The organism is Aliifodinibius sp. S!AR15-10 (assembly GCF_031569985.1).
GTDB lineage: Bacteria > Bacteroidota > Rhodothermia > Balneolales > Balneolaceae > JAMQKA01.
On the sequence record NZ_JAMQKA010000006.1, the window covers coordinates 57,672 to 172,952 of the forward strand.

118 protein-coding genes (1 of these 118 cut by a window edge) are annotated in these 115,281 nt (G+C 47.2%); 64 read left to right on the forward strand and 54 right to left on the reverse strand.

The genetic code is table 11. The features are described from left to right. From NC796_RS06070 to fdxA, 17 genes are all read right to left on the reverse strand, one after another. Window positions 1-118, reverse strand: the 5' portion of a protein-coding gene (locus tag NC796_RS06070; RefSeq protein WP_310683025.1) for a hypothetical protein. It extends 62 nt beyond the left edge of the window; only the first 118 of its 180 coding nucleotides appear in the window; its start codon is at window positions 116-118; the stop codon falls past the left edge of the window. A 374-nt stretch (window positions 119-492) separates the two neighbouring features. Then, window positions 493-900 carry a cbb3-type cytochrome c oxidase subunit I gene (locus NC796_RS06075; RefSeq protein ID WP_310683027.1) on the reverse strand — a complete coding sequence of 136 codons (408 nt, stop codon included), beginning with the start codon at window positions 898-900 and terminating at the stop codon, window positions 493-495. Window positions 901-904: 4 nt separating this feature from the next. After that, window positions 905-1,348 carry a hypothetical protein gene (locus NC796_RS06080; protein ID WP_310683029.1) on the reverse strand — a complete coding sequence of 148 codons (444 nt, stop codon included), beginning with the start codon at window positions 1,346-1,348 and terminating at the stop codon, window positions 905-907. Beyond that, a complete protein-coding gene (locus tag NC796_RS06085; protein WP_310683031.1) occupies window positions 1,348-1,557 on the reverse strand; it encodes a DUF3565 domain-containing protein in 210 nt (69 codons plus the stop codon). Before NC796_RS06085 ends, NC796_RS06080 begins: the two co-directional genes overlap by 1 nt. Beyond that, complete coding sequence (locus NC796_RS06090) at window positions 1,558-1,758, reverse strand: acetyltransferase (RefSeq protein WP_310683033.1); 201 nt, start codon at window positions 1,756-1,758, stop codon at window positions 1,558-1,560. A gap of 4 nt (window positions 1,759-1,762) precedes the next feature. Continuing rightward, entirely contained in the window at window positions 1,763-2,146 is a 384-nt protein-coding gene (locus NC796_RS06095; protein WP_310683035.1) for a group III truncated hemoglobin, read from the reverse strand. 21 nt (window positions 2,147-2,167) lie between these two features. After that, a complete protein-coding gene (gene ric / locus NC796_RS06100) occupies window positions 2,168-2,896 on the reverse strand; it encodes an iron-sulfur cluster repair di-iron protein (protein WP_310683037.1) in 729 nt (242 codons plus the stop codon). Window positions 2,897-2,973: 77 nt separating this feature from the next. Next, a complete protein-coding gene (locus tag NC796_RS06105; RefSeq protein WP_310683038.1) occupies window positions 2,974-3,540 on the reverse strand; it encodes a plastocyanin/azurin family copper-binding protein in 567 nt (188 codons plus the stop codon). 71 nt (window positions 3,541-3,611) lie between these two features. Then, entirely contained in the window at window positions 3,612-4,037 is a 426-nt protein-coding gene (locus tag NC796_RS06110; RefSeq protein WP_310683039.1) for an OsmC family protein, read from the reverse strand. A gap of 48 nt (window positions 4,038-4,085) precedes the next feature. After that, on the reverse strand, window positions 4,086-4,922 hold the full coding sequence (locus NC796_RS06115) for a c-type cytochrome (protein WP_310683040.1): 837 nt from the start codon (window positions 4,920-4,922) through the stop codon (window positions 4,086-4,088). A 7-nt stretch (window positions 4,923-4,929) separates the two neighbouring features. Continuing rightward, window positions 4,930-5,157 (reverse strand): hypothetical protein, encoded by a 228-nt coding sequence (locus NC796_RS06120; protein WP_310683041.1) that lies wholly within the window; start codon window positions 5,155-5,157, stop codon window positions 4,930-4,932. Between the two features lie 3 nt (window positions 5,158-5,160). After that, window positions 5,161-6,174, reverse strand: a complete 1,014-nt coding sequence (locus NC796_RS06125; protein ID WP_310683042.1) for a cbb3-type cytochrome c oxidase subunit II — start codon at window positions 6,172-6,174, stop codon at window positions 5,161-5,163. A 6-nt stretch (window positions 6,175-6,180) separates the two neighbouring features. Then, the gene (locus NC796_RS06130) at window positions 6,181-7,620 is read right to left on the reverse strand and encodes a cbb3-type cytochrome c oxidase subunit I (protein ID WP_310683043.1); all 1,440 of its coding nucleotides are present in this window, start codon (window positions 7,618-7,620) and stop codon (window positions 6,181-6,183) included. Between the two features lie 33 nt (window positions 7,621-7,653). Next, entirely contained in the window at window positions 7,654-8,760 is a 1,107-nt protein-coding gene (locus NC796_RS06135) for a hypothetical protein (RefSeq protein WP_310683044.1), read from the reverse strand. Between the two features lie 65 nt (window positions 8,761-8,825). Beyond that, window positions 8,826-9,152, reverse strand: a complete 327-nt coding sequence (locus tag NC796_RS06140; protein ID WP_310683046.1) for an iron-sulfur cluster assembly protein — start codon at window positions 9,150-9,152, stop codon at window positions 8,826-8,828. A gap of 124 nt (window positions 9,153-9,276) precedes the next feature. Next, a complete protein-coding gene (locus tag NC796_RS06145; RefSeq protein ID WP_310683048.1) occupies window positions 9,277-9,519 on the reverse strand; it encodes a DUF2249 domain-containing protein in 243 nt (80 codons plus the stop codon). Window positions 9,520-9,583: 64 nt separating this feature from the next. Beyond that, complete coding sequence (fdxA, locus tag NC796_RS06150; protein WP_310683050.1) at window positions 9,584-9,943, reverse strand: ferredoxin FdxA; 360 nt, start codon at window positions 9,941-9,943, stop codon at window positions 9,584-9,586. Window positions 9,944-10,109: 166 nt separating this feature from the next. On the opposite strand from fdxA, the gene NC796_RS06155 reads away from it, so the two are divergent. The 22 genes from NC796_RS06155 (at window position 10,110) to NC796_RS06260 (ending at window position 26,207) form a co-directional block, all read left to right on the forward strand. Next, window positions 10,110-10,868, forward strand: coding sequence for a hypothetical protein (locus NC796_RS06155; protein ID WP_310683052.1), 759 nt, complete (start codon window positions 10,110-10,112; stop codon window positions 10,866-10,868). Window positions 10,869-10,907: 39 nt separating this feature from the next. Then, on the forward strand, window positions 10,908-11,543 hold the full coding sequence (locus NC796_RS06160) for a winged helix-turn-helix transcriptional regulator (protein WP_310683054.1): 636 nt from the start codon (window positions 10,908-10,910) through the stop codon (window positions 11,541-11,543). 176 nt (window positions 11,544-11,719) lie between these two features. Then, window positions 11,720-13,123, forward strand: a complete 1,404-nt coding sequence (gene gdhA / locus NC796_RS06165; RefSeq protein WP_310683055.1) for an NADP-specific glutamate dehydrogenase — start codon at window positions 11,720-11,722, stop codon at window positions 13,121-13,123. A gap of 329 nt (window positions 13,124-13,452) precedes the next feature. Beyond that, window positions 13,453-13,827 carry an STAS/SEC14 domain-containing protein gene (locus NC796_RS06170; RefSeq protein WP_310683057.1) on the forward strand — a complete coding sequence of 125 codons (375 nt, stop codon included), beginning with the start codon at window positions 13,453-13,455 and terminating at the stop codon, window positions 13,825-13,827. A 51-nt stretch (window positions 13,828-13,878) separates the two neighbouring features. Further along, window positions 13,879-15,276 (forward strand): MmgE/PrpD family protein, encoded by a 1,398-nt coding sequence (locus NC796_RS06175; protein ID WP_310683059.1) that lies wholly within the window; start codon window positions 13,879-13,881, stop codon window positions 15,274-15,276. A gap of 14 nt (window positions 15,277-15,290) precedes the next feature. Next, window positions 15,291-16,115, forward strand: a complete 825-nt coding sequence (locus NC796_RS06180; protein WP_310683060.1) for a phosphosulfolactate synthase — start codon at window positions 15,291-15,293, stop codon at window positions 16,113-16,115. A gap of 23 nt (window positions 16,116-16,138) precedes the next feature. Beyond that, window positions 16,139-16,876, forward strand: a complete 738-nt coding sequence (locus tag NC796_RS06185; protein WP_310683062.1) for an acyl-ACP thioesterase domain-containing protein — start codon at window positions 16,139-16,141, stop codon at window positions 16,874-16,876. Between the two features lie 21 nt (window positions 16,877-16,897). Then, window positions 16,898-17,254 carry a carboxymuconolactone decarboxylase family protein gene (locus NC796_RS06190; RefSeq protein WP_310683064.1) on the forward strand — a complete coding sequence of 119 codons (357 nt, stop codon included), beginning with the start codon at window positions 16,898-16,900 and terminating at the stop codon, window positions 17,252-17,254. Between the two features lie 10 nt (window positions 17,255-17,264). Next, window positions 17,265-17,756, forward strand: coding sequence for a hypothetical protein (locus NC796_RS06195; protein WP_310683066.1), 492 nt, complete (start codon window positions 17,265-17,267; stop codon window positions 17,754-17,756). 28 nt (window positions 17,757-17,784) lie between these two features. After that, complete coding sequence (locus NC796_RS06200; RefSeq protein WP_310683068.1) at window positions 17,785-18,246, forward strand: carboxymuconolactone decarboxylase family protein; 462 nt, start codon at window positions 17,785-17,787, stop codon at window positions 18,244-18,246. 10 nt (window positions 18,247-18,256) lie between these two features. Continuing rightward, entirely contained in the window at window positions 18,257-18,610 is a 354-nt protein-coding gene (locus tag NC796_RS06205; protein ID WP_310683070.1) for a DUF488 domain-containing protein, read from the forward strand. 86 nt (window positions 18,611-18,696) lie between these two features. Next, window positions 18,697-18,891 carry a hypothetical protein gene (locus tag NC796_RS06210; protein ID WP_310683072.1) on the forward strand — a complete coding sequence of 65 codons (195 nt, stop codon included), beginning with the start codon at window positions 18,697-18,699 and terminating at the stop codon, window positions 18,889-18,891. A gap of 20 nt (window positions 18,892-18,911) precedes the next feature. Beyond that, window positions 18,912-19,235, forward strand: a complete 324-nt coding sequence (locus tag NC796_RS06215) for a hexameric tyrosine-coordinated heme protein (protein WP_310683074.1) — start codon at window positions 18,912-18,914, stop codon at window positions 19,233-19,235. 16 nt (window positions 19,236-19,251) lie between these two features. Beyond that, entirely contained in the window at window positions 19,252-19,752 is a 501-nt protein-coding gene (locus NC796_RS06220) for a flavodoxin domain-containing protein (RefSeq protein WP_310683076.1), read from the forward strand. Between the two features lie 67 nt (window positions 19,753-19,819). Next, window positions 19,820-20,515, forward strand: coding sequence for a succinate dehydrogenase cytochrome b subunit (locus tag NC796_RS06225; RefSeq protein ID WP_310683078.1), 696 nt, complete (start codon window positions 19,820-19,822; stop codon window positions 20,513-20,515). A 59-nt stretch (window positions 20,516-20,574) separates the two neighbouring features. Then, window positions 20,575-21,516, forward strand: a complete 942-nt coding sequence (gene nadA, locus NC796_RS06230; RefSeq protein WP_310683079.1) for a quinolinate synthase NadA — start codon at window positions 20,575-20,577, stop codon at window positions 21,514-21,516. A 31-nt stretch (window positions 21,517-21,547) separates the two neighbouring features. Beyond that, on the forward strand, window positions 21,548-21,802 hold the full coding sequence (locus NC796_RS06235; RefSeq protein ID WP_310683081.1) for a hypothetical protein: 255 nt from the start codon (window positions 21,548-21,550) through the stop codon (window positions 21,800-21,802). Between the two features lie 174 nt (window positions 21,803-21,976). After that, entirely contained in the window at window positions 21,977-22,732 is a 756-nt protein-coding gene (locus NC796_RS06240) for a DUF2249 domain-containing protein (RefSeq protein WP_310683083.1), read from the forward strand. Between the two features lie 18 nt (window positions 22,733-22,750). Next, entirely contained in the window at window positions 22,751-23,152 is a 402-nt protein-coding gene (locus NC796_RS06245; protein WP_310683085.1) for a carboxymuconolactone decarboxylase family protein, read from the forward strand. Between the two features lie 302 nt (window positions 23,153-23,454). Next, window positions 23,455-24,168, forward strand: a complete 714-nt coding sequence (locus tag NC796_RS06250) for an SDR family oxidoreductase (RefSeq protein WP_310683087.1) — start codon at window positions 23,455-23,457, stop codon at window positions 24,166-24,168. A gap of 185 nt (window positions 24,169-24,353) precedes the next feature. Continuing rightward, complete coding sequence (argC, locus tag NC796_RS06255; RefSeq protein ID WP_310683089.1) at window positions 24,354-25,337, forward strand: N-acetyl-gamma-glutamyl-phosphate reductase; 984 nt, start codon at window positions 24,354-24,356, stop codon at window positions 25,335-25,337. A 159-nt stretch (window positions 25,338-25,496) separates the two neighbouring features. After that, window positions 25,497-26,207 carry a glutamine amidotransferase-related protein gene (locus NC796_RS06260; protein WP_310683091.1) on the forward strand — a complete coding sequence of 237 codons (711 nt, stop codon included), beginning with the start codon at window positions 25,497-25,499 and terminating at the stop codon, window positions 26,205-26,207. 341 nt (window positions 26,208-26,548) lie between these two features. Here the strand turns inward: NC796_RS06260 and NC796_RS06265 are convergent, their stop codons facing one another. From NC796_RS06265 to NC796_RS06285, 5 genes are read right to left on the reverse strand one after another with little or no spacing between them, the layout of a single operon-like run. Beyond that, window positions 26,549-26,788 carry a hypothetical protein gene (locus NC796_RS06265; RefSeq protein ID WP_310683093.1) on the reverse strand — a complete coding sequence of 80 codons (240 nt, stop codon included), beginning with the start codon at window positions 26,786-26,788 and terminating at the stop codon, window positions 26,549-26,551. A gap of 3 nt (window positions 26,789-26,791) precedes the next feature. Continuing rightward, window positions 26,792-27,319: a Rieske (2Fe-2S) protein gene (locus NC796_RS06270; protein WP_310683095.1), complete on the reverse strand. Its 528-nt coding sequence runs from the start codon at window positions 27,317-27,319 to the stop codon at window positions 26,792-26,794. A 10-nt stretch (window positions 27,320-27,329) separates the two neighbouring features. Further along, window positions 27,330-27,899, reverse strand: coding sequence for a 4Fe-4S dicluster domain-containing protein (locus NC796_RS06275; RefSeq protein ID WP_310683097.1), 570 nt, complete (start codon window positions 27,897-27,899; stop codon window positions 27,330-27,332). Between the two features lie 18 nt (window positions 27,900-27,917). Next, window positions 27,918-30,143, reverse strand: coding sequence for a molybdopterin oxidoreductase family protein (locus tag NC796_RS06280; RefSeq protein WP_310683099.1), 2,226 nt, complete (start codon window positions 30,141-30,143; stop codon window positions 27,918-27,920). A gap of 20 nt (window positions 30,144-30,163) precedes the next feature. Beyond that, window positions 30,164-31,219, reverse strand: coding sequence for a hypothetical protein (locus tag NC796_RS06285; RefSeq protein WP_310683101.1), 1,056 nt, complete (start codon window positions 31,217-31,219; stop codon window positions 30,164-30,166). Window positions 31,220-31,349: 130 nt separating this feature from the next. On the opposite strand from NC796_RS06285, the gene NC796_RS06290 reads away from it, so the two are divergent. Together NC796_RS06290 and moaA (NC796_RS06295) are read left to right on the forward strand one after the other, a co-directional pair. Next, the gene (locus tag NC796_RS06290) at window positions 31,350-31,934 is read left to right on the forward strand and encodes a molybdenum cofactor guanylyltransferase (protein WP_310683103.1); all 585 of its coding nucleotides are present in this window, start codon (window positions 31,350-31,352) and stop codon (window positions 31,932-31,934) included. Continuing rightward, the gene (gene moaA, locus NC796_RS06295; protein WP_310683105.1) at window positions 31,897-32,901 is read left to right on the forward strand and encodes a GTP 3',8-cyclase MoaA; all 1,005 of its coding nucleotides are present in this window, start codon (window positions 31,897-31,899) and stop codon (window positions 32,899-32,901) included. Before NC796_RS06290 ends, moaA (NC796_RS06295) begins: the two co-directional genes overlap by 38 nt. A 462-nt stretch (window positions 32,902-33,363) precedes the next feature. Here moaA (NC796_RS06295) and NC796_RS06300 read toward each other — a convergent pair whose 3' ends face one another. The 4 genes from NC796_RS06300 to NC796_RS06315 form a co-directional block, all read right to left on the reverse strand. Further along, complete coding sequence (locus NC796_RS06300; protein WP_310683107.1) at window positions 33,364-34,113, reverse strand: isochorismatase family protein; 750 nt, start codon at window positions 34,111-34,113, stop codon at window positions 33,364-33,366. A gap of 342 nt (window positions 34,114-34,455) precedes the next feature. Continuing rightward, on the reverse strand, window positions 34,456-34,875 hold the full coding sequence (locus NC796_RS06305) for a DUF4920 domain-containing protein (RefSeq protein ID WP_310683109.1): 420 nt from the start codon (window positions 34,873-34,875) through the stop codon (window positions 34,456-34,458). Window positions 34,876-34,937: 62 nt separating this feature from the next. Continuing rightward, window positions 34,938-35,711, reverse strand: coding sequence for a class I SAM-dependent methyltransferase (locus NC796_RS06310; protein WP_310683110.1), 774 nt, complete (start codon window positions 35,709-35,711; stop codon window positions 34,938-34,940). Between the two features lie 76 nt (window positions 35,712-35,787). Further along, window positions 35,788-38,232, reverse strand: a complete 2,445-nt coding sequence (locus NC796_RS06315) for a TonB-dependent receptor (RefSeq protein WP_310683111.1) — start codon at window positions 38,230-38,232, stop codon at window positions 35,788-35,790. A 242-nt stretch (window positions 38,233-38,474) separates the two neighbouring features. Here NC796_RS06315 and NC796_RS06320 point away from each other — a divergent pair, with 242 nt between their 5' ends. Further along, window positions 38,475-39,167 (forward strand): hypothetical protein, encoded by a 693-nt coding sequence (locus NC796_RS06320; protein ID WP_310683112.1) that lies wholly within the window; start codon window positions 38,475-38,477, stop codon window positions 39,165-39,167. 105 nt (window positions 39,168-39,272) lie between these two features. Here the strand turns inward: NC796_RS06320 and NC796_RS06325 are convergent, their stop codons facing one another. From NC796_RS06325 to NC796_RS06335, 3 genes are all read right to left on the reverse strand, one after another. Continuing rightward, window positions 39,273-40,649, reverse strand: a complete 1,377-nt coding sequence (locus NC796_RS06325) for a cbb3-type cytochrome c oxidase subunit I (RefSeq protein ID WP_310683114.1) — start codon at window positions 40,647-40,649, stop codon at window positions 39,273-39,275. Between the two features lie 193 nt (window positions 40,650-40,842). After that, window positions 40,843-41,991 carry a cytochrome P450 gene (locus tag NC796_RS06330; protein ID WP_310683116.1) on the reverse strand — a complete coding sequence of 383 codons (1,149 nt, stop codon included), beginning with the start codon at window positions 41,989-41,991 and terminating at the stop codon, window positions 40,843-40,845. A 181-nt stretch (window positions 41,992-42,172) separates the two neighbouring features. Then, window positions 42,173-42,559, reverse strand: a complete 387-nt coding sequence (locus NC796_RS06335; protein ID WP_310683118.1) for a hypothetical protein — start codon at window positions 42,557-42,559, stop codon at window positions 42,173-42,175. A gap of 535 nt (window positions 42,560-43,094) precedes the next feature. On the opposite strand from NC796_RS06335, the gene yiaK reads away from it, so the two are divergent. Continuing rightward, window positions 43,095-44,105 (forward strand): 3-dehydro-L-gulonate 2-dehydrogenase, encoded by a 1,011-nt coding sequence (yiaK, locus tag NC796_RS06340; RefSeq protein ID WP_310683120.1) that lies wholly within the window; start codon window positions 43,095-43,097, stop codon window positions 44,103-44,105. Window positions 44,106-44,116: 11 nt separating this feature from the next. On the opposite strand, the gene NC796_RS06345 is transcribed toward yiaK, so the two are convergent. Genes NC796_RS06345 through NC796_RS06355 form a run of 3 tightly spaced genes read right to left on the reverse strand, consistent with a single transcriptional unit; the run spans window position 44,117 to window position 48,819 of the window. Beyond that, complete coding sequence (locus NC796_RS06345; protein ID WP_310683122.1) at window positions 44,117-44,995, reverse strand: tetratricopeptide repeat protein; 879 nt, start codon at window positions 44,993-44,995, stop codon at window positions 44,117-44,119. 8 nt (window positions 44,996-45,003) lie between these two features. Then, window positions 45,004-46,812, reverse strand: a complete 1,809-nt coding sequence (locus NC796_RS06350) for a CRTAC1 family protein (protein WP_310683124.1) — start codon at window positions 46,810-46,812, stop codon at window positions 45,004-45,006. Window positions 46,813-46,824: 12 nt separating this feature from the next. Continuing rightward, on the reverse strand, window positions 46,825-48,819 hold the full coding sequence (locus tag NC796_RS06355) for a multiheme c-type cytochrome (RefSeq protein ID WP_310683125.1): 1,995 nt from the start codon (window positions 48,817-48,819) through the stop codon (window positions 46,825-46,827). Window positions 48,820-49,057: 238 nt separating this feature from the next. Between NC796_RS06355 and NC796_RS06360 the strand changes: the two genes are divergently transcribed. Together NC796_RS06360 and NC796_RS06365 are read left to right on the forward strand one after the other, a co-directional pair. Next, complete coding sequence (locus NC796_RS06360; RefSeq protein ID WP_310683126.1) at window positions 49,058-49,285, forward strand: MoaD/ThiS family protein; 228 nt, start codon at window positions 49,058-49,060, stop codon at window positions 49,283-49,285. 35 nt (window positions 49,286-49,320) lie between these two features. Continuing rightward, window positions 49,321-49,767, forward strand: a complete 447-nt coding sequence (locus NC796_RS06365) for a molybdenum cofactor biosynthesis protein MoaE (RefSeq protein WP_310683127.1) — start codon at window positions 49,321-49,323, stop codon at window positions 49,765-49,767. A gap of 27 nt (window positions 49,768-49,794) precedes the next feature. Here NC796_RS06365 and glp read toward each other — a convergent pair whose 3' ends face one another. From glp to NC796_RS06390, 5 genes are read right to left on the reverse strand one after another with little or no spacing between them, the layout of a single operon-like run. After that, window positions 49,795-51,000, reverse strand: a complete 1,206-nt coding sequence (gene glp / locus NC796_RS06370) for a gephyrin-like molybdotransferase Glp (protein WP_310683129.1) — start codon at window positions 50,998-51,000, stop codon at window positions 49,795-49,797. A gap of 12 nt (window positions 51,001-51,012) precedes the next feature. Continuing rightward, complete coding sequence (moaCB, locus tag NC796_RS06375; protein WP_310683131.1) at window positions 51,013-51,936, reverse strand: bifunctional molybdenum cofactor biosynthesis protein MoaC/MoaB; 924 nt, start codon at window positions 51,934-51,936, stop codon at window positions 51,013-51,015. Window positions 51,937-51,956: 20 nt separating this feature from the next. Continuing rightward, window positions 51,957-53,192: a putative sulfate/molybdate transporter gene (locus NC796_RS06380; RefSeq protein ID WP_310683133.1), complete on the reverse strand. Its 1,236-nt coding sequence runs from the start codon at window positions 53,190-53,192 to the stop codon at window positions 51,957-51,959. A 2-nt stretch (window positions 53,193-53,194) separates the two neighbouring features. Continuing rightward, complete coding sequence (gene moaA, locus NC796_RS06385) at window positions 53,195-54,199, reverse strand: GTP 3',8-cyclase MoaA (protein WP_310683135.1); 1,005 nt, start codon at window positions 54,197-54,199, stop codon at window positions 53,195-53,197. Further along, the gene (locus NC796_RS06390) at window positions 54,162-54,716 is read right to left on the reverse strand and encodes a molybdenum cofactor guanylyltransferase (protein WP_310683137.1); all 555 of its coding nucleotides are present in this window, start codon (window positions 54,714-54,716) and stop codon (window positions 54,162-54,164) included. The genes moaA (NC796_RS06385) and NC796_RS06390 overlap by 38 nt, the downstream gene beginning before the upstream one ends. 409 nt (window positions 54,717-55,125) lie before the next feature. On the opposite strand from NC796_RS06390, the gene NC796_RS06395 reads away from it, so the two are divergent. The 19 genes from NC796_RS06395 (at window position 55,126) to NC796_RS06485 (ending at window position 77,312) form a co-directional block, all read left to right on the forward strand. Further along, window positions 55,126-55,689, forward strand: coding sequence for a hypothetical protein (locus NC796_RS06395; protein WP_310683139.1), 564 nt, complete (start codon window positions 55,126-55,128; stop codon window positions 55,687-55,689). A gap of 12 nt (window positions 55,690-55,701) precedes the next feature. Next, window positions 55,702-59,319, forward strand: coding sequence for a nitrate reductase subunit alpha (locus NC796_RS06400; protein ID WP_310683141.1), 3,618 nt, complete (start codon window positions 55,702-55,704; stop codon window positions 59,317-59,319). Window positions 59,320-59,345: 26 nt separating this feature from the next. Then, window positions 59,346-60,890 (forward strand): nitrate reductase subunit beta, encoded by a 1,545-nt coding sequence (gene narH, locus NC796_RS06405; RefSeq protein ID WP_310683143.1) that lies wholly within the window; start codon window positions 59,346-59,348, stop codon window positions 60,888-60,890. Window positions 60,891-60,938: 48 nt separating this feature from the next. Continuing rightward, a complete protein-coding gene (locus tag NC796_RS06410) occupies window positions 60,939-61,610 on the forward strand; it encodes a hypothetical protein (protein WP_310683145.1) in 672 nt (223 codons plus the stop codon). Window positions 61,611-61,622: 12 nt separating this feature from the next. Next, a complete protein-coding gene (narI, locus tag NC796_RS06415; protein ID WP_310683146.1) occupies window positions 61,623-62,354 on the forward strand; it encodes a respiratory nitrate reductase subunit gamma in 732 nt (243 codons plus the stop codon). A 136-nt stretch (window positions 62,355-62,490) separates the two neighbouring features. Continuing rightward, entirely contained in the window at window positions 62,491-63,591 is a 1,101-nt protein-coding gene (locus NC796_RS06420) for a tellurite resistance/C4-dicarboxylate transporter family protein (RefSeq protein WP_310683148.1), read from the forward strand. A 21-nt stretch (window positions 63,592-63,612) separates the two neighbouring features. Continuing rightward, complete coding sequence (locus NC796_RS06425) at window positions 63,613-64,563, forward strand: iron-sulfur cluster assembly protein (RefSeq protein WP_310683150.1); 951 nt, start codon at window positions 63,613-63,615, stop codon at window positions 64,561-64,563. 121 nt (window positions 64,564-64,684) lie between these two features. After that, entirely contained in the window at window positions 64,685-65,083 is a 399-nt protein-coding gene (locus NC796_RS06430) for an Rrf2 family transcriptional regulator (RefSeq protein WP_310683152.1), read from the forward strand. A gap of 488 nt (window positions 65,084-65,571) precedes the next feature. Next, complete coding sequence (locus NC796_RS06435; protein WP_310683154.1) at window positions 65,572-67,380, forward strand: hypothetical protein; 1,809 nt, start codon at window positions 65,572-65,574, stop codon at window positions 67,378-67,380. 156 nt (window positions 67,381-67,536) lie between these two features. After that, the gene (gene hemN, locus NC796_RS06440; protein WP_310683156.1) at window positions 67,537-68,913 is read left to right on the forward strand and encodes an oxygen-independent coproporphyrinogen III oxidase; all 1,377 of its coding nucleotides are present in this window, start codon (window positions 67,537-67,539) and stop codon (window positions 68,911-68,913) included. 1 nt (window position 68,914) lies between these two features. Beyond that, window positions 68,915-70,006 (forward strand): COX15/CtaA family protein, encoded by a 1,092-nt coding sequence (locus tag NC796_RS06445; protein WP_310683158.1) that lies wholly within the window; start codon window positions 68,915-68,917, stop codon window positions 70,004-70,006. Window positions 70,007-70,075: 69 nt separating this feature from the next. Next, window positions 70,076-71,092: a permease gene (locus tag NC796_RS06450; protein ID WP_310683160.1), complete on the forward strand. Its 1,017-nt coding sequence runs from the start codon at window positions 70,076-70,078 to the stop codon at window positions 71,090-71,092. Further along, the gene (locus tag NC796_RS06455; RefSeq protein WP_310683162.1) at window positions 71,089-71,238 is read left to right on the forward strand and encodes a hypothetical protein; all 150 of its coding nucleotides are present in this window, start codon (window positions 71,089-71,091) and stop codon (window positions 71,236-71,238) included. Before NC796_RS06450 ends, NC796_RS06455 begins: the two co-directional genes overlap by 4 nt. Then, a complete protein-coding gene (locus NC796_RS06460; protein ID WP_310683164.1) occupies window positions 71,231-73,000 on the forward strand; it encodes a CRTAC1 family protein in 1,770 nt (589 codons plus the stop codon). The genes NC796_RS06455 and NC796_RS06460 overlap by 8 nt, the downstream gene beginning before the upstream one ends. A 521-nt stretch (window positions 73,001-73,521) precedes the next feature. Further along, the gene (locus NC796_RS06465) at window positions 73,522-73,887 is read left to right on the forward strand and encodes a hypothetical protein (RefSeq protein ID WP_310683166.1); all 366 of its coding nucleotides are present in this window, start codon (window positions 73,522-73,524) and stop codon (window positions 73,885-73,887) included. A gap of 123 nt (window positions 73,888-74,010) precedes the next feature. Next, window positions 74,011-75,231 (forward strand): multicopper oxidase domain-containing protein, encoded by a 1,221-nt coding sequence (locus tag NC796_RS06470; RefSeq protein WP_310683168.1) that lies wholly within the window; start codon window positions 74,011-74,013, stop codon window positions 75,229-75,231. A 42-nt stretch (window positions 75,232-75,273) separates the two neighbouring features. Continuing rightward, a complete protein-coding gene (locus NC796_RS06475) occupies window positions 75,274-76,083 on the forward strand; it encodes a formylglycine-generating enzyme family protein (RefSeq protein ID WP_310683170.1) in 810 nt (269 codons plus the stop codon). Continuing rightward, entirely contained in the window at window positions 76,080-76,691 is a 612-nt protein-coding gene (locus NC796_RS06480) for an SCO family protein (RefSeq protein ID WP_310683172.1), read from the forward strand. The genes NC796_RS06475 and NC796_RS06480 overlap by 4 nt, the downstream gene beginning before the upstream one ends. A gap of 153 nt (window positions 76,692-76,844) precedes the next feature. Continuing rightward, window positions 76,845-77,312 carry a plastocyanin/azurin family copper-binding protein gene (locus NC796_RS06485; protein WP_310683173.1) on the forward strand — a complete coding sequence of 156 codons (468 nt, stop codon included), beginning with the start codon at window positions 76,845-76,847 and terminating at the stop codon, window positions 77,310-77,312. Between the two features lie 59 nt (window positions 77,313-77,371). Here NC796_RS06485 and NC796_RS06490 read toward each other — a convergent pair whose 3' ends face one another. The 6 genes from NC796_RS06490 to NC796_RS06515 all read right to left on the reverse strand — a co-directional run bounded on the left by NC796_RS06490 (window position 77,372) and on the right by NC796_RS06515 (window position 83,882). Beyond that, the gene (locus tag NC796_RS06490) at window positions 77,372-77,863 is read right to left on the reverse strand and encodes a DUF4149 domain-containing protein (protein ID WP_310683175.1); all 492 of its coding nucleotides are present in this window, start codon (window positions 77,861-77,863) and stop codon (window positions 77,372-77,374) included. A gap of 26 nt (window positions 77,864-77,889) precedes the next feature. Further along, window positions 77,890-78,354: an Rrf2 family transcriptional regulator gene (locus NC796_RS06495; protein ID WP_310683176.1), complete on the reverse strand. Its 465-nt coding sequence runs from the start codon at window positions 78,352-78,354 to the stop codon at window positions 77,890-77,892. Between the two features lie 640 nt (window positions 78,355-78,994). Next, window positions 78,995-81,361 carry a DUF3987 domain-containing protein gene (locus NC796_RS06500; RefSeq protein ID WP_310683178.1) on the reverse strand — a complete coding sequence of 789 codons (2,367 nt, stop codon included), beginning with the start codon at window positions 81,359-81,361 and terminating at the stop codon, window positions 78,995-78,997. Window positions 81,362-81,525: 164 nt separating this feature from the next. Then, window positions 81,526-81,732 carry an AlpA family phage regulatory protein gene (locus NC796_RS06505; RefSeq protein WP_310683180.1) on the reverse strand — a complete coding sequence of 69 codons (207 nt, stop codon included), beginning with the start codon at window positions 81,730-81,732 and terminating at the stop codon, window positions 81,526-81,528. A gap of 101 nt (window positions 81,733-81,833) precedes the next feature. Continuing rightward, window positions 81,834-82,667: a hypothetical protein gene (locus tag NC796_RS06510; protein ID WP_310683182.1), complete on the reverse strand. Its 834-nt coding sequence runs from the start codon at window positions 82,665-82,667 to the stop codon at window positions 81,834-81,836. 6 nt (window positions 82,668-82,673) lie between these two features. Then, window positions 82,674-83,882 carry a tyrosine-type recombinase/integrase gene (locus NC796_RS06515; RefSeq protein WP_310683183.1) on the reverse strand — a complete coding sequence of 403 codons (1,209 nt, stop codon included), beginning with the start codon at window positions 83,880-83,882 and terminating at the stop codon, window positions 82,674-82,676. Window positions 83,883-84,344: 462 nt separating this feature from the next. Between NC796_RS06515 and NC796_RS06520 the strand changes: the two genes are divergently transcribed. Both NC796_RS06520 and NC796_RS06525 read left to right on the forward strand, forming a co-directional pair. Then, complete coding sequence (locus NC796_RS06520) at window positions 84,345-84,788, forward strand: hypothetical protein (RefSeq protein WP_310683185.1); 444 nt, start codon at window positions 84,345-84,347, stop codon at window positions 84,786-84,788. A 381-nt stretch (window positions 84,789-85,169) separates the two neighbouring features. Continuing rightward, the gene (locus tag NC796_RS06525) at window positions 85,170-85,970 is read left to right on the forward strand and encodes a DUF6694 family lipoprotein (protein WP_310683188.1); all 801 of its coding nucleotides are present in this window, start codon (window positions 85,170-85,172) and stop codon (window positions 85,968-85,970) included. A gap of 75 nt (window positions 85,971-86,045) precedes the next feature. Here NC796_RS06525 and NC796_RS06530 read toward each other — a convergent pair whose 3' ends face one another. The 5 genes from NC796_RS06530 to NC796_RS06550 form a co-directional block, all read right to left on the reverse strand. Beyond that, window positions 86,046-86,222: a hypothetical protein gene (locus NC796_RS06530; protein ID WP_310683190.1), complete on the reverse strand. Its 177-nt coding sequence runs from the start codon at window positions 86,220-86,222 to the stop codon at window positions 86,046-86,048. A 60-nt stretch (window positions 86,223-86,282) separates the two neighbouring features. Beyond that, entirely contained in the window at window positions 86,283-87,212 is a 930-nt protein-coding gene (locus tag NC796_RS06535) for a dihydrodipicolinate synthase family protein (protein WP_310683192.1), read from the reverse strand. Between the two features lie 71 nt (window positions 87,213-87,283). Further along, window positions 87,284-88,879, reverse strand: a complete 1,596-nt coding sequence (locus tag NC796_RS06540) for a sialidase family protein (protein WP_310683194.1) — start codon at window positions 88,877-88,879, stop codon at window positions 87,284-87,286. A 175-nt stretch (window positions 88,880-89,054) separates the two neighbouring features. After that, the gene (locus tag NC796_RS06545) at window positions 89,055-90,539 is read right to left on the reverse strand and encodes a RagB/SusD family nutrient uptake outer membrane protein (protein WP_310683197.1); all 1,485 of its coding nucleotides are present in this window, start codon (window positions 90,537-90,539) and stop codon (window positions 89,055-89,057) included. Window positions 90,540-90,593: 54 nt separating this feature from the next. After that, window positions 90,594-93,788 carry a TonB-dependent receptor gene (locus tag NC796_RS06550; protein WP_310683199.1) on the reverse strand — a complete coding sequence of 1,065 codons (3,195 nt, stop codon included), beginning with the start codon at window positions 93,786-93,788 and terminating at the stop codon, window positions 90,594-90,596. A 436-nt stretch (window positions 93,789-94,224) separates the two neighbouring features. Here NC796_RS06550 and NC796_RS06555 point away from each other — a divergent pair, with 436 nt between their 5' ends. After that, window positions 94,225-97,014 (forward strand): sodium:solute symporter family transporter, encoded by a 2,790-nt coding sequence (locus NC796_RS06555; protein WP_310683200.1) that lies wholly within the window; start codon window positions 94,225-94,227, stop codon window positions 97,012-97,014. Window positions 97,015-97,050: 36 nt separating this feature from the next. Next, the gene (locus tag NC796_RS06560) at window positions 97,051-98,232 is read left to right on the forward strand and encodes an AGE family epimerase/isomerase (RefSeq protein WP_310683201.1); all 1,182 of its coding nucleotides are present in this window, start codon (window positions 97,051-97,053) and stop codon (window positions 98,230-98,232) included. An 8-nt stretch (window positions 98,233-98,240) separates the two neighbouring features. Here NC796_RS06560 and NC796_RS06565 read toward each other — a convergent pair whose 3' ends face one another. Beyond that, window positions 98,241-98,927 carry a GDSL-type esterase/lipase family protein gene (locus tag NC796_RS06565; RefSeq protein ID WP_310683202.1) on the reverse strand — a complete coding sequence of 229 codons (687 nt, stop codon included), beginning with the start codon at window positions 98,925-98,927 and terminating at the stop codon, window positions 98,241-98,243. Between the two features lie 49 nt (window positions 98,928-98,976). Here NC796_RS06565 and NC796_RS06570 point away from each other — a divergent pair, with 49 nt between their 5' ends. Continuing rightward, complete coding sequence (locus NC796_RS06570) at window positions 98,977-99,816, forward strand: hypothetical protein (protein ID WP_310683204.1); 840 nt, start codon at window positions 98,977-98,979, stop codon at window positions 99,814-99,816. Window positions 99,817-99,879: 63 nt separating this feature from the next. On the opposite strand, the gene NC796_RS06575 is transcribed toward NC796_RS06570, so the two are convergent. The 3 genes from NC796_RS06575 to NC796_RS06585 form a co-directional block, all read right to left on the reverse strand. Next, window positions 99,880-101,445 (reverse strand): M81 family metallopeptidase, encoded by a 1,566-nt coding sequence (locus NC796_RS06575; RefSeq protein ID WP_310683206.1) that lies wholly within the window; start codon window positions 101,443-101,445, stop codon window positions 99,880-99,882. A gap of 287 nt (window positions 101,446-101,732) precedes the next feature. Then, a complete protein-coding gene (nagB, locus tag NC796_RS06580; protein WP_310683208.1) occupies window positions 101,733-103,691 on the reverse strand; it encodes a glucosamine-6-phosphate deaminase in 1,959 nt (652 codons plus the stop codon). Window positions 103,692-104,271: 580 nt separating this feature from the next. Continuing rightward, on the reverse strand, window positions 104,272-105,906 hold the full coding sequence (locus NC796_RS06585) for a sulfatase (RefSeq protein ID WP_310683210.1): 1,635 nt from the start codon (window positions 105,904-105,906) through the stop codon (window positions 104,272-104,274). 351 nt (window positions 105,907-106,257) lie between these two features. Between NC796_RS06585 and NC796_RS06590 the strand changes: the two genes are divergently transcribed. The 4 genes from NC796_RS06590 to NC796_RS06605 all read left to right on the forward strand — a co-directional run bounded on the left by NC796_RS06590 (window position 106,258) and on the right by NC796_RS06605 (window position 109,338). Beyond that, window positions 106,258-107,115 carry an AraC family transcriptional regulator gene (locus NC796_RS06590; protein ID WP_310683211.1) on the forward strand — a complete coding sequence of 286 codons (858 nt, stop codon included), beginning with the start codon at window positions 106,258-106,260 and terminating at the stop codon, window positions 107,113-107,115. A 92-nt stretch (window positions 107,116-107,207) separates the two neighbouring features. Then, on the forward strand, window positions 107,208-107,867 hold the full coding sequence (locus NC796_RS06595) for a trimeric intracellular cation channel family protein (RefSeq protein WP_310683213.1): 660 nt from the start codon (window positions 107,208-107,210) through the stop codon (window positions 107,865-107,867). A gap of 230 nt (window positions 107,868-108,097) precedes the next feature. Continuing rightward, on the forward strand, window positions 108,098-108,637 hold the full coding sequence (locus NC796_RS06600) for a YceI family protein (RefSeq protein WP_310683215.1): 540 nt from the start codon (window positions 108,098-108,100) through the stop codon (window positions 108,635-108,637). A gap of 125 nt (window positions 108,638-108,762) precedes the next feature. After that, on the forward strand, window positions 108,763-109,338 hold the full coding sequence (locus NC796_RS06605) for a Crp/Fnr family transcriptional regulator (RefSeq protein WP_310683217.1): 576 nt from the start codon (window positions 108,763-108,765) through the stop codon (window positions 109,336-109,338). 28 nt (window positions 109,339-109,366) lie between these two features. Here the strand turns inward: NC796_RS06605 and NC796_RS06610 are convergent, their stop codons facing one another. Next, window positions 109,367-109,648: a GNAT family N-acetyltransferase gene (locus NC796_RS06610; protein ID WP_310683219.1), complete on the reverse strand. Its 282-nt coding sequence runs from the start codon at window positions 109,646-109,648 to the stop codon at window positions 109,367-109,369. 191 nt (window positions 109,649-109,839) lie between these two features. Between NC796_RS06610 and NC796_RS06615 the strand changes: the two genes are divergently transcribed. The 8 genes from NC796_RS06615 (at window position 109,840) to NC796_RS06650 (ending at window position 114,665) form a co-directional block, all read left to right on the forward strand. After that, window positions 109,840-110,505 (forward strand): NAD(P)-binding domain-containing protein, encoded by a 666-nt coding sequence (locus tag NC796_RS06615; protein WP_310683221.1) that lies wholly within the window; start codon window positions 109,840-109,842, stop codon window positions 110,503-110,505. 35 nt (window positions 110,506-110,540) lie between these two features. Further along, window positions 110,541-111,119, forward strand: a complete 579-nt coding sequence (locus NC796_RS06620) for a YceI family protein (RefSeq protein ID WP_310683223.1) — start codon at window positions 110,541-110,543, stop codon at window positions 111,117-111,119. A 90-nt stretch (window positions 111,120-111,209) separates the two neighbouring features. Continuing rightward, on the forward strand, window positions 111,210-111,701 hold the full coding sequence (locus tag NC796_RS06625; protein ID WP_310683225.1) for a VOC family protein: 492 nt from the start codon (window positions 111,210-111,212) through the stop codon (window positions 111,699-111,701). 68 nt (window positions 111,702-111,769) lie between these two features. Further along, on the forward strand, window positions 111,770-112,174 hold the full coding sequence (locus NC796_RS06630) for a DoxX family protein (RefSeq protein ID WP_310683227.1): 405 nt from the start codon (window positions 111,770-111,772) through the stop codon (window positions 112,172-112,174). Window positions 112,175-112,185: 11 nt separating this feature from the next. Further along, window positions 112,186-112,926: a pirin family protein gene (locus tag NC796_RS06635; RefSeq protein WP_310683229.1), complete on the forward strand. Its 741-nt coding sequence runs from the start codon at window positions 112,186-112,188 to the stop codon at window positions 112,924-112,926. A 159-nt stretch (window positions 112,927-113,085) separates the two neighbouring features. Further along, complete coding sequence (locus tag NC796_RS06640) at window positions 113,086-113,436, forward strand: hypothetical protein (RefSeq protein ID WP_310683231.1); 351 nt, start codon at window positions 113,086-113,088, stop codon at window positions 113,434-113,436. A gap of 3 nt (window positions 113,437-113,439) precedes the next feature. Further along, window positions 113,440-113,586, forward strand: a complete 147-nt coding sequence (locus NC796_RS06645) for a hypothetical protein (RefSeq protein WP_310683232.1) — start codon at window positions 113,440-113,442, stop codon at window positions 113,584-113,586. Between the two features lie 20 nt (window positions 113,587-113,606). Next, window positions 113,607-114,665, forward strand: a complete 1,059-nt coding sequence (locus NC796_RS06650; protein WP_310683234.1) for a hypothetical protein — start codon at window positions 113,607-113,609, stop codon at window positions 114,663-114,665. Between the two features lie 183 nt (window positions 114,666-114,848). On the opposite strand, the gene NC796_RS06655 is transcribed toward NC796_RS06650, so the two are convergent. Further along, window positions 114,849-115,028 (reverse strand): hypothetical protein, encoded by a 180-nt coding sequence (locus NC796_RS06655; protein ID WP_310683236.1) that lies wholly within the window; start codon window positions 115,026-115,028, stop codon window positions 114,849-114,851. Window positions 115,029-115,281: the final 253 nt, after the last annotated feature.

Consider the following 115,281-nt stretch of genomic DNA (forward strand, 5'->3'; position numbering starts at 1 on the left):
TGATGAAGGTGTCGGCCAGCCATAACGCAGCCGTCATATCCGACTGGCTCGGCTTTATGCTCGTAGCCGTTTCAAGGGAAACCGGGTTCTGCCGGAAGGTGCGTAGAACTGTAAACATCTATGTCATTCGAAGTGGTAAAAAAGCAGCCCGGGTGTTTGAGGCATACAAATAAGAAGAAAGGTCCCAATCCTCAATCAATTGCATTTTATTTGAGAAGGTACTGATAATCATCTCCAACGGTTTGGGTTTGAGATCTACATACAAAGGCTTTGCCCTGGGTTTAAGACTCAAAGCCAGTATTTACTCAATTAATTCTAAATCAGGTAAATGACTGTATTTTTTGGAAGTATCAAATTCATGCGCTTCCAGATCTTCTCTATTGTTTACTCTTTTTAGCATAAAGACTATTCCAAAAGTTGATCCTAAATTAATTACCCCATTAGTTACATTAGCGGGCTAAGTGGTTACAATATTTTTAAAATAACGATTACTTATCGTTGATATGAAACAATCCTTCGCCAGTGTAGCATTATAAACAGAAGTACAGCTCCAGCTTCAAATGCTCTCCCCGCCAGTGCCAGCGGCCATTTCGGAAGCAGGAGTGTGTCCGTGATCATCAATAAAATACCCATATTGAGTAAAACCACGGTGAGGTTTACCAGTGCGGGATTTCCCCGTGAAGAATCTTCCAGGTATCGGGGTAGTATCCAGTAGGCGGTACCCATTGTGAATTGAATAATCCATCCAAAGATAAGCAGCTCAATATGAACGGGAAGCAGGGACCACATAGCCGGATGCAGGGGGTATGATTTATGTATCAACAAAAGAGCGCCAATAATCATCCCAACCAAGAGGCACCCAAATGAAGAGCGAATGAGCCATCGGCTTGGAGCGGGCATAAGGCTATCTGTTTCGTTTTTGTTTTCGTTTACGCATGCGCTGCTTCTTTGACTGGACGCGGGGCCACATTTCAATCACATAGGTCACCCCGCCGCTTACTTGCAAGACGGCAGAACCTACCACCAAAATATCCCAAATAGTGAGTGTGGAATAGAGGAGCATCGGTTCAGCAATAAAACGTAGCACCAGGCCTGTATTCAAAAAAATGTAGGTGAGCCATGCCCAGATTTGTGCCTTGAATCCCTCCTCCCGGGTACGGCCGGGAAACATCCAGAGCGAAACACCGAATATGATTTGAGTAATCCATCCTACCATCAGGGCGTGCCAGAATAGCGGCATCAAGCGTGGAAGGGGTAACGATTCTATTTCCAGGGCAACACCAAGGATCAGAGCCACCATGAAGAAGACAAACCCGGTTTTAATAAACGTTCGTGCTACGTGTGGCATTATCCTGTATGGTCTTTTGGTTCACCGCGGTCACATTTCTTACAATCCAATTCTACTCCAATATGAGATTCTCTACCCGACTTGGTAGTGACCCAGGGACGCAGCTGCCATGGAGGATCGTGCCGTACATGCTGGTTATGGCCACACCCCAATCGGGCCACCCAGTGGTCCTCCTCGTCGGTATGAAATCCAATAATTGGTTGCTTCATCTACTTTTTATCCTGCTTTTTCAGAATATCCTCAAGGTTGAGCGACTGGATGGACCCTACCGCTGATTCGATGGCCCCTTCCATACAAAGCCCGCTCATCGAGGCATCACGGAATCCTTCTTGTGCGGCTTTAATACATGCGTCGCGCACCTTTTCCGCTACCTCCATTTGGTCTGTAAAATCCCACTGATCGCTATCCATTCCTTTATTCCTTCTTTTGATTTATAAGCCCGTCTCTTTCCATGCGCAGCTCAAACGACGAGGCAATATTGCGAGCCAGCTTTTTGGCATACCGGGCTTTTTCGCCCTGGTAATGATTATCTACGGTTTCTTCAAACAATTGGTACCACCGGTCAAAATCTCCCTCCTCGATGGGCAAAGGGAGGTGCTGACGAAATGGACGTCCGGTGTACCGGCCTGTCTGAAACAGCAGGTTTGACCAAAAAGCAACCATCTTGGGCAGATGGCTGTCCCAGTCAACTTCGGCAAAATCGTTGAAGATATATCCCAGCCGTTCATCATTTCGCACCTTTTTATAAAAACTGTGGACGAGCTGTTCTACGTCCCGTTCATTTTGGATGTCATCCATAATATAGAGTCAACGTTAGTTTCAATTCTGATAAAGCGATTTCTCCAATTGAAGCGCCTTTGGAAACAGGATGTTATTCTCCAGGTGGACGTGTTTATGCAGGTCCTTTTCGAAGGCCTCCAGGTTTTCAAACAGCAGCTGGTAGGTGGTACAGGCATCTTCCGGCGGAGTAAAATCATCGCTCAGCTCGCGAATCTTCCTCATGGCAGCGCCGGCATCGTCGTGCTCCTGCTCCATCATGGCAATAGGATCCGCGGCCTCGCCAAAGTCTGGTCGGTCCGGCTTTCGCCCTTGTTGTTTTGCTTCAACAAGCTGCTTTACATATGGGAACAGGATCTCTTCCTCCTTGTCCAGGTGGTTGATCATTTCGCCGTGCAGCATGGTAAACTCGTGGTAGATCTGCTTCAGTTCGGGATGGTTCTCACCGTGTACACTGGCTACTTTCTTCGTGTATGCTCCAATCTCGGGTAGCTTATTTCGGGAAAACTTGTGATGATTATTGACAATGTAGTCGATCAGAAAATCAAGTGACCACTCGTTGTAATTGTCTTTTGCCCCGTTCTGTTTTTCATCTAGCTGACGCAGGGCTTGCTTTACTTCCTGGTAATCTACACCGCTGTCGTTACAGGCTTCTTTAACGGTTTTATTGCCGCCGCAACAAAAGTCGAGATTAAAAGAGCGAAACACTTGTGCGGTGCGATAGTCTTCCGCAACCAATTGTCCAATGGTCTGATTTTTTAGTTGGTTCATGGTTTGTCCTTTTCATTTATAAAGACCACAACCGGGTGATAAATAACCGATCACCCGGTCGTGGATATTTTCGATAGTCACTCAACATTTAGAGTACCTTCCATGCCGGCTGCATAATGGCCGGGGAAGGAACATATAAACGGATAATCACCCGTTTCCTCTGGAACCGTAAAGGTAACTTTAACGGTTTCGCCACCGGCAGCCAGATCAGTTTGAGCTATAATCTGATCGGTCAAATCGGAAGGAATATAGCTGTTGTCTTTAGCTTTAATTGCCGCACTATTAAAAGCATCAACATCTGCCGAGAGTGTCAGCAATATAAAATTGTGTGCCATAGAGGTAGCCGGCATCTGACTTTGGGTTGTCAGTTGAATACGAATCGTTTCGCCGGGTTCTGCCGATATCGTTTCCAGTTCAAGCATGCCGCCACTGCCCACCTCCGTACCGGTGGTGATCCCTTGCTGGTTTTCATCTTTGACGACATACTTCATTTGATTGACACCGATAATATTGATCGTACGAACATCGGATGATTGATTTGCAGCTGTTTGGGTATCAGTACGCTCTTGGTTCTGGTTCTCGGAGCCTCCACAAGCAGTAACAAACAACAAAACAAGTGGGATTAGATAAGTCAGATAACGCATAATGTGATGAGATAGATTTGAAATTAGAATTTCGCTTAGTATCAGGAGCTTATCTATAAGAAATTAAGCACCTATTTTAATGTTGCTTCTAGTGTAATATTCGTTCCGGCTAACGCTTTCGATACCGGACATCCTTCTTTGGCACCTTCAGCGAATTCCTGGAATGTGTTGTTATCGATACCAGGGATATTCGCCTCAGTAATCAATTTTATCCCGGTAATAGCGGGTCCATCATCCGTAACTTCAAATGTGACTTCTGCCCGCGTGTCAACAGATTGTGGATCGTGACCGGCTTCAGCCAGTTCGTTGGAGAGGGCCATTGAATAACACCCGGCGTGAGCTGCGCCGATCAACTCCTCGGGATTGGTCCCCTCCCCATTTTCAAACCGAGAGGCAAAGGTGTATTCTCCTTGATAGGAACCGCTGTCAAATTGCATAACACCGTTTCCATTTTTCAGATCTCCGTTCCATTGTGCTTCTGCTTTACTTGTAGGCATAGTACTATTTATTTAGAGTTAATTATTGAGGTTATAGGTCTGTAATAACTAGTTTGACGTTTCTTTTGCTCTTACATTCTGAACTTGTTCAGCTGTTACCGTTGGAGCGTCGTTGCCCCAGCTGGTTCGTTCGTGATTTACGATCGCCGCCACTTCCTGGTCTGAAAGCTGCTCGGAAAAGGGGGGCATCGCGGCCGAATATTCCACCCCTTCGATGGTTTTTCCCTGCATCCCGAACAGCACAATTTCGATATGCCGGGTAGGGTCTTCCGCCGTTACAACGGGGTCTCCTGCCAGAGGCGGGAAGGCGCCCGGCACTCCCTCGCCGTTACCTTGATGACAGCTGGCACAGCTCGTGCGATACAAGGTCGCCCCGATATTGGCTTTGGAGGAACTTGCCGGCTGCCCGGCCGTTTGCCGGGAAACTTGTCCCTGGCCAGAATACCTGCTATAGGTAGGTGTTGCAGCAAACTCTTCCGGCACATTCCACTGCTGGGCGATATAAAAAGTGCTCCATGCCACTACCACAAGCAACAGGACCCATGCCCAGGTGGGGACCGGCGCGGGTGTCTCTGCCCTCGCAGGCTCCCAAAATGGCTCTTTGGCCCCGCCATAAGCATTTAACAGGATAGGTACTTTCCCATCCAGGGTGTCATTGTCCTGTAGTCCCTCGACATCTATACCGGGACCGTTCCGCACTTCAAAGGGTATTTCCCGCACCCCTTTGTGCCCTGTGGCATCGGTGGCCACTACCTTTAGTTTATGTGGCCCATCTTCCAACTGCGTGGTGTCTAACTCAAACCGTACCGGGGGGCGATATGAGACAATGGGTTCTTCCTGGTCATCCAGGTACACATGAATCAAGTTACTATTGTCTTCAGCCATAGTGTATTCAGTTGAATTGGTCTTCTAAAATCTTGCGCTTTATATGATCTTCCGATTGTTCCCCCGGCCAGATAAACCATTTGATGGTGTAGTACACGACCCCGATCACTATGAGTGAAGAGGCAATAAGCACCAAGTAGTAGAGCGGTCCGTCCGGCGGGGCATATTCCCGGCCCTCAGGAGAGGTGGAAAACTGGTTGGCTTGCTGGATTAAAGACATCAACACTGAAAACATAGACTATTCCTCGGCGGTAATTTTATTGAGCTTATCACTGTTCCGAACTTTGGCCACATCTTCGGCGGTAACGGTCGGAGCGTCATTACCCCAGCTGGTCCGCTCATGGTTGATTACGGCCGCTACTTCTTCGTCGGACAGCATTTCACCAAACGGCTGCATGATGCCCTGGTACTCGGTCCCTTCGATAGGTATCCCCTGCATGCCGTAGAGTACCACGCGAATATGGTCGGTGGGATCCTCGTCCGTTACAACCGGGTCGCCGGCCAGCGGGGGAAAGGCCCCCTGCACGCCCTGCCCATTCTGCTGGTGACAGGATGCACAGTTATTGGCGTATATCGTCGCCCCGTCGATCTTTTTTCTTGCTGCCCGGGCTGTAACAGAGTCCGCTTTTGCTTGTTGTGCTGCAGTTGGCTCGGCATCCATCGGTACCTGATCCAGGGATTGCATATAGGCAACGAGCGCCTCCGCACGTTCGGTGGCAACAACCTGACCTTCTTCCGGGCCATATTCACCCGGCATGGAGATCACCGTCGCATCTTCGGAGGGATTCTCTTCGATACTAAACAGCCAGGGATAGGATGGCATGATCGACTCCTCGACGACCGACCGCGGATTGTACAGGTGCATATAGTGCCATACCGCGCTCGGCTGGCGCTGCCCCACATTGCTCAGGTCGGGACCGGTTCGCTCGCTCCCCAGCACGGCCGGCGTCTGCCGCCATACATCCTGCCGGCCAATGCGGGCATAGTCGCCGGGAGCCGAAGGGCGTCCCCAGTTTTCATCCATTTCAATAGGGCGCACCTGCTGGGTATGACAATAGACACACCCCTCACTGATAAATACGTTGAGGCCCTTCTGCTGGAGCTCGGTCATCGGTTCGCTGGCCGGCAGGGGCTCGTTTTGCTGCTGTACCCACAGGGCGGGAAATACGGCAATAAGCAGGCTGAGGAAAATAAATCCCCAGAATACAACACCAAATAATAGCTTGTGATTTTTATGGAAATTGAGCTTCATAATCAGTTAGGCAGTTTTCGATTCGGTAGTTTCAGCGATTTCGCCCTGGGCGGTGGGTCGCATTTTCCATACGTTGTAGGCGAATATCAGGTGAGAGAAAAACATCATCGTTCCACCCACCGCTCTCCAGACCCAGTACGGGGTCATCAGCGTGACCGACTCAATAAATGATTCGCCGGCGATCCAGCTGAGTCCCTGCAGCGTACCTCCAATCATGAGTGGTATGCTATAGACCAACACGCCGATAAGGGCCAGCCAGAAGTGCGCGCCTACGGCAAATTGTGGCGGTTCGTTGCCCGTCATCCGGGGGATAAGACCGTAGATACCGCCCCAGACAAGAAAGGAGACAAACCCGTACATGCTCATGTGGGAATGCGCGATGGTAAAGTTGGTAAAGTGCCATACTTTATTCAGGGATCGAAAGGCCTCCAGGGTGCCCTGGTAGGAGACAATTGCATAGAATATCACGCCGACCAGGATAAAGGGAAGCGAGTAGCTTCTTGCAATGGACCGCCACTTCCCGCGCATTGTTAGCAGGAAGTTCCCGGTTCCTGCGGTAACGGGGACGATCATCCCCACGCTGAATACTATGGCTACGGTCTGTATCCACCAGGGAATGGGGCTAAAGACAAAGTGATGGGATCCGATCATCGTGTAGAATACCATCTGCGTCCAGAATGCCAGCACACCCAGCGAGTAGGAATAGATCGGCCGGTTCAGCAGTTTGGGAAGAAAGTAGTAGGTCAGGCCCAGCACCATCGGGGTAAACCACTGTCCCACGCCCTGGTGCATATAATAGCCCTGGATCACCGTTTGGCTTATCCCGTCCTCTTGATAACCCGGAAGATAGGCAATGCTCACCAAGACGATAGTCCAGAGGCAGGCAGCCAGGATATACCAGTTCGAAATGTAAATTTCCTTCACATTCCGATCAGCGATTGTCTTATACAAATTATAAGCCACCAGGATAAGTCCGAATGCAAAGAACGCAAAAATAGGCCAGATGATCTCGCGGTACTCCTGCGCGCCGTTGTTAATACCGGCCATCAGGCTGATTACCCCTAAAAACACGGCTATATTCATAAGGCCAAGGCTCGTCCATCCCAGCCGGTAGCTGTAGAGCTCGCGCTGGCTGGTTCTGGGGACCACATACAGGGCCAGTGCAATCATGGCTTGAGAAAGGAATCCCCAGAATACCACGTTGGTGTGTACGGGACGAAGCCTGCCAAAGGAAAGCCAGGAGATCGAATCGAGCGCCGGCCAGACAAACTTAAATCCTACATATTCTCCAACGAGTGTTCCGAATACCAACCAGAAGGCGGAAAAAGCGACAAAGGAAAAAATGAGGCGGATTGATTGCAGCGAAGTGTCAATTCGCTCTCCGGCCCTGGCTTTCTCAACCGTTAACGGTCGCTGGACAGAACGTATAGCAGATGGTTTATTCATAATCTCAAACTGTTATCATCAATAGACTTTACATTACGATTGTGTAACGCGTTGCTTTTTCTTGATTGAGGCACTGACCAACTGGAAGAGTACGCCCCCCAGGAAAAGCAGGATCGCCAGCACGTTGCCGTGGCTTCCAATTTTTCGGACTACCGGCCACCAAAGCAGATCTCCGATAACCCGGGTCAATAGAAATCCGTGAAGAAGAATTAGCGGCAGGTAAAAATAGGAGTGCCAGGGTACCAGTTTCCCTGACAGGGAAGGGATGATGACCGATGCGTGGGCAAAGATCATGCTGAATACAAAGCCCACAAAAATCATGTGGAGGAGTCCGTCATACAGCGGCCCCGCGGTCGGGAACCCATGCCAGAGGCCAAACAGGCCGGACAGGATCAGCCACCCGTAGCCCGTCAGCAGGCAGATGGCACTATAGCGCGTCCACTCCACTGATTTGATGGTACGGCGGGCCACATCATATTTAATGAGCCACCCCGCCACCCCGATCAGAAGCACGGATGCAATGGTCCAACCAATGGTTCGGTCGATATGAGTGAGGGCGAGCGCTCCGATCCAACCCAGTATGAGCCCGGCAAACAGTCGCTGGGCCTGCTTCGGGGGACGCATAATACGGTTGAGCTCCAGCCGTTCCCCGAAAATGGTAAGCATGGGGAAGGCAGCCCACCAGGCTACCAGGGTATAGATTGGATAACCGATAATATAGAGCACGTTTCCAACCATCAGTGAAGCGGCTCCAAATGCCATAATCAGGTGGTAGATTTTGGGCTGCAGGTAGTACAGGTAACTCATAACGAGTGTCAACCCTATCGAACCCAGAAGCAAAAGCCACTGGCCCGCAACCACCGGACCCGCCAGCAGCAATACCGTAGAGGCCGCCATCAGCACCGGGGCCGCATAGGCCCATTTCTTTTCAAGGGCGGCCGCGCGTTCCAATCCAATGAGTGTTCCGAGGAATCCATTGATCATAAGCGGACCATGAGCCATGGGAGATACCGGCTGAGTGGGGGCGTCACTTAAAAACCCAAGTCGAACCAAGCCCGAAAACAGGCCGGTAATCAGGCCTACAGCCGCAAAAAAGAGAAGACTAACCAACACTTTGTTGGAAACTTTACCAGTGTTCATTTAATCTTTGAAATTTTAAATGGTTTCTGATCTAATGTGAGCCAGATTTTTTTTACCTGCCTTTTTCACACTTGGGCTCGTGGCGGAGGATGAGCAAAAAATTCAACGTCCGGTTTAATCATATCAACGTTCCACTCAGGCTCCCAGACCACCCGGGCTTCAAAAGCCTCGATCTGGTCCATCGAATCCAATGCCTCTTCCACTTTCTGTTGAAGAAACCGGCGCATGGGACAGCCGGGCGTGGTGACCGTGTATTCCACGACAACGACATCCCCTTCTGGGTATATACCGTACACCAGTCCGAGATCAACAATATTGACCCCCAGTTCGGGATCGATAACCCCTCGGAGCTTCCCAGCAATGGCCGTTCTATCTAAAGCTGATAAATCCATAATCTTTCTAACAGTATTGACTAGATGGGAGAAAATCCCCGAGCGAGCACCTTTGCAAAAGCTGACCTCTGTTTGGAAAAGTACCCGCCGGGTTTATTGATAACCTACGCTAATAACTTGTTTGCTAACTGGCTTTTTTCCCGATACGCACTTTCCACACGTCGGGCCCTTCCTGCAGGTATTCCCAGCTGAATTTTTCTTCTCCATGAACTACAGCCATCTGGTAACCCAGAGGTTTCGGATCATGATCGTTTATTATTACAAAAGCTTCCCCTTCCTCCAGTTCATCAAACGTTTCGAAAATGGTGGAATGTCGTTTAGGAGGTGGCATGGTGCGAACATCGAGTTGTTGTTCTGTATCGGGCATCGGTTTAAGTATTTGGGTTTAGATTGTACTGTGATAAATTTCAATTTACTCTATGGCCGTGGATTCACTCCACGGGCTTGGCCTCACCGTTCCAGCTTTCGACCAGGTATTCGCGCTTGTCCTCACGCTGACCCCATTCCTCGGCATCGGGCAAGGGATCTTTAACCTGGTTGATGATGTGGGCAGCCCACTCTTCAGACAGCCGATCGTTGAGTTCAATGTATTCCTCCCACTCCATCGGCACTTCGTCATCCGGGTAGATAGCATTCACAGGACATTCCGGCACGCAGGCATCACAATCGATGCATTCAAAAGGATCTATCACCAGGAAATTGGGCCCTTCCCGAAAAGCATCTACGGGACAGACGGCCGCACAGTTGGTGTGCTTGCACTGAATACAGGGTTCGGTAACGACGTATGCCATAGCAGTAAGTGTTAAACGATTCTCAATTGCTTCAGTGGAAAGGTAGGGGGATGGAAAATTAATATCAACTATAAAAACGGTTTTAACCTTTTTTATTGATTTAATGATTTGGCATCCCTATTTTGAAACAGCTTGAAAAAATGATCACGGAACGAAACCGACTATTATGAATACCCATTCAGCCCTTGCGAACCTGACTCCTGAAGCTACCATTGAGGAAATTATTGCAGCCGACCGAAAAGCCGGTGACTTGCTGGCTTCTATCGGTCTGGAGCCGGCAAGCCACAAAAGTGAAACCTTGCGTTCGGTATGCCAGCAGCTAAAGTGGAGTGAAGTGGAGGTGCTGACGTGGGTTAAGAAAAACCGGATCGTCAGGAATGGTAATAGTCAAGAACAAAAGCAGAAAAAGTCCGAGAAGCTGGATTACGGAGCTAATATAAACCAATGGTGCAAATATGTTGAAGACCAGTATCATCCCCAGCTGCTCTCCCTGCTTGGGGAGGTCACCCATGATTTCCCCAGGATTCATAAGATACACGGTAATCAATATACCTGGCTGAAACATTTGCAATGGCCGCTTGAGAAATTTGACGATAAGCTTCAGTACTACACCTATTTTGAAAGCAAAAAATTCTTCCCCGTTGTAAAAAGCTTGACTGACAGGAAGCAGGATACCCTGGATGGTACCATACAGAAAATACAGCGCGGCATGGAAATAATGATGGAAGATCAGAAAGCTCTATTGAAATTAATGAATACCATCGAACAGAAGGGAAACAAGCTTCAAAATCCCAAAGGAGCGTGCTCAACCCTGCGGATTCTCAATTACAATTTGAAAAAACTATTTTCAACGCTCAGAGAAGAATTTACCATTGAGCAACAGAATATCACGCCCCGTATTAAAGAGAGGCTGAACACCAGTTAGTTACTCCTAATCATATTAATAACTCAAAATAAGACTTCTATGTTTACCGGCTCAAAAAAAGAATTGTTGGATCTTATTAAACGAAACGGAGCCATCTCCATTGATGATGCGGTCGATGTGGTTGAGCTGGCTAAAACAACCGTGCGAGAACACTTCCTGCAGCTTGAACGGGATGGATATATCCAGCGGGATTATGTGCGTTCAGGCCCAGGTAGGCCAAGTCTTCAATACCAGATGACCCAAAAGGGCAACAGCCTGTTTCCCTCCTCTGAGTCCGCTATGGTACGTGAGCTTTTGAAATACCTGAAACAGAATGGAGAAGAAAAAACGATTGAGGATTTTTTTGAAACATTCTGGGATCAACGGATCGAAAAAGCCCGGCGCCGGATGGATGAACTCTCTCATGATGGAATACAAGCACAGGTAGAAGCCCTGATGAAAATGCTGGAGGAGGAGGGCTTTATGCCCGAATTCAATATTGATGAGGAGAGTGAAGCCCTAACGGTCAAGGAGTGCAATTGTCCATTTAGCGAGGTCGTCAAGGAAACCAAATTGCCCTGCAAGCTGGAGGCGATGTTTTACAAAAAGCTGTTTGAGCGCGATGTCGAACGCACCTCCTATATCGCAGAAGGCGATTATTCCTGTACCTATGATATTTCGTTGAAGGCAAGCTAGTGTAGTTATTGGTTGATTCGTGTATTAGTTATTTGTGGGGTCTAGCACATTATTTTCTGCTTTATGCCCAGTTAACCCAGGTGTACTATCTAAAAAATTTATTGCGTACTGTATTACAAATTTGATGGTAATAGCACTAGCTAATCACTGATAAATAAGTTTAACACCACTTACCCATGACGGAAGAACAATTAAAATCTAATACATTAGATAACCCGGAGCTCAAAACAAATGGAGCTGTAGGTTACAGTTCTATCGACACCTTTCTTAAAAGGGTTAAAGAAAAAAATCCCGGTGAAATTGAATTTTTTGAAGCGGTTAAGGAAGTCATAGATTCCGTATGGGAGCTGCTGGAAAAGCATCCCAAATATCTGCATTCAAATATATTAGAACGCCTTACCGAGCCCGAACGGGTTATCATGTTTCGCGTGCCGTGGACCGATGACAAAGGACATGTGCATATCAATCGTGGTTACCGGGTGGAGTTTAATTCGGCGATCGGGCCGTACAAAGGGGGACTGCGTTTCCATCCGTCGGTGAACCTGGATATACTCAAGTTCCTTGCCTTTGAACAGACCTTTAAAAATAGCCTGACGACGCTCCCGATCGGGGGTGCCAAGGGGGGAGCCGATTTTGATCCCAAGGGAAAATCCGATTCGGAAGTCATGCGATTTTGCCAGTCCTTTATGACGGAGTTGTACCGGTATATTGGTCCCGAAACGGATATTCCTGCCGGAGATATCGGCGTCGGCAGGCGCGAGATTGGGTACCTGTTTGGCCAGTACAAGAGGCTGAGTAATGAGTTTAACGGCGTGATGACCGGCAAGAGCGCAGAATCCGGCGGCAGCCTGCTGCGACCGGAAGCCACAGGGTATGGACTGGTCTATTTTGTCAGTGAGATGCTTCAGGCCCAGGGTAAGAATCTGAAGGGACAAACCATTACAATTTCCGGGTCTGGAAATGTGGCCCAGTTTGCAGCGGAAAAATCGCTTCACCTCGGTGGCAAAGTGGTCTCGCTTTCGGACTCTGATGGCACCATTTATGACCCAAAAGGGCTGGATGAAGAGAAGCTGGCGTTTGTCAAGCATCTTAAAAATGAGAAACGGGGTCGCATTCGCGAATATGCCAAAAAATATGATGTCACCTACCTGGAGAACCAAACCCCGTGGAATATTCCATGTGACATTGCCCTCCCCTGTGCAACGGAAAACGAAATTGACGAGCAGGATGCCATTGCGCTGGTCGAAAACGGTTGCTGGTGCGTGGCAGAGGGCGCCAACAAACCCTGCCAGCCGGGAGCCGTGCAGGTATTCCTGGAAAACGAGCTGTTGTTCGGACCGGGAAAAGCAGCCAATGCCGGTGGTGTGGCGGTCTCGCAGCTGGAGATGGCTCAAAATAGCATGCACACCCAATGGTCGCGGGCGGAAGTGGACAGCAAGCTCCAGGAAATTATGCGGAATATCCATTCGAAATGCATAACCCATGGTGAGACAGACGGTAACATCAACTATATCAAAGGGGCTAATATTGCGGGCTTCCTCAAGGTGGCGGATGCCATGCTTCAACAAGGTTTTGTTTGATTGGCTGCGCCTTTGAATTAGTGAATTGTTGCTTGAAGATGAGAAACAAATTCGGATTGCCCAAAATATTCATTTTGGCAGTGGGCTTTGAAGTACTGTTGTTTTGATCTCTCCAACACCCACTCATGATTACAACAGACTTGTGGTGAGATATTTCAAAGCCCGCTCGTTAAGAGAATCCGGGTTATTATAAAAAAACAGGAATGTCAGAATGAGTAAATAAGTTTAGGTGTGTAATTAAAAAGACAAAAGACTCTTAAATATGTGTATGCGCCCGTTGCTGGTTCCTGAAGCTTTTTGCAAAACAAGAACTATTAAGATGCAATACGATGATTACGATTGATGAAAAGCCACCGGAAATACTGGAAGTAAACATATCCGAAATTTTTAGTCGTGGAGATATTGATCAGCTGGCTCCAACGCTTAAAAAGTATGCACGCAATTCGGTCCGGCCCCGGCTCTTGTTGATTGCAAGTGATTTCCAGGGCTGGTACGGGGCGGGCCCTTGGTGGAGCGATCTGAAACTGGACGATGAATGTGATTGCAATGTGGATTTTCAGCGTATTGCCTTAATAGGAGACCCGATTTGGAAGGTTTGGCTGACCACCTTGATAAGCTCGTTTACACCCGGTGAAATTAAATTCTTTACATCCAACGAGATTTCGAAGGCGCGCAAATGGCTGAACAGCCAGGATACAACCTGATTGAGCAAGCACATTAGAATTAACCTGACAACTGGACAAGAGGTGATAACCATGATTGTACATGACTTAGCTAAGTTTGTAACCAAGGCAACATATCATAATTTATCAGATGAGGCAGTTAAGCAACTAAAAATAAGGCTTCTTGATTCGTTGGGAACAGCAATTGGAGCCATTGAGGGACCACCTGTGCAGGGGATCCGAAAGATGATTGATGATTATCTTGGCGGCTCCCATTTAAGCACTTTAATCGGCGGTGGAAAAACCACGCCGGAGCGTGCGGCTCTATATAACAGCGGCTTGGTCCGCTACTTAGATTTTAATGACAGCTACCTGGCCAAAGGCGAAACTTGTCACCCGAGCGATAACATCGGCTCCATTCTGGCGGCCGGTGAAACGACCAACCTCAGCGGCAAGGATTTTCTGACAGCACTGGCGGTCGCTTACCAGGTGCAGTGTCGCCTCAGCGATGAAGCGCCGGTACGTGATAAAGGATTCGACCACACCACCCAGGGCTCATATGCTGTTGCAGCCGGTGTTTCTAAAGCACTGGGATTGGACGAAGATAAAACAGCGAACGCTATCGCCATTGCCGGTACCGCCCTGAACGCCCTGCGTGTCACGCGAACGGGAGCACTCTCAAACTGGAAAGGGCTGGCTTATCCCCATACAGCATTCGGGGGTACCCATGCCGCCCTGCTGGCGAAGCATGGCATTACTGGTCCGCCCGCCGTATTTGAAGGCAATAAGGGCTTTATGGATTCGATCGCCGGGGAGTTCTCCATCGATTGGAGGAATGAAGATCTGGAGCGGGTGACCGATACCATCATTAAGAAATACAATGCCGAAATCCATTCGCAATCTTCCATCGAAGGAATGATTGAGCTCAAGGTTGAAAAGAGCTTTACGGCTGATGAGGTGGAGCAAATTGAGATCGAGATCTTTGATGTGGCGTATCACATTATCGGCGGCGGTGAAGAAGGCGACAAAACGATTGTCCGCAACAAGGAGGAAGCCGACCACAGCCTGCAATACATGGTATCGGCCGCCCTGTTGGATGGGCAGGTTATGCCTGAACAATATCGACAAAAACGCATTGAAGCCGATGACATCCAATCGTTGCTGCAAAAAGTGAAGGTTTCTCCCAAGCAGGAGTACAGCGATCGCTTTCCTGATGAGATGCCGGCCCAAATCACCGTGCATCTGATGAACGGCCAAACGTACGAGACTGAGAAAAACGACTACGAAGGATTTCACACGCGACCGATGAGCTGGGAGACGATCATCCAAAAATTTGAAGGGTTGGCCGAGCCCTATACCTCACCAAAATTACGAGAACAGATAATAAACCACGTCAAGAATTTTGAGAACCACAAAGTAACAGACTTAATGGGTCTGCTGAAAAATGTTGAACTCACGTCTATTACTACAATCCCTACAATGAATAACTAAAGGAAGTACCTATTATGGCCGACGAAAAAACATTCGACTTCTTAAATAAAAACGAACGAGAACCCAAACCACGCAAAACAGGCATTACCGAAATCCGTGGCCCCTATTATGCCGTAATGGGCAAGCGATACCTCCAGGATATCATGGAAACGATGGGCGAACACGTGGACTCGCTGAAGTTTTCCGGCGGATCTTTTTCCATCATGCCCAAAAAATCGGTACAAGAGCTTATCGATATCGCCCACGAGCACGACGCGCTGGTATCCACCGGCGGATTCATGGAATATATTCTTACCCAGGGTAAAGAGTCCGTGGACAAATACATTGACACCTGCAAGGAGTACGGTTTTGATATCATCGAACTTTCGGCCGGCTTCATAACGCTTCCTACTGATGACTGGCTGCGCCTGATCGAGAAGGTGCAGGAGGCGGGACTTAAAGCTAAGCCTGAAATTGGTATCCAGTTTGGAGCCGGAGGAGATACTGCTCAGGGCGAGCTGGAATCCGAAGGTACGCTCGATACTGGCTATGCCGTGAAGCAGGCGAAACGCTTTGTAGATGCCGGAGCCTATATGATCATGATCGAATCGGAAGGTATCACCGAAAATGCCGACCCGTGGAGAACTGATGTTCCGGCCGCCTTCATTAACGAAATCGGTCTGGAAAAGCTGATGTTTGAAGCGGCTGATCCGGAAGTATTCGCCTGGTACATCAAGAATTATGGTCCCGAAGTAAATATGTTCGTGGACCATAGTCAGATCGTACAGCTTGAAACGCTTCGCCGCGGCATCTGGGGCACCAAAAGCCTCTGGGGACGCGTGCTTACGTATAAGGACTAAACTTCAAGATCCTATTTAAAACGATGTTTCAAAAGCAGTTTAACTTACGATACTTCGAGATGGGTCAGCATGGGGTAGCAACTCCCGTTACCATCTTAACCCTGCTGGAAGAAGCGGCTGCAGATCACTGTTTGTCTATAGGGCATAGCCTGTACGACCTCCTTGAAAAAGGGATCGGATGGGTGTTACTCTCAGGACGCATGGTGATGGAGCGTTATCCACGATACAAGGAAAAGATCACGATTAAAACCTGGCTGTCTGAAGTCAGAACATTCAGAGGCACCAGAGAAAACCTGATTCTTGACGAAGAGGAAAACATCATTGGCAGAGCTAAAGGGCTCTGGCTGTTTTTTGATATCAAAAGAAGAAGACCCAAGAGAATTTTTGAGGATATTCTGAAAAAATGGACCATTAATACCGATAAAAGTATTAACGAGGAGACCCAAAAGATTGAGCCCCTGGAGTCGGCATTATACAGGAATGAATTTATCGTACACCGGTATGATATGGATTCAAACGAACATGTCAATAATCTGCGATATTTGCAGTGGGCTATGGAGTCTATACCAGATGAAATAAGAGATCACTGTTATCTACATACTATTGATGGACACTTTGTCGGAGAAGCTCATTACGGACATACCGTTGAGTCATTAACCGAACCGGATAACAAGGAAAAAACATTCATGCATACTATACGAGACGTAGATAGTAACCAAGTCTGCTCCACTGCCATAACTATATGGAAAGATCACAAATAAATCCTAAAACAGAACCAAATTATGAGTACTAACAACCAACACATTTTTCCACCGGCAACACCCGAAATGTCAAAAAAGCGCGCTGATTTAGCACCTGACCAAGTAAAGGCCTTTCGCAATTTTAACAAGGAGGTCTTCAAAAAGGGCGCTCTGGACAAAAAAACCAAACAGCTAATTGCAGTTGCCTCTGCGCATATTACCCAGTGTCCCTACTGTATAAAAGGTCATACCAAACAGGCCAAGCAAAAAGGTGCTACCAATGAAGAAATTATGGAGGCCATCTGGGTGGCGTCAGAAATGCGTGCCGGGGCAGCTTACGCGCATGCGGCACTGGCCCTGGATGAGATGGAAAAAGTGGATGAAAACAACAACGAATAAGTAAAACTATATGAACTTGTGGGCACCACATATCCATTATACGGCCACGGCCATCCATATTTTTGCCGGTGTATTTTGGCTGGGCTGGATGTTTTTCCTGTTTTTGGTATTGCGGCCGGTTGCCGCGCGGGTTACGGGCGGCAATCCCGGGAAAATCATGAAGCCCATTCGCAGGCGCGTTCGCAAGATTGTGTTTTGGATCATCACCATTCTTCTGTTGACCGGCTTGTACAATATGGGCTACCGCGGTTTGCTGGACTGGTCGGTACTGACCGGTACAGCGGTGGGTCACCGCATGCTGTGGAAGCTGGGAGCGGCGGCCATCCTGTTTGCCGTTTATTACCTGGCCCCTATTGTTATGGGAGGAACATCCGATGGCAAAGATGATAACTGCCACAGTGCGCCTCATCCTATGGCCAAAAAGGTAACCATGCTTATGCATGTCCTTGCTTTTTCTGCAGGTGTGACTGCGGCCTATTTGGGAATTACTATTGGTGGATAGTAGAAATGTGAATTGAAACCGGATTATTATGGAACCGCGAATTGATTACTGGAACAAGGCACCCGATGCCCTGAAAGGCATGGTGAATCTTGAAAAGACTGTAAAGGAATCAGATCTGGAAATATCACTGATTGAATTGGTGAAGCTGAGGGCCTCACAGATTAACGGCTGTGCCTACTGTATTGATATGCATACCAAGGATGCGCGCCAGGCAGGGGAAACCGAACAGCGTCTTTATGCATTAAATGCCTGGCAGGAAACTAATTTTTACAGCGACCGAGAGCGTGCAGCCTTAAAGTGGACTGAGGCACTAACAGAAATTTCGGATCGTCATATCACGGATGAGCTGTATGAATCCGTTCAAGAGCATTTCAGCGAGGACGAGATGATCATTTTAACCCTGTCCATCGTGGCAATTAACGGCTGGAACCGCTTGGCTATTGGATTTGGAACCGTTCCAGGTAGTTACAAACCTGAGCTTGCTAATTAAAACTGAGCCAATGGCTATCCAGTTAAAGCGGATTTACGACGATCCCTCGGAAGATGACGGTTACCGCGTCCTGGTGGACAGGCTGTGGCCTCGGGGCGTATCCAAGGAAGCAGCCCGGCTGAACGAGTGGTGTAAAGATATTGCTCCCTCTACCGAGCTGCGCAAGTGGTTTGATCACGATCCCGAAAAGTTTGAAGAGTTTGCGAAACGCTACAAGACCGAACTTACAGGTCGGGAAGAGGTGGTAGAGTCTCTGCTGGATATTGCACAGCAACAACGGCTTACGTTGTTGTTTGCTGCCAAAGATGAGGTACACAATCATGCCGTAGTTTTGAAGGAGTTTCTGGACACCTATGCGAGTTAATTACCAACAATGAAAGTGGCCTTGTGAGGTTGTAGCTGAGCTGAAAAATTTAAAGACACCTAATCGGAAATTAAATATTTAAAATTATGTGTAATCAATTAAAAACACTCTCCGACAATCAGCTGGAGCACCTTATCAAAAATGCCATTGATGAATACCACGGCGAAGATTACAGCTATACCATTAAAGATCTCAGTTCTCCAGACGTCAATTCCACCGAGCAGAAACTCACGTTTAAAGTGGAAATAAGATGCAGCGAAAAAAACAATTACGCTCACTAATAAAACAAATACACAGAATTATGAGAAAATATGTATTCACGATAGCACTCGGAATCGTCTTGCTGGTAGCCGGAACAGCATTTATTTCATTTCAAGATAGCGATACAATCGATATGGCCAAGCAGGATGAGCTGTCACTAATTACCAACACGCCCGAAGAAGGGTTCCAGGTAGCGGTACAGCTGGCCAGGAAAGGAGTAACGACTACGCAGCCGGACAAAGATGTGCTGTTTATGCTGCGGGATGTGTACTCCAAAGACCCCGATGCGCTTATTGCCAGCTCGCATGTCATCGCCGTGCATTATCAAACTGTGGCGGCTGCCAATAATTATTGGCGTGAATAGCTAAAAAGAAATCATTATGGATGATTCAGAAATGCCTGTTGAGCCTATTTGCGTTTTTTACGGAACTACGACCGGCAACAGCGAGATGTTAGCCGAAGAAACAACCGAGAAACTTCGCGAAATGGGTTTTCCGGCAACACTTTCCAGTACGGAGGGAGTTACCGCCGGCGTGCTTTATCAGATGGGTACACTCCTGCTGTTAATGAGTACCGATAACGAGGGGGATCCCCCAATGATGGCAGAAAAATTCTATGAATCCCTGGCCGACAAAAAAGTGGCCGATTTAGATCACCTGTCGTTCAGCGTCCTGGCACTGGGAGATTCCTACTATCCCGATTTTTGTCAGGCGGGAAAGGATTTTGATCGCATGCTGGAGATGATGGGGGCGCACCGACTCACCGAAAGAGTTGATTGTGATGTCCATTTCTGGACGCAATTTGAGAACTGGTTTATCAATGTGCGTTCGGCGCTTCTGAATAAGAGAAAAACGCTGGAGTGCTGTACCAGCATTGTGTAAGCCTATTATATGCGGAAAAAGATACGTCATTGACAAGCCGAATTGATCACTAAAATCCATCATCGATATGCCTTCATTTTGGAAAGCATTACAATCGCAAGTGGGCCGCAAGATCTTGTCGGGCATTACCGGAATCGGGCTGATCCTGTTTGTTATTGTCCACCTTGCCGGTAACCTGACGCTCTTTGGCTCTGCCGAAGCGTTTAACAAGTACACCTACAGTCTTGAGAGCCTGGGCTGGATACTGTACGTGCTGGAAGCGGGACTGGCCCTGGCGTTTATCCTGCATGCCGGCGTTGGTATTTTCATCTGGCTGAAGCGCCGCCGTGCCAAGCCGGTCAAGTATAACAACTTCCAAAGCAAGGGCGGTCCGAGTCATATCAACTGGTCGTCGCGTTCGGTTATCTTTACCGGAATCATACTGCTCGTATTTCTTGTGATTCATCTCGAAAATTTCAAATTCGGTGATGCCCAGACCATTGTGGTTGACGGGCAGCAGATGCGCGACCTGAAGACGCTGGTGATCGATACTTTTCAAAGTCCATGGTATGCCTTTGGCTATACTTTTGTGATGATGGCCCTGGGTTTTCATATGGCCGACGGATTTTGGAGCGCTGTTACCTCGCTGTCGATGAAGTGGTCACGGTTTTCGGACCTGTTTTACCTAGTCAGCATCATATTTGCCATACTGATGGCGATCGGTTTCCTGTTCATTCCCCTGTACATCTATATTACGGGTGGGCAGGGAGCACTAATTTCATAATGACGAAATCACTGTAATCGAATAACACAGTAAAAAAATAAAGGACCCGTGTTGCTATTATGACTAAGCAAGAAAAAATGGAAGCGATCCAACAACTCAAGAAAGAAAAGAAGGCACTCATACTGGCTCATAACTACCAGGTGCCGGATGTCCAGGACGTTGCTGATTTTATAGGCAGCTCGCTGGGACTGGCCCGCCGGGCCGAACGTACCGACGCAGAGATCATTGTATTTTGCGGGGTACACTTTATGGCGGAGAGTGCCTCCATTATTTCGCGGGACAAAAAGGTGTTGATTCCCGACCTGGAAGCGGGCTGTTCACTGGCAGAGACGATCACCGCTGAACAGCTCAGGGACTGGAAAGCGAAACATCCCGGTGCAGTGGTCGTCTCTTATGTAAATACCTCTGCCGAGGTAAAGGCGGAAAGCGACTACTGTTGCACCTCTTCAAACGCCGTTCAAGTGGTCGAATCGATACCGGAAGACCGCGAGATTCTGTTTTTGCCCGACAAATTTCTGGGTACCTACATCGAAATGCAGACCGGGCGCGACCTGAATATCTGGGACGGCGTGTGCCACGTGCATGAGAAAATCGGGGAGCTGAACCTAGCAGAGGTGCAAGAAGAGCACCCCGATGCGGAAGTGCTGATCCATCCAGAGTGCGGTTGCTCCACTTCATGCATGATGCGATCTTCGATGTATTTTGACTGCAGCGATGCGCACATCCACTCAACGGGCGGCATGATTGAACACGCTAAAGAATCAGAGGCCGATGAGTTTGTGGTGGCTACCGAAACCGGAATTTTATACCGCCTTGGCAAAGAGAATCCGGACAAGAAGTTTTATGCCGCCAATGAGGATTCGGTCTGCGAATTTATGAAGATGATCACGCTCGACAAGGTCTATGAGGCACTCAAGTACGAACAGTTTGAAGTTCGTGTGCCTGACCAGCTTGCCGAGCAGGCCCGGAAACCGATCGAGCGAATGCTGCAAATATCATAATTAACCTATTCCAATTAATAATTATTTAGCTATGAACCAATCAAACAAAACAGCCAGAGAAGTAGTAATAGATCATCTTAACGAATATTTGGGGGCGGCCGAAGAGATCGATATCCGTTCGGCCGTGCTGTGTGGAGAAATGGGCTGCGGTGATATGGCCGACTTTATTTTCAACCATGACGAACTCCGCCGCCCCTATAACGGCCGGGTTGACAATCCGGAAGAGGCCTGCCATAAGCTGCACGAGGCATATCAGCAGGTGATCCGGGATGGAAATGGCAATTAATATGATTTCTTTTTAAGACAAAATACTCTTAAAAATAATTTCTGATATATCCACAGAATTTCTGAAATATGCCTTCGCGGGTTGCTCTTTTTGTGAGGCCCGGGGAGGACAAACGAATAGTCTAGTCAATAATCTGTACATGTATAATAGATAACATAAACCAGGATTTTACTCATGGAACAAACAACACAGGAACTCGACGTACGAACACTGGTCCCAATCAAGCGGCACGAAAAACTGCTGAAGCTATTTAAGGAGCTGCCGGCGGGAGACAGTTTTGTATTTATCAACGATCACGATCCCAAACCGCTCTACTATGAATTCCGCTCGATCTACGGAGATGTGGTCGGCTGGGAATACCTGCAGCGCGGGGGACAGGAATGGAAAGTGCGCGTAACGCGTACCGAGCCCTCGCAGGGCAGGGAGTTTGAAGATATTTCCACGCTGATGGATCTCCGAAAAGCCGATAAAAAAGACTGGAAATATGCGGTATTTCATCGCTATGGAATGATGCTGAAAGGCGATACGATGGAGATCATATCGGAAGAAGACCCGGAAGAGATCCGCCGGATTTTCAAAAAGAAGTTCGATGGTGAATACACATGGACCTACAAGAAAGATCGCCCGGGAGAATATGTGATTCACGTGACCAAAAAGGAGGAGACCGATCCGGCGTTGGAGGATGTCTCTGTAGTTAATTCATTTGACGTTCGGCCGCATCCCCCTGCCAAACGCCACGATATGGTGTTCGATGCCTTCGACGAGCTGAAACCGGGCGAAGCGTTTGTGTTTATCAACGATCACGATCCCAAGCCGCTCTATTACCAGATGGAGGCCGAAAGTGACGAGCCGTTCAAATGGGAGTACCTGGAAACCATGCCGAAGGAGTGGAAGGTAAAAGTGATGAAGCTTAAAGAAGACAACAGTTAATGTAACAAAACGAGAACCATGAAAAGGAAAACGGCGGGCAGCTACTCTCGACCACATAAAAGTCGTAATACAACCACCAATTTTGAGCTGGACTCCACCCTGATGGAGCTTGTCAAGCTACGTATTTCACAGATCAACAAATGCGATGGTTGTGTGGAAAAATATCGGGAATCAGCTCGCCGTATCGGGGAAGAAAAGCAGCGAATCCACTGGCTGGATGCATGGACCGAAGCCCCGTTGTTTACCTCCAGGGAACAGGCCGCACTTGCCTGGACCGAAGTGCTGAGCCGAATATCCGAACAGGAAATAGCCGATGATCTTTATGATATTATTAAGGATTTTTTCTCGGATGAAGAGATAGAACAGCTGACCTCTGCAATTGAGAACATAAAAGAGCGAAAGCAACGCCGGAAAGTATAAACCCGGATTCCTCACATATATTTATGTTGTAACGCCAAAAGCCACTACACAACAAGGAGTCAGGACTATTGTTATCGCTTTTTGAAAACTACATGGCGCTTTTTCTGCGAAATTTACCCCTCAGCTGCGTTGAAGCTAACATGACGTGCTCAACGTACTCAGGTACGTTTCCACCGTCAATTTATCTTCGCCTTACTGAGGAAAAAATTTCTTGGTGAGGTAATCCGGGTAATTGGTGCCGGCAAACCGTTCAGGCCAACAAAAATGGACGAACTAAAAATCATATACAGAGGATATAGCAGATGAAATTATCTTCCCGAAAGGCGATTGTTACCGGGGCCGGAAGCGGGCTCGGTGCGGCCATTGCAACAGCCCTGACCCGGCAGGATGTACATGTATTTGGACTCGGCCGTACGAAAAAGAAACTGTCGGCTGTGCAGAACACAGCAGAGGGGCCATTTACCCCCGTTTCCATCGATATCACCGACCGGGCGGCGGTTAGCGGCTGGGTGTCCGAAACATTTTTCCGCGATTCGGCTCCCGATATTCTGGTCAACAACGCCGGAGCCGGGTATTTTGCCCAGGTGGATGAGCTGGCCCCGGAGCACTGGGAAGAGATGGTCCGCACCAACCTGAACGGGATGTTTTACCTGACCCGCGAGATCGTGCCCCTGATGAAGCAGCACTCCGGTAGCACTCACATTATTAATGTGGGATCTATCCTGTCCACAGTTGGTAATCCAAAGCAGTCCGGTTACTGTGCCACAAAATTTGGCATAGCCGGATTCAGTGAAGCGCTGTTTAAAGAATTGCGCTACGATGGTATTAAAGTAACCTGCCTGAATCCGGGTTCCATAGAGACCGATTTTTTTGAAGAGTCGGGCATTCGGCCTCACGACAGCATGCTGCAGCCCGCCGATATAGCAAACACGGTGATTCACCTGCTGCAAACGCCGGACAATTTTCTGGTCAGTGATTTGACGATACGCCCGCTGAATCCCAGACGCGGGGATTAGTGCCTGAGAACAGGAACTATCACAAATGATTATGACCGTTACCGCAGACGGTAGACCGCTATAATATTCACGCAAGGTTAGTCAACGGTCCACGAACAGTGGTCAAATACAACGTCACAGACTTATTTTTTAACTGATAACCAGATTTTGTAATTCAGATTAATCACATAAAAAAATTTGTTTTTATGAACATTAACGTTGGAATTATTGGTGGCGGCGGATATGCAGCAGGTGAACTGATTCGCTTGTTAGCCAGCCACCCGGAAGCAAATATTGATTTTGTTTATAGTCGCAGCCAGGGTGGAAGACCGATCCGTTCGGTCCATCAGGATCTGATTGGGAAAGTGGAAATGGACTTTGCCCAATCGGTGAATCCGGAGGTTGATGTCATCTTTCTATGCATGGGACATGGTAATTCACGCCGTTTTCTGGAAGAAAATAACGTGCCCGATGATATGAAGATAGTAGATATCAGTCGTGATTTTCGTCTATCTGAAGATGCCGGGTATAAAGGGGGTAAGCGTTTTGTGTACGGGTTACCTGAACTGAACCATGGGAAAATTAAAACGGCTGATTTAATTGCAAATCCCGGTTGTTATGCATCGGCCATAGAACTGGCATTGCTGCCGCTGGCCAGCAGGCAACATCTGCAGCAGGATATACATGTTCAGGCCATCACAGGCTCCACCGGGGCCGGCCGAAAACGATCCACAACATCGCATTTTAGCTGGCGCGACGGCAACATATCGATATACAAGGCGCTGAACCACCAGCATGAAGGGGAAATTAAGGAGTCCCTTCAATCCTTACAGGCCGGTTTTGATAAAGGCATCCATATTATTCCGGTGCGTGGTAATTATACCCGAGGCATTTTTGTGACGGCCTATACAAAAATCGATTTCAAGGAAAACCAGGCTGTTGAGCTGTACCATGATTTTTATCGGGATGCTCCATTTACCGCTGTCAGTTCGGAACCTGTTCACCTGAAGCAGGTGGTAAATACCAACAACTGCTTGCTGCATGTTCAGAAGGTGGGTCCCCATCTTCTGATCACAAGTATTATTGACAACCTGCTGAAAGGGGCATCCGGCCAGGCCGTACAAAATATGAATCTGATGTTTGGACTGGATGAAAATGTGGGGCTGGATTTGAAAGCCAATTATTTCTAGCCCGTATTTTTTATAAGAGTTTTGAATAAATTTCTTGGTGAGGTCCGGGCTAGTTCCCTGCTGAAGGATGACTGTACAAATGAATCTATAAACTTATAAAAAAATTGCTATCAGATGTTCCTTTTCCTAAAGCTTATCTAACCGTGAAAAGATAGGGCCATGTACAATGTAAAACTATACTGCCTCCAGCATGTACCTTATGAAGGACCGGAGATGATTGACCCCGTATTAGAGCAGATGGGATATACCTTGAAACGCATCAAACTCTACAACGGCGATCTGCTGCCTGATCTCAAATTTATTGACTATTTGATTGTGCTGGGCGGGCCGATGGATATGGAAAATGAAGACCGATATCCCTGGCTGGCCGATGAGAAAAAGCTGATCAAGGCGATGATCGATGCCGGAAAACCGATACTCGGTATTTGCCTGGGCGCCCAGCTGATTGCACACGTGCTGGGGCATTCCGTGTATCCGGCCGAAGACCACGAAATAGGCTGGTATCCTGTCCGGCTAACCAAAGCGGGCAGGCAGCATCCTGCAACCAAAAACTGGGGCGAAAACCCGACGGTATTCCACTGGCACAGCAATACGTTTGATCTGCCCAAAGGTGCCATCCATTTGGCCTCGACGGATCTCTGCCCGAACCAGGCGTTTATTTTAAACGAAAACATTATTGGCCTGCAGTTTCACCTGGAAATCGGGCATCCCCAGGTGCAGAAGATGATTGATAACTGGGGAAGATACAAAGAATCAGGTTTGAACGTGCAAAGTCCGGACGAGATGTTGCGAAAATCTAAAGCCGCTGTAAAAACCCAAAAAATGTTGTACCATCTGCTGTATTACTGGTTCACGGCAGTAAAAGATTAACCCGGATTATTCACGAAATAGTAAATATAAGAGGTTAAGCTCATGATAATACTGAGTATATAGAAATTCTCTTATAGCTCAATGTTGGGTGCCGTAGCAGTGTGCTGCGAAATTCGCCCGTGCACTTCGTTGAAGGAGAAAATGACGTGCTCAACGTACCAATGTACGGTTCCGCCGTCATTTTCCCTCCGCCTTGTGCACAACCAAATTTTTTGGTGAATAATCCGGGTTAATTTTGTGAGGGGTGGTCAAAAAAGTACCCGTTACGGTAAAGTTATAGTCGGTAAAATAGGGCCTGAACGAGTAAACAGGTGAAAGCTCTTCTAAATAGTGTTTTCAAATCACTCTTTCGGGTCGGGTAAATACTTCAGAATCCAGAATGAGCACAAGGCGAGTATAGCCGATCCGATAAAGGTAGTCAGTGCAAAGTTAAAGTTCTCCTGCAGGGCGTTGTTCAAAGCTCCAAACAGGAACCATATCTGCAGACTCACAAAAAGAATCAGAAGGATGATAATCGCAGTCATCAGCGTATTGGTCTTGTTGGGATGCGCTTTATTTTGTGATTCTCGAAAATCGGCCATGGCTTAGCTGATGTTTTCTTGTTCCTGTTCTTCCTTTCCCGTCACATACACTTTATCCTCTCTGATGATCACGGCTAATTGTGGAAGTGGACGCGGAGGCGGACCGGCAATCACTCTTCCTGATTCTGCATCAAAAAATCCCTGGTGGCACGGGCATTCTATCTGGTTCAGATCGGCCCGGTACCGAACCGCACAGGCCAAGTGCGTACATTTTTGCTCAAAGGCCCGCCAGCGGTCTTCCTCCAGCCGGATGAGGATATAGGGAACCACCTTGGTGCCCTCAATCTCAAACTGAAACATCTCTCCCACCGCCACATCCGAAACGTTGCATACAAAATGCTCTCCCTTCAATCCTTCCTTTGGAAACAGAAGCGACTTGATCACAATACCGCCATTACTGATGGCAAGGGCCCCGGAGAGCAGTCCCAGGAACTTGGCAAATTCCCTGCGGCTTACATGCGTGGCCTTGGTTTTTTCAATGGGGAAATCCCTTTTCCAATTTGGGTCATTATCGGAATGTTGGTCTTTCATAGCGTTGGAATTACAAAACGGTTAATTCATGTGAGCCCTTGGGCATCATTACGCTTACCTTGGTGTTTACAGTCTCATTACCAAATTTGAACTGGTTGACCGGAACGCTGTCGGGGCGTTTTTCTTCAATTTCTTCCCGGGTGCCGAAATAGAGTGCCTGGGTAGGACATACGGTGGCACACATCGGTTTTTTTCCTGCGCTCGTCCGATCGTAACACATGTTGCATTTCATCATCAGCTCGGCTTTTTCTTCCTTTTTCGGAACCCCAAACGGGCATGCATACACACAATTTGAGCATCCGATGCAGCGGGAAGTGTTGGCTGTATGAACAATACCGTAATCATCCTTGGTGATGGCGTCGGCGGGACACACCTTCGCACAGGCCGGGTCTTCGCAGTGCATGCACACCTGGACGGTGGTTTGGGTACTGACCGCCCGCTCCACATAGTGAATATGGATCATGCTCTCCTGCCCGTTGGTTTCGCACTCGGCACAGGCCATCTCGCAGGCATGGCAACCGATACATCGCTGCATATCTACAAAAAAGCCCATTTCCTGGTCAAATTCGGTATCTAACATAATCTGTCCTCATTTTAATTAAGATTGTGCATAGCTTTGAAATGCTGTTTCTGTTCGGTGATCCGATGCTTTTTCCCCGGTCGGTACCAACTGGCAGGCACAGACCTTGAATTCCGGTATTTTGGAAACCGGATCCAGCGTACCGATTGTGAGCTGGTTGGCCGAATGTTTGCCGCCCCAGTGGTAGGGGATAAAAACGGTGTCTTCCCGGATGGTCTCCACAACGTGAGCCGGAAATTCTGCTTCTCCACGCCTGGTTTTCACTTTGATAAGATCCCGTTCTTCGATACCGTACTGGTAAGCCAACCTGGGATGAATCTCCAGCAGCGGCTCGGGGTATTGATCCACCAGTTTCCCGATCCGGCGGGTTTGGGTGCCGCTGAGATACTGGGATACTACGCGACCGGTTGTCAGCACCACGGGAAACTCATCATCAGTAACTTCGGAAGGCTCGCGATAGGGAACCGGGTTAAAGTGGGCCTTGCCGTCGTCCGTGGCAAATTCGTAATCTTCCCAAAGCCGCGGAGTTCCCGGGTGATCCAGATCGGGGCATGGCCAGAACACGCCCATATTCTTTTCGATCTTTTCGTAGGTAATACCGTAGTAATCAGCCGTGCCGCCTTTGGAGGCTACCCGGAGTTCATTGAAGATGGCCTCGCTGTTTTCATAGTCAAATTTGTCGCCTGCGCCCAGCCGCGCTGCCAGCTCTTTCAGAATTTCTGTGTCCTTTCGCGCATTGCCAGGCGGAGTAACGGCCTGGTTGATTTTTACAACGCGTCCTTCAGCCGTGGTAACGGTTCCCTCCTCCTCTTCATGCAGCGAACCGGGCAGGATGATATCAGCATGGCGGGCGGTTTCATTCAGGAAAAAGTCGATGCAGGCATAAAACTCCAGTTTCTCCAGGGCTTCACGCACAAAATTGTTGTTGGGCAGAGAGACCAGCGGGTTGAAGCAGATGGAAAGCAGTCCCTTGATCTCTCCCCGGTGTATGGCCTCTATAATCTCATAAGCCGTAATCCCTTTTCCGGGCATTTCCTGTTCATCGATGCCCCACACATCGGCAATATATTTGCGGTGTTCCAGGTTGGTGATATCGCGGTTGCCGGGAAGCTGATCGCACTTGTGACCGTGCTCGCGTCCGCCCTGGCCGTTGCCCTGTCCCGTAATGGTACCGTACCCACAGTAGGGTTTGCCGATTCTTCCCGTAGCCAGCACCAGGTTGATGCAGCTCAGTACATTCTCAACGCCCTTGGAATGGTGCTCGATGCCTCGGGCATGCATCAGGAAACTGGTATCGGCTTTGCCCCACAGAGTGGCGGCCTCCAAGATTTTTTCTTTGTCAATACCGGTATGTTTTTCCGCCCAGTCCAGATCATAATCTTTAACGGCTTCAATGGTTTCTTCAAAGCCCGAGGTGTGCTTCTCGATGAAGTCGTGATCGATCCAGTCGTTATCCACCAGGATCTTGAGCATAGCTCCGAAAAGAGCAGAGTCACCACCCGGACGAATCGGCAGATGCAAGTCGGCGGTCCGTGCCAGTGGAATCACACGCGGATCTACCACGATTAGTTTGGCTCCGTTATCCCGTGCCTCCCAGATATAATGCGTGAGGGTGGGGAACGTCTCGCTGACATTGGCCCCGGCAATGATGATAACTTCGGCATGTTTCAGATCAGCCCAGCTGTTGGAAATTCGATCCAGTCCGAACGCTTTTTTGTTGCCTCCGCCGGCACTGACCATGCAAAGCCTTCCGTTGTAATCCAGGTTGGCGGTTTTAAGTGCTACCCGGGCAAATTTCCCGATCATGTAGCATTTTTCGTTGGTCAGGGATACGCCCGAAAGCATGGAGAAAGCATCATTGCCATATTCCTTTTGAATGCGCTTAATCTCACTGATGGTGCGGCCCATGGCCGACTCCCAATCCGTTTTTTCAAATCCTTTGCCTTCCATCCTTTTTAGCGGATCCAGGATACGATCAGGATGATTATTTTGAAGATAACGCATCACGCCCTTTGGGCAGAGACGGCCCTCGTTAAACGGAAATTCCATCCAGGGTTCGAATCCGACCACATTGTTATCCTTTACTTTGAGCTGGATTCCGCACTGCATCCCGCAAAAACAGCAATGTGTTTTCACCAATTTGTCCGGTTCGTGCGCGCCGGGGAAGCCCTCTTTGGGCGCGTAATTTTTATTCGGACCAAACCGCTCGATAATTTTGTCAAGGGATGTAGGTAATTTTGCCATGAATAAATATTCTTTGGGAATTATCCGAAAAACTTGCCGGATTTCTTGCGAGCTTCAAAATGAGCTTTGGCCAGGGCCGATCGCTTGCCTTCCGGGCTTAAATCCAGGTGACTGCTGCCATCTTCCTTATCAAAATCGAAGTCCAGTTCTTTGGTGACTTTTTTCAGATCGTCAATATGGGTTTGGGTGGCAAACTCTTCATCAGTACGTGGGCACTTGGCCATGCCACGCCGTTGGCCTTCATGCTTATAGAGGTTGGCCCCCAGTTGTGCCAGGCGCTGAAAAATATGAAAGAACTTACCGAATGGCAGCCAGATTAAAAACAGGATCACCATGATGGCATGCGTCACCGCCATAAACTGGTAGGTTTTACCTTCCAAAAAAGTATAATCATAGGAAATGCCGAGTCCCGTAACAGAAATGGCAATCAATAAAATGAGCGGAAGCCAGTCGCCCTCGAACGTTTGGGTGGCAATGAGACCTCCATCGGTAAGCCTGCGTTTTATCATGATTACGGCGCCGATCGTGACCAGAACCGAGCACCAAACCAGCCCGTGAAAAGCGATAAAAGCCAGGGGAGATCCAAGTTTAAAGGTGCCCGCCTCAAATCCGAACAGCATGGCGTAGTAGGTGGTATCATCTCCGGGTCTTAATTCGAAATGAATCCATCCGAAAGTTAGCGGTATTGTAATGGCAAAAGCGAGCAGGCAGCCGATAGCCAGACAAAAGTGGCCAATCCAGCGGGTACGGCTGCGGTGATAGATGAACCGCTGGAAGAGAATATTTTCAAAAAAAAGGCGATTAGAACGTATCAGGTAAGGAATGAAGTCTCTGCTGAACAAAAACTGCAGGCTTCGTTTCCAGTATAGCTTTGTAGGAGGGCGCTGCAGCCAAACCGAGTATCTGTAGGTAATTCCGAACACGGCAAAGATGGTTCCCACGAGGTAGGCAAACAGGGCGGGGTCAAAATTTTGCAGGTTTCTTGAGCCAACCAGTACCAGTACGATTACTCCCAGGGAAACCAACGTAGCATTGAGAAGTGCCTTTCGATTCAGAGTCTTGAATAGTCGGAGCATAAGGTAAAAAGTTTAGGCAACTTGACAGCTCTGTTGCAGTCCTCAAATCCTGAAATTATTCTGGCAAAATAAACCTTGTACAAAGGCTAACTTTATTTGCAATTAGATGCAATTTAAATAATATAGCTATATGCCGAATAGCATAAAAAATATTACAGGTTTCGTAATGGCGGGAGGGGGAAGCCGGCGTTTCGGCAGTAAAGTCGATAAGGCACTGGTCCCTTTCCGGGGCAAGCCGCTTATACTTCATCCGGCTGAAACGTTAGCTGATTTTTTTGCAGAGGTAACTATTATTGCCAAGAATCGCCCGGCTTACGAGAATTTGGGTTTCCCGGTGATTGAGGATGCCCATGAAGCTCAAAATCCACTGGTCGGAATTTATACCGGTTTGAAGTTCAGTTCTACCCCCTGGAATTTCTTTGCGGCATGTGATATGCCATTTCTGTCGGATAAGGTCATTGAAAAACTGATGAAAACTGTTGTTGAAAATGATGGCGGACAGGCAAAAATAATTGTGCCCAAAACGGGAGCCTGCCTTCAGCCGATGGCTGCTCTGTATCACCGGTCACTTATTGATATTATTGAAGAAAAACAGGATGAAATTGATTCGCTTAAAGCCTTAATTAACCATGTTCCCGCTTTGGAAATAAACTTCGAATCCGACAGGGCTTTTATCAATGTCAACACCCGAGAACAGCTCCGAAATCTTCATTGACAATTACGGCCGGCGTATGAATTATCTGCGCCTGGCGGTGACCGATCGCTGCAATCTGCGCTGCCGGTATTGCATGCCCGAGGAAGGGGTCCCGCACGTACCAAAAGAGAACCTGCTCTCCTGGGAGGAGAACCTGCGGCTGAGCGGGATCATGATAAATCACGGGGTTACAAAAATTCGCATTACGGGGGGAGAGCCGTTTGTTCGCAAGGGACTGACCGGTTTCCTGGAGCAGCTGAAAGCGCGGTACCCGGACTTGAATATCGGCATTACCACCAATGCGGTATTGCTTGAAAGGCATCTTGAACGCTTGAAAAGTGCGGGGATTACGTCCCTGAATATTAGCCTCGACAGCCTGAGCCCGGAAGGATTCTATACAATCACCCGGCGCGATAATTTTCATGATACCTGGGATGCCATCCAGCAGGCCATCAACATGGGATTTGATATAAAAATTAACATGGTTATCCAGGCGGGGCTGAATGATCATGAGATCCTCGATTTTGCCGACCTGACGGAAACCCTGCCCATAAATGTACGATATATCGAGCCGATGCCTTTTTCAGGTGATTTGTATGAGGATCACCAATCTTTTTCTTTTAAGGAAATTAAAAAAGAACTCGCGAAAAAGTACGTATTGATTCCGGATGGTACCGCGAAAAGCGGGGTGGCCAATCAGTTCAAAATAGAGGGACATCCCGGGAAAATCGGAATTATCAATGCGTATTCGCGCACGTTTTGCGCCACCTGCTCGCGCATGCGGGTCTCGGCACTGGGACAGATGCGCACTTGTCTTTATGGCGAAAATGTGCTGGATTTACGCGAGCTGTTTCGTTGCGGATCCCCGGACTCCGTCATTGCCGATGCAATCCAAAAAGTGTTAAACCAAAGATTTAAAGATGGGTTTGAGGCTGAGAATCATAGAAAAGAGAAGCAGTTTGAGAGTATGTCGGCAATAGGCGGTTAACAGCCTGTGTGAAAAAGTGTTCCGTTGCGGGATCGTGACCTTCTTTATGAGGTCGTTGCAACACCCTGTTTGGCTTAATTCCGGCATTTTTGCGGATTGGAAATCCTCATTCCGACAGATTCTCTGTCGGGACTGCTGGAGTTGGGATGTCGAATCCGTGATCAGACAGATTAAGACAAAACAATGGTTTGGTAAAATCTTCTTTGCCCGTTAGCCCGTATTTTTCAAAAATACTTATGTTGTATCGCCACAAGCCACTACACAACAAGGAATCAGGTCTATTGTTATCGCTTTTTGGAAACTACAGGGCGTTTTTTCTACGAAATGTACCCCTCAGCGGCGTTGAAGGTCGCTCTCCTACGCCAAGGCTTCGGAGGATAACCCACATTCGCCTGCCCTACATAGCTTTACGCCACGGAGGGCCTTACTGAGGGAAAAGTTTCTTGGTGAAGTAAAGTCAGGTTAAACCGGCTGTTCCAGAAGCTCAACAAATGTATCTGCGCTGATAACAGGTGCAAAAAGATTATTGATGCGTTCCATAGCAGCGGCTTCATCTTCTGGCTTTTCACAACCGGTGGCATCGCCTATAACAATGGGTAAATATCCGTAATCGCGGGCCAGGCGGGTATTTCCCTCAATGCACCAGTCCAGGTGAAGTCCCGTAAACACAATTACTTCTACACCCTTTCTGGCCAATTCTATCGGTAACGGAGTCCCAACAAAAGCCGTCTGCAATGCACATTCTCTGTAATGAGAGTCTTCGGGGGCAACCAGCTCCTGCAGTTCCTCGGGAAGTTCATTGTCCCACTTCTTCTTTTCCTCTGTTACCTCCAGGCCTTCCGTCCAGGTACTGTACTGGACCTCATCAAAAATCGTTTTGGGATAATCATCCCGGTATATGTCGTATCCAACCCAGTTGAATGAAACAAAGTTATCCGCTTTTCTTGCGGCCTTTATCACTTTTATCGTGGCAGGAAGACTTCCACGCTCCCGGTGATTCTCGTGTCCCAGGGCTCCCTCTTTTTCATATAGACATTTATTTTGGCTGACAGACGTAAAAGCGGCCTTTCGTTTAAGAATTTTTGGCAGATTCAGCTTTTTCCACTGCGGTGCAAGCTCGGGAATGGCATGAATACCCCCTTTTTTCTTATTACTAACACTATCTGTGCTTTCCTTTAATCCAATGTTCTCCATGGTATTTGTTTTTCTCAACGTTAAAAATATTGGTTGCGCGCTTGTTGAAACTCCACAAAACAAAAAAGCCCGCTCACCTGAATGGCGAGCGGGCTTTTAATCTGGTTTGTCTTGTTCGCTATGTTTCTTCGAAAAAAATCAAACAGTTGCCACTCATCCAACAGGTATGACGCATGATACCCATACAACAACACTCGCACATACACATATTGGATATATGGTTTTTCACAATACTCAACAATTTGCTTATCGTTTCAGGGAACGAATTTATGGTAATAATGTTAGAAACACAATCATTAGTTTTTTAACATCAAGTGCTCTAAGCGGCAGGCCTTTTGTTATTGATAATGTGCTGTTCACTTAATCCCCCAGTAACACCCCCACTGCTTCCAGTCGATATTCTACCTCGGAACCTTCCTCCGTTGCCTCCTTAAAAGCGGTGCCCTCGACAATCATCATACGCCCGGCCGATTCGGTGGGAATAAAGAAGCTGTAGTCCTTAAATTTAACCCTTATTTTTTGATCGTCCTCGGTCTCAAATTGCGCCCAGCAGCCCACCTTGTCGCAGACCGCCGTTACGGTTCCCTGCACCTTGATGCGGTTTCCTTCATCAGAAAAATGATCAATGGCTGCCGTTGCATCCATCGCATCCTCAGCGGTTATTGATTCACCATACTCTTCCCAGCCATCCTGTGCGTTAGCGGGTTGAAACATTATTCCGAACAAGAGCACGGAACATGCAAAAATATAGGTCAGAAAAGTCTTATTTGATGTTTTCATCTTAACAGTTGTTTTTGGTATAGGTATTATTTTTTTGTGATATAAGATATGCCAACGACAGACTACTTTTTCCGGGCAACGACCGCGATGGCATTCATGTGTTCTTGATATTTTGTGAACACCCCGCGCATAGCCAAAATGCGCCTGCGAACCTTGGGACGAGCGGTAATATTAAAACAGATTTTCAGCGCTCGCAGAAAGCCCTCGTCATCCACCATGCGGCTGAATTCGAGCAGCTTCATAGCGTTCGTTTTTATATTGATGACTTCAAATCCCTGCTGTTCTATCAGCGTAATCCATTCATCCCGGCTAAGCGGACGAGCATTAACACGGATCGTTTTCGCCAGCTCTTTTTGAATGGCAGCCTTGTGATCTTCGGATCGAATATCAACCAACCCCAGCTCGTGGATGCCATAGAGGCCGCCCGGCTTCAGGATACGGTGCGCTTCGCCGATAATCTCAGCCTTGCGGTGGTCGGCCTGCATGGTAAGCATGGCTTCTCCATACACCTTGTTGACTGCATTCGGCTCCAATGGCGTCTGGGAGGCATCTGCCTGTATAATTCGGCAGTGATCGCCCGAAATAATGTGACTTAAATCCTCGGCCGCATCTTCATCGAGCTCGATAGCGGTATATGATTTGGGATCTTGCTTGAGGGCCAGGGAGGCTGTAAACCCGAGGCCGGGAGCAAACTCTACAATATCGTCTTCGCTACCGATGTTCATGGCATCAATGAGGGAAGTCGTCAGCTCCTTGCCTCCGGGTCGTAACACTTTTTTGCCCATGGCTGCCAGCAGCCAGTGTCCCGGCAGCTTTTCTAATGGTCCGTCTTTCATATATCAATAGAAAAAATTAAGAGTACCTACCAGAACAGGCACAGCCGTTCGACAGGTACTCCATACGTTAAGGGATCTAATTTATAAAGTAGCAGAATCCGGCCATGAGGCTGCGACCCGAGCCCGGGATAAAGGTGGTGACCTCATCGGGCGTGAGCGGTTGCGGGGGCGGGTCGGTGACTTTATCCCGAATCAGATAGCTGCTGGCATAAGTAGTGTCAAAAAGGTTGTTGCCTTCTACAAAAAAGTTGATCGAATTGGAGGAGTGGATACCAATTCTGGCGCCCCAAAGAGCATAACTTTGTTGATATAAAGTATTTTGATGGTCGGTTGGGGTATCGGTCGGTACCATCTCCAAATTTAGATTCAAAAAGGCACCTGAGGGATGGCTGTATTCAATCGCTGAATTAATATAATGTTTGGGTATTCCAGCAATACGGTTGCCTTCATAGGCACCCTCGTCAAAATAAAAATCGCTAAATGTATAACTACCGTCAAAGGTAATCTTATCCCCCGATCGCGTGAATAAATTGCGCAGCAACGTGAACGAGAGTCCGGCTTCAAGCCCTTGGTGGATCGTTCGATCCGGATAGTTGCGGGTGGTGCCGGATATGCCGAACAGTTCGGTGGCGGTGAGCAGCTCGTTGGCAACACGCGAATGATAGAGACTGATGTTCCAGCTAAACCAGTTGTTGCTTCCGCGCGATCCGACTTCGAATGTGGTTGCTTCCTGGGCATCCAGCTCAACGGCTTTAAACTGTTCCGGACTTTTATTGGGATTGCCACCCGAGATGTTGATCAGCTCGTCAAAGGTAGGCGGCTCAAAGCTGCGGCTTACGTTACCGTACAGTTGAAAGCTCGACTCATTTTCATACAGGAATCCGATTTTGGGGTTGAATCCCCAGTAGGATTGATCCAGAGATTGGGCAGGGGCACTAAACGTACCGTACTGATCTTTTGGAGCTATATAAAAGGGACGGGCATCCGGATTAGATAAATTATCGGTATTGTTTCTAATGCTGTGGACAAGCTGCAAGGTAGCCACAGAATTGAAATTCTCCGTGAACGCATAGCGATGATTTAGGTACGAACCCACATTTGCAGCCCACAACGAATTGTCGGCGAACTGTCGCCCCCTTTGACCGCCTTCATTGACAAAATACCGGCGCTCGGTTTGTCCGAAACTGCTAAAGACACCGGCGTTTAACTCATGTTTGCCGAGCATGCCGCTGTACCGCACATCAAAGCCGCCACCGTTGCTGTCGCTGTGTTTTACGCCTACCGTAATGGGATAGGTAAAGGTATCATCAAGGTTTTGGTAGTGGGCGGAAAGCTGCAGGCTGTTATTGGAGTTAATCTGATACTCCGTTTTTTGAGCAATACGGAAAGCCCGTGATTCGCGACCGGGTTTATCCTTTACAACGTTGGGGCCAATGCTTTGTGGCGGATTTACGCCCGGATTTATATCCGTTGCATCGGATTTCATTTGTTGCCTGTTAAGCGGACCCGGAATATCGAACGCCATATCGGTAAAGGTAAAATAGAGTCGCGATTCCAGATCGGAAGAAAATTTGTGTCCGGCATTAAAAGTGGCGTTCAGACGATCGCTGGAATTCCACTCACGAAATCCATCAGATTGGTTGTATGACAGGGAAGCATACAGGTCATTATTTCCAAAAACGTGTCCCGTTGAAACGGCCCCGTTATAGGTGTTATAGCTTCCTCCTTCTAATTTAAGACGCAGCGGTTCTGCATTATGACCACTTTTGGAAATCATGTTGACGACACCGCCCAAGGTGGCCGAACCGTATTTCAGTGCATTGGATCCGCGCTTAACCTCAATATGATCAGCTGCCTGTGGTTCCAGAAGACCAATAATATAGGTACCGTCAGCTTGATTTATACGGACGCCATCCTGCAGGAGCAAAACGCCTCGTTGCTGTGGATTACTTTGAATTCCTGAGCCTCGAATGTTTAACCGGGGCTGATCGTTGCTTCCAAAAAATTCCTGGATGATAACCCCGGGTTCAGCTCCCAGCGCATCTTTAAGGGTAAGCGACCGTTGGGAGTTAAACTTGTCAAGATTGGTAATATTCACTCCCCCGGGTATCTTGTAATTTAGTTTCTTTGTGTTTGCAAAAGCCGACTGAGTAAGGCTGGGATTACCAGTAACGGTAATTTCTGACAGATTTTGGCTTTCCGAATTTAAAATAATACTCAGCTTTGTTACCTGTCCTTCATAAACGGTAACGGTACGCTTGACAGTTTCGAAACCCACATATGATAGTTCGATACTATGCGTACCGGCCGGCAGCTCCAGTTCAAAGAACCCGGAATCAGAGGTTGCAGTGCCGTAGGAATCTCCATTATCGGTAACGGTGATATTTACATCTGAAAGCAGTTCCCCGTTTTGATTATAGACAACGCCTTGAACACGGCCATTGCCGTCTTGGGCATACGTGGCGAATGGATTACATATGAGCAAAAGTGAGACCAGAAAATAGAACTTAAGGGATTGCATGTCGGAGATTAACGTTTTAGTGATTAGGGTTAGATAATTTTGATCAACCTTATACAGTTTATTTAGACTGAATATAAATAGATATAATAAAGATTAAAATATCTTTTATTCTTTTTATTGTAACCTTGCCATGGTGGAAGGCTGCAAATGTTACACGCAAGCGATAGAAATGGAATATTGAGAACCGTAATAGAACAGGATACGAAACAGGTATTCTATAATAATTTTACAGTTGGAAATCGATGACTAACGAAACTCAAGCATACTTCAGGGAAATTCGGCAGGAAGTGCAGGAAATACTCACCGAAACGCCAGATATTCCTCCCAGGCGAATTTTAGAACGAAGGGTATATAAGCTCGATCTACTTATCCAGGACATTCAGGTCAAATTCAGTCAAATGGAGCGGCAGTATATGAGATCCAACGACCCGGAGATTGAGAGAGAGGTGAAGCGGTACGAACGAAAAATGATTAACCTGGGGGATCTAAAGTGGCAGATTGCAGAACCGCTAAAACAAATGAGAAATTCCGATAGCGGGAATGAAGAATTACCCTCAAAAAACTTCATCCGTTGGATTGACCGGGATACGCTTATACCTTTTTTAAATGAGCTGAAAAAGGCCGGGGTAATTGAGGACAGAAGTGCCGTTATCATTTCCATGGAGCATTTTTCGAAAGAAGAAAAAGATAGTACCAAGCCGATTTCATGGCTCCATCCACAAAAAGATCTGTTAGCTTATATGATCCGGCAATTGGACGAAAACAGCCTGGTGGCTTGTCGTAACCTGTGGGAGGAGACCGAACCCCACTTTATGTTCAATGGAAAGATCGTCAAAAACCTGCAGCAGGAAGAGGAACAATATCTAAACAGTACGGAAGATGGGAAACCCAAAAATCACGAGCTTGTTGATGAGGTTATTGAACAATTTGCATAGCAAATACAAGATGAGGATATCCACTGGAATATTCCACTCCGGGGAGTGATTTACACACTATGCCAATCAAGAAAACCAGTTAGAATAACAAAACAATGCAGATGCCTACTTGCTCTTAAAAGATGCAATCAGATTCCACAAAAACATAACACCTCCTGCAATAGCCAGCAGCCCCCCGAAAAGGAGCAGCCCAAGTCCAATATAAATTTCCGGCGCGTGTATTATTTGTTCCTGACCGAACACCTTTCGTGCAAGTCCGTAAGATCCTGCTACGGCCAAACCCGCAACAAAGATCAACTGGCCTGTAGTATAGGTTAGCAATTGTTTAAAAAGAAGCCCCTTATTCCGGCGAGAGGAAAAACTGTACCCGTACTGTTCCATCAGCCAGTAGGTGGCCGACATAAAAACGATAGTGACGGCCCCCAGCGTTGCGTGGTAATGGGCCGGAACCATGGTATTTGATCCGCTAATCATAGCTCCAAGAATGAAGCCGATAATGGTGAGGAAAATGCTGGCGACAAGTCCTGTAGAATAGGGATTTTTTAAAAAATTGATGGTTGATTTTTGGTTGTTGAGCAGTGAAAAAGTCTTAACCAGCAGAACGACAATAAATACAGAAACGACCGGGAAGATACCCCAGCTCATGTATAACGTGAATCCTTTCAGGTACAGAGTTGAGTCGGTCCCTTCAAGTAACAGTAGAGGAGTTGCCAAAACAGGAATGGTGTAGATATAGCACAGGGCTGAAATTTTACCGGTGTTAAACAGTTCCTTTCCGGAAATTTCCTGATACAGTACTATCCATATACCAACGGCGGCAATCATATTTGCAAATTGCAGAACATGTCCACCGCCCCAGAAGATAAATTCGTAATACAGGTTGGTGCTTAGGTCTAACGGGGTTATCAGCCATGAAATGAGAAAAATAAAAACCGAGATTAAAATAAGTACTCCCGCAGACCGGATTGGAGCAGCAGCACCGGGTGGCAGGAGTCCAGCATTATTATCGGTTATCCTAAACGGGAGCAGTCGTTTCGAAAAGATTGTCAGACAAATGGAGAAACCGAAAAAAAGCAGGCTTGCCACAAATACGGGATGATCAACAACCGGAATATAATTAGCCAAAACAGCTTCACTGCCGGTAAAGAAAATGCTGCTTATCATTAGTGCTATGCTTAATAGAGAGACCATTATAGCAACCGGATATCGTCGACTCCAGGGAGGTTGTTCGGGCAGGAGGATCGTACATGAAGCAATAAAGGAGTAAAAGCTGACAAGCAGCGCCAGGTTCACATGTACAACCAGTATGCGCCTCATCCATTGCGTGTCAAACATCCATTTATTAATCAAGGGGATGCGCCCCATCATGATAAACAGTGATAAGAAGCCAGCCAGAATAAGTGCCGATATACTGATAAATATCCAGCTTTTGGAGGCGGATCCAGCATGGCCTTGCAACAGTGATTTCAGCCAATGGGGCATAACCTATCTAAAATTGGATGATTAGGGGGCTCTGCGAAACTCTGAATTCCTCGTTCTGAGGGAGTTGTACTCCCGTTTAAAAGGTCACCAAGGTCGGTAGTATAACTACCTCCCAACAAAATGGCAGGTTCTGCAAAGGCCCCTGATTAGGTTGTTCACACTTTATACTGTTCTCCTGTTGACAATGCATGAGTTACTGTAAACAGACCAGCAGCCGGGCGAAGCCGCTGGCTGGATATTTGGCATACTCAATATCCTGTTTGGAAGGCAGCTCAATGGCGGTTACCTGCTCCAGCAGTTCCTTGAAAAAAATCCGAAGCTCCATGCGGGCCAGCGGGGCACCGGGACACACGTGAATGCCCTTGCCATACAGGAGATTGTTTTCAGCGTTTCCATCGGGATCGAATGTATCCGGATCTCCAAACACTTCTTCGTCCCGATTGGCCGAGACCCAGTTGATATAGATTGTGTCGCCCGGCTCGATCGTAGTACCCCTGATCGTCGTCTCTCTTGTGGCCTTGCGGCGGTTCGCAACCAGCGGCCCGTGCATTCTGAGTATTTCATCCAGCACATCTTCCATTTCTGCTGAATCAGCCTGCCTGAGATGATCAACGATATGAGGACATTCTGCCAGGTAATACAAAATGATTCCAATCGAGGCCGCGAGAGAACCCACCTCACCCACCGTCCAGTTGCGGAAAATACTGGTGAGCTCCTCCAGGGAGAGCCGGTGCCCGTCTATCTTTTCCCGGATCAGAGACTGCGTAAGCGTCGGTGGTTTCTGCCCTGAATTCCGCTGCTGCTCTATAACAGACTGCACGAGCGATTCAAACTCTCCGGCCAGTTTGGCCAGGCGATCCCGGTCCTGGTCCCTGGCTGCCTGCTGGTTCTCCAGCGTCCACGTTACCAGTGTTTCCGCCAGGTCAGTCGGCCATCCCAAAAAAGCACATTGCGTGCGGGCTGCATAAGGGAGTCCCAAGTCGCCCATTGCCTCAGTGCAGTCGTTTGCTACAGCACTGTTCACCAGTTTCTCACTGATGGCCCGGAAATCATCCGGGAAGCTGCTGAGGACTTCTTCGGAAAAATAGTGATCGATAAGCTCTCGATAGGCCGTGTGTTCGGGCGGATCCATGGTATTGGGTACGGAGAGATGGGAAGATACATCGCTGCTGAACGTCTCGGGATCTTCCAGGATCTCTTCGATGTCAGAGTGTTTGAATACCCACCACTTGCTGGAGTCGCTTTTAGCTACCGGGCACTTATTGCGCATTTCGTCAAAATCATCGCGCTGCATCGGGCACTTGCTCTCACGGGGATTCCACTGCGGGTTGTTGTCGGACATAAAACTAATAAATTGTCTGTTTTGCTATTGCAGTTCATGAAGAAATAGTTCTATAAGTGTAGTCACGCATTATCCGACACATAGATGATGTGACCCTAGGGCGGGAACGAGTCCGGATAACATGTTCACTACAGTATGAATAACGGTGAGAGTTGAAAAGGAATACAAGATAATTGGAAGATTATTTTTTTAAATAGGTTCTTAGAGTGATGTATATCACGAGCCAGAATCCCGTGCGAAAGGTCATGGCTTTAAAGCTTTCCGTGGCTATTTCCGTGCTGAGCAGAGACAGTGTAAGCATCAGGAGCAGCATAAGCAGGTTGACCACCAAAATTAGCAGAGAAGTTTGAACTTGTTTTTTATGGTCGATCCAGATGAAAACGCCGGCTGCGGTATAAAAAAGACCCATTATGGCGTTGAACAGGAGCAGGGGATAAAAGATGGTATAACCGGGATCCGAGAAGCCCAGCAGGGTGCGGCTCCCCACGAAAACGGTCAGTACCCCGAAAGCTGTAGCCAGAACGGAAAGCGCCTTGCGGGTAACTATTTTCAGGGAAGAACGATTCATTTAAGACAATTAAATCGGATTTTGAAATGCCTTCCACTGCCCTAATTATGGTTATCGAGAAAAAAGTGAGTGACCAACCGGACAGCATCTCAACGTATTTCTAAATACGTAACGAACCAATAAAATACAAAATAGTCTTATAACTTATAATAGTTTTTCAATACATGCTGATTTGCAATATTAATATTTGAGTGAATGTGAAACCACAGCGTAAACCTCATAAATGAAGAAATCACACCTCCCCGAAATTTCCGATATTGGGCAAAAACCGTAGTATAAAGCCCTCCAATATATAGTCGTTCACTTCTTTTGCAGAAAACAGTTTTTACAGCAGGCCAATTTCTTTAATATTGGCACACTTTGGCGGTTCGCTGTATTTAACCTGAATTATACACAAATAATATAATTTGACGCTATAAGTTGCTGATAACAATTGAAATACGCTGTAATAAGGTATATGAGGATAGTCGTACTTTGTTAACTTAAACATTAGTTACAAGTCACAAAGTAAATATCCAGAGTACAAAAGCCTATTATGAGACTCAGCTTCAAAGAAATTTACAAGCAGCTTTACCAAATTTTGCGAAACTATGATTTCCCGGAAGAACGGGCCCGTCTTATCTCTCGAACACATACTCAGTCGAGTTGCGACGGGGTCTATTCGCACGGACTCAACCGCTTCCCGTCTTTTATCGATTATGTGGAACGCGGACTGATCGATGTTGCCGCCGAGCCGGAAAAAGTGGGGGCTTTCAGGGTCCTTGAGCGGTGGAATGGGAACCTTGCGCCCGGCGTCTCCAATGCCCACCACTGCATGGAGCGTGCGATGACGCTTGCCCGGGAACATACGATCGGGTGTGTGGCCCTGCGCAACACCAATCACTGGATGCGTGGCGGCACCTATGGATGGCAGGCGGCAGATGCCGGGAAAATAGCCCTGTGCTTCACGAATACGAAACGCAATATGCCGCCCTGGGGTGGCCGGGAAAACCGGATCGGAAATAATCCCTTCATCATTGCCATTCCAAGAGAAGAAGGTCATGTGGTACTGGATATGGCCACTTCTCAATTTTCGTTTGGCAAAATGAATACCTATAAGCTTAACAATGAGTTGCTCCCGGTTGCAGGTGGCTGGGACAGGGATGGAAATTTAACCAGAGATCCTGAAAAAATACTTGCCACGGGACATGCACTGCCGGTTGGTTACTGGAAAGGATCGGCGCTGACCATTGTTCTGGATATGTTGGCGGCCCTGCTTTCGGGTGGTAATCCAACGCACAGGATTGATGATGACGAGGAGATCGCCATTTGCCAGGTTTTTATTTGCATCGACCCTGAAAAGTTTGCTGATGGCGACTTGAAGAACCAATTATTGGACGAAATTATTAACCATGTACATAATGTGTCTCCAATGCAGGATGGTGAACGTACATATTATCCCGGGGAGCGGACCCTCGCAACGCGAAAGGATCATCTGGAACATGGAATCCCGGTCGATGAATCGGTGTGGGAAACTATTGTACAGCTCGCACCAGAGTCCAGATAAGCCTTTTTGGGTTATAGGTGGGATTTATGGTTGGAGGATATGATATTGTCAAAGGTCTCATAAATTTTATCTGGTTTATATGAGTTATCAATCAAATATCTGTTCAAAATCGTCTGAATTTCAGACGTAAGCAGAGCACAACGACTGGCATTGTCAAGCATCGGGTCTTCACCGGAGTCGGTCGTCCCTTCTCCAACGTTGGCAAATTTTTCGCTGCCTTCAGCTATCGACCGGCTTTTACCCAGGTGACGTTGTACTTCCGCGGTATTTCCCGCCTTCCAGGCCAGGTATCCCCGCAGAAAAAATCCCTCAAAGCTTCGGAAATTACTTTTGGTGACTTCTAGCAGTCGCTCTTCAGCATCATCAAAACGCCGGTTAAGGATGTCAATTTTAGCCAGCTGCAGCAGGGGACCGGTAATCTCGCGATTCAGGCTTGACGCTTTTTCAAAATGACGGGTCGCCTTGGGAAGGTCAAAGAGGGGATTATCCAGCCGGCGACAGCTGTAAACTGTTCCCAGCTGCACATGGCCGCGCGCGCTCGCATTATTTATCTCAATTAACGAGTTCCATCGCTTCTCCGCGCTTTCAAAATTTCCGAGGGTCAGCTCCATGTTCCCCAGGTAATAGATCGTGTCCAGGTGTTCCGGTTTTTTTTGCAGCGCCCTGCGGTAATATTCGGCCGCTTTTTGATAGTCCCTCGCAATGCGGAGATCCGAAGCCTCGTTGTACAACTCCCAGAATTCGACTGCCACTTCTTTTTTATTAAGGCTCTTCTGTTGGGCTGTCTCCTCCGTGCTCTTCGGTTCAGATTCCGGTCCATATTTTAAAAAGGTAATGATCAGAAAGGCGATGCCCAGTACGGAAAAGATGATGGACCAGATTTTTTTCATGGTGGAATTCATTTTATGGATACGGCAGAAATTTCCGGATGACCTTCAGTTATGTTGAGGAATTGGTTGGGTTCGAGGTTATGGAAAGTATCGGTTTTGCCGCTGGGCCACCGGATGGAGAGGGTATCCACCCGTTCACGGGTGCCAAGTCCGAAGTATTGTTTCAGGCTGTTAAAGGAAAGATAGGAGCTTTGTGATCCCACCTGCCGTACCTGCACCATCTCTCCACTGACCAGCCGCAGGTGTGCTCCGATGGCCGATCGATTGCTATACGTGCCTTCCAGTGTTACGGCCAGCCAGTTTCGCTCGCGCGCTGCACTGTTCTGCAACAGAATCCCCTGATCGTTGTGATTCAGGATAAAAAGGTCCGGGTCTCCATCGTGGTTGTAATCCGATACGGCGCCCCCGCGACCCACAAATCTCTTGGAGAAGTAGGGACCACTCTGCGACGACACATCATAAAAGCCCCGGTTTCGCCCTGCATTCCAGAAAAGCTGGTCCGGCATCGGCCGCAGGCGCTCTGGATTTTCGGGGTATTGGTTGGTGCTTCCATTCACTACGAAAAGATCGAGCCGGCCGTCCAGGTCAAAATCAATGAAGGAGGTAGCCCAGCCCACGTAATCCAGGGACGACTGACCCAACCCGTGGTTGGCCGAATCGTCCGTAAAACGAAGGGTACGGCCGGATCTGCTACCGGTTTGGAGGGTGTCCCTCCAGCGGTTGGTGTATAGCGCATTTTCCTGGGCCAGCCAGTGCGTGATAAACAGGTCGGCGTCCCCGTCGTTATCCCAGTCGCCGCTGGCCAGCCCCATGGCGCCCCGGTAATCTGCCACGTGCGCACGGAGACTTACATTCGTAAAGGTTCCGTCGGCATTGTTAAGATAGAGCACATTGTCCGAAACGTCGTTGGCTACATACAGGTCGGGCCATAGGTCCTGGTTCAGGTCCACCCACGATGCGGAGAGACTTTTGCCGTTCCTGTTGGCAACGCCCGCCTGGCCAGTTACCTCGGTAAAGGTGCCGTCTCCATTATTCCGGTACAGCCGATTCCCGATCGGATCAAACGTGGAGGGGTTGATACTGGGCGGTTCCTCTGCTGCCAGCTCATCGGTGGGTAGATTCAGGTCTTCATAATCCACATAGCCGGTGACGTACAGATCCACGTGGCCGTCGCGGTTATAATCGCCCCATGAAGTGCCGGCCCAGAACCGTTCGGCCTCGCCAAGGCCAGCCTGCCCGGTGATGTCGGTGAAGGTCCCGTCGCCATTGTTTTTCATCAAACGGTTGTGGCCGTAGGCCGTTATAAAGAGGTCGGTCCAGCCGTCGTTGTCAAAGTCGGCGGGGGCCGCGCCCATACCGCGTATCGCCAGGTCCAGCCCGGACTGCCGGCTGACGTCCGTAAACGTGCCGTCTCCATTATTTTTGTAGAGTCTGCAGCGGTTGTTGGGAGTTACATCCGAGACCGGTTCACCGGTAAAGGGGGCTGAATAGTTGACGAGAAACAGGTCATCCCACCCGTCGTTATTGTAATCAAACCAGGCCGCGCCGGAGCCCATATCCTCCGCCAGCTGCGAGGTGCGTTCATGGTTAAAATGATGAAAATTAATTCCCGACTCCTTGGTGGCATCCCGAAATGTAACCGGCTGGTAGTCGTCGGGCACGGTGCGATCGAGCCGTGTGGTAACTCCCTCTACCTGTTGGCCAGGTATGTAACGTTGCGAGCTGGCACTATCTTCCCAGATGAACCAAGCCGAGAGCAGCAGCACAGCCGTGATAAACAGGGAAGTGATTACAATATTTCTTTTGCGTCTGGGCATGGCTTGTAACAGTTAACGTGATGAGTGCAAATAACCTATTGGCACGGTTGTACTATCTGTTGACAGCGTAGTAATCGGGGCGGTGGGATGCTCTTGTTGATCTTCGAAAAACAGGTTCATCAAGTACTGGTTAATTTTGCGGTACTGCAGTCGCGCGGTGATATGCAGCGAGCTGGCTCCGGAAAAAAGATCTGAGTCTACATTCAGGGCAACAGATCGTTGCGCTCCAATAGAATCAGGTAATGTTACGGTGTATTGTGCATTGTCAGAGTGCCCGGGGTAGATCGCGCGGCTATAGCGGACGCCCACCATCTCCCACAGGTTGTGCCGGTCGATAACATTGCCGTACTGGTCCACCGGCTCCGCTTTAAAAATAAAGGCACCGGGTTCTATAAAGTGGTTTTCATCCAGCATGCCGGACGTGAAGAGGGTGTCTCCATCCTGATCCGTCACGCTGATCTGGAGCCAGGCCTGGATCATGTCCAACGGTCCAGTGGGGAAATTGTGGCCCGCCTTGTTGTTGGTAATCGTAACATTGAACTCCAGGTTGGATCCGGGAGATACGCTGGAGGGAGCATTCAGTTCAATGGGCACCGAGGCACCGGAAACCCATTTGTCAGCAATTTCCGGGATTTCGAATTCGCCGCGCAGCCACTGCTCAGTCAGCTTTTGGTGTTCTCTGGCCCCGGGCAGATCCAGCATACCGGGCACCATCTGGTTGGCTCCCAGGAAGCGGTGACTCCGGTGCTTGCCGTCATCTTTCGACCGATTGTAATCCAGCGGATCGCCGCTGGCCGGATCGTTGGAATCTACAAGTGGCATGTGGCACTCGCGGCATTCAATGGTTTTCATTGGCTGTTTGGGATGGTTCCATCTGCTTTTTCGCCAGTTGTCATACTGGTTTTGCAGCTGCACCCAGCCCACGTTGTTAATCTCTTCGTCAATATACTGCTTATGGCAGCTGCCACAGAATTCCGGTGTTTTGAGGAGGGGTCGCTGGTAGGACTCTACGTGTTTTTTTGGATAGGCCCGTATCAAAAAATCACTGATCGCCTTGGCCGCTTTTCCATCCTTCAGTTCGAACATATAGCGTTCGGGCAGGGCCATGACATAGTCGGCATTACCGGAAACATCTACCTTTTTTACGGCATGGCAGGATACACAGGAAATCCCCTCGTGGAGACCCATCTTATTGGTCAGACTGTCGCTGAACAGGTTTTTGGTGCCCGAAAACAGGGAGATTGGGTCATGGCATCCCCCGCAATAGCGTGTGGAAGTGGGCCCTTTCTGCTTACCCATCATATTCTGGATCGCCCGGAAGATGGGATCTTCCGCAGCGTATCGGTGAGCACTGGCTTCCCACTCTTTCCCGATATCGCTGTGGCAGCCGGAAGTGGTGCACGACTCGGAACCGCCCAGCAGACGTTCATCAATGCCTTCACCGGTCGTGGTGGTGGCCAGGCTGGGAGCAAACGGCCGATTGTTGCTGCCGTTCAGATGGTGATAATCTTCTGGAAGTTCGTTGTTTATCTGTACAGGCTCAAAGGCGTAAACAAACAAGAATATCAGGGCGAACTGTGCAAGAACAGCCAGCAGGTTGTTGATGCCGTAGGATTTTTCAGAGCGAAGCCTGGATTTCATGGCCGGATTTTTTCGGGCCTTGTAATCCCGGATTAGGATCAATCCCACATGCGGCAGTACCGAAGCCAGCAGCATAAACGTGGCCAACAGGTGGAGCTTGTCCCAGGTTGCACTTACAGCCGTTGTAAACAACGCCTGCCATGTGATCACCAGGCCCGAAATGATGGCTAAAAGAGCTGAAACCATCGATACGTAGCCGGTTAACTTGATTTCGTTAAGCGGACGGTCTCGGTAGGCCCACCAGTGCTGTGCCTGGTAGATCAGGTAGGGAATGCAGAAGGCAACCCCAAGTACTGTGTGAACGATAATAGAGACCTGAGTAGAGATGCTAAACGGCAGAAAATAGATGATAAGACCGGTTATCATTTCAAATAAAAGAAAACCGGACACCATGATGAGTAATGGACGGGTCCATTTACTGTCAGTATTATAAATATTTCTGGATACCACTGTCGTTGATCATATAAAGTATTAATACTATTTTGTCTTAATATATAACCAAATATAAATTTATTCTCAATAAGCGTTTGCGGATGTGATCAATCAGATTTTATTTTTCATATTGAGGTAATGGGATGAGAATAAAACTTCTAATAACGAAACTATGAAGATACAACTGTTTGGGAATTTGGTAGATTTAGCCGGTAAAAACCACGTTGAAGTTGAGAACCAGCCTACTACTGATAAACTTATCGAATTGTTAGTTACCCGATTTCCTGAGTTAAAAGACCACCAGTTTTTGATTGCCGTCAATCACGAAGTCATATCCGGTAAAACCGAGCTGCACCCATGTGATGAAATTGCACTATTGCCGCCTTTTTCCGGCGGGTAACCCATCACTAAAAGAAGATTCTAATCGCGATCAAAATGTCTAAAGATCACTCACTTTTTATAGATGGATCCATTCCCCCGGATCTGGTTTCCACGCAGATCGCCAAACAGCAAACCGATCTACGAGCCGGAGCTCATTCCATTTTTCTGGGACAAGTGCGTAATGATCCTATAGATGAAAAACGCGTCCATGCCATTGAATATACCGCCTATGAGGAGATGGTTCTAAAGGAATATGAGTCGATCAAGGAAGAGCTTTTTGATACCTATCCACTCCGGACTATTGAGGTTTTTCACAGTCTGGGAACCGTTCCAGCGGGAGAAGTTTCTCTTTTTGTGATCGTAACGGCCGAACACCGAAAAGAAGCAATAAATGCCTGTCGGGATGCCGTAAACTTTATCAAAAAGCAGTTCCCCATCTGGGGCAGAGAGCTTTTAGGTGATGAGGGGTATCAATGGAAAGAAAATAATTTTGATGAATAGCCATCCTGGCAACTTGCCTGATACCATCTACTGCCATGGGAAATAATGGAAAGTTACCTCAGTTCCCTGCTTCCATTCCGTTTGAGGCGGCACTGCTATAAAGCCGTTAGCCTGCGTTAGTGCCAGAAGCATGTGAGATCCCTGCCGTTTAATAGGCTGAATGGTGAATTCTCGGTCTTTTACTGCACCGTTTACCCTCATAAGAACGCTGCGCTCTCGGTGGTTGTTAATCGTTTTATCCAGCCTTCCAATATGACTCCTGAAGTCGGTATCCCTGCCGAGGTAATAACAGATTTCGGGATATACATAATAGGTGAACGTCATAAAGGCTGATACGGGATTCCCGGGCAGTCCCCAGAATAGGCAGTCGTCCCGATGCGCAAAGTAAATTGGCTTCCCAGGCTTTTGGGCCACTTTATGAAAGACGGTTGTGAAGCCTGCATCCCTTGAAGCCGCAGGAATGTGATCGTGCGGTCCCACTGAAACCCCGCCGGTCGATATGATCATGTCCGTATGTTCGGTCGCCGCTGCTATAGCCTTTCGGGTGGAGTCGCGGTCATCTTTTACACGCATGGTATCAATCTCCTCAACGCCTGCTTTTTTCAAAAAGCTATACAGCATGGGACGGTTGGAATCATAAATTTGTCCCGGCTTTAACGGCTCATCCTGTTCCACATCCGCCAGCTCGCTTCCTGTTACCATGATTGTAACTTTAGGCGGTTTATACACTTCCACACTGCCCATGCCAATGCTGCCCAACGCACCGATCACTGCGGGATTAAGCAACAGATCCTTTTCGAACAGCAGATCACCCTTTTCATACTCTTCTCCCTTATAGCGGATATTATCTCCTTTTTTTCGCGCTTTATTAATGGAGACGAATCCACTGTCAACGGTACAGTTCTCAACGGGCACAACCGTATCCGCTCCTTTGGGTACTACGGCACCGGTATTGATCCGTACCGCCTGACCATCTTTTACCTTACTTTGCCATGGTTCTCCCGCGCGACTTTCACCAGCTATCTCTAGCGTCGGCTTATCGTTATCAGCTACATCATCCCATCGCAAGGCGAAACCGTCCATTGCGCTGTTATCAAACTGCGGGGAACCAAACGGAGCTTTTACCGGAACGGACAACACTCTGCCTTCCGCTTCCAGTAGTCTCTTTTGCACCGTTTTTCGATCTAATCGGTGCTCAATTACAAGCTCTTTTGCCTTATCTATAGATATCATACTAAATCTTTTTTACTGATTTTCAGGTGGGGCATGTCCGCCGCCCCACATCATTCGAAAAATATGCAGTACTCCCGGGAAGAGCGCCTGCATTGACTCACGAGCGCCATTGGAGCTGCCGGGCATGGTAATAATCAGGCTGTTATTGCTGATGCCGGCTACCTCGCGGGAAAGCATGGCATAGGGCGTCCGCTCAGAACCATAACTGCGCATCTGCTCGGCAATCCCTTCAGCCGGTTTCTCAATCAGCGATCGCACCGCTTCGGGAGTCATATCCTTGGGTCCAAAGCCCGTTCCTCCGGTGGTGATAATGAGGTTCACTTCCCTTTCGATGAGCTGACGGACATTATCATGTATCATGTCTTTATCATCGGGCAGCACGTCGTAGGTATCAATTTCGATCTCATATTTTTCAAGAAGCCCAGAAATAATTTTTCCAGATTTATCTTTCCTATCTCCCTCATAAGTCGAATCAGAGATAACCAGCACGGCAGCATTCAGCGGTGGATCAAACTGCTCCCTGAAATCATTCTTTCCGCCCTTTTTACGAACCACCCGAATATCGGTCATGGTCATATCATCAGTATGGGGCTTCAGCACATCCAGGGCATTCAGCAGCGCACTGGTTACGGCGGTTACCGCCTCGACTTCTACGCCTGTTTTCCACACGGTTTCCACTTCCGCCGTCACTATGAGCCCGTCATCCAATATTTCAGTCTTTATGTCAACCCCGTCAATAGGAATAGGATGTGCGAACAGCACCCAGTCGGGTGTTTCCTTGGCCCCCCGGATGCCCGCAATGTTTATGATCTCACGGATATCTCCCTTTTTGACCTTCTTGTCGCGAATCAGCTGTACCGTATCGGCATCCAGCAACAGTTTGCCGGTGGCCTTGGCTCGACGAAGCGTATCTGTTTTGTGACTGATATTTATCATGTCTAAAGTTTCATCTCTGTTTATAATTCCATTTTACTACGGCCCGATTCGTAAAGGCGTCCTATCCAATCGGGCAGTCTTAATTTTACAGACCAAAAATTCAATCCCCATTCAAAAAGCAGTCCTACCAAAAGCGCTATCGTAAGATTGTGCGTGGCAAACGACAGCACGCCGACGGTCAGGGCAACGGCTATCTGGTTTACCTGCTCCTGCCGGAATGCAAAGGTGATCATCTGCCAGGAATCAAACAATAGCAGCACTCCCAATACGGGAATGGGAATGAGGAACAAGACCGTACTTAAACTACCGGACAGAGCGATCGAAACAAACAGGGCGCCGATAATAATTACGGCCCCGCCGCTTTGGGCGGAAAATCGCTTGTGTGCCGCGATACCGCCTGCACCGTGACAAATGGGAAATCCCCCGAACAGGCCGATAACCACGTTAATCAAACCGATAGTAGAAGCAAGTTTTGTTATACTTACCTTCTCCGAGCGATCCGGCCAGAACTCATGGCAGGCATCATTTGCCGCATATACCGCATTCCCCAGTGTTAAAGGCAGCTGGGGAATTACCAGCAGGGCCACGATATTCCACCATGGTGACCAGTCCGGAAGGGTCCATTGCCAGGCGCTCCCTGATCCGCCGGCCGGCACAGCCGAAACACCGATAAGAAATGATATTGCTATACACACCACAATAAGCTCAAGAGCTGCCGTCCGGTTCAGCCGTCTGAAGCTGAAAAGCAATATTGCAAGAACGGCCGCAGCAAGTAGATAGGTCCAGTAGCCGATATCGCCGCTTCCATTCAGGAACAGCGTATGCCTTGATATGAGCTCCCAGGATTTATAGGCCAGCAACAAACCGATGCCGATCTGTATACCGCGAATAAGAGCTTTTGAAAACCACCGGTGCAGCCATGTTATCAATCCCGTTGCCGCCAGCACTATAAATAGCAATCCGTACAAGACGGCCGTCGATGAAAGCAGGTTCGAAGATAATCCCGTGGTCACCGCAATCACCGTCATCGCCTTGAGCGGCTGAACGCTTACCGGCACCTTGTAGTACCATCCCACCGCTATATAGGCCAGGCCCCACAGAAAAAAGATGCGCGCCGCGGGAGAACCCACACTTGTGACAAGAAGGAAAGCGAGCGGTATAGTTGTGCCGAGATCGCCCATTGCACCGGCGAATTCACTTCGCCCGAAGGCGTTTTTAAGGCTTTCCTCTTTTTTCTTTTTTTTAACGGGCGGCATCGTTATCCTCCTATAGCCGACATGCTTTCGAATAGTGATTTTGTCCGGTGTTTTTCCGCCTCAAAACCATTTTTAAAGCGTTTTTGCAGTACATTGTTAATGGCGTTAATGATCGTTTTATCAGAAGAACCACACCGGAGCAATTCCCTGAGATCGAGTACATTCTGCCCATATAGACAGGTTCGCATCTGTCCCTGTGCCGAAATGCGCATCCGCGAGCAGCTGTCGCAAAAAGTACGCGAAAAGGCAAATATAATTCCTACTCTGCCTGCATACCCCTTCACTTTGTACAGAGTAGCAACCCGACTGTCATTTTTATTTAACGGCTTAATATCAAAAGCTTTCTCCAGGCGCTCCTTGATTTTATAGCCGGAAAATTCCTGGAATTCATGATCCGGGGAGCCCGAAAAAGGCATCGGCTCAATAAAACGCGCAGTTATCGGCAACGATTTGGTTAGTTTTACAAAATCCTCAATTTCATCATCGTTAAGCCCTGGCTGCAGTACCGTGTTGGTCTTCACATTAAATCCACGATTCACTGCCTTTAGCAGAGAATTCCATGTTTCTTTAAAATTGTTTCTGCGGGTTATTTTTTTGTAGATCTGCGGCGAAAGGCTGTCCAGGCTGATGTTCAGATGTTTGATGTCAGCTTCTTCAAGCTGATCGAGGTACCGGTCCAGCAACACCCCATTGGTGGTGATTCCGATTTGGGGACGTGGTTCCAGCTTTGCGAGCTCGGCCAAAAAAGGAACCAGGTCTTTACGAACAAACGGCTCCCCGCCGGTTATCCGTATTTTTCGTAATCCGTGGTCAACGAGTATACGACACAGCCGGAGCATCTCTTCCCATCTTAAAATATTGTCATGCGGCACATGCTTCACGCCCTGTTCGGGCATACAGTACTGGCAGCGGAGGTTGCAGCGGTCGGTTACCGCCAGACGCAGGTAATCCATTCTGCGCCCGTGGTTGTCAATCAAGATGCTTGAGTTGTTCTCTGCTATTGACATTGGTAAAAGGTTTGTCAGATTCAAAATCAACAATTTCGGCACTTCGGCAAAGTAAAAAGTCTTTCAGCGAACGGACCTGCTCAGCCGTTTTCATAAACACATCGGCCAGTGATTTGTGGTAAAATGCTGCCAGCGGTTGCAGTCCCTCCGGGCTTCGAGGGATGATAACTTCGCAGTTCGCTGACGTCCGCGGTATAGTCCGGGCAAGCTTGTCAACAGCCTTCAAGGTGATCAGTGGCATGTCACAGGCCAGAAAAAAGTTCCAGTCGATATCAGTATGACATAGCCCTGTATATATACCCGCCAGTGGCGTCTTGTATGATAGCAGGTCCTCCAGGACAATATATTTCAGATCGGTATACGGGGCTGAATCCTTGGCAATAATCACCAGGTTATTAAAATGCGCCGCGAATCGATCGGCCGGATACGTAATTAGAGATTTCCCACGGTAACGATACAGAGCCTTGTCACCTCCAAACCTCTGGTTCATGCCACCGGCAAGTATGTATGCATTCATTCTGTCGAGTATTCCCATCTTTAACGCTGCATCCTAAATTCAATTCAGCTCACTACTTAAAATGAATCTAAATTAGATATTATCAGCTATTTATATAAAATACTCTTTTATCTTAATTTATCATGTTTTATAATAAGAAATGCAATCAGTGATGGAAAGCGGATAATTGATAGTCCCAATTTCAGGGATCATATAAGAAGGTTTTGATAACCGGGGATTTTGTTCAGAATTGAACTGTTGATATCTCAATTCTGCATTAATGGGTGGAATTTTTTTAGCTGGGTTAAACCGCAAACAGGTTTGGTCACCATTACGAAGTGATTTCAAAGGGTGTTAAAGGGACACCGGTTTTGCGAGATTCCCGGAATGTTTTCGAATATTCTGTAACTGCTCAACAAACAGAGGGATTATGATAGATAAACACATTTATATCAACCTACCTTTTTTACTGTTGCTGTTATTCTGTTTTACGACGGTAACAATGGGACTTCAGGCATCGGAGTCAGACTCCCTGCAACAGCAAGCTGAACTGGGACGAAAACTCTTTACCGGCGAAATGCGGCTGGACAATGGCGGACCGGGCTGTATTTCGTGTCATTCTATTGACGATCCCAAACTGCCTGTCAGCGGAGGAACACTTGCCATAAACATCACCGGCTTTGCCGGATTGCCGGACGATGCCTTGAAGCAACGACTGCTGGAAATTCCATTTGATCATATGAAATTCATGAAAGCGGCCTATGAAGACCATCCGATTACGGAAGGGGAGGCCGACAAAATAATTGCTTATATGCGCTCCATGAATGCCGGTGACACGGCCAAAGCATCACCTGCACTGGCCGGGATCGGTTTCCTGTGGGCCGGACTCACGGTGTTCCTATTCATTATCGGATCAATATGGATTTTCTGGTGGAACCGAAAAAAAGAGACCGTGAACAAGAGTATCTATAAAAGACAAACGCAATCCGTTTAAACCGAATCAATTATGAGCTGGATAAAAGATATTGTCGATCCCGAAACGAGAAGCTGGGAAGAATTTTACCGGGGAAGATTTCAGCATGACCAGCGTATTCGCAGTACGCACGGCGTTAACTGTACCGGTGGCTGCAGCTGGCAAATATTTGTGAAAGAAGGTATTATGGTTTGGGAAAACCAGGCGCTTGATTACCCGGAACTTGAAAAGGGGCTCCCGCCCTATGAGCCGCGGGGATGCCAGCGGGGAATCTCTTTTTCATGGTATCTGTACAGTCCCATCCGGATTAAATATCCGCTGATTCGCGGGGCGCTCATTGATATGTACCGCGAGGAGAAGGAAAAAACGGGCGACCCCATCCAAGCCTGGCAAAATATTCAGAATGATAAGGACCGCCGTGACCGCTATCACAAAGCACGCGGCAAGGGTGGGTTTCGGCGCGTTAAATGGGACGAGGTGCTCGAGATAATGGCGGCTGCGAACCTGCACACGGTCAAAAATCATGGCCCGGACCGGCTTACCGCTTTCTCTCCTATTCCCGCCATGTCGATGCTCAGCTATGCCAGCGGGGCCCGGTTTACGCAGCTGATGGGCGGACACACGCTCAGCTTCTATGACTGGTATAGCGACCTCCCGCCGGCTTCACCGGAAACCTGGGGCGAACAGACGGACGTCTGTGAAAGCGCCGACTGGTACAACTCCAAGTTTATCGCCGTGATGGGCTCAAACCTGAACATGACCCGTACGCCGGACTGCCACTTTGCCGCCGAGGCGCGCCACAACGGTTCCAAGATGGTGGTCTTTTCGCCTGACTTCAGCCAGGTGTCAAAATACGGCGACCAGTGGGTTCCCGTACACGCCGGTTCGGACGGAGCCTTCTGGATGGCGGTGAACCACGTCATCCTCAAGGAGTTTCACCACGAGAAAAAAACGCCCTATTTCATAGAGTATAATAAGAAGTACACCGACTGTCCTTATTTAATAGAGTTAAAGAAGGATGGAGACAAGTTTGTACCGGGTAAGTTTGTCCGGGCAAACAGAATTTCGAAGTACAAGGATGTGGAAAAAGGCGACTGGAAGTTTCTGAATTATGATGCTGAAACCGGTGAGCCGGTGATGCCCAAAGGCAGTGCCGGGCACCGCTGGGACGATACCCCCGGTAACTGGAATATGAAATTTGAAGACGGGGAAGACGATACGCCCTATGACCCGATGCTCAGCCTGCTTGGCAATCATGACAGTACGCTGATGGTTGAACAGCAGGATTTCGGGCTCAATGCAACGCACAACCGCGAAGTCCCTGTTCGCTATCTTGAAACCGATGATGGAGAGGAAATCCCGGTTACAACGGTTTACGATCTGCTCATGGCCCAGTATGGCGTTGACCGAGGCCTGGGTGGAGATTATCCGAAAGATTATGATGATCAAGACCGGGCCTATACGCCCGCCTGGCAGGAGGTGTTTACCGGTATCGACCGGAAGACCGTTATTCAGTTTGCAAGAGAATGGGCCGGGACTGCCGAATCCACCAACGGCAAATGCTGTATTATTATCGGCGCCGGTATCAACCACTGGTATCATAACAACCTGATGTACCGGGCCGGGATCAATGCGCTTATGTTTTGCGGCTGTGTGGGGGTCAACGGCGGGGGACTCGAACACTATGTGGGCCAGGAAAAGCTGGCTCCGGTAGATTCCTGGAGCAACATTGCCTTTGCGCAGGACTGGCACAAAGGCAAGCGCCAGCAGCAGGCTCCGCTTTGGCATTATATAAATTCCTGCCAGTATCGGTATGACGGCTATTCCTCGGATTATCACACGGCTCCAGAAAACGAACTGACGCAGTCGCACACGGCCGATTTGATCTTCAGAGCGGTCCGTATGGGGTGGATGCCCTATTATCCGCAGTTTAACGAGAATCCACTTGAGCTGACCAAAGAAGCCCAAGAGAATGGGGCGGAAACGGATGAGGAAATAGCAGACTACGTGGCTAACAAGCTCAAAAACGGAGAAATTGAATATGCTATTGAGGATCCGGAGGCGAAAGAAAACTGGCCACGCGTTTGGTATATCTGGAGAGGTAACGCCCTGCTTTCCAGTATGAAAGGTCACGAATACGCGCTGAAGCATTACCTCGGCACGCATTCCAATACCATAGCCAAAGATGCGGATGATCAAACCCCACAGGAAGTAAAATGGCGGGAGCAGGCTCCCGAAGGAAAGATGGACCTGGTTGTGGACCTTAACTTCCGGATGGATACCTCGGCCCTGTATTCCGATATCGTGCTGCCCGCGGCTTCGTGGTACGAAAAGGCCGATCTCAACAGTACCGACCTGCACTCCTTTATCCACCCGCTTTCCCAGGCGGTTGCCCCGGTATGGGAGGCGCGTACCGACTGGGAGATCTTTAAGGATATAGCCGAAAAAACGAGCGAACTGGCTGAAGGCTACATGCCGGATCCGGTAAAAGATGTGATCCATTCCCCCCTCGATCACGATACGCCAGACGAGGTGTCGCAGCCCGAGGCCAGGGATTGGTACAGGGGAGAGTGTGAATTTGAGCCCGGCAAAACAACCGGCAAGTTTAAAATTGTAGAACGCGACTATACGCAGATCTATAACAAGTATATCTCTCTCGGGCCCAATATTAAAACAAACGGCCTGGGCGCTCACGGCAGCCACTACGATGCGGCTGATGTGTATGATGAAATGCTCATCGAAGACATGCCCGTGGAACAATTCAATGGGCAGAAATATCCTTCCATTAAAGAGGATGAAGATGCGGCCAATGCGGTTCTGAATTTATCTACGCTGACCAACGGAGAGCTGGCTGTCCGGGCATACGAAAATGAAGAAAAACAAACGGGCATGGCACTCAAAGATCTGGGAGAGGTCAACAGGGATACCCGTAAAACCTATAAGGATTTGCAGGCCCAGCCGTTTCGATATAATACCTCCCCGGTCTGGTCGGGCATCGTCAACAACGGCAGGGCGTATGCTCCCTTCACCTATAATGTAGAACGGCTGGTTCCCTGGAGAACGCTCACCGGACGCCAGCAGTTCTATCACGATCACGACTGGTACCATGCCTTCGGCGAACATCTGCCTACATACAAACCCTCTCCCCGTCCCGAAGCCTACGGTGATCTGAAAGAAACGGTTAAACAAGGCAAAGGCCGGATGTTCAACTGCCTGACGCCGCACGGCAAATGGCACATTCACTCCACCTATATGGATAACCTGCGCATGCTGACGCTGTCGCGCGGTGTAGAGCCTTGCTGGATCAATGAGCAGGATGCCGAAGAACTCGGTATTCAGGACAACGACTGGGTGGAGGTCTATAACGATCACGGCGTTTTCTGTACGCGTGCAGCCGTCAGTACACGGATACCGCGCGGCGTCTGTATCGTTTACCACGTTCCCGAACGGACGATTTCGATCCCTAAATCAGAGGGACGCGGCAACCGGCGGGCCGGCGGGCACAACAGCTTTACCCGCACCCGGCTGAAGCCCAACCTGCTGGCCGGCGGGTATGGACAGTTTACCTATCATTTCAACTATTGGGGTCCGACCGGCGTCAACCGCGACACCCACGTGTTCGTGAAGAAAATGGACAAGGTAGAATTTTAAAAACGACTTTTAAAAACCCAGACATTATGGATATCAGATCACAAATAGCCATGGTTTTTCACCTTGATAAATGTATCGGTTGCCATACGTGCAGCATCGCGTGTAAAAACCTGTGGACCGACCGAAAGGGAGCCGAATATATGTGGTGGAACAATGTGGAAACCAAGCCGGGCACCGGTTATCCCACCAAGTGGGAGGATCAGGATATTTACAAAGGCGGCTGGGAAAAGCAGAATGGCAGCGTACGGCTCAAAGGAGCCGGAAAAGCGAAGGGTCTAATGAATATCTTTCACAACCCGAACCTTCCGGTTATCGACGACTACTATGAGCCCTGGACCTATAAATACAACGACCTGATAGAATCGCCCGAAGGCGATGACCAGCCCACGGCGCGGCCCGTTTCACTCATTACCGGCGAGCCGATCGATATCAAGGCGGGACCCAACTGGGACGACGATCTCGGCGGTACCCCGGACTATGCCCGCAAAGATCCCAATCTCGAAAATCTGACCGAAGCCGAACAGGAGGCGATGTTCCAGCTCGATCAGATGGCGATGTTCTACCTTCCGCGTATTTGTAACCACTGCCTGAATCCGGCCTGCGTCGCATCCTGTCCCTCGGGTGCCATCTATAAACGGGGAGAAGATGGTATCGTACTGATTGACCAGGATCGCTGCAGGGCCTGGCGTATGTGCGTGACGGCCTGTCCCTATAAGAAAACCTACTTCAACTGGCACACGGGCAAATCGGAAAAATGCGTGCTCTGTTATCCGCGACTGGAAGCAGGTGAAGCGCCCGCCTGCATGCACTCCTGCGTGGGGCGCATCCGGTATCTGGGCGTGATGCTGTATGACGCGGACCGCATTGAATGGGCGGCATCGGCCGACGAAGATAAGCTGGTTGAACGCCATATGGATATTCTTTTGGATCCCCATGACCCGAAAATCATAGAACTAGCCAAAGAGAACGGAGTTCACCACTCCACCATTAAAGCGGCCCAAAAATCACCGGTGTACAAATTTGTGAAGGAATGGGGGATTGCGCTGCCCCTGCACCCGGAATACCGTACGCTTCCCTCGCTTTTTTACGTTCCACCGTTGCTTCCCGTAATGGGCGTGCTGGGGGAGAGCGATGCCGGTCAGCGCGACAAGATGAACCCCAAGGCCAAACAGTGGGAACGCGAGCTTTATAATACCACCACTACCGAGCTGTTCCAGCAAATTGATGAGGCCCGGTTTCCGATGCAGTATATGGCCAACCTCTTTAGTGCCGGAGACACTGAACTTGTTAAAAAGACCATCCTAAAAGAAATGGTTGTACGCCTGCACCGCAGAGATGTGACAGTCGGGGATATGGATAAAGAAAAAGTTGATAACATGCTTGCAGAGCTGGATATGACCCGCGACGAGGCCGAAGCGATCTACCAGCTTACTTCGCTGCCCAGTTTCGATCAGCGGTTTGTCATTCCCCCGGCTCACCGTGAAGAGGCCGATGAGCTGCTAGAGAATACGGCCGATAAAAAAGGAAATGCCGGATTTGGATTCAAGGCACAACCGGCAAGAGGATTGTAACCCAAATTAATAGAAGAGTTATAATCTTACGAGCAAATCAGTGTTTTTATGAAATACTCGCACTACCTAACATTAGCAGAACTCTTTTACTTTCCCGGTGAAGACTACAGGAAGAAGGTGAAAAAATGCCGTGATTTTCTGGAGGCCGACTATCCCGAATTAGTAGATGATTTTGCAGCGTTCGAGGATTTTGTTACAAAAACGCCGTCTAGAAGGATCGAGGAAATATATATGCGCACCTTCGACATCCAGGCCCTTTGCTGCATGGATGTGGGGTATGTGCTGTTCGGTGAGGATTACACCAGGGGTAAAATACTGGCTAATCTGAACCAAGAGCTGCACGAAGCGGGCATCGACAGCAGGGGCGAACTGGCCGACCGGCTGCCCAACATGCTGCAGTTGATCCCCCATCTCGACGATCGGGAAAAGCTTGACCATATGGTCGGGTACCTGTTAAAACCGGCCCTGGATAACATGGTCGACGAATTCTCCATGAGGCGGATCAATGAAAAAGATGAAACCTATCAAAAGTTTCATCAAACCGTACTCTCTAAAGAGATCGAGGAGGTTACACGCTTCAAAATTCCGATCCAGGTTGTACGAAAAATCCTCGATATCGATTTTCCGGATGTCGAAAAGGTGACGCCTGGAGAAGGTAGGGATTTTATGGAATCGGTTAAGAATGAATTCAAGAATCAAAAAAAGAATAATAAATTCTAAATCCGGCTTACAATGGAAGCACTAGACATCCTGTTATTTATTGTACTCCCCTACCTGGCACTGTTCATCCTGATTGGAGGCAGTATGTATCGCTATCGAACCAACGGTTTTACGGTGTCTTCACTTTCGTCGGAATTTTTGGAAGGGCGCAAGCTTTTCTGGGGCTCGCAGCCGTTCCACTGGGGACTGCTGTTTCTGTTCTTCGGCCATTTAACCGCATTTCTGATCCCCCGGAGCGTATTGGCCTGGAACAGCGAGCCCGTACGGCTTATCATCCTGGAAGTAACCGCCTTTGGTTTTGGATTGGCCGTACTCTTCGGGCTTTGCGCGCTCATATACAGGCGGGCGACGAATGCGCGTATCCGAACCGTAACCAGTAAGATGGATATATTTTTGCTGGCGTTGCTATTGCTCCAAACAATAACCGGACTTCTGATTGCCTATTCGGAACGGTGGGGCTCCTCCTGGTTTGCCAGCGTACTCACACCCTACCTGTGGTCCATTTTTAGCCTTTCTCCCGATATAAGCGGCCTGGAAAACACCTCATGGATGATTAAAATCCATATTGCCGGGGCGTTTGTGCTTTTCCTGATCATCCCGTTTACACGACTAATACACCTGCTGGTTTATCCGCTGCCCTATATTTGGCGGCCTTACCAGGTAGTGCGCTGGTACTGGGACCGCAAGAAAATTCGGGATCCACAGCGGGCTACGGAAAACAACGTGCCTCCTCAAAATAATTAGAATTAAACCGGTAGATAAGAAGAATATATCAGGAATATACCTGAACAAAGTGCAATATTTACTAAATCATTAATTTTGGCTATATCATATGTGTTACAGGCATATATCACATATTCTCACAAATTTATAGTTCAATATGATAGCCAGGCTAAATATTATTAAAAGGTATATTTATAATTATGGCATCAAAGATCTGTTTCCTGGCTATTTTGCTCTTGTCATGGCTACCGGCATCGTATCTATAGCGGCACATTTGCTGGGTTTTTTTACCATAGCTAATTCACTTTTTGTATTGAACAATTTTTTCTACTTCTTCCTGCTAATATGCCTTCTTTTGCGACTGTACTACTGTTTACCTGAATTTAAAGAGGATCTTTTTGATCACCTTAAAGGACCCGGATTTTTTACAGTAATAGCGGGCACCAACATTTTGGGAAGTCAATACTACCTGTTTACAGATCATATCGTTATCTCAACGTCTTTGTGGGGACTCGGAACTTTACTATGGCTTGTTATCAGTTATACTTTTTTTACAGCTATTACAGTAAAAGAAGTCCCTCCCAATTTGGAAAAAGGGATTAGTGGAGCGTGGCTCATTGCTATTGTTGCTACACAATCGGTTGCCATTCTGGGAACCTACCTTGCCAGTACTACAGGTCCCCTGGAGGAACTGTTGCTTTTCTTGATGACCTGTATATTCCTTGCCGGATGTATGCTCTATATTTTGGTTATCACGTTGATCTTTTATCGGTTCTCATTTTTCAAGCTTTCTCCAGAAGATTTAAGTCCTCCTTACTGGATAAATATGGGAGCGGTTGCCATAACCACTCTTGCAGGATCCACCCTGTTACTCTATTCGGAAGGTTCCCCGTTTCTGATAAGTGTGGAGCCCTTTTTAAAAGGCTTTACGCTCTTTTTCTGGAGTATCGGCACCTGGTGGATACCCTTACTTTTGATTCTTGGTTACTGGCGACATGTGGTGCATGACGTACCGTTTCCCTGGCAGTCCGGAGGCTATGACCCGTCGTACTGGGGCATGGTTTTCCCTCTTGGCATGTACACCGCCTGCACGTGGCGGCTGGCCGAGGCATTGGATCTCCATTTTCTGTTTACGGTCCCCCGGGTGTTTATCTATATAGCGATCGCAAGCTGGATTGCCATTTTTATGGGCCTGGTACGGATGATCTTCAGGGATCTGAGCTCAACCGACGTTCATACTGTTTTTAGTGAATCCTAATTCTGCATATAACCAACTGTCATGTCTATAAAAAAGCAGCAAATAAGAAACGCCTTAGCCCATGTAATCCACCCAAACCTTGGAAAAGACCTGGTTACGCTTGATTACATCCGGGATATCATTGTTCAGGAAAAGTATGTGACTTTTACTGTTGAACTTGCAGAAGAGGCGCCGAAAATTGAGTCGAAGCTCAAGGAGCTGTGCCGTGATACCATTCATCGTTATGTGGATGATGAACTGGTACTGGATATACAAACGCGCGTGAACACCTTTCGCCAGAAAGAAGTTGAGAACCGTGAAGTTCAGAACCGTGACGTTCATGCGTTCGAAAACGGCCCGAATCCAATGAATATGGATGGTCCAAATTCCGACAACTACACGCCACCCTCTACCGTCGATCCTGTTCCCTCTGAGGAGATGCCCGGCATCCTGCAAAGATATGTGGATGAACATGAAGAGTGTCTGGAGGAAATCGACAGCTTTGAAAAAGCCCTGATCCAGTTTAAGAAGAATAAATGGGTGATGGATGAGAAGATTAACAAGGCCTTCAGCCGCTTTTTTACGTTTATGGATAACACCGTATTGGCCCATAACCGCGATGAAGAGGAGAAGCTTTTTCCGTTGCTGAAACAGCGGTTACTGGAATCGGGAGAGCACAGCCAGCAGGAAAACAAATATATCTCGGATGAGGAGCCGCGAAATGCGGTCGAGGTTATGGAGGATGAGCACGTCAAATTCATCCAGTTCAGCACGCTCATTTTCAACTTCCTCGGCCTTGCACACCGCCTGCCCGACATCCGCTCGCAATCTATCGTCTCCGACTTGGTATTTGAACAGGGTGTGCAGCTGATCGAGGCTTTACGGCTGCATATCCAGCGAGAAAACAGGACGCTTTTTCCGCTGGCTTGTTCGCTGATCAGTGATCAGGAGTTTGAAGATATGGAAGGGGACAAGGCTGTTCACCAAAATTAGGAGTCCCATTAAATTTCATAGACCAATACTATTTTATTGGCTTTAAAATAAAGATAGCCTTAAAGGATTATGTAAAAAAGTTAAATCATCGTACCAGGTAACCAAATATGGGAGGGAAAGTATGCATTTACCGAATACCGCTGAATACGCTTTAAGAGTAATGGGATGTATGGCTCTTAAAAATGATGATCAATATATTAAGTCTAAGGTATTAGCGAGAATATCTAATGTGCCACGTTTTTATGTGCCTAAAATCTTGAAAAAATTAGTAGATACCGGCCTGGTTGATTCCCTGAAGGGGCCTCAAGGAGGATTTAAATTAAAAAAGTATCCTTCGGAAATCACCTTTAAAATGATTCTTGAGGCCGTGGGATATTCCTTTTGCATCGATGACTGCGTTTTTGGCTGGGAAGACTGCGGTGACAATGAGACATGTCCGTTACACGATCAATGGATAGAACTCAACCGCACCTTCCAGCAGTGGGCGGAGCATAAAACCCTGGAAGGGGTTTCAAAGTGACTTCCATAATTTAATCAGTCGAAACATTTACTCCCTATTAAATTTGCCGTCTTTGTAATTCGCCTTCTGCCCTCTTTCCCTTTTTGAACAAGCTCTGCAAGTGTAATTTTTCCGGCATCTTCCGAATCTCCTTGGGCATGTCAGTCCACTGTTCGTGCAGAAGACAGAGTTTGACCGTACCTCACCCCGGTAGCCCAAGCGCACATTCGATCAGCCAGTCCTTCCCGGGTCAGCTCCTGAAATAATTTTTGTCATCGAAAGGATTGGAAAGAACCAGTTCATCACTTGGTCGGATCAGAGAGATATACGGGTCATTTGACACGGATGCCGCATACAGGAGGTACGAAAGGTATAGTTGCAGATTTTTTAATTCCCCAAATCCTACTGGCACCACAAAATGGGTATAAGTTAAAAGAGTATTTATTCTTTAATAGAATTTGCGTATCTTTTCCTTCTTGTTACAAGTTTAATTTATCAGTTATTTAAGCATGTCTGAACATCTATTCCATATACCTGTTATGGGTACAGGCCATTCTATCGATTCTCCCATCCGGGTCGGACCATACGGCATCGATTCCGTAATCTCTATTGTTGATGATCTGCTGGTCGAAAAAATCCGGAAGTATTACTGCGACAAATTTGACTATGATTACACCAATATTTCCCGCAATGCCGAGGATGGGCGCGCCCGGCGTATAACCGCTTATCTTGATACCGTACAGGAAATTGTCCAGGAAAAATTCTCGGATATCAGGAATCAGCCCTTTTTTGAAAAGAATGACAAGTCGAAATATTTCGAGATGCTCCCTGACAGCAGCACGCTTAAAGAGAAATACAACAAGCTGACGAATACGGAGAAGGGAAGCCTGCGCGACCGCCTGGCGGTTGAACTTTCCCGGCTGATGAAACCCGGTTCCATCGATGTAAATATCATGGCCAAGGTGGATAAGCTGAATTACACCAAGGATGATATACCGATGAGCGACGAATTTAGTGATGCCAGCGCTGCCCTCCGCGGATACGCCAGGAGCAAGGTGTCCTCCAGTTTGATACTATCCGCCGGATTCAACCCAAGACTCTACAACTACATTACGGAGTTCAAGGATTTTTACCGGGATAAAGCCGGAGCAATCAAAAAGAGGATTATCCTGAAAGTCAGCGATTTTCGGTCGGCGCTGATTCAGGGTAAATACCTGGCCAAGAAGGGGCTGGAGGTGTTTGAATATCGCATCGAATCCGGATTAAACTGCGGCGGGCACGCGTTTCCCTCCGACGGACACCTGCTGCCGAGCCTGCTGCGCGAGTTCCGGGAGAAAAAAGACCAGCTCGTGAAGGCTGTGCAGCCGCTGGTAGAAGATTATTATGAAAAGCATGCCGGTGGTTTTTCTGAAGACTGGGAAATTACCGAGCCCCGGCTTACCGTACAGGGGGGCATTGGCGTTAGCGGTGAGGCTGAGCGCCTACTCAAAGATTTTGGCATGGATGCCACCGGCTGGGGCAGCCCGTTCCTGCTGGTCCCCGAGGCCACAACCGTGGATAAACCAACACGCCGGTTGTTAAAAAATGCGGGCGAAAAGCAGTTGTATCTAAGCGGAGTATCGCCGCTGGGCGTGCCGTTTAACAACGTGCGAAACACCGGGTCGGAGCAGTGGCACCAGGAGCGCATTGAGAAGGGGAAACCGGGCTCCCCGTGTCCGAAAGGCTTCCTGAAATCGAATACCGAGTTCACCGAACAGCCTATCTGTACGGCTTCCACCCAGTACCAGCTGCTCAAACTCGACCAGATTGCCCGGAGCGAAATGGCCGAAGAGGAAAAAGAACAAAAACGCGAAAAAGTGCTGAACAAGGCGTGTCTGTGCGATCACCTGGGCAACGGGGCACTTATAAATTTAGGAATATTGGCAGAACACCGGGCACCGCAGTCTATCTGTCCGGGCCCCAATCTTGCGTATTATGACGGGGAATACACCCTTCGCCAAATGGTTGATCATATTTACGGGTGTATCGATTCGATCGCCACTGAAGGGCGGCCCCATATGTTCGCCAAGGAGATTACCCTGTATGTGGATTACGTGGAAGAGCTTGCCGAACAGCCGGATGATCCCGTAAATATCAAAAAGCTAAAAAAGATCCAAACAAATCTTGAAGAAGGCATGGAATACTGCCTTGAAATAGCGCAGGACACTCCTTACCAGGACGAAAACCTGGCTTCGATTCCCGAAACGGTCAGCAGGCAGCGAGAACGATTGACTACAATCTTGGATCGTTTGGAAGGGCGCGTGGCAGTTGAGGCCTGAGCATAATTGAAATATCAGTGGTACGAGCAGGACGCTCGCACCAGTTTTTCAAGTAAAATATACATACCTATAGCTTGCGCAAGCGTCTCGCTTGTACTCGGTAATGTTACAAATAAGAATATAGAGATGAGATAGAATCCCCTGGAAGACAACGCGATGATTGACGTAGACATCGATCTTATAAAAAAGTACAACGTGCAGGGTCCCCGATATACCTCGTATCCCACGGCCGTACAGTTTCAGGATGCCGGGCGAGAGGATGTGGAGGAGTTGCACCGCTACCTGGTAAATCGGAATTCCGGGCCGCATCGCGTGTCCCTGTATTTTCATATCCCGTTCTGTTTTTCGCTCTGCTGGTATTGTGGCTGTAACAAGGTGATCACCAAAGACCAAGACCGCGGTGACGGGTATCTCGATTACCTTGAGATGGAGATGGATCAGGTAGCGGGCCTGCTGCATCCGGATTCCGAGGTAGTGCAGGTCCATTTTGGTGGGGGTACGCCCACGTTTCTGGACCCGGAACAGTTGCAGCGTTTGGGCGAAGCGATCCACAGCCGGTTTAATCTTACCGGACAAACGGAGTTTGGGGTGGAGATCGACCCCCGCCGCTGCACGCGCGAGCACATTCAAATGCTAGCAGCCATCGGATGCAACCGTGCCTCCCTGGGCGTACAGGATACCAACGAGGAGGTACAGCAGGCGATTCACCGGATCCAGCCATTCGAACAAACCTGCCGGGTCACCGAGTGGCTGCGCGAGGTAGGGATCAGTTCCATCAACTTTGACCTGATTTACGGGCTGCCGCTGCAAACGCTCGAGACATTTCAGAAAACGATGGATGATGTGCTCCAGCTCAAGCCCGACCGTCTGGCGGTCTATAGCTATGCCCACATCCCCAGCATGATGCCCGCCCAGAAGCTGTTGAACGAGGAGGATATGCCCTCAACAGACCAGAAGCTGGGCATGCTGCAGCTCAGTATCTCGCATCTTACCGAAAACGGCTACCGCTTTATCGGGATGGATCACTTTTCGCGTGAAGGGGAGGAACTTACCCGGGCGATGGACAATGGCACCCTGCAGCGCAACTTCCAGGGATACAGCACACTGGCCGGGGCCGACCTGTATGCATTCGGCATGTCCGGCATTTCCAATGTGGGCAACTATTACTGGCAAAATACCAAGGATCTTGCTGAATATTATGAACAGCTGGATGAGAATAAAGCACCGGTATTCAAGGTGTTGCAGCTGAACCAGGATGACCGGCTGCGCAAGGAGGTCATCATGAAGATTATGTGCAATATGGGCGTCAATTTCGATGCCATTTCATCCCGCTGGAATATCCGGTTTAAAGAGTATTTCAGGGACGAGTTGGAGCGCCTCCGCGAATTTGAACAGGACGGTTTGATTAACGTATTACCGGATCGCCTGGTTATCACCGAAAAGGGACGCCTCTTCCTGCGCAATATTGCGATGTGCTTTGACTACTACCTGAATCTAAAGAGCAGTGCCCGCCGGTACTCCAAAACAGTGTAATATGACCTCCCATCAACGTAAATGGATTCGACGGTGGTTGTGGACGGGAGCCCTGCTTATTTTTGTGATGGTACTTGTGGGCGGTATCACCCGCCTTACGGACTCCGGCCTTTCCATGTCTGACTGGAGCCTGATTATGGGAGCCATCCCGCCCATCAACAAAGCCGAATGGATGACGGCCTTTGAGTGCTACAAAGAGTTCCCGCAATATCAGCAAATAAATGCGGGCATGTCACTGGCGGAATTTAAGGCCATTTTCTTCTGGGAATACCTGCACCGCCTGCTGGGAAGAGTTATCGGGCTGGTATTCCTGATTCCATTCGGTTACTTCTGGATCCGCAGGTACTTCAATTCAAAGATGTTGAAACGGGCATGGATTCTTTTTGGGCTGGGAGCACTGCAGGGTGGCATGGGCTGGTTCATGGTAAAAAGCGGGCTGGTGGATCTGCCCTATGTCAGTCATTACCGGCTGGCCATGCACCTGGTGCTGGCGATGATACTTATGGGCTTTTGCGCCTGGTATGCGCTGGATTTGAATGCTGGGTCTCCGCGAAAAGAGTTCCCTCAAGCGGCGGCTCTGAAGCGATGGTCGTATAGTTTTGTAATCATTTTTGCCATCCAGGTAATTTGGGGCGCCTTTACCGCAGGTCTTGATGCCGGTTACATCTATAATACCTTTCCCGCCATGAACGGTGCCTGGCTGCCCCGTAACGCTTGGACCCTGGACCCGGCTTTGGTAAACCTGGTGGAGAATCCCGGTACGGTACAGTGGGTGCACCGCATCCTGGCTACGGCCCTGGGATTGATCGCCATGGGTTTTTGGTGGAAGAATTATAAAACAGATGTAATCGGTCAGCTAACACGGAAAGCGGGATGGCTGCTGGCAGTGGTACTCCTTCAGTACCTGCTTGGCATTGTGACGATCCTGTCGCACGTGCATATCGTGATGGGAGTCGCACACCAGGCCGGCGCGCTGACCGTGCTTTTCTTGTGGGTCCTGTACCACCATGAACTGATGCAGGTGGGTTCAACTTATAAAAAGGCAGAGCCGGTAAGCAAGAGGCCAGGTTTTAAAACCCGGCAACCGGTGTGAAGGTCATGAGCATATTGGAAATTATGGAATGAATGATGCGCGTGTGGAAACTAAAACTGGGATAACATTATGAGATTACTGTTTCGTAAAATGGTGAATCCTATAAAATCCGTACCCAAACAAACCTGGTTTGGCATATTCATTACAATCGGCCTGTGGTGGATATTTATGAACTACACCCGTTGGCCGGCAGTGCAGCAGAAGTCAGAAATACTAACCGTATTGGCTTCCGGGGCTCCCAATACGTTTACAGAAATCATGTCGAGGGAGGGCTGGCCGTACTGGCTCTCCTGGATTCCCACCGGTGTGAATATGACCGACAACAATGCCATCGGGATGGCCTTTGCATTTCTGATCGGCGGGGCCGTAAGCAGCCTGATTCTGCCCCAGGGCCTTATACGCAGATTGCTGAATTCCAGGGGAACCAAAGGCTCTGCCTACGGCGGATTGCTGGGCGCACCCCTGATGATGTGCAGCGCCTGTTCGGTGCCAGTAGCCCTTGGCTGGAAAGAACGCGGTGCCAATACCGAGACCACCCTTGGCGTAGTGATGGGTGCGGCCCTTCTGAATATTATGGGGCTGACTACCATTTTTGTTCTCTTTCCGGGTCCCGCGGCCTGGGGACGTATTGCAGCTTCCGTTCTCCTTGTGGTACTGTTCACTCCACTTATTGTGAAACTGACAGAAGCGATCAAAAAAAGGCGGCTTACCGTTTCCCCAGACCTATTGGGAGATTCTACAGGTACGGCCGCCGATCAAACCTGCACTATCCCAGAAATGGAACAACCTGGAGAGACCTGGGCCGAAGCGGGAGTTTCCGCCGTTAAAAACTGGTGGAACAACAGCGTGGAAATTGCCTATCGCCTGTTTATACCGATGACCGGCGCCATGTTTTTGGCCGCCATCATACGCCTGATGCTCCCCAACGGATTCGTGGAAACCTACATGGGGGGCGGTTTACTGGCTATCGTCATCATATCTGTTTTGGTACACTCATTGCCATCCCCACCCTGTTTGAAATTCCCCTGGTGCTCGGCTTCCTGTTTATCGGAATGGGTCTCGGGCCGGCATCTGCTCTGCTGGTGACCGCACCATCCGTAAGTATAGTCAGCTACTTTATGCTGAAGAAAGATGTAGGGCATATGGCTCCCCTGCTGCTGATGGCAGCAACATTTGTGGTGGGAGTCTGTACCGGTTTAACCGTTGAATATCTGGTGGCAATCTATGGCTGATCCTGTAAATAACAATGGAAAATTTTCCACAAGGGTAAAAGTTTTAGGTACGATCTTTCTGATTGCGCAGCTCCTGCTGGCGGTCAGCAACTATGGTCCGCACGAAATACCGGGGCTGAGTCTCCTGTTTGATGAACCCTGGATACCGGCCGAAGAGGTATCCCTTCAGCAGGCGATGTATGGAGAAACTCCCGCATTCTCATTTGAAGATATAACGGAGTTTTCCGGGCTGGATTCCTTCTATCGCGCCAAAGTAAACAGTGAAAATCCCTCGTACCTTGAGGTGATGAGCGGAGGGGTGGCCGTGGGTGATGTGAACGAAGATGAATTCGAGGATATCTTCTTCATCAGCATGCCATCGCTGGAAGAAAAACCGCAGAAAGAAGCCTCCCGGTCCACCCTGTACAGAAATAACGGAGATGGTACCTTTGATGATATTACGGAGGATGCGGGCCTGTCCGATTTAAAAGGGTACCCGCAGGGCGCGCTCTTCTTTGATTTCAACAACAACGGGCGGCAGGATCTCTACGTTGCATCGTATGGAGGCGGGCAGCTTTTCCGGAATGACGGTGGTGAATTTACGGAGATCACGGACGAAGCCGGTTTAAACATGGAGGGCCTATGCGGAGAGCATCCCTGTTATGGCTCCACCGCGGCGGCATCCGATTATAACCGGGACGGACTTACCGACCTCTATATTGTCAACAATGTGGACTGGGAGATCGAAAACCCGTCTCATTACGGCGAACGGCGGCTCTTTCCGGCCTTTTTTGACGCCCAGGAGTCATTTCTGTTCAAAAATAACGGGGATGGCACCTTCTCCAATGTAACGGAAGAGGCAGGCGTGAATAATGAGGAGGGGAAAGGATTGTCCGCGATCTGGTTTGATTATAACAACGACAACTGGCCCGATCTCTACATTGCCAACGACCTGAGCCGGAATAAACTCTACCTGAACCGGGGGGATGGCACATTCACCGATATTGCAGCTTCTGCAGAATTGGACGAGGTAAAGAGCAGCATGGGCCTGGCCGCCGCAGATTACAATGAGTCTGGCAGGATAGATCTTGCCGTAACCAACCTGGAGGGATCGTACATCTCCCTGTTCCAAAATATTGACGATCTCCGGTTTGATTATGCCACGCATTATGCTGGCTTGAATCCCAGTCGGCGCTCTTCGGGCTGGGGTGTGGAGTTTGTGGACCTGAACCTGGACGGGAACCTCGACCTCGTGATGGCCGCCGGTCCGGTGTGGGACCCGGAACCGACAGACGCAGAAAACCTTTTCTTTGAGAACATGGGGGAGGGCCAATTTGAAGACCGAACGCTCTCAGCCGGCTCTTTCGATAACAGGGATGTCTCCCGCGGACTGGCTGTGATTGATATTACGAACAACGGCAGGCCGGATCTCGTCATTTCCAATATCGACGGGGGACATCCGCAGCTTCTGCTCAATACGACATCCAATCAAAATCACTGGCTCAAACTCACGCTTGAGGGAACTGAATCGAACCGGGACGCCATCGGAGCAAAGGTGCAACTGAATCGAACCGATGGCAAAACGATTTATCAGGAGGTGAAAGCGGGTGGTTCATATCAAAGCAGCAGTAGCAAATCTCTTTTCTTCGGGCTTTCCAACTCCGAGGTCCAACAACTGACTATTCGCTGGCCATCCGGACTCAGACAAGTACTGGAAGAAGTTCCTGTAGATACGGTCCTCCATATTACAGAAGAGCGGTCTGAATTAAGTGATAAACTTTAAAGTACAAACCGGGCCAATACTTCTATCATATTCATATCCCTTTCAGCAAGTTAGTGTCGTTATTAGTTAGCTGGTATATTTGTTATTGGCTTTCTACCAGGTTGAAAGTCATCGATTACCCATGTTCAGCCTTCACAAACCTTCAACCTGCGACAGATGACCCGGCGCTATGACCGAAGATCGAGTAAAGACCTGCAAGACTATACTTTCTAAGGGGTAACCACCTATTGCAAAATTGCAATAGGCATACAACTCCATTCTTGCAACATTGCAAGTTAGGCTATTAAAAATTCCCTTCTCTCATTGGGAATAGAACAGTTTAGACTTCAAAAATAAGAAAATAAGGTATTTTATTATTATCCCCCGGATTGGTTAGTCTTTGGCATGGTGATTGCAATCATAACTGGTAAAAAATAAAAGACATAATACTCTTAAAACTTAATTATCTCTTCATATTCACTGCATATACTAGTGTACGAATTAAAAAGCGTGGACGCTGGTATTAAAAACAGGCGATTTTTATGAAACGGACGTATTCAATCATATTGCTTCTTACGTTCTTGGTCGGCACACTACAGCCGATCCTTCCGATGATTGAATACCAGCTATTCGAAGGAAGTATTATTGAGTTGTTAAGCAGTAAAGCAGATAATTCGGAAGAATCCTGTACAATGGTGCGATGCCTGGTTGATACCGATTGTCTGTGCTGCGGGGAGGATGAAGATCTTCAACTGTTGGATACTGATTATTATCCCCTTGCACTGAAGATCACAACCATCCCCGAACCTCATGCTTTTCTGAGCAGTTCAAGATTATTCCTGCCTGTTGTCAATAATGCAACGGGTCCCACATTTCTGCCCAATCCCCCACCTCCCCGGTTTAGCTAAAGCTATGTGGATTGTAAAGCCATCTGTCCTGACTGATAGAACATCCACGGCTATAGACTCCAACCTTTACAACTGATGTTAGCTCAACCAATTTAAAACCAATCCCCATACGGAGGATACACTATGAAAACTGTACACTATCTACTCATCGTTGCCGGCATGTTAATGGCAATGAATGTTTCGACCGTAACAGCACAACAGCAACAAAAAACAGAATTTGAAATTGACGGCATGACGTTTGGCATGCCGGAAGCCGAGGTGTTCACCGAGGATTACGACGGTCCGCCGGTCGTGGGTGAATACCTCACCATGCTGCCAAATTTGAAGCCGCTCGACTACGAGGGCAACAAGCATCACGAGGTACGCATCGATATCATTGTCCAGGAGATCGAGGTCGCCGATGGCGTCAGGTATCGCGCCTGGACCTTTGGTGGAAGTGTTCCCGGTCCGGTTCTTCACGTAAAGGAAGGAGATCGTATCACCTTCACTATGAAAAACCGATCCGGTGAAATGGTTCAGATCAATGAGCCGATGAGTCAGCTTAGAATAAATAGTCAAGACGGAATGGGGCCTTCTTCTATAGAGCCTGAAGGCATGGAAGGTACCAATACCGACTGGTCAAAGGCCTCTCCGTATTTGAAGCAGCTTCGCCAGAACAATTACCAGAAAAACAAAGCAGAGATCATGCCGATGCCTCACTCTATGGATTTCCACTCGGGAACCGTAGCCAAAGATGACAAATGGCGAACGATTGGACCGGGCGAAACGATCAAATTCGACTGGGTGGCCAACTATCCCGGCACCTACATTTACCACTGTGGTACACCCAGCGTGCTGATGCACACGTCCATGGGACAGCACGGTGTTGTGGTTGTATCTCCCAAAGAAGGATATCCAACGGATGAGCTGGTAGATCGGGAGTACGTAATCGTACAATCTGAATATTACCTGAAAAAAGGAGCTGACGGGCTGTTCCAATATGACTTCGAGGCCGCGCAGAACCGCAATCCCTCACACGTCGTATTCAATGGTCATCAAACGATTCTTCACGATCAGCCGCTGAAGGCCAATGCCGGGGAACGCGTGCGCTTCCACTTCTCCAACAACGGGCCGAGCGGCACCTCCAGCTTCCACGTGATCGGCGGCATCTTTGACCGGGTGTGGATGGAAGGGCATCCCTACAACGAGATGCGCGGCATGCAGACGGTACTGCTGGGCGCCTCCAGCTCGGCCACCATCGACATGATCGTGCCGGAAGAGGGCAAATACATCCTGATCGACCATGAATTCGCCGATGCCGAAAAAGGGGCTACCGGAACGCTGAAAGCCGGTCCCCACAAGTAATTGCCCCAATTTTCAAATGAGTAAAACCAAAATTAATAAGAAATGACACTCCAGACGAACATAGCACCTGTTAACCTGCTGGCTCTCGTGGTGGCCGCAATGGCACTGAGCCTGGCTGCCACAGCAAGGGCCCAGCCCCGGCAGGTGCTTGTTCCGTCGGGATCTTTCCATTCCGTCATGCCCGAAGTGGAAGGCGAGCCGATCCGGGTGGCCTCTTTTTACCTGGATGTCACAGCCGTCACCAACGAGCAGTACGAGGTGTTTACAGCAAAACATGAACAATGGCAGCGCGGCGAAGTGCCAGCCGTTTTTGCGAGCAGCGATTATCTGAAACACTGGGCGGCCTCCGGTCCCGACTATGAAGTGATTGGAAAGAATCGTCCCGTAACCCACGTCTCGTGGTTTGCTGCAAATGCCTATTGCCAATCGGTCGGCGGGCGACTTCCAACCCTCAACGAATGGGAATACTCCGCTCAGCTAATGGATTTCGATTCACAATCATCCGTGAGCCAATTTGCTGCCCGACTGATGAGCTGGTATTCGAGCGTAGATACAAAGAACTCTGCAGCGGTTGGCTCCACCGGCATTGAGAATCGCCTCGGCGTCAAGGACCAGTTTGGCTTGATCATGGAGTGGGTGCAGGATTTTAAACCGCCCGTAGCCGATGATCTCTCCCTGGACTGCGGCACAGTGGGACGCATGCAGCAGTGGGGCAACGCCTACAGTTATGCGGCCTCCATCCGGTACATCACGCGGATGAGCTATAGTCCCACCACCGCCACAGCCACCATGGGCTTTCGGTGTGCTTATAACATGGAACAGGAACCAGAAACGGCAACAATAGCACAATGAAAACAGTCTCATTCATACTGTTGATGTTCTGCCTCGCAACCAGCTTGGCCGCCCAGCACCACCACGAGATAACAGATGCCCTGAATGCGGGAGAAATAAGCGCGGAGCACTCGCTGTATCACCTAGATGCGGAGTGGACCGATCATCGTGGTGAAACGTATGCGCTCAGCGACTTTTCCGGAGAGCCGGTAATCGTAGTCATGTTTTACGGGAACTGCACGCAGGTGTGCCCTATGCTGATTCAAGATACACGTCGGCTGTACAGCATGGTTGATGAGGCCAACCGGCCCTCTGTAACCGTACTGGCAATCACCTTTGACACGGAAAACGATACCCCGGACGTACTGCGGAAATATGCCGAACAGGAGCAGCTGAACATTCCCGGCTGGCACTTCATGACCTCCGAAGCGGCAAGCGTGAGAAGCCTGGCAATGATGCTCGGGGTGCAATACTCAAAGAAAAGCGACGGCCATTTTGCCCATTCCAACCTGGTTACCGTATTCGACAGCCAGGGACGGGTTGCCAAGCGCGTTGAAGGACTTAATCAACCCATGGCAGAAGCCGCCCGGGAAATTCGCAGCATAATTAAAACGGGCATTCGGCAATGAAATTACCTGTCATCCACAACACTCATGTTGAGCTTGATTTTAAACACTGGCTGCATGTTGGATGGTGCGGGTCCGGAACTGGAAAAAACGACTAACGAGAAGAATTCACTTTTAACAAAACAATACCAATAAATCCCAACGAGGAAAGAACCCATGAAATCACTTATAAAAATAACACTGATCCTAACTCTGACCCTGTTCACCGCCATTTCAACGGCACTGGCCCAGCGAACTATTGAAATCACCGGAACGGACAACATGAAGTTTGATGTGACATCGATCGAAGCCCAGACCGGTGAAGAGATAACCATCAAATTCACTACCAAGAGCCAGATCCCCAAAACGGCGATGGCCCACAACGTGGTCGTTCTTGACAAGGACGCCAATGTTGATGAGGTGGTAATGGCCTCTATGCAGGCGCGGGATAACGAGTATATCGCCCCGGAGTACAAAGACCAGATCGTTGCGGCAACAGCCCTGGCCGGTGGCGGCGAAACGGTGGAAGTGACCTTTACGGTTCCCCAGGAACCCGGCCAGTATGAGTACGTCTGTACCTTCCCGGGTCACTACCAGGCTGGAATGAAGGGCGTTCTTACGGTGACTTCTCAGGCAAGTAAATAGACTTCTCCCTGAATAACATAATCTTATCTGAAAGGCAGCTCGGTATGGGCTGCCTTTTTTTATCCTCTCGCCAGGCGGATGGCGTAGTAGAGAATCGCTAGGCCCAGCAAAAAATTAATTCGGCCAATCCATGAGGAAACTTTCCTGAAAGTTTGGGTTTTTGATGATTCCGGATTTTTATCGATCAGCTCAGCAGCCTTGGGCCCGGCATAAAAATCATGAATACCGCTCAGAATCAGGACACCGGCAAACAGATGAAGCTTCATGAACAACCTGGATCCAAATTCACTTTGCCAAAATGAGGTATTCAGTAGGCTTTCCAGTGGAATCCCCCTCCCCGTAAGATTAGTAATACCTGTGATAATAAGTACCAGGAAAAGAATCCATGAGATTTTACTGAACTTTTCTCCGACGAGCTTAAAAAAAGCGCCGCGCTTTTGTACCAGTAATTTATTTCTTGAAGCCGGCACCAAAACCGCCATAGTAAACATCATACCACCTATCCAAAAAATGGCTGAAAGGATATGGATATAAATTGATATGTAATACATATATAAAATTCTTTGTATGTAAGTAGTTAATTATTTTTTGGGAGCCAATCGAAGCTGCCGTCTTCTGTAATCCGCAAGTTGCCTTCCTTTCCTTTGCGTGATAAATCTGTCAGGGTAGTATCCTCAAGCATTTTCCTTATCTCGTCCCTGGTATCCGCCCATTGGTCATGCAAGGGACAGGGTTTGGCCGTTCCGCATCCCGGCAATCCCAGCGCACACTCTGTGAGAATATCCATCCCGTCTATTGCTGCAACAATCTCAACCAAGGTTATTTCGTCACCTGATCCCTTCAGTCGGACCCCGCCTTTCGGACCTTTCATAGATTCCATGATATCTGCCTTCGTCAGTTGTTGTAGAATCTTGGTTAAAAAATGACGAGAGATATCGAGGTCCTCACTTATTTGACTTATTGCAATAAAACGATCATTTGAGCTGGAGGCCAGATATAGTGCTGCCCGCATACCGTATATACATGCTTTTGATAAGAGCATTTTATTACTTTATTTAAGAGTATTTTGTCCTTAAAATAAATAATTTTTTGTCTTATTCCATTCAGTTCCAATCGATCTCACCCCAAACCGTCCTATTGCATCCCATTCCCACCCATCCAAAGAAATTTCAAATATAGCCCATATCCCAAAAGGGTGAATAAGATGAGGAGAGAATTAAGGTTAGGTAGGCTTGTAGCTAGTAGTAGTTTTTAAGTGAATACATTCCTCAAATTTCACTAAATGGTAGTTCAAATTGTAATACGAGAATTAAAAATATTGCATTATAGTGTTATGGAAATGGGAATTCCACTCTGACTATTCGGTTTATCAGATAGGGATACCGGTGCTTTATAGGGTGGTTACCTCCAAATGCAATGTATTGGAGTTAATTAAATACTTTTCTCAATAGAATTCTGGTTCTGTTCTTTTAAATTTTCTGCATCGTTTCTTAATTCATCCGGCAGGCGTGATAGGAAATCATGATAGCAAAAAATCGCCAGAATATTATGGAACATTATATGAGACATACGAGACATTTGCCACAAATTTCGACTTGGCAATAGTGGCATTACTGGCAGAACTGGCATTTCACCTGCAACGGGTTGCCATTAATGCCACTTCTGCCATAACTGCCAACCGGCTATTCTGTCATTTTTTTGTAATAGCCTCTTTTGATTCGGGTTAGATATTCACCTGTAAGAGAGGATAACCAGCGGTGGGCCGTCCGCTGTGGGATGTTTAACCCTTCCGCTATTTCAATCGCCTTACTGGTTTGGAATTCTTCGGGCAAAGCCAGGTAAAAATGGCGATACCGCTGGCCCTTTCCATCCACATCCGTAGCTTTGGGTAAAATATGATACAGGCGAATCGCATGTTTGATAAAGGTATCGGCCAGCCATAACGCCGCTGTCATATCCGAAAGGCTGGGTTTTATGCTGGTAGCTGTTTCAAGGGTAACCGGGTTCTGCCGGAAGGTGCGCAGGACGGCAAACATCGATGTCATTCGAAGAGCCAGAATAGCTGCCCGGTTGTTTGAGGCATGCAAATAGGAGGAAAGGTCCCAATCCTCAATCAGTTGCATCTTATCTGAAAAGGTGCTGTCGATCATCTCCCACTGCTCGGAGGTGAGATCTACTTGCAAAGGCGTTGCCCTGGGTTTAAGCTTGCTGTATAGCTCGAATAACTCCAGGCTTGCCGTCTGCAGGGAATCTTCCAGCTGGCGACTTTGGGCTGTCGGCCGGTGGCTTTGCCATCTGCGAGGCACATTAAAGGTGTACAGGGCGTACCGGCTGAAATGACCATTTTCGGCGCTTTGGAACATTTCCGTAAACTGGTCAAAGGTGCCCGTCAGACAAATGGAGAGCCGGGGCTTATCAATAAAAAAGAGTTCATCTCTGCGATTGATGGATATTGATTCATGGTGAAAAGCCTTGCGGGTAATGTCAGAGAAGTTTCCCCAATCCTGCCCCGTAGCATTGAGCATGGTATCAATTTCGGTCTCGAACAACAGTCCGCTTCCCCCGTTGGCATCCAGGGTGTCGTAAATGGCCCGGCTGGAAGAGTTGGCTGGGATAAACAGGCTCTGCTCCCTGGGCTCACTCACCTGGCTTTTTTGCTCATCCGTCATCGCCTCATAATCGGCCTTCCTCATCCTGGAGTCTCTGATGAGTCGTTCGTTTAAGACGTGACCCAGTTTTTTTGCCTTGCCAGCGGTTCCTTTCCCGGTTCCCGGAGCTGCCACTACCAGGCTAAACAGGTCCGGGGAATAATAACCATCCACGTGACCGGCCAGTACCTTCGGCATATGAGCTGCCACCACGGGGAGGGCCGATACCAGGAATACATCTTTGCGGTGTTGCTCGCTAATGAGCTGACACTGAGACTGTAGCAGTTCCGGCAAGTGCTCATATACGACATCCGGAATGGATGGGGCCGTTGCAATATCCAGGTTTATTTCCGGAAGCTTCTGAGGTGCCTTTGGGGGCTCCTGAAGAGTTACGGGCTCTCTGTTTTTGAACAGATCTGCCAGCTGGGGCCGGTACGTTTCATCCTTAACGATATCGGTCAGATCCTTGCACGCTCCATTGGTAAACCGGTGAACATTTATTAGTGATACATCTAGCTTGGGCGCTATTGTTTTGATGTTCCGTCCCAGTTTCATGGCAGTTTGGTAAGCCAGGTCGCTGTCACAATCCAGGCACAAAACAACTTTGGTGTAATCTGCCCCTTCAATTTGCTTTCGAAGCCATTGCATCTGCCTGTCCGATAGTGTGGACTGCTCCCCCGTTGCCAATCCAATTACATCCGCATTGTTTAACAGGAGCTGATGAAGCAGCATCGCTTCCCTGGGGGATTTCCCTATTACTAATCCTTCGTGGGCTGCTGACAGCTTTCTACTTCCAAAAAATGAATTTCCCGGAGTGCTTCCCTTAAGCGCGCGTATCTGTTTTTTCCCGTTAACTCTGCGGTACAGCTGGCAGCCGGAATCGTAGGGGAAAGTCAGCCAGTCTTCACCGTACTGGTTCAGGATCCCACAACCGAAGTGATGGAGAGAATCAATCTTGACTTGATCGTAGGATAATACCTGCCCAATGAGAGGATGTGCAGGTTCCTTTTTTAGTCGCTCCTGGCTTTCAGACAGGAGAAGTATATTATCTGATGTCCAAAAGGGCTCGTCTATCTTCTCGTTTATAGGGTAGGAACTTGATAACTTGGTGGTATCAAATAGAGAGCCCAGCTCCTTGTTAATCCAGGTAATCGCTTCTTTGTTGTCCAAATCCATAATCTGTTCTACCAATGTGACAATATCACCACTCTCATCTGTCCCGTGGTCTTTAAAGGCCCCGGTCTGGAGGTTTAGTCCAAATGAAGGATTTTTGTCTTCACGTAGCGGGGATTTTATTGTAATCCAACTATTGGGGTCCGGCTTCCAGCCGTTATGGTTGATACCTAACCGATTTAGAATTACATGAATATCCTGTGGGGTTAATTTTTCACTGACTGTCATTGGTTTCGGCTTCTGGCAAATGGTTTGATATATGGATTAATGAAGGTGGGTATTTGAATAGGAGGTATTGGCTGGTTCCTGCCACGTTAGGCAGGCAGAGCGGTTTCCGTTCGGTTGTTGCTTTGGAAATTAAAGCCCTACCTGCCCAAAGAGGCGTAACACCCTTAGTTTTGGACCTCCGGCTGTTTGGGCTCTTCGGTCCGCTCATCCATCCAGTCTTCAATCTGCGAGCGGCGCCAACCGACGGCTCTTTTTCCGATCCTGACTTTGGGTGGCAGTTCGCCGTTATTGATCATTCGATATAAGGTGGGGATCGAAATGCTTAACAGATCAGCTAATTCATTGGGTCGTATTAACGATAAGTCTTTCATAGGTTTTAATGCGTTTGGTTAGTAATTAGTGCGCTTAAAACCTACTGGTAATGCCCCCCTTTGGTAAGATGACAACGGTCACTTTCCGGGGGTGACAATGGTTACTTCGTCCCTGAACGCCGCTGCTTGTCGAATCTGCTCTTGGCCCTTTTGAAGCTATCAAAGGACGTGTACTTGGGCACGAGCCCAAGATCCGCCCGGAGTTTTTCGATTACCCCGTACACTTCTTCCCAGGTACGATCATTGCTGTAAAGCTCGTAAGCGGTAATCCAATAGTCATTTTTTTGCAAGTCATAGCTTTTGAACACTTCTCCCTTGATGGCCTCTTTCTCTTGCTGATCCAGCTCTTCCGAAAGTTTAATCCTCTTGGGGTACCCCTCTTGATTTACTTTGTGTATGACAAGCCCCAAACTCGTCATATGTATTCTGTGGTCTATATACCCATTGTAATATGCATGTAGATCAAAAATCCCCTTAAATATTGGTACGGCCGAATCTATACTCTTTTCCTTGAAAATGATTTTGGCAAACTCTACGGTATAACCCCGCAGTTCATCGACGATTTCATCTATGTCTGGATAACATATCTCTTCAGGCATTGATATCTCATCCACCAATTCTATAATCCTGGCCTTATAATATTCAACGGCTGAGGCGTCAATATTTCCAAATTGACTATGATACTGCTCACTTAATACAACGATTTCATTTTTAAATCTATCTTTCTTCTTTTCCAGCGTCTGATGTTTTGAGTCAGACGTCATGCCAAGCAGATCCAGTATGGCCGCAAAGTCAGCCTGTGCCGCAACCCGCTGCCTGTTATAGTGCTCTGCATAAACACTGAAGAAATGGAAAAGCAGGCTCTCCCTTCGCTCTTGCTCCTTTCGGGAATTCCCCGGCCATTGCAGGTCGGTTAATGTTACATCACTGTCCATTCCTGTTTATCCTACTATTATTTTATCATTTTCCTCATCCAGGATCTTGCGCAAGTTCGAGCTCCACAGGTTTAAGGCCTCACGCTTTTCTCCCATATAACTGTGCCGATCATAGATGGCTGTTACCTGTCCATCACCGGCCAATCCTTTATGATTCAGGATTTTACCCAGCACCGTGCGCTCGACTCCCAACTTTGCCATATACGTAGCAACGGTACGCCGAAGATCATGAGGTCGGAAATCAGAAACTTCAGTGGTATTCTTTATCGTCTGGCGTACCCGGCTCAGGGAATCAAGGGGAGCTTTACTGTTCTTTGGAGAGGTAAAAACATATTCCTTGTCTCCATTTAGCTTTTTCATCTTTTCGAGGACCTCCAAGGCCATCTTAGAAAGCGGTACATCATGAGGCTGCTTATTTTTAGCCAGTGAAGCTGGAATCGTCCATACGTCTCCCTGGATGTCAGCCCACCTCATTTTCATCGTCTCGGTCTTGCGCTGTCCGCAAATGAGCAGCATTTCCAGTACCGACTGGGTCGGCTCGCCCCAGTCTTCAAAAAACTCCCACAAGGTTCGTATCTCCTGCTCGGTGTAGTACCGGTCCCGCTTGGATTCTCCTTGTTTGTAGGTAGATGTAAGTTGCACGGGGTTTACTTCTGCAAGCCCTCTCTCCATACCGAAGGTAAAAATGCGAGACAGTCGCGCCCGCATTCGGTTGGCCATCGTGGGAGAGTTGTCTTTGTAGGCTTTCTTATCTAAGAGTTCGATGATTTCATTTTTGGTCACCTTGCTGATCGGGAATTTACCTATCGCCGGAACCAATTCCTTGTCAATAATTCTTTTATACTCTTTTTGCGTGTTGGCTCTCAACGTTGGGATATACTTTTCTTTAAACTCATCGGCTAAATCAGAAAAGGTTTGCAGCTCCTGCGTGTTTTTCTTGCTTTGCCGTTCCGCCTGAGGATCATTTCCATCCAATACTTTAACCCTAAGTCGTGATATTTCGTCTCGGGCTTGCTTGAGACTGACCCCGTCAAACTGGCCAATGGTAAACCTGCGAATTTTACCATTAATTCGATAACGGTAGAAGAACGTTTTTGTCCCGGAAGGGGTGATTCGCAATCCCAGCCCTTTAGTATGTTCATCAAATAATTCGATTCTTTTAGGTGGTGGTTTTAACGCAGATATCGCCTGATGATTAAAATGTATGGTCGCCATCGTTTTTTTAAAAAAGGTTAGTATGTGATTCTCGGGGTAACACAGGGGTAACAGAATAGTTTCTACTATGGAGAACTCCTGACAACCCCTAAAAAATTGTAAGCCATTGAATTGCAATAGGTTACGCAATTCTTGTAAGCCTTTAATAATGTACGAAAATTCCTTTTTAAATTCCTTACAAGCAGGGGGTCGCAGGTTCGAATCCTGCACCACCCACATATCATTAAGCCTTTGACCCGCATAGAGTTAGGGGCTTTTTTATTTTGCAATATCCTGCCTTTATAAAGACTCTTTTTTGTTCTGGTATCAGAATGGTATCAGAAATGAACCTGCAACCCCGCTATTTTAGCCTCTCTAATAGGTGGGATTCTGTGCGTGAACTTGCATAACCAAGGCTATGTTCTATCTTACCTTTTAATCTTAATCGTTGGCTAAATAGAGATGCAACTAAACTATAACAAGATGAGATACTTACTCACCGCATTACTACTATGCCTTTTTTTTGTTTCATGTGCTGGACCGGAAACAGTGGCAAGAGATGAAGTAGTTAATGTAACCGGATATGATTTCTCAAAATATACTGATCAAGGTTTTCTTATCACTCCAGAACAGTATTTAGAAGAGTACCAATCTATAGGTTTAATAACCGTTACCCAATGGCCAGCTGTGAACAAAACAATACGAAGGGTTCGTGATCCAGATGGGTCAGGCTATGTTAATAGAGAAGAATTCCATGCCGAAGATATAAATGTTGAAAAGGCAATTGATGAAATTCATAAAGTGGCAACTGATATGGGAGCGGATGCAATAACACGTTTTGATGTAACCCCTACCTCTCGAATGAATGGTACTTTAAGAGTTCAAGGGGTAGAAATATCAGGCTTTGCTATAAAACGGGAGGGTTAAGTAAATCCCCGCTCACGGCTTCAAGCGGCCTCCGAGAATGGATTATAAGAGGTTTAAATAAAATAGGAATGATAAGGTACCGGTAGCTTGATTGTGGTCTAGGTTATTTAAGTCAAATGATAGATTTATTACCCCCCCTACCCCACCGAGAGAGAAAAAAACTTCCACCGGCGGTTAGAGATTTAAAGAATGACAATGATTTAGGGGGGGATAGGTATTTTATAGTGTCGAAAATAATCCAGTTCAGTGAATGTTCTGACTAGTATAATTCCCCTTCCTATCCGCGCCGTTTCGTTTTAAACACCTACTATTTTATGAGCTAAGTTAATTTATTAGGTTATTTAACCCACATTTACTATTGATTATAAATCGGGCTTTATTATGAGAGTATCAACCTTTTTAGCATTTCTTATTCTATTAATTACGGGATGTACTGAACCAAAACTTAACGGTTCCTCAAAAGAAGCATTCCAAAATTCAGTAACAGAAATGAAGCAGAATATAAGTGATGATAAAGCAGCAAAGGTAGATTCTGCATTGAAGATTATTGGAGTTAGTGAAATACAAAATGAAAGTTCAGGTGGCCTATTACAACTAATGAATAGTCAATTGGATAAAAAGCTCATACGGACTTTAGATGAAAAAACGGCTAGTGATATAATAGCAATGGCAGACAGCATTTTACAGGATGAATTTAAAAGGCAGAAACAGCAAGCTCTAAAAGAGATTAAGAGATTAGAAGAAAAGAGAGAGGCTTATAAAAATACCGAAAGCTTACTTAGTAGGTTTAAAGTACAATCTGCCAGAACATACTATCAAGAGGATATGTTCACAGATAAATTGATTATTGAATTGACGATAACTAACAATACTGGTACTACGATTTCTAAATTTGAAGCCTTTGCTAGGGTTAGTTCTGCAGGTCGAGATGTCCCTTGGCATCAGGGAGAGTTCAATTATGAAATTAATGGGGCTATTCAAACCGGTGAAACAAAAACTTGGAAACTAGTACCAAATCAATTTTCAGGGTGGGGAGATATTCCAGACCGTAATGACCTTATAACTACCGTTGAAATCAAAACCCTTTTTGGTCCTCAGGGGAATGACATAACTAATGCTAAATTCACTGATTCTGATTCTGCAAGGCTTAAAATTTTAAAAGACGTTTATACTGATGAATAGTAAAATACTTCATACTCATTTTTGGTCAATACAATCTATAAGATGGTTGTAGGGGAAAGCCGTTAAATCATAAATTCACTGGTCTTTATTTTCTTGTATAAATAAAATCCAAAATGTTCCAATAAGTACTATTACTCCAACAATTAGAGAGCTGGTATAAGAACCAGTTGATACTTGAGTAACAGTGATTGCAAACCCAGGTGCTATTAAGAGTAATAATATCTTTATCAATACTTCTTTGAAATTATTCATTGTTAATTCCCATTAAAAGATTAGCAGAATATATTGCTTATGAATTACTAGACGTTTGCACTAGGCGTTAACCTTTCGTAAGGCATAAGAAAAAAAATCTTCTTCACGTAACACCGATTCCAACTCATCCATTTGTTCCTCAGTAGGCGTATGTAAAGGTAACCGTGCTGGACCGCAATCTACCCCCAGGCGTTTCATAAGCCGTTTTGCAGCCGCGGCATAGCCAAATTGATCTATCAATCTTACGTAATTCATCGACTGGTTTTGCAAGCGGCGCACCTCAGTCATATTGCCAGAATCAAAAGCCTCAAAAATCTGATGGTATAGCCAGGGAAATAAATTGTACGTACTCCCTATAAAACCTTCAGCACCAAGCATCAACCCGCAACTCATCAGTTCATCACTTCCAAAAATGAGATCGAACGAACCCTTTTTGTATTGAAGACACCGACTAAAGTCCACAAAATTGTTGTGGCTAAACTTGATACCAGCCAGAGTTGGAATTTCCTCAGCGGCCAGTTCAAGAAAATCAAACATAGGAAGATCTACTCCTGTTAGCGGTGGAATATGATAATAGTAAAATGGAGTATCAGGTGCCGCAGCAGCAACTTCTTTACAAAATTCTACCAGTCTTTCCACTGAATCCGGTTTCCGATAAAAAGGGCCAACTGTTGAAATGCCATCTACAGAATTGCAATTTCCTGCATGGCTGGCCAAAGCTTTGGCCTCCTCAAGCGAAGAGTGTCCCACATGAACCAGTAACTTAAAGTTATCTGACACAGAATCATCCCATGCTTCAGTCAGGGATTTTCTTTCTTCTGCCGTTAGCTCCAGACCCTCCCCAGTCGATCCATTGATAAAAGCTCCCGTAACTTTGTTGTTTTTATACAACTCATGCAAGCTGGGAATAACCGTTAAGTTAATGCGCCCATTTTTATGCATTGGGGTAAATGGGGCTACTACTAAACCTTTAATTTTTTCTGTATCCATAAAGTTCTTGTTAACTAATAATTACTTGTAGTGAATCTAATTTTAGAATGCTATATGTAGGTTCTGTAGATCTACCTACTCTGGCCATCCAATAGTTCTGAAATCTTCACCTTTTGAAAGTACAGTTCCCGAACCCCCTCATATAAAATTCCAACCGTCTGCTCATCTATTGGAGTCATACAGGAATAGCCGTATCCACTGTTTTCATTTAAAAGTATCTGGTTCTCTTTAGGCCAACTCATCCCATCATCTGTACTCATTTTGATAGTCATATTTTCCCGGGCTTCCCTGCTGTTGGGGTTTGAAAAAAGCAGGCAATGCTTGCCGGTCTCACCCTCCCGATAGGGGAAATGGATGAGGCTGGCCATACAGACCGGCTCCTTCAGAGCGGAGCGTGATGTGGGATGCTTCGTCCATGTCTGGCCGAGATCTTCTGTCGTATAAATGGAACGGGAGCCCCCACGATTATCCCGCATATTGAGCATCAGCGAGCCGTCGCTCAGCTCAACAACCTGGGCCTCGGTTGTGTTGGCTTTTGCCCCTGTCCCAATATCCCAAGTTTTTCCATGATCTTTACTATAAACAATGGTCGAATAAGGCATACCATTGGCATCTTTAAACTGCGCGGGAAAGACAAGTGTGCCACCACTCATGGTTATTCCCCTCCCGGGCCCCTGCAGCAGCAGTTGCCATTCTGGCTTTTTAATCTGCTTTGTAATATTAATCGGTTCAGACCAGGTCTTCCCATCATCTTCACTTTTGACCAATACAAACTGCCCCGTCTCTTCTGGGGTTACACCTGTCCCGGAGGCATTCCAAGCACGTTGTCCCGGCATGCCGTGGGTCCATAACGCTGCTACCCAGATAGTCCCAGTATTCTTATCCACGAGTATCGAGGGATCACCAATTCCATTTTCATCTTCCGGTCGACCTCCCCACTCTTCCATATCCATGATAATTTGCATCGGCTCCCAGGATTCCCCTTTATCCGTACTTCGACTTATTCCTACATCAATGTCACCCTGTAGGTCACTCGGATTATCATATCTAATATCATAGGCTGCAATAAGAGTTCCGGAATTGGTCGTCACCATACCAGGAATACGGTAGGTATGCACGCCCTCTTCACCCTGTTGTCGGAGGGCAATTCCCAATTTAAGTCCTTTATCCAGAGGCCGATTGGCCGGCGCAAGTGATGAACCATCATTCATTGTTACCGCTTCCAGACTTGCATCCACTCTGTTGAGTAAATCGGCTTTGGGATCTACCTTGTAGGATATCCAAAAATAGTTTGCCCCTTGCTGTAATTTTTGGTCAGCTGGCAGACTTACTTTCTGGGTTGCTTTAGTAGTTTGATGCAACTTGGTCTCTACATTAAAGACGCTATCACTCCCGGTATAGAACAAATGAATTTCATCTATATCTGTAAGCTGAGTTGTTCCTTCGGTAGAAATAGTAATCGAATTAACTACTTTATCCGAATTTCCATCGACTTCAACTCTTAATACAGGATTTGCCTCCTTCCCAATTAATATTGGGGTGATCGCTTGGTGTGTTGATACCTGGTTAGATACAACCGGTCGATTATTGGACGTATTATGTTGCGTGCTACTGCAAGATAAATTCAGGCAAGTAGAAAAAACAAGAAGTAAAATAAGGTATCTCATATTGCACAAATAAAGGTTAAGTATTCAATCCAGCCTAAAAATCCTTCCGTTACAGACATACATAATCATATCAATTGTTTATCCCGAAACCGACCTTTTCCCTTACCTGGGCTGGTGAGGGAAAGGCCGATCTTTCGGGCTAGGGTCAGGGTATATGGGAAATCATTTCCAATTCTTATTGCTGAGTATACCCTGGATTTTGCTCCAGATCTCCATTTAAACTAAGTGTACTTTGTGGAATTGGCCACAGTAACAGGTGATCTTCTCCCTGCCTGCCCTGTAATGAGGGGACAAGATCGAATGCTTTTCCAAACCGCACCAAATCCCACCAGCGTTTGCCTTCAAAAGCTAATTCACGCAATCTTTCTTGTAGAATTGCTTCGTCATTGGCCTCTTGAGAGCCACTTGCAAACACATGGTTGTTATAGTCATCGCCATATGCACGCTGTCGAACCTGATTTATTTCGGTTGTCGGGTCCTGTCCCAATCCGTTTTTAGCCTCAGCTATCATAAGAAGGACATCAGCATAGCGGTACAAGATGACATCATCCATGAATTTGCGCCCACCGGCATCCACAAAACCTCTAAATTTTCGTACGGCAGTGGTATATAGTGTGGTGTCATTTCCCGATACCTGCTGAACCTCTACAAGTGAGGCGTCTTTTCGACTATCATCTTCAGTAAATTGATTCCGCAGTGTTTCCGATGGTCCCCAGCGATTAAGTCCACCACCCAATCCCAACAGGCTGCCTGATTTTTGGGTGATATTTTGTGGAATCTGATCATTGCGAACATACATCAGGTTGTTATATGTACTTCCCGATTCTAAATCCTCAAAATGAACAGCCATTAATATTTCACGGTTACCCTTATTGTCATAACGGAAGATATCGTCAAAATTATCAAGCAGACCCACATCAGCAGATTGAACTTCCTGCAGTGCAGTTAGCGCAGTCTGAAAATCCGAATCACCACCGCCCATTCGTTTTGCTGTCCAGAGATACACGTTTCCTTTCAGGGCATTAGCAGCCGGACGTGACCAAGTGCACCTACAGTCTGGGAAACTGCTATCTGGAAAGAGACTCAGAGCTTCATCCAGGTCCTGTTTGATTAAATTAAATACCTCACTGACATCAGCACGGGGTTTGCCTGTACTTCCTTCACCCTGAATACCCTCAATGGGTTCTGTTACCAAGGGAACGTCTCCCCATGTGCGCGCCAGAATGAAGTAAACATAAGCCCGCATTGTATGTGCTCTTGCCAGTGCCCTGTTTTTATCATCTTCATTGGTGAAGGTGATATCGGGGATCTCATTTATCGCCAAATTTGCTGTATATATGGTAGTATACAACCGCAGCCAATCGGGACCGGCAAAGTTAGCATCGATGGAATTTTCAAAATATCGTTCCAAGCCCTCCGAAGCCTGCAGACCATAGCTCATCTCCTCGCTGCGGGCTCCGCCCCAAATGTAAAGATTAGAGGACGCCTGGGGACGAAACCATTCATACATACTATTTAGGCCTCCCTGAACATCCTGCTCATTTTGCCAAAAAGAATTGGCCGTTATTGTACTTGTGGGAGAAAGCTGCAGGTCCTCTGTACAAGAGACAGCTGCAAAAAGACCGACTCCAAAGAGCACTATTGCTGTTAATTTATTCATCGTATTATCCTGATTTTTTTGAAATTTCGTGAATTGAACTTTTCTCTATACCGGTTACAAGCTTACATCGATTCCAAAAATGAAGCTTTGAGGATTCGGATAGCGCCCGCTGTCTTGCCCTCCCTCTTCTGGGAGTAATCCTTTATACGATGTGAAGTAGTGCAAATTATTACCCGTTGCATATGCACGTACTCGCTGGAAACCTAAAGAATTAATCCAGTCACGGGGAATGGTATAACTAAAGGTTAGTTCACGGAGCGCGAGATAGTCTGCTTTCTCATAGTAGCGGGTATTTCCTCTGAAAAGATTATTCTGTGCTAACTGGTCAGCCCAATAGTAGCGCGGAACATCCGTATTTCTTCGGTCGGGCAGCCAGGATTGATTTACCACTTCTTTTGAAATGTTTATATCACCTTGAAACTGGCCATTAAAACGGGCAAGGCTTTCATGATAAATCGTGTGCCCAAGGGCGAAATCAGTGCGGATCAACAAGGATACATTCTTGTAACTAAACGTATTTGAGAAACCACCCGTCCAGTCAGGAAAGATATTACCGGCATATACCTGATCACGTGAATCAATCACACCGTTATCATCTTTATCCAGCCATCTGACATCACCGGCAAATTTACTTTTGTCGGTGCCTGCTACGAGCATATCGGTAGGTCCGTTTGCAGCTTCTTCATCGGTAGCATAGATACCCAGCTGCTTATAGGCATACATGTCACCCAGGCTTCCTCCTTCCTGTAGTCCTCCCTTGTAGACGTAATCATCTACCTCTGGGTCGTAGACAAGAATTCCCCCGATACGATTATTCTCATTATCGTTTTCGGGGAGTGTCAGAATTTTGTTTTCATTATATGAAGCGTTTGCTCCCAACGACCAGTTGAAACCCGATCTGTTTTGCACAATATCTGCCTGCACTTCAAACTCAACGCCTTTATTTTCCAAAGACCCAAGGTTGGTCAGGATACTTTGGAAACCGGTATAATGAGGCAGTTCAAGACTCTGGAGCAGATCATCAGTTACCCTGCGATAGTAATCAAATAACAGGGTCACTCTATCTTCCAGCAATCCCAGGTCAAAACCCACATCTACGGTGCGGGAGCGTTCCCACTTAAGATTTTGATTTGGCAGGCGGGTGCTACTCACCATTGGCTGGCCGTTATATTCCGAGCCAACGCTGTATTGTCCCTGGGCATGGAAGTCAGAGAGGCCACTAATGTTACCATTCACGCCGTAACTTCCCCGCAATTTAAGGGAAGAGAGTAACTCCGGCATTCCAGACCAAAAATTTTCTTGATGCACATTCCACCCGACGGAAACTCCAGGGAAAAATCCCCATTTGTTATTGTCTCCCAGGTTAGAGGCCCCGTCATATCTGGCCGAAGCAGAAAATAGGTATTTTTGCTTGTAGTCATAACTAACCCGGCCAAAATAACCAGCAATAACCTGGTGCGAGGTACTGCTTGAGACAGCTGTTTCTTCTGAGGCAGCATTCAGTGTAGGAATGTTATCGGTTGCTGCTCCTCGTCCCGCTGCAAACAGGTTATAGTTTTTACGGTCGAAGTATGAGAACCCAGCCTTGGCTGAATAATTATGATCTCCACCAAACGTATTGGTATAGGTGAATACTCCATCGACTTCTCGCTGCCAGAACAGATTGTGGGAGGCCGAAGCATCCCTTGAGTCGATAAACTGATTTGCCGAAAAGAAGTAGGATTTTTGAAACGAATTATCTATTCCCTGAATAGCATACAATGAAGCAGAGGGTTCAAAGGTCAAATTATCAATTATCTCCCACGTTGCATTTACGCCAAGGGTAATTCTATTCAGATTATTTTCAGCCAGACTTTGATTGAGGTGGTAAACTGGGTTTCCGATTGAACGGTTTTGGCCTGGTGCCAATGTACCATCTTCATATTCAAATTTAGCTGTGGGTGGCAGTCCCAACGCTCGCTGGAATATCCAGTTGGTGTTAAATACCTGGTTATCACTGGAGTTGGTAAAATTCACATTTCCACTGACATTCAAGTTATCACGGACTTGAACGTCCCCACTTACATCGACGCTTAACCGTTGATATCCTGTCTCAATAGCGGCTCCTTCACTATCCAGGTACCCAAGACCGACACGATAGGTTGCGTTTTCAGAACCTCCGGAAGCAGAAAGATAATGGTTCGTTGTCAACCCAGTACGAAACAGCTTATCCTGCCAGTTGGTACCTTTGTAGATAATAGTCTTGGAAGGATCCAGGGGATCAGGCATACTCTCCCAACCTTCGTCAAGCTTGTGCTCATTTTGAGGTGTAAGGTATTGTGGAGTAAAGGCCGTATTCTTGGTCAAATCGTTACCGGTTCCAAAACCAATTGGCAAATCAAGTCTACTTGTAAAACCCGGATGCTTTTCTCCCGTGGCTGCCATACCCAATCGAGCGTATTTAATATATTCACGGGCCGTGCCGAGGTCATAAAAATCCCCCAATTGTGACATTTGCATACTGGACTGGTAATTAATTTGCGTTTTCCCACGCTGGCCCGACTTGGTTTCTACAATTACCACACCATTAGAAGCCCGGGCGCCATAGATTGCGGTTGATGCTGCATCCTTCAAAACCTGGATACTCTCAATATTATTGGGATTGAGGTCATTCAAATTATTTCTTTTAACCCCATCAACGATATAGAGTGGCGTAGCGCCATCCGGATTGCTAATTGAGGTGCCCCCTCGAAGTACAATTTGGGGAGAGGCTCCAGGTTGTCCTGTTGTAGTTTGCACCCTCAGTCCCGAAACACTGCCCTGTAGGGCTGAGGCGACATTAGTAAATGGGACGTTGTTTAATACCGAAGTATCCATTTTCGTCACTGATGTCGTCAGCGTGGCCCTGGATTGCTCCCCGTAGCCGATTACAACCATCTCATCTAATTGGGCTGTGCTTGATACCATCGCGACATCGATGACTGCACGTCCCATTACAGGAATTTCCCGGGAGGCAAATCCAATGGCACTATAAACCAGGGTATCATTTTCAGATACCGCAATTTCATATTGCCCATTTCGATCTGTTGCCGTCCCCTGGGTGGTTCCTTTAATCACTACATTCACGCCAGGTAGCGTCTCGCCAGATTCCTCAACGGTTACAGTTCCCGTAACGGTATGTCCGTTGTCTTGAGCTTTTATACCGTGCACCTGCCAACAAAGTACCAGGCCCATAAAAAGCAGCTGTACTGAACGTAACTTAATATTCATAACATCACCTTTTTTAATTAGAGGTCATTACGACCTTTTCCATTTTTATACGTTAGAGTTGTTGCTTAATGCCTTGCTATGTTTTAGTTTGGTTTCGTTTTCTAACTATTTACTCGCCTTCCAAGCCAGCATCGAATCAAATGATGCTTAAGTTTGACAGTGATATCTACTTCAAAATTTACGTTCACTACCTCTATATTGATTTCTTTCACGTGATCCCGAGTTTTCAGGCAAATTTTTAGTGGTTTGAGAGGTGAGTGACCAATTCTATCGGTATCAGGAGGATGAAATAGAAATGAAAAGTGAAATTTATTTTTTGAGCTTACCTTTACATTTATTAATCTAGGGTAGCCTTCCAAGCCAAAGTTTCGTAATGAAACAGCTCCCAAGCGGTTTCATTTTGTTTCTTTATTAAAACATTTAAGACTTTGGTTCGATGTATTTTTATTTCCAAGACCTTGTACGACTCCAAGAAAAGATTGCAGTATCTTCTCCCCACACTAACAGACTCTCTCTGTCAATTGGCATCCTGTTACTGCTCTTTACTCTCCCACTAAATGTAGAAGGACAGCAGCTACCAGAAGGACAGAAAGCAAAAGACATTGTCAGTTGGGAAGGGTTACCCGACCTACCAAATTCAGCTGGTGTTGCAGGTGCGTTTGTCGGACGAGCCGGCGATGCTATCATCGTTGCCGGAGGGGCAAATTTCCCGGATAGGATGCCGTGGGAAGGTGGGACTAAGGTGTTCCATGATGATATATATGTCCTAAAAAAGGACTCTTCCGGTTACCGTTGGATTTCAAATCTTGACCTGACCCTGCCAGCACCACTGGCTTACGGGGCAACGATCCAAGACGGTGACGGACTAATTCTTATTGGGGGGACCGAGGGGAATAAGGTATCACGCAAGGTATTACGATTACGATGGCAACCAGAAGAAAAGTCGATAAACCTCGAGGAACTACCATCGCTTCCAAAACCACTTGCCTTTATGGAAGCTGCCCGCATTGGGAACAAAATCTATGTAGCGGGAGGACAGCATTCCTTAGATTCAGCCAGGGCAACAAAAAGTTTTTGGGAGTTAGATCTTTCTCAAGAGAATACCGGACAATTTCAGTGGAAACAGCTTCCTGCATGGCCTGGCCCCGCCCGGGTCCATCCTATAGCAGCTGCTCAACACAAGGGAGATTCCCCCTACTTTTTCCTGTTTAGTGGTCGAAATGTACAATCGGATGGCTCTATAGAAGTGCTGAAAGACGCCTACCGATTTAATACAAAAACGAAAGAGTGGAATACACTTGCTCCCGTAGCCCATAATCTTTCCGGCGGAGGTCAATCTGTTATGGGAGGCAGCGCTGTTGCTTCTGGTGATGCCCACATTCTGATCTTCGGAGGAGATCCGGGAGATCTGTTGATGGAGCGACTTAAGAAAATGTCTAAAGTTGACAGTCTTAATAACCAGTTACCATCTGCAAATAACCAGTCAACAGAACAGGTTATTCAGCAACAAATTGATCGACTTGGCAGGCAGATTCAAAACAACTTGGAAGAAAAGGCCCCCTTCTCCAAAGATATACTCTCCTATCATACCATTACTGACACGTACGATAAAATCGGTGAGCTGCCAGTGCCGGCACCGGTTACCACACAGGCCGTAAAATTCGATGAGGACATTCTCATCGTAAGTGGTGAAATTCGGCCCGGAATTCGTACGGCTGGTGTCTGGAAAGGCAATATCGAGGCCAGGACACCAACATTTGGATGGATTAATTATTCGGCGCTTGCATTATATGGACTGATTCTCGTAGGAATGGGTGTCTATTTTTCACGGCGAGAGGATGCCACTGACGATTATTTTCTGGCTGGCAACCGCATCCCCTGGTGGGCGGCAGGAATCAGCATATATGCAACTCAACTGAGTGCAATTACCTTTATATCAACGCCTGTATTGTCATTTGCGGATAACTGGATCGTCTTCATAGCCTATTTTACTATTTTCTTGATGGCACCGGTGGTTATCTACTTTTATTTGCCATTTTTCCGGCGGTTAAAGGTAACTTCTGCCTACGAATACCTTGAAAAGCGGTTTCACCTGGGGGTAAGGTTATTTGGAAGTATCTCATTTATCCTCTTTCAACTGGGTAGAATGAGTGTCGTTGTTTTCTTGCCAGCACTAACCCTTACCGCAATCCTGGACATGAATATCTATGCGGCTATCATTCTGATGGGAGTGCTTGCCATTATTTATACGACTCTCGGTGGCATTGAAGCGGTAATTTGGAGCGACGTTCTGCAGGTATTTATACTAATAAGTGGCATTATATACAGCCTCTACTTTATTATCGATTATGTAGGCGGGTTAGATGTTGTATATACAACGGCCATCGCAAGTGACAAGCTACAATTTTTTGATTTTGATTTAAGCTTTACCTCATTGGCCACTTGGTCCATTTTCCTTGGCTCTTTTGCCCTGCAATTTGGTCCCTATACCACCGCCGTTATTCAACGCTATCTAACAACTGAGGATGAGAAGTCAGCCGCTGACAGTATTTGGACCAACGGTATTATATCCATCCCTACCGGCTTTCTCTTCTTTGCTTTGGGTACCTGCTTTTATGTCTTCTACAAACTGAATCCGGAATTCCTTTCAGTAGGGATGCAGAACGATCAGGTTTTTCCACTTTTTATAGGTCAACAATTGCCTGTTGGCTTTGCAGGTCTTTTGATAGCAGGGATTTTTTCCGCTTCTATGTCAAGTTTGGACAGTAGTATGCACAGCGTCGCAACAGTGGTTACAGTTGATTTTTATAAACAATTTGTGCCGACCTCTAAAGAAAAAAACCGACTGTATTTAGCCCGTTTGGTCACCGTGATAGTGGGGGCCCTGGGAACGCTCATTGCCTGCCTGTTGGCCACACTGCCTATTCAATCACTTTATTTCTTCTTTCAGGAAATCATTGGATTGCTGAGTAGTGCATTAGCAGGAATATTTATACTTGGAATATTTACTCAGCGAACCCACGGAACAGGTGCACTTATTGGTGCGGCTTTAAGTTTGGTAATGCTATATATTGTGAAATTTTATACCCCCATACATTTTTACATATATCCACTCATCGGCATACCAGTATGTGTAATCGTGGGATACCTTGTCAGCCTGGTGCTTCCCGATCACGGTAAGAAACTGAAAAATCTTACCTATCGAACCCTGGTAGCAAAATCATAGAAATTTACACTCCTGAATAAAATATGAGGCTGGATAATGAACCAATCTCCCAAAAAATTAGCAGAATTGTACCGCCATACACTCCTAGATAACGTGATCCCTTTCTGGGAAAATTATTCTATTGATAATGAATATGGAGGCTACTTTACTTGTCTAGATCGTGATGGGAGTGTATATGACACCGACAAATTCACTTGGCTGCAAGCACGGCAGGTTTGGACGTTTTCCAAGCTCTATAATCATGTAGAACGGCGCCCAAATTGGCTTGAAGTTGCAAAAAAAGGATACCGGTTTTTAAAACAAAATGGATGTGACGAAAAGGGAAACTGGTATTTTTCATGTAATCGGCAGGGAGAACCTTTAGTTCAACCCTATAACATATTTTCCGACTGTTTCGCCGCACTTGGGTTTCATGAATATAGCCAGGCCACGGGGGATGAAGAAGCCCGGAATATCGCTGTTCAAACGTACCGCAATATTCACGACCGACAGGATAACCCAAAAGGAAAATATGAGAAGTCTGTCCCCGGAACCCGTCCCTTGAAAGGCTTTGCCCTGCCGATGATGTTGAGTGTGCTCAATCTTGAAATGGAAGACATCCTGGAGTCCGAACAGGTAGAGCAATCATTTGAACGATGTACCCAAGAAGTGATGGAGGTTTTTTGGGATCCAGAACGAAAGGTTATGCATGAGTATGTACTAGAAGATGGTACGTTCTCGGATAGCTATGAAGGCCGACTTGTCAATCCGGGACACGGTATTGAAGCGATGTGGTTTATCATGGAGATTGCCAGACGCCGTAGCGACCAAGAACTAATTGAACGGGCAGTAGATATCACTCTGGACCTACTTGAGCTTGGATGGGATCAACAGTATGGCGGAATTTATTATTTCCTGGACTCTGATGGGCATCCTCCTCTACAGCTGGAATGGACACAAAAACTATGGTGGGTACATCTGGAGACACTTATATCCCTTTCGAAGGGATATCTCTTTACTGGTCGCGAGGAGTGTATGGAGTGGTATGAAAAAATTCATGATTACAGTTGGTCCCATTTCTCAGATGAAGAGCATGGCGAATGGTTTGGATATTTAAATCGGCGGGGAGAGCGGTATACTTCTCTCAAAGGGAGTAAATGGAAAGGATGTTTTCATGTCCCCCGTGCCATGTATGAATGCTGGCAAACATTTGAAGCACTAGACCAGCAAGATAGATGAGCCAACTATCACAGATCCATATATGATCCAATAACTGATTTCCATACTACATAACCCTGTCCATTCAAATGAAGACCGTCTTCCGTATAGTTTGGATTGAGCTTTGCTTCGGCCGTGCTAAAATCATCAAAAAGATTAATGAAGGTAGCGCCGGTCTTTTTCGCCAGCTCCGTCAAACCAACGTTGGCCTGTTTGATCTGAGAAGTCTTGTCCGTATGAGAAGAGAACTGGGGAAACTCATCATTCACCGGCAAAATACTTTGAATATAAATTTCAGTGTCCGGGCTCTCCTCCCGAATCTGGTCAATGATCTTCCCATAGTTGGAAAGAACAGTATCAACAGGAATTCCACGGGCCAGATCATTTACTCCGATCATAATAAAAACTTGAGCAGGGTTGGATTCGGTTACCTCCGACAGGCGATACAGTATCCCTTCAGTCACATCGCCGGAAATCCCGCGATTTTTAAGCCTGGAGCTCCCAAAAAGCTCAGACCACTCATTGCCATCGGTAATGCTGTCTCCCAACAATATAATTTCATTACTTGTATTTGGAAGGGCTTCAAAGAGACTTTTCTTATGATAATAGTAGGCCCCGAAATCTGGCTTTTGTTCAACAGATTGGGCCTGACTGCTGGCTGCAACAATACCGACAATAACAACAGCGTAAATAATACCAATATATTTGAATCTCATCGAAATACAGATTAAATGGTTGTTTAAATTTAGAAACGAATAATAATCAATGAGTTTATTAATAGCAGATAGTGGTTCTACAAAAACCGACTGGGCACTTATATCAAATCATTCCGTTAAACAATACAAAACTGAGGGACTTAACCCCTATTTCCACTCCTCAAAAAGTATTGAAAAAGTACTAAAAAATGATTTAAAGCCAGATCTCGAGGGAAAAAATGTTAACCACATCCTGTTTTATGGATCAGGGTGCGACTCTGAGCCAAAAATTACGAGCATGACAAATATTTTAAAACGTGTCTTTCCTGGTGCTGAGGCCAGCGTCCATGAAGATCTTCTGGGAGCTGCACGCGCCTGCTGTTTTGACAAGCCGGGCATTGTATGTATCCTGGGAACAGGTTCTAATTCCTGTCGCTACGACGGTACCCGTATCGTACAACAAATACCCTCGCTGGGATTTATACTTGGGGATGAAGGCAGTGCAGGTTATTTCGGTCAAAAGTTGATCAATCATTACTATAGAAACGAAATACCAAGTGACCTCGCACGCAAACTGGAGTGGTACTACGATATGGATTTGGATAGTATTTTCGATGGAATCTACAACAATGATCAATCGAGTCGATTTGTGGCCTTCTACAGCTCATTTCTCGGTGAGCATAATGATCACCATTTTATACGGGAAATGCTCTGTAATGGATTTGAAAACTTCATATCGCGGATAGTCTTACAATACCAAGATGCCCGCTCCTATAAAGTCAACTTTATAGGATCCCTGGGCTGTGCCTACCAGGCGATACTGAAGGAGCTACTAACTAAACATCTGCTAACGCCCGGTGTTTTTATCAAAAGCCCGATGGACCGGCTTGTAGAGTTTCATAACCAGTAGAATTCGAAGACTCTATTTGAGATCCTTTATAATACTCGGCCTAATTACTCCCTTTAATTCTTCTCAGATGTTGTCAGAGGCCGGTATTAACCTGGCTTTAAGATTTGGATCTTCCATATCCTCATCAAAAGGAAACATGGGGCGCTGGATGTGCTCATAATTCAGTCGCTCCAGGTCTTGGTCCACACCGCCTGGGGTCAGTGCCATGATCCAGTCTTGTTGCATCTCGTACAGCTCCGGCACGAGGTACCCAATTTTTACGACTACGATGTCCGTTTCCCGGGGATTCAGTCCCAGTTGCGTGAAATCCTTCTCGTGGTGATACGGCTTGCGCTTCTTTGTAACAATGACGTTCACACTTCCAATCTTCACTACTACTTCTGTATCGGCATCCCGGTCTCCGTGCTCAATCGCCGTCACCGTTCCTGAAAGCTTGATGGGTGGAGAATACCGGTCATCAACCTGCGCGCCGGCATACGCACTTACCTTGCCCCCCACGCCCACTTCCACGGCTTGCTCAACCAATTCCGGTCCCGGTATAGAGGCGTAAATAAGAGAAGGACCATCTTCCAGCTTAAACTCGGGGCGTTCCAGGATTCTTCTGAGCGTCCATGTGACATCCCCGGCGCCGCCAGCGGTGGGATTGTCTCCCATATCGCTAATAAAGAACGGCTGTTTGTTGCTGGCAATGGCTTTATTAAGACTTGCCTCCAGAGAAGCCGTAGGGGCGATGAAATCAAATTCGTTCCGCACCTCCCAAAAGCTGGTTGCAAGCTCTTCAGCAGTCGCTGTAACTTTCTGCTTATCATCGCCGGTCACCATCACTACTGCATGATTGCGTGGTTCATCTGCCCAGGGATATCCGACCCAAATTGCGGCATCAATAATACCTTCCTGGTTGGCTGCCGGACCGACTTTGGCGTATAAACTCTTTGCAGGATCTACTCTTGTACTCGTTTTTTCACCGGGCAATAATATCGGTACCGGAATCCATGCTTTATATTCGGGTTTGCCCTTGCCGCTTTCGATCCTGTCCAGCAGATTCTCTACTGCCCGTTGTTTCGTTTCCAGGGCATCTTCATGCGGAGCCATCCTGTAGCAAGTGATCAGATCTGTATTTTGTGCCAGACGCCTTGATACATTGCCATGCAGATCCATCGAAGTAGAGATAATGGTTTCTTCCCCCACAACTTCCCGAACTCTGACGATAAAATCTCCTTCCGGATCGTCGAGACCGACCACACTCATGGCCCCATGAATATCAAAGAACAGGCCGTCGTAAGGGCCGTTTTCCCTGAGCATGTCGAGCGTTTTCGTTACCAATGACTCGTACGCTTCCCTGCTCACAATGCCTCCGGGCAGGGCATGCCCACGCAGGGTGGGAATCCAGTGGGCGCGCTTTCGATTCAGCGAATCAGGGGATAAAAAGGGGTAAAACGAGAACACATCATCCCCTGTCCTGGCATGAAAAGCTTCTTTATGGGTGACAGCAGGCGAAAATGTACTAGATTCAATAGCCAGTCCTGCGATGGCAATACGGGGAAGATCCTCTTGCTGCCGGTCATTGTTTGATTGACTGCATCCCGCAATTAAAAAAATTAATACTAAAAAGTATGATAAGTTCTTCATCTCAATAGTCTTGTAAGTTGTTTAGTACGATATTTTATATACACAACCTCAAACCCATACTGAGTTTGATTACTGGATTTTTCCCCACACCCTACGCAGGACTTTTATTTTTTCCTCTTCAATGGGGTATTATGTTTCTAAAATTGTAAAGTCTCATTTTTTATAAAAATTGATCCCGTTAAAGAATTTCCAAATATAATTAACAGATTTTGATCCGACCCTCGAAAATAAACATAAAAACCTCCAGTATTCAGGCAATCCTGGAGGTAAAGTATACCCATTTGGGGTCACAGCTTGTACCGAACGAAGGCCTCGATGGCTTCATATTCAGCCAGCCCCAGCTGATCGTAAAGCTTGGCGGTATTTCGATTACGCGCTTCTGAGCGCTGCCAGAACTCCCGGTCATCCGCTCCGGGGAACAGCGGGCGATCTTTCTGGGATTGGTGCTTAAAAATCGCTTTCCGCTTTTTAGCCAGCTCCTGCGGGCTCAGTGGCACGGCCATCTCAATGTCGTTGACATCCCACTCCTGCCAGGCCCCACGGTACAGCCAGACGTAGCAGTCATCAATCCAGGCGTCATCTTGGCATTCCTGCAGGGCGTTGAAAATCGCCTTCAGGCAGACCCGATGGGTTCCGTGCGGGTCGGACAAGTCTCCTGCCGCATAAATTTGGTGGGGTTTGACCTGCCGAAGCAGCTCCACGACAATATCGACATCTTCTCTGGAGAGCGGCTTTTTCTTGACCCGACCAGTCTCGTAAAATGGCATGTCCAGGAAGTGTAACTTATCTTCCGGCACCCCGCAGTACCGGGCCGCTGCCTTGGCCTCTCCGCGCCGGATCAGCCCTTTAATTTGTTGGATCTCCTCAGAATCCACCTGTCCAGGCTCTTTGTTTTTAATAAACTCTTGTATCTCCTCCAGCATCGATTCTGCAGGCGCTTGATTCATTCCAAATAGCCCCTGGTAATCGGAGACAAAATCGGCAAAGCGTACAACGTCGTCATCAAATACGGCGATGTTTCCCGACACCTGGTAGGCCACATGCACCTCGTGCCCGTGCTCGGCCAATCGTATAAGGGTTCCACCCATGGAAATCACATCATCGTCCGGGTGTGGGCTAAAGATCAGGGCACGCTTGGGAAAGGGTGTTTCCCGTTCCGGTCGGTTGGTGTCATCGGCATTCGGTTTACCGCCCGGCCATCCCGTAATAGTATGTTGAAGTTCATTAAATACCTTCAGATTAATATTGTACGCCGGGCCATATTGAGTAATCAGCTCTCCCATACCATGTTCGTTATAATCCTCATCAGTTAACTTCAGGATCGGCTTGTCTACCTTCTGGCATAACCAGACCACCGCGCGGCGAATCAACTTGTCATCCCAGTCGCAGTCACCCACCACCCACGGGGTCTTTTCGCGGGTCAGCTCGGCTGCTGCGGCCTCATCCAGGATCACCGCGGTGTTGTCATGCTCCTGCAGGTAGGTCGCCGGCACCTGCTCCTTAATCGGCCCTTCCACCGCCTCACGGATGATTGGGGCTTTTCCTTCTCCCCAGGCCATCATCACGATCTTATCGGCATTCATGATTGTACCAATGCCCATGGTAATGGCCCGCCGGGGGACATGCTCTTCCCCAAAAAAATCACTGGCTGCATCGCGCCGGGTTATCTTATCCAACGTAATTAGCCGGGTGCGGGAATCAGGCCGCGAGCCTGGCTCATTAAATCCGATATGGCCGGTCCGACCAATACCAAGTAGTTGAATATCAAGCCCTCCAGCTTTGACAATCTTTTCCTCATACTGTTTGCAATATTCAGCTATATTTTCTTCCTCAACAGTTCCATCAGGTATATGCACCTGGTCTTCTGGAATATCAATGTGATCAAACAGGTGCTCGTTCATGAACCGGACGTAGCTTTGCAGCGAATCCGGTTGCATCGGATAGTACTCATCGAGGTTAAAGGTGATGACGTTAGCAAAACTGAGACCCTCTTCCCGGTGCAGCCGTACCAACTCTTCATAGACGTTGGTCGGGGTAGATCCGGTAGCCAGTCCCAAGACCGTGGATTTACCTTGCTCGTTGCGGGTGCGAATAAGCTCCGCAATCTCGGCTGCCACTTCCCTGGAAGCCTGATCGGCCTCCTCATATATATAGGTCGGAATCCGCTCCTGATATGTAACCTGTTCACGTTTGTCATAAAAATTGTTACCTGATTCCAAGGTCTCTGCCTTTTCTTTTTGCATCATAACCAGTTTTACTTAATTCAAATATTACGTTATAGGTTAAAAAATTCAGTTACTAATAGAATCCTTTTCATCGCTGGAGATCTTACGAATATCTTACAATTCAATCCTTCCATAGGAGAAGAATCATAGCAAACAGCTAGATTAATAGCTCTCCCAATCTTTTCGATTGATACCTTTATATTGATTTCTTTGGCACGACCGATTGAGAAATTGAAATACAGGAATGGGTACCTAGAGCTATTTTATAGATCGAAACAGGATTTCACCCGTTATCCGCTGTTTCGATAATCTGGGCCCTTCAAAAAAACAGATTCAGTACGTACCCGCCGCCCAACTCAAAAAAATTCAGCTTTTCAGATTCTTCCAGAGCTCACTTGTACTGACTGTACAATTTCTGCATGCGGATATCATTATCTACGAGAAGACGATCCTCAACATAAAGCATGCTGCCCATCTGTAGAAGTATAAAAAGAAAACTTTTCACATGGCCATGGTTGTCTCGGTCGTCCTTAACAGACCTTTGTATTTTGTGCTAATCTCAGTAGGGTTTGTACTTTGATCCCATTTTGATGGATTAAGCCTACTGTTGATCATCAAATTCAATCGGTACCCCAGTTTTATCCTGGTATTTAATTCGCAAATCTTGTAGTTGCTCTTTCAGGTTATGGGTAAGCTGGGCATACTCTGGCTGACCGTACAAGTTATTGAGCTCCATCGGGTCCTCTTGCAGGTCGTACAGTTCCCAGGTATCGATGTCATCGTAAAAATGAATCAGCTTGTAGCGCTCGGTGCGAATACCGTAGTGTTTTTTGACCATATGTTCATTGGGAAACTCGTAGTAGTGATAGTAAAGTGCATCGCGCCAAGAACTCTGCTCACCCTTCACCAAAGGCAGTAGCGATTTTCCCTGCATATCGGCCGGAACCTCAACGCCCGCCAAGTCCAAAAGCGTTGGAGCCCAGTCAATGTTTTGCACCAACTCGTCCACCTTTTCACGGGTCTTAATACCTTTGGGAAACTTCATCAGCAGTGGCGTGCGCATCGACTGCTCATACATAAAGCGCTTGTCAAACCAGCCATATTCCCCCATATAAAACCCCTGGTCCGAGGTGTATACCACCAACGTATTCTCATACAACCCTTCCGCCTTTAAGTAGTCCAGCAGCCGCCCCACATTATTATCGAGGGTGTGGATCGTAGCCAGGTAATCCTGCATGTAGCGGGTGTATTTCCAGATGGCCAGCTCGCGGTCGCTCATCTGGTCCCGCTTCTGCTTAAACGCCCGGATAATCGGATCGTAGTGGGCATCCCAGGCTGCCTTCTGCTGCTCATCTAGACGCACGTAACTGCCGTTGGCATACATGCTGCGATACTTCGTCTGAATTTCGCCCTCCTCATCCAGCATCTTAAGGTCATACACCAGATCCATGTCATCTGCGGCAATGCTCATTCTCGACTCTGCCGCCGCGATGCGCATTGGAACTCGCTGCGGCTGCTCCCCAAATCCCGTTTTCAGGTACTGTTTGCCTTTAAAATCGTCAAAAAAAGTTTCCGGGACCGGGATATTGGTATCTTGGAACGCACCGAGGGTAGAGGTATCGGGCATCCAGACGCGGTGAGATGCCTTGTGATGAACTTGCAGTGCAAACGGCTTGTCCGGATTTCGATTTTCCAGCCACTGTATACTTTTATCCGTAATCACATCCGTTACATAACCGTGCGCCCGCGCCGTATCACCATTGGTAATAAAATCAGAATTATAGTAATCCCCTTGCCCGATTAGGCGATCGTAATAATCGTAACCAGTGGGCGTGCTTCGCAGGTGCCATTTCCCGATCAGTGCGGTCTGGTACCCCGCCTTTTGCAGTAATTTGGGAAAGGTTTGCTGGCTGCCGTCAAAGGCCCGCTGGTTATTGATCTGGCCGTTTATATGGGAATGCTTTCCGGTCAGCAGCGTGGCACGACTGGGCGCACAGATGGAGTTGGCCACAAAGCTGTTGACAAACTGGACCCCATCCTCCGCAATGCGGTCAAGGTTGGGCGTCTCGATAAATCGGTCATCATACGCACTCAAAGTCTGGTAGGAATGGTCATCAGTCATGATGAAGACAATATTTGGACGCTCAGAGTCTACTTGTTTCTGATAACCATTACATGAAAATTGTGCGACAATTAAAATAAGAAATAAGAACCGTGTTATACTATATGTATGCATTGGGTTATACTTTTTCTATTATGGCGAATGGTAGTCTTATGTTGCCAATTGGTTTGACCATTTTTTAGAGCAGTTTCAATGGTTAAATATTTAAGATCTATCCTCATCCCTTTTTTAAAGATCCTCAAAATACTCTTTATACCTGTACCTCTAAATTGATCTTTTATTCTCGCCTATTCAGTTAATACTGACACATATTAGAGTAAATACTTGCTTATACTGTTCAAATATTGGCTTTTACTACCACTATATTGATCTCATCTTGAAATTGGCCTTTGTTATATTAAATTGTGGTATCATATTGATTCAACACAACTAATCACTTCTAATAATTATCAAAATATTGGAAGTATGGACCCTATTTTTAAAAAAAATGTCGATGCTCACCACTCTTTTAAACTGAAGAATACTGTCGGGCAATCATTTGACGGAATGTGGCATTTCCACAAAGAATATGAACTGATCTATATTTTTGAAGGAAGAGGTGAAAAAATTATTGGAGATCATGTCTCAGATCTGCAGAAGGGTGATCTACTTTTTCTGGGTTCTGATTTGCCACATCTTTTTAGTTGTGATCAAGACTTTCCTTTTAAAGAACAGTCAGGATCTCTGGTAATACATTTGAATAGTGATTTCTTCAGCGGTCAGTTTTTAGACATTCCTGAATTTAAACCAATCCATGAATTGATAAAACTATCAAAATCAGGAATTGAGTTCTACGGAGATACCAAGCAAATTTCTGAACGTATACTACATATGTTTGAACTCAATCCAGCCGATTGCATTCTTGATATTTTATCAATACTTAATCATTTATCATCTCAATTCGAATCCAAGACGCTTGCCAGCCCCGGCTATACGTCAACCTTTAGTAAAAAAGATTACCAAAGAATTAACAAAGCATGCCAGTATGTTATGGACCACTACCAGGAAGACATTTCCCTTGACGATGTTATCGAGATAATCGGCCTGACAAAAGCTGCTTTTTGCCGGCATTTTAAAAAGGTAACAGGTAAAACCTTTTTCACCTATATAAAACAATATCGTATCGGGCAGGCTTGTAGATTATTAATGGAGACCAATCTTAACGTAACCGAAATTAGTTATAGATGTGGTTTTAACACTATTTCTAATTTTAATAAACAGTTTAAAACTGTAATGAATGCCAATCCTTCGACCTACAGAGAAAGGTTTGAAAATCAAGGTTGATCTGTTTCAATCTGATAATTATTCCAGTTACGAAGATATCCTTATGACTAAAAACATCTCCCAATCATCCTCTACAAAAACAATTGTATTGCATGGCTCTTGATGAAATAATACGCCATGGTTTTGAATTTATAACCCTAATTGAAATTATAGGGACTTTTGCCTTCGCCGTTTCTGGTGCAATAGCGGCAATAAAAAGTAGATATGATCTATTCGGGGTTCTTGTACTAGCTTTTGTTACAGCTATTGGCGGAGGTACGATCCGGGATTTACTGATCGGTAACCTACCGGTAAGCTGGCTTACAAATTCTATTGCTATTTGGTCAGCCATAGGTGGATTCATACTGACGGTTATTTTTCACAAGTGGTTTAAAGAGATCCAGAGCTGGATACTTTTTTTCGATGCCGCAGGCTTAGGACTCTTTACCGTTATGGGTATTCAAGTGGGACTCAATGCGGACATGGGTATCGGCATTTCTATCACACTGGGTACAATTACCGGTTGCTTTGGTGGAGTGATACGTGATGTCCTCTCTGGATCCCGACCTTTAATTTTTCACAAAGAGTTATATGCTACAGCATCAGTTTTTGGGGGATTATTATATGTAGCATTACTGACCCAAATTCAAGAGTTTTGGGCCCAAATCTTTGCAATTCTGACTGTTATCGGAATTAGGATTGCTGCATATCATTTCCATTTAAGGCTGCCCAAATTTAGTTCCGGTTTATCTAAAGACTCATTAGATTATTGATTAAATGTTGAGTTCCCTCTTGTCAGTTAGCTACCAGAACAATTCTTTCCATTTTCGATAAGGGAAAGTGACGTTATCTGATTACAGCAAATCTATGAGCTCAAAATACGATTCGCCTTTCTACAATTGACATATATCAAGACTATTTCCTGTCCATTATCAATGGAGGGAACGGACCCACACCATATGTTAGGCATACATTAATCGCTTAACATAAAACCAATAGAATAATGACTACTGCAACTAAAACCTTATGGAAAATTGATCCAACACACTCGGAAGTACAATTTAAAGTAAAGCATTTGGTGATTTCGACTGTTACCGGAAGCTTTGGTTCCTACGAAGGAAAAATCGAAGCAGATGGTGACAATTTTGAAAATGCCAAGGCAACGTTTACCGCTGATATCGATAGCATTTCAACCAATAATGAAGATCGCGACCAGCACCTGAAATCCGATGATTTCTTTAATGCGGAGGAGTATCCTCAGTTAAAGTTTGAATCGACCAATTTTGAAAAGGTCGGCGAAGGGGAATACAAGGTAACCGGCGAACTAACGATCCGTGACATCACTAAAGAGATCGAACTTGACGTGTTACATGGCGGTACGGTCGGAGATCCTTATGGACAGACAAAAGCTGGGTTTGAAATAACCGGCTCTATAAATCGAAAAGAATTTGGCCTAACCTGGGATGCCGTGACCGAAGCCGGAAATGTGGTCGTCGGTGATAAAATAAAGCTGCAGCTGAACGTTCAGTTCATCGAAAATTAACTCCGAAGGCTAACATCCGATCCGTATCTAAGCGGGTATCCTGTCACAGGATATCCGCTTTTTTAATTCCTAATTTTCCATGTACATTTTCAGCAATGATATGATAATATTAAAGTTAAAAACTAATGTTTAAGCACCTGAAAGAAAGTATCCTGGAGCATGTCTCGCTGTCCGATGAGCAGTGGGAGTTGTGTAAAAACAATTTTCGTCCCAAGCGGATGCTAAAACGGCAATTCTTGCTTCAGGAGGGCGATGTTTGCCGCGAGCTTGCATTTGTTGAGAAAGGAGCTTTGTGCTCCTACTCCGTAGACTCGAAAGGCAACCAGCATGTGCTGCGTTTTGCCTTTGACGGCTGGTGGATTGCGGACCTGCAAAGTTTTTTCACTAATAACCCATCCACATTCAATATCGAAGTGCTTGAAGACAGTGAATTATTAATGCTCGACCGGAAGAACCACGAAAAACTTCTAGAAGAAGTCCCTGCCTATGAACGATATCATCGCATCATTGTACAGAATGCCTATGTGGCCCTGCAGCAACGTGTTGAAAATGCCCTAGGCCTCACCGCAGAAGAAAAGTATGCCCGTCTGATAGAACACAATCCCGAATTTATGAATCGTGTTCCGCTGAATTTGGTAGCTTCCTATCTGGGGATGAGTCCAGAAACTCTCAGCAGAGTTCGCAGTAATTTTAGTGGTTAATGGGTTGGATATCTCTGTAAAAGTCACCTTAGTTTAGCACATCCTGTAACGAGACGTCTCTTTCAATAACAGATTTGGCAAAGGGACAGAGTGGGATGACTTTTAATCCATTTTTTCTAGCATATTCTATCGTATGCTCAACCAATATTTTGCCAACATTTTCCCCTCTCAGTTCTTTGGATACCTCAGTATGATCAATAATTATTTTGGTTTCTCCGGCTTTTGAATAGGTGATTTCCGCTAATACTTCCCCAGCCTCCTCAATAAAAAATGATCCTTTGCTTTGTCCTTCTCGGTGTTGAATGTCCATAGTAGCCAGGTGTCGTGTTGACCTTGAAAATGTTATTCATCACATGTTATACAACCTGTAGGTCAAATAATAGCGGTTATACTCTTGATATATATCAAGAGTTTTTCCTAACAGATATCAATGACAAGGGAGCGCCGGTGGGCTAAGTTTGCAGTAACAAAAAAAGACAACCTGCAAACAGAACAACCATTATGCCTATTACCAAACAAACAATCGCCATCATCGGAGCCGGTGGAAATATGGGCTCCGCCATTGCCACAAGCAGTGCCGGGGGCAACTACCGGCTGTTGCTTTTCGACAGAGAACCAGAACAGTTGGGCTCATTACATGAGGAAATCCTTAAAACCCATCCGAAGGCTGATTTAGAACTAATGAATTGTCCTCATGAATCCAGCTGGGAGGCCGATATAATCATTTTAGCTGTCCCTCATGGAGCCGAAAAAGAACTGGCCGACAAAATACGCGATGTCGCTACTCAGAAAATTGTGGTCAGTATTGCCAATCCCATTGATGAAGATTTCGGCGAGTTGATAACTGATCCCAGCACCAGTGCAGCCGAAGAATTACAGCAGTGGCTGCCAAATTCCAAGGTAGTAAAAGCATTCAACACTACGTTTGCAGCTGACTTTGAACAGCCGATCATCGATGGAAAACAGGTGGATGCTTTTATTGCCGGTGACGACGAGGTAGCATTACAGACGGTCACCGAACTAGTAGAGACAGCGGGATTCAACCCGATTAATGCCGGCGACTTGTCGGTAAGCGGCACACTGGAACGTATGCAGCTATTGCTCATGCAGCTTACAATCAAAAATGAGTATAACTGGCTGGCCGGCTGGAAGATATTGCACAACTAATGAACATCAACACAAACCATTAAGCACTTAACACGATGAAAAAATTAACCTTTATTCTGTCACTTTTAATCCTTCCCCTAAGCGTTTTTTCGCAAGATACCTGGGTGGAGGATCCGGCGCACTCAAAGCTCGGCTTTACGGTCATCCATCTGGGTATCGCTGATGTGCCGGGATATTTTGGAGACTACGATGTTACGATCAACGCATCTGAGGAGAACTTCAGTGACGCACAGGTAGAACTTACTGTGCAAACAGTTTCTATCGATACGCGCGTCCAAAAGCGCAATAATCACTTGAAGAGCCCCGACTTCTTTAATGTGGAAAAATATCCGACGATGAGTTTTAAAAGTACGGATATCAAAGAAGTGGGTAATAACAAGTATGAACTGTCCGGCGACCTAACGCTCCACGGCGTAACCAAACCTGTTACCGTAACCATGGTCTATCACGGAACGGTTCAGAATGAGATGACCCAAGGTACGCCTAAAGCCGGCATTCAAATCACCGGAACCATTGATCGCTCTGAGTTTGATCTCGGCAACGGGTTTCCACCGCCTATGATTAGCAATGAGGTTCGTATTAAGGCTGACGGTGAATTTATGCCTAAGAACTAACCCATTTTTGGAGATGTATAAGGTCCCGATACCCCATTCGGGATCTTGTAGATACCCAACAAAAAATCTCAATATAAATAACTGACTACCATGGAAAATAATTACAACATACCGGTCCAGGCCCAGATCGGACACGTGCATTTGAAAGTGTCTGATCTGGCTCGCGCCCTTGAATTTTATCGCGACCTGCTTGGCTTTGAGCTAACCACCATGTATGGCAAGAACGCGGCCTTTCTTTCGGCTGGCGGATATCACCATCACATTGGGCTCAATACATGGCACAGCAAAGGAGGTCCGTCCGCACCACGAAACGGTGCAGGACTGTACCACACCGCCATTTTATATCCCACTCGCAAAGATCTAGCTGAAATCCTGCAGCGCCTGATTGATAAAGGATACCCCATAGATGGGGCCAGCGACCACGGCGTTTCTGAAGCGATCTATTTGACCGATCCCGACGGCAACGGCGTGGAACTGTACCGTGATCGTCCCCGCGATGAATGGGAATATGCCGAAGACGGCTCAGTAAAGATGATAACCCAGCCGCTGGATGTGCATGGTCTGCTCAAAGAGTTGGAATAAAACAAGTTTACTACATAAACACTATCAATAACTAAAACATAATTAACCATAAATTACTTTTATCACCAATGAAGAAGACAAAAATAACCTACTGGATTACAACCGGAATCTTCAGTGCCATGATGCTGTTCAGCGCGACCATGTATTTTACCAGTCCACAAATGGCTCAAACCTTCGAACACCTGGGATTTCCTGATTACTTTCGAATTGAGTTGGGCATAGCCAAAATAATCGGCGTGCTGTTACTACTTGCTCCCTTCACAGGACGTCTTAAAGAATGGGTTTACGCTGGATTTACCATCAACATGATTTCCGGCAGTATCGCCCATGCCGCGTTGGGGGATCCCACATCTGCTACTCTTACTCCGCTTGTATTTTTAGGGATATTAGCGGCCTCGTACGTTACATACAATAAACTGGATGAAGAGATTGAGCCTACTTTTGTAAAGCAACTAATTGCCTCAACTTCTTAAAAGGAGTCGTAATGATACATATCTCCAGATCTAATAAACGACATAAGGTGAGCCGGGGACCCTTCACTTCCCGGTTCCTACCCTTGGGCCGAACTGCTCCGGATACCCAAGATCACGGTATTGCCCAAATTGGACGGCTGGAGCACGCCACGCTGGAAGCCGGGGCACTGGTACCGATGCACTTGCACCAGAACGAGGAGATTCTTTCGTATCTGCGCAAAGGCACCATGCATCATAAAGACAGTGATCAGAACGATGTTCCTATTCATAACAAGCACTTGATGTTGATGAATGCTGGAAGTGGCATTCATCACGAAGAAGGTGTGCAAGAGGGCAACGAAACCGTGGAGATGCTGCAAATTTTCATCCGTCCCAAAGCCGATGACCTGGAGCCGAAGGTGCAGTTTCATGACCTCGATGTAGGTTACAGCCTGAACGAATGGCGACTGCTTGCTGGCCATGACCGCTCGGGAGCTCCGATGTTATTTAGAAGCGAAGTATTATTCCATGACTTGCACCTGCAAGAAGGAAACAGCATCCAAAGTCTGGAACTGAATGAGCTTGTTGGTTTTATGTACCTGTTTAGCGGAAGTGTAACGATTGAAGACAATGGTGAAATCTTAGAGGAAGGAGATTCCATAATAATCAAAGATGAACGATTGACGCTGACGGGTAATGAGGATTCGAATATCGTCTTTTTTGTACTGGATGAAACTGCACCTTACAGCCGTAACGGACTGTATACCAAATAAAATATTGATGGATAGATACCTACAATAGCGCATTACTCTATTTCTATTCTTTTTCATTCATTGATGATATCCAATATTGGCATTGGAACCATTAGCTAACGGAGTAGGCAGAGCTGTATTCATGCATTCGTACTACTAAGCGGAAGCATATACAGCGTGATGCAACCTGATTCCAGTACAACAGAATCCTGGAAAGGGGAACCTCATCACATGCTGTTTGAATCCGCCAAAGCGTGCATGAGTTGTCACAACGGTCTGCCCACTCCTTCGGGAGAAGATATTTCCTTTGGCACCGACTGGCGTGCCACGATGATGGCCAACTCTGCGCGAGATCCCTACTGGCATGCCGCCGTCCGACGGGAAGTGATGGACCATCCGGAATCCCAAGCCCACATTGAAAGTGAATGCTCCACCTGCCACATGCCGATGGCGCATTACGAGGCTGTGTATAATGGGCGTACGGCGCAGGTGTTTGCCAATCTGCCCGTGAATGAAGCTGTGAGCCGATAAAATATGCTGGCTGCGGATGGCGTTTCCTGCACAACCTGCCATCAAATCACCGAAGAAAAGCCGGGTACCTACGAAAGTTTTGTGGGTCGGTTTGCCATTGATACCTTGAAACCGATCGTCAGCGTGAAATTTTTGGGCCGTATCCCATAGATGCCGGACGCTCCAATATTATGCATTCTTCGTCAGGCTTTCTACAGGCTGAATCCAAACATATTCAGTTATCCGAGATGTGCGCCACCTGCCACACGCTGATAACGGAATCGCTGGGCCCCAATGGAGAAGTGATCGGCGAACTGCCCGAGCAGGTCCCATACCAAGAGTGGAAGCACAGCAGCTTTGTGGATAAAAAGAGCTGCCAATCCTGTCACATGCCGGTGGTGGAGCAAGAGGTCGCCATTTCTTCGGTAATGGGTATACCGAGGAAAGAAGTCTCTCGGCACACCTACCAGGGCGGCAATTTCTTTATGCTCAAGATGCTTAATCGCTATCGCGGAGAACTGGGGGTAAAAGCACTGCCAAACGAGATGGAAAATGCCGTCAATCGCACAGTTGACCACCTACAAAGCAAATCGGCCCACCTGGAATTCGTCAACATTGAGGTGTCGGGGAGTGAACTCAGGGCAGAGCTCCACATTAACAACCTGGCCGGACATAAACTCCCAACGGCGTACCCCTCACGCCGTACCTGGATTTATTTCAAGGTAGAAGACCAGCAAGAAAACATAGTGTTTGAATCGGGAGCCTTACGACCCGACGGATCTATCATTGGTAACGATAATGATGAAGATGCCACCCGTTATGAGCCTCATTACAGCGAGATTACCGAGCCGGGCAAGGTTCAGATCTATGAGACAATTATGGTTGGTCCGGATGACAACGTAACGACCGGTTTGCTAACCGCTGTGCGATTTATCAAAGACAACCGTATTCTGCCGGACGGTTTCGATAAAACCACCGCTGAAGAAAAGATTGAAGTTCATGGTCCGGCTGTTGATGACCCGGATTTTATTGGGGGGAGTGACCGGGTAACATACCATGTTGATGTTGTCGGCGTGGAAGGTCCGCTAAAAGTTACGGCCGAACTCTGGTACCAGCCGATCGGGTTCCGCTGGGCTACGAACCTGACCCCTTACGACGCGCCGGAGACCAACCGCTTTGTCGATTATTTTAACTCCATGTCGGATGAGTCTGCGATTAGGTTGACTGGTGTTTCCCAGGTCTTAGAGTAAGGGAATGGAAGAATTCAATCTCAGTTCGACATCAGGACTATTGAAAGCATCGCGAGAAGGATCCTTGTTGGCTCAACAATGAGGTCGACATGAACCGATTTTCTTGTACGTAAAGTCATCCTGATTTCATTTCGCGATTTGAATCAGGATAGGCTGGATTAGAGGATTAAACGGGATTACTTCTTACAGCAACATGACATCCTGTTCATCCTCTAATCCAGTAAATCCCTGTTCCAATTTGTTGTTCACCCCATTCCTGTGCTTCACCTCCGCTGCATTTGACGCCATCCTAACCGTAGATCCGAATAAACTACCAACGAAGTTCCAGATAACCTTCATCACTTTGCGTAACGGAAGTACCAAACTTGTTGCATTCTCGGTTCAAGCGATTTGTGATCCATCGCTTATCACTGCTATCAAGATTGTTTAAGCAGAATCGCTTGATTTCCATGGGGATCATCTCAAGAGAGAGTAATCTCCCTTGGGGATCTAGTGTCATTACCACTAAATAAAAGGGGTAAATGTGATTGGGTTTTTGTATTTTTCGAATAAAACATCATGGATAAACTCACCTTTCCCGACCTCTCTCAACAAGTCAAAGATCAACTCCTTACTT

Excerpts from the sequence above, each read along its gene's own strand:
- NC796_RS06075 (WP_310683027.1), bottom strand. The coding sequence starts at position 900 with ATGCCCGCTCCAAGCCGATGGCTCATTCGCTCTTCATTTGGGTGCCTC.
- NC796_RS06080 (WP_310683029.1), bottom strand. The coding sequence starts at position 1,348 with ATGCCACACGTAGCACGAACGTTTATTAAAACCGGGTTTGTCTTCTTC.
- NC796_RS06085 (WP_310683031.1), bottom strand. The coding sequence starts at position 1,557 with ATGAAGCAACCAATTATTGGATTTCATACCGACGAGGAGGACCACTGG.
- NC796_RS06090 (WP_310683033.1), bottom strand. The coding sequence starts at position 1,758 with ATGGATAGCGATCAGTGGGATTTTACAGACCAAATGGAGGTAGCGGAA.
- NC796_RS06095 (WP_310683035.1), bottom strand. The coding sequence starts at position 2,146 with ATGGATGACATCCAAAATGAACGGGACGTAGAACAGCTCGTCCACAGT.
- ric (WP_310683037.1), bottom strand. The coding sequence starts at position 2,896 with ATGAACCAACTAAAAAATCAGACCATTGGACAATTGGTTGCGGAAGAC.
- NC796_RS06105 (WP_310683038.1), bottom strand. The coding sequence starts at position 3,540 with ATGCGTTATCTGACTTATCTAATCCCACTTGTTTTGTTGTTTGTTACT.
- NC796_RS06110 (WP_310683039.1), bottom strand. The coding sequence starts at position 4,037 with ATGCCTACAAGTAAAGCAGAAGCACAATGGAACGGAGATCTGAAAAAT.
- NC796_RS06115 (WP_310683040.1), bottom strand. The coding sequence starts at position 4,922 with ATGGCTGAAGACAATAGTAACTTGATTCATGTGTACCTGGATGACCAG.
- NC796_RS06120 (WP_310683041.1), bottom strand. The coding sequence starts at position 5,157 with ATGTTTTCAGTGTTGATGTCTTTAATCCAGCAAGCCAACCAGTTTTCC.
- NC796_RS06125 (WP_310683042.1), bottom strand. The coding sequence starts at position 6,174 with ATGAAGCTCAATTTCCATAAAAATCACAAGCTATTATTTGGTGTTGTA.
- NC796_RS06130 (WP_310683043.1), bottom strand. The coding sequence starts at position 7,620 with ATGAATAAACCATCTGCTATACGTTCTGTCCAGCGACCGTTAACGGTT.
- NC796_RS06135 (WP_310683044.1), bottom strand. The coding sequence starts at position 8,760 with ATGAACACTGGTAAAGTTTCCAACAAAGTGTTGGTTAGTCTTCTCTTT.
- NC796_RS06140 (WP_310683046.1), bottom strand. The coding sequence starts at position 9,152 with ATGGATTTATCAGCTTTAGATAGAACGGCCATTGCTGGGAAGCTCCGA.
- NC796_RS06145 (WP_310683048.1), bottom strand. The coding sequence starts at position 9,519 with ATGCCCGATACAGAACAACAACTCGATGTTCGCACCATGCCACCTCCT.
- fdxA (WP_310683050.1), bottom strand. The coding sequence starts at position 9,943 with ATGGCATACGTCGTTACCGAACCCTGTATTCAGTGCAAGCACACCAAC.
- NC796_RS06155 (WP_310683052.1), top strand. The coding sequence starts at position 10,110 with ATGAATACCCATTCAGCCCTTGCGAACCTGACTCCTGAAGCTACCATT.
- NC796_RS06160 (WP_310683054.1), top strand. The coding sequence starts at position 10,908 with ATGTTTACCGGCTCAAAAAAAGAATTGTTGGATCTTATTAAACGAAAC.
- gdhA (WP_310683055.1), top strand. The coding sequence starts at position 11,720 with ATGACGGAAGAACAATTAAAATCTAATACATTAGATAACCCGGAGCTC.
- NC796_RS06170 (WP_310683057.1), top strand. The coding sequence starts at position 13,453 with ATGATTACGATTGATGAAAAGCCACCGGAAATACTGGAAGTAAACATA.
- NC796_RS06175 (WP_310683059.1), top strand. The coding sequence starts at position 13,879 with ATGATTGTACATGACTTAGCTAAGTTTGTAACCAAGGCAACATATCAT.
- NC796_RS06180 (WP_310683060.1), top strand. The coding sequence starts at position 15,291 with ATGGCCGACGAAAAAACATTCGACTTCTTAAATAAAAACGAACGAGAA.
- NC796_RS06185 (WP_310683062.1), top strand. The coding sequence starts at position 16,139 with ATGTTTCAAAAGCAGTTTAACTTACGATACTTCGAGATGGGTCAGCAT.
- NC796_RS06190 (WP_310683064.1), top strand. The coding sequence starts at position 16,898 with ATGAGTACTAACAACCAACACATTTTTCCACCGGCAACACCCGAAATG.
- NC796_RS06195 (WP_310683066.1), top strand. The coding sequence starts at position 17,265 with ATGAACTTGTGGGCACCACATATCCATTATACGGCCACGGCCATCCAT.
- NC796_RS06200 (WP_310683068.1), top strand. The coding sequence starts at position 17,785 with ATGGAACCGCGAATTGATTACTGGAACAAGGCACCCGATGCCCTGAAA.
- NC796_RS06205 (WP_310683070.1), top strand. The coding sequence starts at position 18,257 with ATGGCTATCCAGTTAAAGCGGATTTACGACGATCCCTCGGAAGATGAC.
- NC796_RS06210 (WP_310683072.1), top strand. The coding sequence starts at position 18,697 with ATGTGTAATCAATTAAAAACACTCTCCGACAATCAGCTGGAGCACCTT.
- NC796_RS06215 (WP_310683074.1), top strand. The coding sequence starts at position 18,912 with ATGAGAAAATATGTATTCACGATAGCACTCGGAATCGTCTTGCTGGTA.
- NC796_RS06220 (WP_310683076.1), top strand. The coding sequence starts at position 19,252 with ATGGATGATTCAGAAATGCCTGTTGAGCCTATTTGCGTTTTTTACGGA.
- NC796_RS06225 (WP_310683078.1), top strand. The coding sequence starts at position 19,820 with ATGCCTTCATTTTGGAAAGCATTACAATCGCAAGTGGGCCGCAAGATC.
- nadA (WP_310683079.1), top strand. The coding sequence starts at position 20,575 with ATGACTAAGCAAGAAAAAATGGAAGCGATCCAACAACTCAAGAAAGAA.
- NC796_RS06235 (WP_310683081.1), top strand. The coding sequence starts at position 21,548 with ATGAACCAATCAAACAAAACAGCCAGAGAAGTAGTAATAGATCATCTT.
- NC796_RS06240 (WP_310683083.1), top strand. The coding sequence starts at position 21,977 with ATGGAACAAACAACACAGGAACTCGACGTACGAACACTGGTCCCAATC.
- NC796_RS06245 (WP_310683085.1), top strand. The coding sequence starts at position 22,751 with ATGAAAAGGAAAACGGCGGGCAGCTACTCTCGACCACATAAAAGTCGT.
- NC796_RS06250 (WP_310683087.1), top strand. The coding sequence starts at position 23,455 with ATGAAATTATCTTCCCGAAAGGCGATTGTTACCGGGGCCGGAAGCGGG.
- argC (WP_310683089.1), top strand. The coding sequence starts at position 24,354 with ATGAACATTAACGTTGGAATTATTGGTGGCGGCGGATATGCAGCAGGT.
- NC796_RS06260 (WP_310683091.1), top strand. The coding sequence starts at position 25,497 with ATGTACAATGTAAAACTATACTGCCTCCAGCATGTACCTTATGAAGGA.
- NC796_RS06265 (WP_310683093.1), bottom strand. The coding sequence starts at position 26,788 with ATGGCCGATTTTCGAGAATCACAAAATAAAGCGCATCCCAACAAGACC.
- NC796_RS06270 (WP_310683095.1), bottom strand. The coding sequence starts at position 27,319 with ATGAAAGACCAACATTCCGATAATGACCCAAATTGGAAAAGGGATTTC.
- NC796_RS06275 (WP_310683097.1), bottom strand. The coding sequence starts at position 27,899 with ATGTTAGATACCGAATTTGACCAGGAAATGGGCTTTTTTGTAGATATG.
- NC796_RS06280 (WP_310683099.1), bottom strand. The coding sequence starts at position 30,143 with ATGGCAAAATTACCTACATCCCTTGACAAAATTATCGAGCGGTTTGGT.
- NC796_RS06285 (WP_310683101.1), bottom strand. The coding sequence starts at position 31,219 with ATGCTCCGACTATTCAAGACTCTGAATCGAAAGGCACTTCTCAATGCT.
- NC796_RS06290 (WP_310683103.1), top strand. The coding sequence starts at position 31,350 with ATGCCGAATAGCATAAAAAATATTACAGGTTTCGTAATGGCGGGAGGG.
- moaA (WP_310683105.1), top strand. The coding sequence starts at position 31,897 with ATGTCAACACCCGAGAACAGCTCCGAAATCTTCATTGACAATTACGGC.
- NC796_RS06305 (WP_310683109.1), bottom strand. The coding sequence starts at position 34,875 with ATGAAAACATCAAATAAGACTTTTCTGACCTATATTTTTGCATGTTCC.
- NC796_RS06310 (WP_310683110.1), bottom strand. The coding sequence starts at position 35,711 with ATGAAAGACGGACCATTAGAAAAGCTGCCGGGACACTGGCTGCTGGCA.
- NC796_RS06315 (WP_310683111.1), bottom strand. The coding sequence starts at position 38,232 with ATGCAATCCCTTAAGTTCTATTTTCTGGTCTCACTTTTGCTCATATGT.
- NC796_RS06320 (WP_310683112.1), top strand. The coding sequence starts at position 38,475 with ATGACTAACGAAACTCAAGCATACTTCAGGGAAATTCGGCAGGAAGTG.
- NC796_RS06325 (WP_310683114.1), bottom strand. The coding sequence starts at position 40,649 with ATGCCCCATTGGCTGAAATCACTGTTGCAAGGCCATGCTGGATCCGCC.
- NC796_RS06330 (WP_310683116.1), bottom strand. The coding sequence starts at position 41,991 with ATGTCCGACAACAACCCGCAGTGGAATCCCCGTGAGAGCAAGTGCCCG.
- NC796_RS06335 (WP_310683118.1), bottom strand. The coding sequence starts at position 42,559 with ATGAATCGTTCTTCCCTGAAAATAGTTACCCGCAAGGCGCTTTCCGTT.
- yiaK (WP_310683120.1), top strand. The coding sequence starts at position 43,095 with ATGAGACTCAGCTTCAAAGAAATTTACAAGCAGCTTTACCAAATTTTG.
- NC796_RS06345 (WP_310683122.1), bottom strand. The coding sequence starts at position 44,995 with ATGAAAAAAATCTGGTCCATCATCTTTTCCGTACTGGGCATCGCCTTT.
- NC796_RS06350 (WP_310683124.1), bottom strand. The coding sequence starts at position 46,812 with ATGCCCAGACGCAAAAGAAATATTGTAATCACTTCCCTGTTTATCACG.
- NC796_RS06355 (WP_310683125.1), bottom strand. The coding sequence starts at position 48,819 with ATGATAACCGGTCTTATCATCTATTTTCTGCCGTTTAGCATCTCTACT.
- NC796_RS06360 (WP_310683126.1), top strand. The coding sequence starts at position 49,058 with ATGAAGATACAACTGTTTGGGAATTTGGTAGATTTAGCCGGTAAAAAC.
- NC796_RS06365 (WP_310683127.1), top strand. The coding sequence starts at position 49,321 with ATGTCTAAAGATCACTCACTTTTTATAGATGGATCCATTCCCCCGGAT.
- glp (WP_310683129.1), bottom strand. The coding sequence starts at position 51,000 with ATGATATCTATAGATAAGGCAAAAGAGCTTGTAATTGAGCACCGATTA.
- moaCB (WP_310683131.1), bottom strand. The coding sequence starts at position 51,936 with ATGATAAATATCAGTCACAAAACAGATACGCTTCGTCGAGCCAAGGCC.
- NC796_RS06380 (WP_310683133.1), bottom strand. The coding sequence starts at position 53,192 with ATGCCGCCCGTTAAAAAAAAGAAAAAAGAGGAAAGCCTTAAAAACGCC.
- moaA (WP_310683135.1), bottom strand. The coding sequence starts at position 54,199 with ATGTCAATAGCAGAGAACAACTCAAGCATCTTGATTGACAACCACGGG.
- NC796_RS06390 (WP_310683137.1), bottom strand. The coding sequence starts at position 54,716 with ATGAATGCATACATACTTGCCGGTGGCATGAACCAGAGGTTTGGAGGT.
- NC796_RS06395 (WP_310683139.1), top strand. The coding sequence starts at position 55,126 with ATGATAGATAAACACATTTATATCAACCTACCTTTTTTACTGTTGCTG.
- NC796_RS06400 (WP_310683141.1), top strand. The coding sequence starts at position 55,702 with ATGAGCTGGATAAAAGATATTGTCGATCCCGAAACGAGAAGCTGGGAA.
- narH (WP_310683143.1), top strand. The coding sequence starts at position 59,346 with ATGGATATCAGATCACAAATAGCCATGGTTTTTCACCTTGATAAATGT.
- NC796_RS06410 (WP_310683145.1), top strand. The coding sequence starts at position 60,939 with ATGAAATACTCGCACTACCTAACATTAGCAGAACTCTTTTACTTTCCC.
- narI (WP_310683146.1), top strand. The coding sequence starts at position 61,623 with ATGGAAGCACTAGACATCCTGTTATTTATTGTACTCCCCTACCTGGCA.
- NC796_RS06420 (WP_310683148.1), top strand. The coding sequence starts at position 62,491 with ATGATAGCCAGGCTAAATATTATTAAAAGGTATATTTATAATTATGGC.
- NC796_RS06425 (WP_310683150.1), top strand. The coding sequence starts at position 63,613 with ATGTCTATAAAAAAGCAGCAAATAAGAAACGCCTTAGCCCATGTAATC.
- NC796_RS06430 (WP_310683152.1), top strand. The coding sequence starts at position 64,685 with ATGCATTTACCGAATACCGCTGAATACGCTTTAAGAGTAATGGGATGT.
- NC796_RS06435 (WP_310683154.1), top strand. The coding sequence starts at position 65,572 with ATGTCTGAACATCTATTCCATATACCTGTTATGGGTACAGGCCATTCT.
- hemN (WP_310683156.1), top strand. The coding sequence starts at position 67,537 with ATGATTGACGTAGACATCGATCTTATAAAAAAGTACAACGTGCAGGGT.
- NC796_RS06445 (WP_310683158.1), top strand. The coding sequence starts at position 68,915 with ATGACCTCCCATCAACGTAAATGGATTCGACGGTGGTTGTGGACGGGA.
- NC796_RS06450 (WP_310683160.1), top strand. The coding sequence starts at position 70,076 with ATGAGATTACTGTTTCGTAAAATGGTGAATCCTATAAAATCCGTACCC.
- NC796_RS06460 (WP_310683164.1), top strand. The coding sequence starts at position 71,231 with ATGGCTGATCCTGTAAATAACAATGGAAAATTTTCCACAAGGGTAAAA.
- NC796_RS06465 (WP_310683166.1), top strand. The coding sequence starts at position 73,522 with ATGAAACGGACGTATTCAATCATATTGCTTCTTACGTTCTTGGTCGGC.
- NC796_RS06470 (WP_310683168.1), top strand. The coding sequence starts at position 74,011 with ATGAAAACTGTACACTATCTACTCATCGTTGCCGGCATGTTAATGGCA.
- NC796_RS06475 (WP_310683170.1), top strand. The coding sequence starts at position 75,274 with ATGACACTCCAGACGAACATAGCACCTGTTAACCTGCTGGCTCTCGTG.
- NC796_RS06480 (WP_310683172.1), top strand. The coding sequence starts at position 76,080 with ATGAAAACAGTCTCATTCATACTGTTGATGTTCTGCCTCGCAACCAGC.
- NC796_RS06485 (WP_310683173.1), top strand. The coding sequence starts at position 76,845 with ATGAAATCACTTATAAAAATAACACTGATCCTAACTCTGACCCTGTTC.
- NC796_RS06490 (WP_310683175.1), bottom strand. The coding sequence starts at position 77,863 with ATGTATTACATATCAATTTATATCCATATCCTTTCAGCCATTTTTTGG.
- NC796_RS06495 (WP_310683176.1), bottom strand. The coding sequence starts at position 78,354 with ATGCTCTTATCAAAAGCATGTATATACGGTATGCGGGCAGCACTATAT.
- NC796_RS06500 (WP_310683178.1), bottom strand. The coding sequence starts at position 81,361 with ATGACAGTCAGTGAAAAATTAACCCCACAGGATATTCATGTAATTCTA.
- NC796_RS06505 (WP_310683180.1), bottom strand. The coding sequence starts at position 81,732 with ATGAAAGACTTATCGTTAATACGACCCAATGAATTAGCTGATCTGTTA.
- NC796_RS06510 (WP_310683182.1), bottom strand. The coding sequence starts at position 82,667 with ATGGACAGTGATGTAACATTAACCGACCTGCAATGGCCGGGGAATTCC.
- NC796_RS06515 (WP_310683183.1), bottom strand. The coding sequence starts at position 83,882 with ATGGCGACCATACATTTTAATCATCAGGCGATATCTGCGTTAAAACCA.
- NC796_RS06520 (WP_310683185.1), top strand. The coding sequence starts at position 84,345 with ATGAGATACTTACTCACCGCATTACTACTATGCCTTTTTTTTGTTTCA.
- NC796_RS06525 (WP_310683188.1), top strand. The coding sequence starts at position 85,170 with ATGAGAGTATCAACCTTTTTAGCATTTCTTATTCTATTAATTACGGGA.
- NC796_RS06530 (WP_310683190.1), bottom strand. The coding sequence starts at position 86,222 with ATGAATAATTTCAAAGAAGTATTGATAAAGATATTATTACTCTTAATA.
- NC796_RS06535 (WP_310683192.1), bottom strand. The coding sequence starts at position 87,212 with ATGGATACAGAAAAAATTAAAGGTTTAGTAGTAGCCCCATTTACCCCA.
- NC796_RS06540 (WP_310683194.1), bottom strand. The coding sequence starts at position 88,879 with ATGAGATACCTTATTTTACTTCTTGTTTTTTCTACTTGCCTGAATTTA.
- NC796_RS06545 (WP_310683197.1), bottom strand. The coding sequence starts at position 90,539 with ATGAATAAATTAACAGCAATAGTGCTCTTTGGAGTCGGTCTTTTTGCA.
- NC796_RS06550 (WP_310683199.1), bottom strand. The coding sequence starts at position 93,788 with ATGAATATTAAGTTACGTTCAGTACAGCTGCTTTTTATGGGCCTGGTA.
- NC796_RS06555 (WP_310683200.1), top strand. The coding sequence starts at position 94,225 with ATGTATTTTTATTTCCAAGACCTTGTACGACTCCAAGAAAAGATTGCA.
- NC796_RS06560 (WP_310683201.1), top strand. The coding sequence starts at position 97,051 with ATGAACCAATCTCCCAAAAAATTAGCAGAATTGTACCGCCATACACTC.
- NC796_RS06565 (WP_310683202.1), bottom strand. The coding sequence starts at position 98,927 with ATGAGATTCAAATATATTGGTATTATTTACGCTGTTGTTATTGTCGGT.
- NC796_RS06570 (WP_310683204.1), top strand. The coding sequence starts at position 98,977 with ATGAGTTTATTAATAGCAGATAGTGGTTCTACAAAAACCGACTGGGCA.
- NC796_RS06575 (WP_310683206.1), bottom strand. The coding sequence starts at position 101,445 with ATGAAGAACTTATCATACTTTTTAGTATTAATTTTTTTAATTGCGGGA.
- nagB (WP_310683208.1), bottom strand. The coding sequence starts at position 103,691 with ATGATGCAAAAAGAAAAGGCAGAGACCTTGGAATCAGGTAACAATTTT.
- NC796_RS06585 (WP_310683210.1), bottom strand. The coding sequence starts at position 105,906 with ATGCATACATATAGTATAACACGGTTCTTATTTCTTATTTTAATTGTC.
- NC796_RS06590 (WP_310683211.1), top strand. The coding sequence starts at position 106,258 with ATGGACCCTATTTTTAAAAAAAATGTCGATGCTCACCACTCTTTTAAA.
- NC796_RS06595 (WP_310683213.1), top strand. The coding sequence starts at position 107,208 with ATGGCTCTTGATGAAATAATACGCCATGGTTTTGAATTTATAACCCTA.
- NC796_RS06600 (WP_310683215.1), top strand. The coding sequence starts at position 108,098 with ATGACTACTGCAACTAAAACCTTATGGAAAATTGATCCAACACACTCG.
- NC796_RS06605 (WP_310683217.1), top strand. The coding sequence starts at position 108,763 with ATGTTTAAGCACCTGAAAGAAAGTATCCTGGAGCATGTCTCGCTGTCC.
- NC796_RS06610 (WP_310683219.1), bottom strand. The coding sequence starts at position 109,648 with ATGGACATTCAACACCGAGAAGGACAAAGCAAAGGATCATTTTTTATT.
- NC796_RS06615 (WP_310683221.1), top strand. The coding sequence starts at position 109,840 with ATGCCTATTACCAAACAAACAATCGCCATCATCGGAGCCGGTGGAAAT.
- NC796_RS06620 (WP_310683223.1), top strand. The coding sequence starts at position 110,541 with ATGAAAAAATTAACCTTTATTCTGTCACTTTTAATCCTTCCCCTAAGC.
- NC796_RS06625 (WP_310683225.1), top strand. The coding sequence starts at position 111,210 with ATGGAAAATAATTACAACATACCGGTCCAGGCCCAGATCGGACACGTG.
- NC796_RS06630 (WP_310683227.1), top strand. The coding sequence starts at position 111,770 with ATGAAGAAGACAAAAATAACCTACTGGATTACAACCGGAATCTTCAGT.
- NC796_RS06635 (WP_310683229.1), top strand. The coding sequence starts at position 112,186 with ATGATACATATCTCCAGATCTAATAAACGACATAAGGTGAGCCGGGGA.
- NC796_RS06640 (WP_310683231.1), top strand. The coding sequence starts at position 113,086 with ATGCAACCTGATTCCAGTACAACAGAATCCTGGAAAGGGGAACCTCAT.
- NC796_RS06645 (WP_310683232.1), top strand. The coding sequence starts at position 113,440 with ATGCTGGCTGCGGATGGCGTTTCCTGCACAACCTGCCATCAAATCACC.
- NC796_RS06650 (WP_310683234.1), top strand. The coding sequence starts at position 113,607 with ATGCATTCTTCGTCAGGCTTTCTACAGGCTGAATCCAAACATATTCAG.